The 113,867-nt window shown below is 66.3% G+C and carries 104 protein-coding genes and 1 pseudogene (2 of these 105 running past the window's edge); 74 read left to right on the forward strand and 31 right to left on the reverse strand.

Annotated elements, in window-relative coordinates; translation table 11 throughout:
* The 3 genes in view from AC3ANW_RS12745 to AC3ANW_RS12755 are tightly spaced (at most 7 nt apart) and all read right to left on the reverse strand, a layout consistent with a single transcriptional unit that may run on beyond the window.
* A protein-coding gene (locus AC3ANW_RS12745; RefSeq protein ID WP_488341219.1) for a sensor domain-containing protein crosses the window boundary here: on the reverse strand, positions 1–701 show its 5' portion. It extends 2,296 nt beyond the left edge of the window; the window shows 701 of its 2,997 coding nt (coding positions 1–701); its start codon is at positions 699–701; the stop codon falls past the left edge of the window.
* A gap of 7 nt (positions 702–708) precedes the next feature.
* Positions 709–1,161 (reverse strand): hypothetical protein, encoded by a 453-nt coding sequence (locus AC3ANW_RS12750; protein ID WP_488341220.1) that lies wholly within the window; start codon positions 1,159–1,161, stop codon positions 709–711.
* Positions 1,161–2,450: a hypothetical protein gene (locus AC3ANW_RS12755; protein WP_488341221.1), complete on the reverse strand. Its 1,290-nt coding sequence runs from the start codon at positions 2,448–2,450 to the stop codon at positions 1,161–1,163. Before AC3ANW_RS12755 ends, AC3ANW_RS12750 begins: the two co-directional genes overlap by 1 nt.
* Positions 2,451–2,841: 391 nt before the next feature.
* On the opposite strand from AC3ANW_RS12755, the gene AC3ANW_RS12760 reads away from it, so the two are divergent.
* The 13 genes from AC3ANW_RS12760 to AC3ANW_RS12820 all read left to right on the forward strand — a co-directional run bounded on the left by AC3ANW_RS12760 (position 2,842) and on the right by AC3ANW_RS12820 (position 16,263).
* Positions 2,842–3,714 carry a TauD/TfdA dioxygenase family protein gene (locus tag AC3ANW_RS12760; RefSeq protein ID WP_488341222.1) on the forward strand — a complete coding sequence of 291 codons (873 nt, stop codon included), beginning with the start codon at positions 2,842–2,844 and terminating at the stop codon, positions 3,712–3,714.
* A gap of 26 nt (positions 3,715–3,740) precedes the next feature.
* The gene (locus tag AC3ANW_RS12765) at positions 3,741–4,556 is read left to right on the forward strand and encodes an ABC transporter ATP-binding protein (protein WP_488341223.1); all 816 of its coding nucleotides are present in this window, start codon (positions 3,741–3,743) and stop codon (positions 4,554–4,556) included.
* Positions 4,553–5,422, forward strand: a complete 870-nt coding sequence (locus AC3ANW_RS12770; RefSeq protein ID WP_488341224.1) for an ABC transporter permease — start codon at positions 4,553–4,555, stop codon at positions 5,420–5,422. Before AC3ANW_RS12765 ends, AC3ANW_RS12770 begins: the two co-directional genes overlap by 4 nt.
* 34 nt (positions 5,423–5,456) lie before the next feature.
* Positions 5,457–6,458, forward strand: a complete 1,002-nt coding sequence (locus tag AC3ANW_RS12775; RefSeq protein WP_488341225.1) for an ABC transporter substrate-binding protein — start codon at positions 5,457–5,459, stop codon at positions 6,456–6,458.
* 122 nt (positions 6,459–6,580) lie between these two features.
* Positions 6,581–8,107 carry an amidohydrolase family protein gene (locus AC3ANW_RS12780; protein WP_488341226.1) on the forward strand — a complete coding sequence of 509 codons (1,527 nt, stop codon included), beginning with the start codon at positions 6,581–6,583 and terminating at the stop codon, positions 8,105–8,107.
* A gap of 83 nt (positions 8,108–8,190) precedes the next feature.
* Positions 8,191–9,300 (forward strand): ABC transporter substrate-binding protein, encoded by a 1,110-nt coding sequence (locus AC3ANW_RS12785; RefSeq protein ID WP_488341227.1) that lies wholly within the window; start codon positions 8,191–8,193, stop codon positions 9,298–9,300.
* A 21-nt stretch (positions 9,301–9,321) separates the two neighbouring features.
* Positions 9,322–10,140: an ABC transporter permease gene (locus tag AC3ANW_RS12790; RefSeq protein WP_488341228.1), complete on the forward strand. Its 819-nt coding sequence runs from the start codon at positions 9,322–9,324 to the stop codon at positions 10,138–10,140.
* Positions 10,137–10,982: an ABC transporter permease gene (locus AC3ANW_RS12795; RefSeq protein ID WP_488341229.1), complete on the forward strand. Its 846-nt coding sequence runs from the start codon at positions 10,137–10,139 to the stop codon at positions 10,980–10,982. Before AC3ANW_RS12790 ends, AC3ANW_RS12795 begins: the two co-directional genes overlap by 4 nt.
* 28 nt (positions 10,983–11,010) lie before the next feature.
* On the forward strand, positions 11,011–11,892 hold the full coding sequence (locus AC3ANW_RS12800; RefSeq protein ID WP_488341230.1) for an ABC transporter ATP-binding protein: 882 nt from the start codon (positions 11,011–11,013) through the stop codon (positions 11,890–11,892).
* 28 nt (positions 11,893–11,920) lie between these two features.
* Positions 11,921–13,294 carry an LLM class flavin-dependent oxidoreductase gene (locus AC3ANW_RS12805; protein WP_488341231.1) on the forward strand — a complete coding sequence of 458 codons (1,374 nt, stop codon included), beginning with the start codon at positions 11,921–11,923 and terminating at the stop codon, positions 13,292–13,294.
* A gap of 54 nt (positions 13,295–13,348) precedes the next feature.
* On the forward strand, positions 13,349–13,564 hold the full coding sequence (locus tag AC3ANW_RS12810; RefSeq protein WP_488341232.1) for a TOBE domain-containing protein: 216 nt from the start codon (positions 13,349–13,351) through the stop codon (positions 13,562–13,564).
* Positions 13,565–14,082: 518 nt separating this feature from the next.
* Entirely contained in the window at positions 14,083–15,441 is a 1,359-nt protein-coding gene (locus AC3ANW_RS12815) for a hypothetical protein (protein WP_488341233.1), read from the forward strand.
* Positions 15,442–15,879: 438 nt separating this feature from the next.
* A complete protein-coding gene (locus AC3ANW_RS12820; RefSeq protein WP_488341234.1) occupies positions 15,880–16,263 on the forward strand; it encodes a hypothetical protein in 384 nt (127 codons plus the stop codon).
* Between the two features lie 37 nt (positions 16,264–16,300).
* Here the strand turns inward: AC3ANW_RS12820 and AC3ANW_RS12825 are convergent, their stop codons facing one another.
* Entirely contained in the window at positions 16,301–16,612 is a 312-nt protein-coding gene (locus AC3ANW_RS12825; RefSeq protein ID WP_488341235.1) for an addiction module antidote protein, read from the reverse strand.
* A 2-nt stretch (positions 16,613–16,614) separates the two neighbouring features.
* On the reverse strand, positions 16,615–16,914 hold the full coding sequence (locus AC3ANW_RS12830; RefSeq protein ID WP_488341236.1) for a type II toxin-antitoxin system RelE/ParE family toxin: 300 nt from the start codon (positions 16,912–16,914) through the stop codon (positions 16,615–16,617).
* 42 nt (positions 16,915–16,956) lie between these two features.
* Here AC3ANW_RS12830 and AC3ANW_RS12835 point away from each other — a divergent pair.
* A pseudogene (locus AC3ANW_RS12835) lies at positions 16,957–17,907 on the forward strand (methyl-accepting chemotaxis protein); the annotation flags it as partial.
* 21 nt (positions 17,908–17,928) lie between these two features.
* Here the strand turns inward: AC3ANW_RS12835 and AC3ANW_RS12840 are convergent.
* Both AC3ANW_RS12840 and AC3ANW_RS12845 read right to left on the reverse strand, forming a co-directional pair.
* Positions 17,929–19,197, reverse strand: a complete 1,269-nt coding sequence (locus tag AC3ANW_RS12840) for a D-alanyl-D-alanine carboxypeptidase family protein (protein WP_488341237.1) — start codon at positions 19,195–19,197, stop codon at positions 17,929–17,931.
* Between the two features lie 253 nt (positions 19,198–19,450).
* Entirely contained in the window at positions 19,451–20,401 is a 951-nt protein-coding gene (locus tag AC3ANW_RS12845; RefSeq protein ID WP_488341238.1) for a LysR family transcriptional regulator, read from the reverse strand.
* Positions 20,402–20,512: 111 nt separating this feature from the next.
* Here AC3ANW_RS12845 and AC3ANW_RS12850 point away from each other — a divergent pair, with 111 nt between their 5' ends.
* Positions 20,513–21,286: an SDR family NAD(P)-dependent oxidoreductase gene (locus AC3ANW_RS12850; RefSeq protein WP_488341239.1), complete on the forward strand. Its 774-nt coding sequence runs from the start codon at positions 20,513–20,515 to the stop codon at positions 21,284–21,286.
* A gap of 2 nt (positions 21,287–21,288) precedes the next feature.
* Positions 21,289–21,660 (forward strand): nuclear transport factor 2 family protein, encoded by a 372-nt coding sequence (locus AC3ANW_RS12855; RefSeq protein ID WP_488341240.1) that lies wholly within the window; start codon positions 21,289–21,291, stop codon positions 21,658–21,660.
* 15 nt (positions 21,661–21,675) lie between these two features.
* On the opposite strand, the gene AC3ANW_RS12860 is transcribed toward AC3ANW_RS12855, so the two are convergent.
* The 3 genes from AC3ANW_RS12860 to AC3ANW_RS12870 are packed head-to-tail and all read right to left on the reverse strand — an operon-like array spanning position 21,676 to position 24,417.
* The gene (locus tag AC3ANW_RS12860) at positions 21,676–22,905 is read right to left on the reverse strand and encodes an acyl-CoA dehydrogenase family protein (protein WP_488341241.1); all 1,230 of its coding nucleotides are present in this window, start codon (positions 22,903–22,905) and stop codon (positions 21,676–21,678) included.
* Positions 22,906–22,962: 57 nt separating this feature from the next.
* Positions 22,963–23,814: a VOC family protein gene (locus AC3ANW_RS12865; protein ID WP_488341242.1), complete on the reverse strand. Its 852-nt coding sequence runs from the start codon at positions 23,812–23,814 to the stop codon at positions 22,963–22,965.
* 27 nt (positions 23,815–23,841) lie between these two features.
* Positions 23,842–24,417, reverse strand: a complete 576-nt coding sequence (locus tag AC3ANW_RS12870; protein WP_488341243.1) for an OsmC family protein — start codon at positions 24,415–24,417, stop codon at positions 23,842–23,844.
* Between the two features lie 183 nt (positions 24,418–24,600).
* On the opposite strand from AC3ANW_RS12870, the gene AC3ANW_RS12875 reads away from it, so the two are divergent.
* The 11 genes from AC3ANW_RS12875 (at position 24,601) to AC3ANW_RS12925 (ending at position 37,749) form a co-directional block, all read left to right on the forward strand.
* Positions 24,601–26,253, forward strand: coding sequence for a TIGR04028 family ABC transporter substrate-binding protein (locus tag AC3ANW_RS12875; RefSeq protein ID WP_488341244.1), 1,653 nt, complete (start codon positions 24,601–24,603; stop codon positions 26,251–26,253).
* 11 nt (positions 26,254–26,264) lie between these two features.
* Positions 26,265–27,203: an ABC transporter permease gene (locus tag AC3ANW_RS12880; RefSeq protein WP_488341245.1), complete on the forward strand. Its 939-nt coding sequence runs from the start codon at positions 26,265–26,267 to the stop codon at positions 27,201–27,203.
* A 4-nt stretch (positions 27,204–27,207) separates the two neighbouring features.
* A complete protein-coding gene (locus AC3ANW_RS12885; RefSeq protein ID WP_488341246.1) occupies positions 27,208–28,098 on the forward strand; it encodes an ABC transporter permease in 891 nt (296 codons plus the stop codon).
* Complete coding sequence (locus AC3ANW_RS12890; protein WP_488341247.1) at positions 28,095–29,783, forward strand: dipeptide ABC transporter ATP-binding protein; 1,689 nt, start codon at positions 28,095–28,097, stop codon at positions 29,781–29,783. Before AC3ANW_RS12885 ends, AC3ANW_RS12890 begins: the two co-directional genes overlap by 4 nt.
* Positions 29,716–30,798 carry a putative FMN-dependent luciferase-like monooxygenase gene (locus AC3ANW_RS12895; protein ID WP_488341248.1) on the forward strand — a complete coding sequence of 361 codons (1,083 nt, stop codon included), beginning with the start codon at positions 29,716–29,718 and terminating at the stop codon, positions 30,796–30,798. The genes AC3ANW_RS12890 and AC3ANW_RS12895 overlap by 68 nt, the downstream gene beginning before the upstream one ends.
* The gene (locus AC3ANW_RS12900; protein ID WP_488341249.1) at positions 30,795–31,412 is read left to right on the forward strand and encodes a CMD domain protein; all 618 of its coding nucleotides are present in this window, start codon (positions 30,795–30,797) and stop codon (positions 31,410–31,412) included. Before AC3ANW_RS12895 ends, AC3ANW_RS12900 begins: the two co-directional genes overlap by 4 nt.
* Complete coding sequence (locus tag AC3ANW_RS12905; RefSeq protein ID WP_488341250.1) at positions 31,409–32,017, forward strand: alkylhydroperoxidase domain protein; 609 nt, start codon at positions 31,409–31,411, stop codon at positions 32,015–32,017. The genes AC3ANW_RS12900 and AC3ANW_RS12905 overlap by 4 nt, the downstream gene beginning before the upstream one ends.
* Before the next feature lie 32 nt (positions 32,018–32,049).
* Positions 32,050–33,348: an LLM class flavin-dependent oxidoreductase gene (locus AC3ANW_RS12910; protein ID WP_488345418.1), complete on the forward strand. Its 1,299-nt coding sequence runs from the start codon at positions 32,050–32,052 to the stop codon at positions 33,346–33,348.
* Positions 33,349–33,481: 133 nt separating this feature from the next.
* A complete protein-coding gene (gene argE, locus AC3ANW_RS12915) occupies positions 33,482–34,702 on the forward strand; it encodes an acetylornithine deacetylase (protein ID WP_488341251.1) in 1,221 nt (406 codons plus the stop codon).
* 45 nt (positions 34,703–34,747) lie between these two features.
* Positions 34,748–35,725 (forward strand): tripartite tricarboxylate transporter substrate-binding protein, encoded by a 978-nt coding sequence (locus AC3ANW_RS12920; RefSeq protein WP_488341252.1) that lies wholly within the window; start codon positions 34,748–34,750, stop codon positions 35,723–35,725.
* Between the two features lie 164 nt (positions 35,726–35,889).
* On the forward strand, positions 35,890–37,749 hold the full coding sequence (locus tag AC3ANW_RS12925) for an AI-2E family transporter (RefSeq protein WP_488341253.1): 1,860 nt from the start codon (positions 35,890–35,892) through the stop codon (positions 37,747–37,749).
* On the opposite strand, the gene denD is transcribed toward AC3ANW_RS12925, so the two are convergent.
* The gene (denD, locus tag AC3ANW_RS12930; protein ID WP_488341254.1) at positions 37,750–38,724 is read right to left on the reverse strand and encodes a D-erythronate dehydrogenase; all 975 of its coding nucleotides are present in this window, start codon (positions 38,722–38,724) and stop codon (positions 37,750–37,752) included.
* 258 nt (positions 38,725–38,982) lie between these two features.
* On the opposite strand from denD, the gene AC3ANW_RS12935 reads away from it, so the two are divergent.
* The 14 genes from AC3ANW_RS12935 to AC3ANW_RS13000 all read left to right on the forward strand — a co-directional run bounded on the left by AC3ANW_RS12935 (position 38,983) and on the right by AC3ANW_RS13000 (position 53,819).
* The gene (locus AC3ANW_RS12935; protein WP_488341255.1) at positions 38,983–39,366 is read left to right on the forward strand and encodes a hypothetical protein; all 384 of its coding nucleotides are present in this window, start codon (positions 38,983–38,985) and stop codon (positions 39,364–39,366) included.
* A gap of 84 nt (positions 39,367–39,450) precedes the next feature.
* Positions 39,451–40,734, forward strand: a complete 1,284-nt coding sequence (locus AC3ANW_RS12940) for a TolC family protein (RefSeq protein ID WP_488341256.1) — start codon at positions 39,451–39,453, stop codon at positions 40,732–40,734.
* Between the two features lie 19 nt (positions 40,735–40,753).
* A complete protein-coding gene (locus AC3ANW_RS12945) occupies positions 40,754–41,980 on the forward strand; it encodes an efflux RND transporter periplasmic adaptor subunit (RefSeq protein ID WP_488341257.1) in 1,227 nt (408 codons plus the stop codon).
* A 10-nt stretch (positions 41,981–41,990) separates the two neighbouring features.
* On the forward strand, positions 41,991–45,164 hold the full coding sequence (locus tag AC3ANW_RS12950) for an efflux RND transporter permease subunit (RefSeq protein ID WP_488341258.1): 3,174 nt from the start codon (positions 41,991–41,993) through the stop codon (positions 45,162–45,164).
* 173 nt (positions 45,165–45,337) lie between these two features.
* Positions 45,338–45,748: an RNA-binding regulator gene (rbp, locus tag AC3ANW_RS12955; protein ID WP_488341259.1), complete on the forward strand. Its 411-nt coding sequence runs from the start codon at positions 45,338–45,340 to the stop codon at positions 45,746–45,748.
* Between the two features lie 214 nt (positions 45,749–45,962).
* A complete protein-coding gene (locus AC3ANW_RS12960) occupies positions 45,963–46,208 on the forward strand; it encodes a c-type cytochrome (protein WP_488341260.1) in 246 nt (81 codons plus the stop codon).
* On the forward strand, positions 46,205–46,957 hold the full coding sequence (gene aat, locus AC3ANW_RS12965; protein ID WP_488341261.1) for a leucyl/phenylalanyl-tRNA--protein transferase: 753 nt from the start codon (positions 46,205–46,207) through the stop codon (positions 46,955–46,957). The genes AC3ANW_RS12960 and aat overlap by 4 nt, the downstream gene beginning before the upstream one ends.
* Positions 46,954–47,703: an arginyltransferase gene (locus tag AC3ANW_RS12970; protein ID WP_488341262.1), complete on the forward strand. Its 750-nt coding sequence runs from the start codon at positions 46,954–46,956 to the stop codon at positions 47,701–47,703. Before aat ends, AC3ANW_RS12970 begins: the two co-directional genes overlap by 4 nt.
* A 47-nt stretch (positions 47,704–47,750) precedes the next feature.
* Positions 47,751–48,539, forward strand: coding sequence for an IclR family transcriptional regulator (locus tag AC3ANW_RS12975; RefSeq protein WP_488341263.1), 789 nt, complete (start codon positions 47,751–47,753; stop codon positions 48,537–48,539).
* Positions 48,540–48,615: 76 nt separating this feature from the next.
* A complete protein-coding gene (locus AC3ANW_RS12980) occupies positions 48,616–49,473 on the forward strand; it encodes a hypothetical protein (protein ID WP_488341264.1) in 858 nt (285 codons plus the stop codon).
* 159 nt (positions 49,474–49,632) lie between these two features.
* Complete coding sequence (locus AC3ANW_RS12985; protein ID WP_488341265.1) at positions 49,633–50,829, forward strand: methyl-accepting chemotaxis protein; 1,197 nt, start codon at positions 49,633–49,635, stop codon at positions 50,827–50,829.
* Positions 50,830–50,955: 126 nt separating this feature from the next.
* The gene (locus AC3ANW_RS12990) at positions 50,956–51,942 is read left to right on the forward strand and encodes a TRAP transporter substrate-binding protein (protein WP_488341266.1); all 987 of its coding nucleotides are present in this window, start codon (positions 50,956–50,958) and stop codon (positions 51,940–51,942) included.
* 3 nt (positions 51,943–51,945) lie between these two features.
* Positions 51,946–52,488 (forward strand): TRAP transporter small permease, encoded by a 543-nt coding sequence (locus AC3ANW_RS12995; RefSeq protein ID WP_488341267.1) that lies wholly within the window; start codon positions 51,946–51,948, stop codon positions 52,486–52,488.
* Positions 52,489–52,499: 11 nt separating this feature from the next.
* Entirely contained in the window at positions 52,500–53,819 is a 1,320-nt protein-coding gene (locus tag AC3ANW_RS13000; RefSeq protein ID WP_488341268.1) for a TRAP transporter large permease, read from the forward strand.
* Positions 53,820–53,825: 6 nt separating this feature from the next.
* Here the strand turns inward: AC3ANW_RS13000 and AC3ANW_RS13005 are convergent, their stop codons facing one another.
* From AC3ANW_RS13005 to AC3ANW_RS13020, 4 genes are all read right to left on the reverse strand, one after another.
* Complete coding sequence (locus tag AC3ANW_RS13005; protein WP_488341269.1) at positions 53,826–55,103, reverse strand: sensor domain-containing phosphodiesterase; 1,278 nt, start codon at positions 55,101–55,103, stop codon at positions 53,826–53,828.
* Between the two features lie 264 nt (positions 55,104–55,367).
* Positions 55,368–56,888, reverse strand: a complete 1,521-nt coding sequence (locus tag AC3ANW_RS13010; RefSeq protein WP_488341270.1) for a tripartite tricarboxylate transporter permease — start codon at positions 56,886–56,888, stop codon at positions 55,368–55,370.
* A gap of 22 nt (positions 56,889–56,910) precedes the next feature.
* Positions 56,911–57,456: a tripartite tricarboxylate transporter TctB family protein gene (locus AC3ANW_RS13015; protein ID WP_488341271.1), complete on the reverse strand. Its 546-nt coding sequence runs from the start codon at positions 57,454–57,456 to the stop codon at positions 56,911–56,913.
* 90 nt (positions 57,457–57,546) lie between these two features.
* The gene (locus AC3ANW_RS13020) at positions 57,547–58,506 is read right to left on the reverse strand and encodes a Bug family tripartite tricarboxylate transporter substrate binding protein (RefSeq protein WP_488341272.1); all 960 of its coding nucleotides are present in this window, start codon (positions 58,504–58,506) and stop codon (positions 57,547–57,549) included.
* A 176-nt stretch (positions 58,507–58,682) separates the two neighbouring features.
* On the opposite strand from AC3ANW_RS13020, the gene AC3ANW_RS13025 reads away from it, so the two are divergent.
* The 5 genes from AC3ANW_RS13025 to AC3ANW_RS13045 all read left to right on the forward strand — a co-directional run bounded on the left by AC3ANW_RS13025 (position 58,683) and on the right by AC3ANW_RS13045 (position 63,091).
* Positions 58,683–59,375 carry a response regulator gene (locus AC3ANW_RS13025; protein WP_488341273.1) on the forward strand — a complete coding sequence of 231 codons (693 nt, stop codon included), beginning with the start codon at positions 58,683–58,685 and terminating at the stop codon, positions 59,373–59,375.
* The gene (locus tag AC3ANW_RS13030; protein WP_488341274.1) at positions 59,372–60,805 is read left to right on the forward strand and encodes a sensor histidine kinase; all 1,434 of its coding nucleotides are present in this window, start codon (positions 59,372–59,374) and stop codon (positions 60,803–60,805) included. The genes AC3ANW_RS13025 and AC3ANW_RS13030 overlap by 4 nt, the downstream gene beginning before the upstream one ends.
* A 34-nt stretch (positions 60,806–60,839) precedes the next feature.
* Positions 60,840–61,259 carry an RNA-binding S4 domain-containing protein gene (locus AC3ANW_RS13035; RefSeq protein ID WP_488341275.1) on the forward strand — a complete coding sequence of 140 codons (420 nt, stop codon included), beginning with the start codon at positions 60,840–60,842 and terminating at the stop codon, positions 61,257–61,259.
* A gap of 57 nt (positions 61,260–61,316) precedes the next feature.
* On the forward strand, positions 61,317–61,694 hold the full coding sequence (locus tag AC3ANW_RS13040; protein WP_488341276.1) for a response regulator: 378 nt from the start codon (positions 61,317–61,319) through the stop codon (positions 61,692–61,694).
* Positions 61,695–61,861: 167 nt separating this feature from the next.
* Positions 61,862–63,091 (forward strand): hypothetical protein, encoded by a 1,230-nt coding sequence (locus AC3ANW_RS13045; protein ID WP_488341277.1) that lies wholly within the window; start codon positions 61,862–61,864, stop codon positions 63,089–63,091.
* On the opposite strand, the gene AC3ANW_RS13050 is transcribed toward AC3ANW_RS13045, so the two are convergent.
* The 3 genes from AC3ANW_RS13050 to AC3ANW_RS13060 form a co-directional block, all read right to left on the reverse strand.
* Complete coding sequence (locus tag AC3ANW_RS13050) at positions 63,081–63,491, reverse strand: RcnB family protein (RefSeq protein ID WP_488341278.1); 411 nt, start codon at positions 63,489–63,491, stop codon at positions 63,081–63,083. The two genes, AC3ANW_RS13045 and AC3ANW_RS13050, sit on opposite strands and share 11 nt — an antisense overlap.
* Positions 63,492–63,588: 97 nt before the next feature.
* The gene (locus tag AC3ANW_RS13055; protein WP_488341279.1) at positions 63,589–64,836 is read right to left on the reverse strand and encodes an ATP-grasp domain-containing protein; all 1,248 of its coding nucleotides are present in this window, start codon (positions 64,834–64,836) and stop codon (positions 63,589–63,591) included.
* Complete coding sequence (locus AC3ANW_RS13060; RefSeq protein WP_488341280.1) at positions 64,833–66,359, reverse strand: pyridoxal phosphate-dependent decarboxylase family protein; 1,527 nt, start codon at positions 66,357–66,359, stop codon at positions 64,833–64,835. The genes AC3ANW_RS13055 and AC3ANW_RS13060 overlap by 4 nt, the downstream gene beginning before the upstream one ends.
* 225 nt (positions 66,360–66,584) lie before the next feature.
* On the opposite strand from AC3ANW_RS13060, the gene AC3ANW_RS13065 reads away from it, so the two are divergent.
* From AC3ANW_RS13065 to AC3ANW_RS13100, 8 genes are all read left to right on the forward strand, one after another.
* Positions 66,585–68,633: an AsmA family protein gene (locus tag AC3ANW_RS13065; RefSeq protein WP_488341281.1), complete on the forward strand. Its 2,049-nt coding sequence runs from the start codon at positions 66,585–66,587 to the stop codon at positions 68,631–68,633.
* A gap of 141 nt (positions 68,634–68,774) precedes the next feature.
* Entirely contained in the window at positions 68,775–69,038 is a 264-nt protein-coding gene (locus tag AC3ANW_RS13070) for a GlsB/YeaQ/YmgE family stress response membrane protein (RefSeq protein ID WP_488341282.1), read from the forward strand.
* A 75-nt stretch (positions 69,039–69,113) separates the two neighbouring features.
* The gene (locus tag AC3ANW_RS13075; protein ID WP_488341283.1) at positions 69,114–69,536 is read left to right on the forward strand and encodes a hypothetical protein; all 423 of its coding nucleotides are present in this window, start codon (positions 69,114–69,116) and stop codon (positions 69,534–69,536) included.
* 30 nt (positions 69,537–69,566) lie between these two features.
* Positions 69,567–71,897 carry an ATP-dependent DNA helicase gene (locus AC3ANW_RS13080; protein WP_488341284.1) on the forward strand — a complete coding sequence of 777 codons (2,331 nt, stop codon included), beginning with the start codon at positions 69,567–69,569 and terminating at the stop codon, positions 71,895–71,897.
* Positions 71,869–73,836 carry a glycoside hydrolase family 15 protein gene (locus AC3ANW_RS13085; protein ID WP_488341285.1) on the forward strand — a complete coding sequence of 656 codons (1,968 nt, stop codon included), beginning with the start codon at positions 71,869–71,871 and terminating at the stop codon, positions 73,834–73,836. Before AC3ANW_RS13080 ends, AC3ANW_RS13085 begins: the two co-directional genes overlap by 29 nt.
* A gap of 83 nt (positions 73,837–73,919) precedes the next feature.
* Positions 73,920–75,350, forward strand: coding sequence for a metallophosphoesterase family protein (locus AC3ANW_RS13090; protein ID WP_488345419.1), 1,431 nt, complete (start codon positions 73,920–73,922; stop codon positions 75,348–75,350).
* Between the two features lie 29 nt (positions 75,351–75,379).
* On the forward strand, positions 75,380–76,642 hold the full coding sequence (locus tag AC3ANW_RS13095; RefSeq protein WP_488345420.1) for a cytochrome-c peroxidase: 1,263 nt from the start codon (positions 75,380–75,382) through the stop codon (positions 76,640–76,642).
* A gap of 103 nt (positions 76,643–76,745) precedes the next feature.
* Entirely contained in the window at positions 76,746–77,897 is a 1,152-nt protein-coding gene (locus AC3ANW_RS13100) for a lactonase family protein (RefSeq protein WP_488341286.1), read from the forward strand.
* A 128-nt stretch (positions 77,898–78,025) separates the two neighbouring features.
* On the opposite strand, the gene AC3ANW_RS13105 is transcribed toward AC3ANW_RS13100, so the two are convergent.
* From AC3ANW_RS13105 to AC3ANW_RS13115, 3 genes are all read right to left on the reverse strand, one after another.
* A complete protein-coding gene (locus tag AC3ANW_RS13105) occupies positions 78,026–78,643 on the reverse strand; it encodes a hypothetical protein (RefSeq protein ID WP_488341287.1) in 618 nt (205 codons plus the stop codon).
* Between the two features lie 8 nt (positions 78,644–78,651).
* Positions 78,652–79,221: a hypothetical protein gene (locus AC3ANW_RS13110; RefSeq protein ID WP_488341288.1), complete on the reverse strand. Its 570-nt coding sequence runs from the start codon at positions 79,219–79,221 to the stop codon at positions 78,652–78,654.
* Between the two features lie 452 nt (positions 79,222–79,673).
* Positions 79,674–82,355, reverse strand: coding sequence for a DUF6351 family protein (locus AC3ANW_RS13115; RefSeq protein WP_488341289.1), 2,682 nt, complete (start codon positions 82,353–82,355; stop codon positions 79,674–79,676).
* A 236-nt stretch (positions 82,356–82,591) separates the two neighbouring features.
* On the opposite strand from AC3ANW_RS13115, the gene AC3ANW_RS13120 reads away from it, so the two are divergent.
* The 3 genes from AC3ANW_RS13120 to AC3ANW_RS13130 are packed head-to-tail and all read left to right on the forward strand — an operon-like array spanning position 82,592 to position 84,413.
* Positions 82,592–83,419, forward strand: a complete 828-nt coding sequence (locus AC3ANW_RS13120; RefSeq protein WP_488341290.1) for an IclR family transcriptional regulator — start codon at positions 82,592–82,594, stop codon at positions 83,417–83,419.
* A 2-nt stretch (positions 83,420–83,421) separates the two neighbouring features.
* Entirely contained in the window at positions 83,422–83,586 is a 165-nt protein-coding gene (locus AC3ANW_RS13125) for a hypothetical protein (RefSeq protein ID WP_488341291.1), read from the forward strand.
* 20 nt (positions 83,587–83,606) lie between these two features.
* On the forward strand, positions 83,607–84,413 hold the full coding sequence (locus tag AC3ANW_RS13130; protein ID WP_488341292.1) for a YoaK family protein: 807 nt from the start codon (positions 83,607–83,609) through the stop codon (positions 84,411–84,413).
* 21 nt (positions 84,414–84,434) lie between these two features.
* Here the strand turns inward: AC3ANW_RS13130 and AC3ANW_RS13135 are convergent, their stop codons facing one another.
* Positions 84,435–86,681, reverse strand: coding sequence for a phosphocholine-specific phospholipase C (locus tag AC3ANW_RS13135; RefSeq protein WP_488341293.1), 2,247 nt, complete (start codon positions 86,679–86,681; stop codon positions 84,435–84,437).
* A gap of 17 nt (positions 86,682–86,698) precedes the next feature.
* The gene (locus tag AC3ANW_RS13140) at positions 86,699–86,908 is read right to left on the reverse strand and encodes a hypothetical protein (RefSeq protein WP_488341294.1); all 210 of its coding nucleotides are present in this window, start codon (positions 86,906–86,908) and stop codon (positions 86,699–86,701) included.
* Positions 86,909–87,178: 270 nt separating this feature from the next.
* Here AC3ANW_RS13140 and AC3ANW_RS13145 point away from each other — a divergent pair, with 270 nt between their 5' ends.
* Together AC3ANW_RS13145 and AC3ANW_RS13150 are read left to right on the forward strand one after the other, a co-directional pair.
* Positions 87,179–89,221, forward strand: a complete 2,043-nt coding sequence (locus AC3ANW_RS13145; protein ID WP_488341295.1) for a PhoX family protein — start codon at positions 87,179–87,181, stop codon at positions 89,219–89,221.
* A gap of 81 nt (positions 89,222–89,302) precedes the next feature.
* Positions 89,303–89,689, forward strand: a complete 387-nt coding sequence (locus AC3ANW_RS13150) for a hypothetical protein (RefSeq protein WP_488341296.1) — start codon at positions 89,303–89,305, stop codon at positions 89,687–89,689.
* 6 nt (positions 89,690–89,695) lie between these two features.
* On the opposite strand, the gene AC3ANW_RS13155 is transcribed toward AC3ANW_RS13150, so the two are convergent.
* From AC3ANW_RS13155 to AC3ANW_RS13175, 5 genes are all read right to left on the reverse strand, one after another.
* Positions 89,696–90,631, reverse strand: coding sequence for a class I SAM-dependent methyltransferase (locus AC3ANW_RS13155; protein WP_488341297.1), 936 nt, complete (start codon positions 90,629–90,631; stop codon positions 89,696–89,698).
* An 80-nt stretch (positions 90,632–90,711) separates the two neighbouring features.
* The gene (locus AC3ANW_RS13160; RefSeq protein WP_488341298.1) at positions 90,712–92,652 is read right to left on the reverse strand and encodes an alpha/beta hydrolase domain-containing protein; all 1,941 of its coding nucleotides are present in this window, start codon (positions 92,650–92,652) and stop codon (positions 90,712–90,714) included.
* 75 nt (positions 92,653–92,727) lie between these two features.
* A complete protein-coding gene (locus AC3ANW_RS13165; protein WP_488341299.1) occupies positions 92,728–93,357 on the reverse strand; it encodes a TetR/AcrR family transcriptional regulator in 630 nt (209 codons plus the stop codon).
* Positions 93,354–94,409, reverse strand: a complete 1,056-nt coding sequence (locus tag AC3ANW_RS13170) for a patatin-like phospholipase family protein (RefSeq protein WP_488345421.1) — start codon at positions 94,407–94,409, stop codon at positions 93,354–93,356. Before AC3ANW_RS13170 ends, AC3ANW_RS13165 begins: the two co-directional genes overlap by 4 nt.
* An 88-nt stretch (positions 94,410–94,497) precedes the next feature.
* A complete protein-coding gene (locus tag AC3ANW_RS13175) occupies positions 94,498–95,412 on the reverse strand; it encodes a DMT family transporter (RefSeq protein ID WP_488341300.1) in 915 nt (304 codons plus the stop codon).
* A 116-nt stretch (positions 95,413–95,528) separates the two neighbouring features.
* Between AC3ANW_RS13175 and AC3ANW_RS13180 the strand changes: the two genes are divergently transcribed.
* From AC3ANW_RS13180 to AC3ANW_RS13215, 8 genes are all read left to right on the forward strand, one after another.
* Positions 95,529–96,596 carry a LacI family DNA-binding transcriptional regulator gene (locus AC3ANW_RS13180; protein WP_488345422.1) on the forward strand — a complete coding sequence of 356 codons (1,068 nt, stop codon included), beginning with the start codon at positions 95,529–95,531 and terminating at the stop codon, positions 96,594–96,596.
* Positions 96,597–96,714: 118 nt separating this feature from the next.
* Positions 96,715–97,386 carry an amino acid ABC transporter permease gene (locus AC3ANW_RS13185; protein WP_488341301.1) on the forward strand — a complete coding sequence of 224 codons (672 nt, stop codon included), beginning with the start codon at positions 96,715–96,717 and terminating at the stop codon, positions 97,384–97,386.
* A gap of 10 nt (positions 97,387–97,396) precedes the next feature.
* Positions 97,397–98,050: an amino acid ABC transporter permease gene (locus tag AC3ANW_RS13190; RefSeq protein ID WP_488341302.1), complete on the forward strand. Its 654-nt coding sequence runs from the start codon at positions 97,397–97,399 to the stop codon at positions 98,048–98,050.
* A 52-nt stretch (positions 98,051–98,102) separates the two neighbouring features.
* Positions 98,103–98,900: a transporter substrate-binding domain-containing protein gene (locus tag AC3ANW_RS13195; protein WP_488341303.1), complete on the forward strand. Its 798-nt coding sequence runs from the start codon at positions 98,103–98,105 to the stop codon at positions 98,898–98,900.
* Positions 98,901–98,954: 54 nt separating this feature from the next.
* Positions 98,955–99,731, forward strand: a complete 777-nt coding sequence (locus AC3ANW_RS13200; RefSeq protein ID WP_488341304.1) for an amino acid ABC transporter ATP-binding protein — start codon at positions 98,955–98,957, stop codon at positions 99,729–99,731.
* A 5-nt stretch (positions 99,732–99,736) separates the two neighbouring features.
* Positions 99,737–100,528 carry a sugar phosphate isomerase/epimerase family protein gene (locus tag AC3ANW_RS13205; RefSeq protein ID WP_488341305.1) on the forward strand — a complete coding sequence of 264 codons (792 nt, stop codon included), beginning with the start codon at positions 99,737–99,739 and terminating at the stop codon, positions 100,526–100,528.
* Entirely contained in the window at positions 100,525–101,517 is a 993-nt protein-coding gene (locus AC3ANW_RS13210; RefSeq protein WP_488341306.1) for a sugar kinase, read from the forward strand. Before AC3ANW_RS13205 ends, AC3ANW_RS13210 begins: the two co-directional genes overlap by 4 nt.
* Before the next feature lie 13 nt (positions 101,518–101,530).
* The gene (locus AC3ANW_RS13215) at positions 101,531–102,514 is read left to right on the forward strand and encodes a 2-hydroxyacid dehydrogenase (protein WP_488341307.1); all 984 of its coding nucleotides are present in this window, start codon (positions 101,531–101,533) and stop codon (positions 102,512–102,514) included.
* A 20-nt stretch (positions 102,515–102,534) separates the two neighbouring features.
* Here AC3ANW_RS13215 and AC3ANW_RS13220 read toward each other — a convergent pair whose 3' ends face one another.
* Positions 102,535–103,842, reverse strand: a complete 1,308-nt coding sequence (locus AC3ANW_RS13220) for a DUF2325 domain-containing protein (protein WP_488341308.1) — start codon at positions 103,840–103,842, stop codon at positions 102,535–102,537.
* 269 nt (positions 103,843–104,111) lie between these two features.
* Here AC3ANW_RS13220 and AC3ANW_RS13225 point away from each other — a divergent pair, with 269 nt between their 5' ends.
* On the forward strand, positions 104,112–106,289 hold the full coding sequence (locus tag AC3ANW_RS13225) for an ATP-binding protein (RefSeq protein WP_488341309.1): 2,178 nt from the start codon (positions 104,112–104,114) through the stop codon (positions 106,287–106,289).
* Here the strand turns inward: AC3ANW_RS13225 and AC3ANW_RS13230 are convergent.
* Positions 106,210–106,767: a GyrI-like domain-containing protein gene (locus AC3ANW_RS13230; protein ID WP_488341310.1), complete on the reverse strand. Its 558-nt coding sequence runs from the start codon at positions 106,765–106,767 to the stop codon at positions 106,210–106,212. The two genes, AC3ANW_RS13225 and AC3ANW_RS13230, sit on opposite strands and share 80 nt — an antisense overlap.
* Positions 106,768–106,856: 89 nt before the next feature.
* Here AC3ANW_RS13230 and AC3ANW_RS13235 point away from each other — a divergent pair, with 89 nt between their 5' ends.
* Genes AC3ANW_RS13235 through AC3ANW_RS13245 form a run of 3 tightly spaced genes read left to right on the forward strand, consistent with a single transcriptional unit; the run spans position 106,857 to position 111,211 of the window.
* A complete protein-coding gene (locus AC3ANW_RS13235; protein WP_488341311.1) occupies positions 106,857–108,569 on the forward strand; it encodes an MFS transporter in 1,713 nt (570 codons plus the stop codon).
* 15 nt (positions 108,570–108,584) lie between these two features.
* Positions 108,585–109,817 (forward strand): HlyD family secretion protein, encoded by a 1,233-nt coding sequence (locus AC3ANW_RS13240; protein ID WP_488341312.1) that lies wholly within the window; start codon positions 108,585–108,587, stop codon positions 109,815–109,817.
* Positions 109,817–111,211, forward strand: coding sequence for an efflux transporter outer membrane subunit (locus AC3ANW_RS13245; RefSeq protein WP_488341313.1), 1,395 nt, complete (start codon positions 109,817–109,819; stop codon positions 111,209–111,211). The genes AC3ANW_RS13240 and AC3ANW_RS13245 overlap by 1 nt, the downstream gene beginning before the upstream one ends.
* Positions 111,212–111,213: 2 nt before the next feature.
* On the opposite strand, the gene AC3ANW_RS13250 is transcribed toward AC3ANW_RS13245, so the two are convergent.
* Positions 111,214–111,846 carry an MSMEG_1061 family FMN-dependent PPOX-type flavoprotein gene (locus AC3ANW_RS13250; protein ID WP_488341314.1) on the reverse strand — a complete coding sequence of 211 codons (633 nt, stop codon included), beginning with the start codon at positions 111,844–111,846 and terminating at the stop codon, positions 111,214–111,216.
* Between the two features lie 78 nt (positions 111,847–111,924).
* Between AC3ANW_RS13250 and AC3ANW_RS13255 the strand changes: the two genes are divergently transcribed.
* The 3 genes from AC3ANW_RS13255 to AC3ANW_RS13265 all read left to right on the forward strand — a co-directional run.
* Complete coding sequence (locus AC3ANW_RS13255; RefSeq protein ID WP_488345423.1) at positions 111,925–112,548, forward strand: LysE family translocator; 624 nt, start codon at positions 111,925–111,927, stop codon at positions 112,546–112,548.
* Between the two features lie 81 nt (positions 112,549–112,629).
* Positions 112,630–113,070 (forward strand): energy transducer TonB, encoded by a 441-nt coding sequence (locus AC3ANW_RS13260; protein ID WP_488341315.1) that lies wholly within the window; start codon positions 112,630–112,632, stop codon positions 113,068–113,070.
* A 150-nt stretch (positions 113,071–113,220) separates the two neighbouring features.
* Positions 113,221–113,867: the 5' portion of a GGDEF domain-containing response regulator gene (locus AC3ANW_RS13265; RefSeq protein ID WP_488341316.1), read on the forward strand. Its footprint extends 352 nt past the window's final position; the window shows 647 of its 999 coding nt (coding positions 1–647); its start codon is at positions 113,221–113,223; the stop codon falls past the right edge of the window.

Below are 113,867 nucleotides of genomic sequence, written 5' to 3' on the forward strand. Positions count from 1 at the left end.
GCCCGTTCGTTTTCCAGGGCCGCCTGTTGCAGGTCCAGCAGGCGGTTGGCCGCCGCGGTCACGGTGCCGACCTCGTCGCTGACATGTTGCGGCTCGATCGGCAGCCGGCGCGCGGTGCCGGGCTTGATACGCAGCAGCTCCCCGGCCAGGCGGTGCATCGGCCGCGACAGCAGGCGGCTGGCCAGCGCGTTGAACACCAGCAGCACCCCGGCCAGCAGCACCACCAGTGCGCCCACCACCAGGGCAGCCTGCCGGCCGGCTTCGGCGGACAGCCGGTCGGCGTCCAGCCACACCTGCAAGCGCCCCACCGTCTCGCGCGCATCGAACGGCGACATCAGGGCGGACTCGAAGGACGGCCTGGCGTTTTCGGCCCGCACGCCGGCCGGTTTTCCGAGTGCGCCGGCGGCGGATGCCGAAGCCATCAGGACACCCGCGCTGTCGCGCACACCGACCTTCGCCACGGACGGATGACGGGACAGGCCCTCGACCAGTTCCTTCAGCAACACATCGTCGCGTGCATACAGGCCGACGGCCACGGTCTGCTGGACGGCGGTGACGATCGACCTCGCGGACGCTTCGGCGGTGTCCAGGTAATAGGACTTGGCGCTGAGGTAGACGACGACCGCGACCACCGCGGAAAGCGCCGCGGCGATGGTCAGTACGGCGGCCCTGAAGCGGGCGTGGAGGCTCTGGCTGCGCATCGTCGGTTCAGGGAAGGCGAAGCACCACCCGGACCGACGGATCCTGCGGCTCGCGGGTGACATAACCGATGGCCGAGCGGTCGGTCTTCACACGCTGCACCACGGCCGTGTCGTCGATCACCGTCTGCGGCGGTTGCACCTGGCCGGTGAAATGCAGCCGGGCCCAATAGCTGTTGATACGCGCGATGTCCATGCCGGTCAGCGCGAGGTAGAAGTCGGCGCGCGCCATTCCGTCGCGCTGCTGGTCGATCGGCTTTATTTCCTGTGCTCCGGGCAGCGTTCGTGTGCGGCCGGTGTACAGGGCCAGCAGGTCTTGCTGGGTCAGGTTGCGGACGGCGCTCTGGGCAGAGACCACGACGTAGATCGGTTCCGCCGAAATGGCGTGCGCCCGCAACGCCAGGCCGATCAGGACCAGGGCCAGCAAGGCCGCGGCGAAGGGGGGTCGGACAATGCTCAACATTACTGCCCCCATACGAAATCGACCAGCACCGACACCAGCGTGCCCTTGCCTGCCGAGCCGTCATAGAAACGCCAACCCGCTCCGCCGTGCTGCCGCACGTTGAAGCGGTCGACCTGCAGCTTGAGTGCCGCGTTCGGCAGGAAATCCCACCGCAGGCCCGCGCCCAGGGTGGTCTGGTCGAAACGGTAGTTGTCGCCGGCGGCGGCGGCATAACCGGCCAGCAACTGTGCCTGCTGGGCTGCTGCAGGGCCGATGACCGGCGCGAGCGAAGAAGCCAGTTCGGGCGCCGACGCGGCCGGATCGTCCGGCTTGACCCGGCTCGCCAGGCCGTAATAGGTGACCGCACCGTGGCGCCAGCCCACGCTGGCATAGGCGCGGCGGGCGCTGAGCGGACTGCCCGGCACCCGCAGCTGGCTGCCTTCTGCGATGAAGGTCCAGGGACCCGTTTCGTACTGGGTCGACAAGGTGAGGTAGCGGGTGCTGCCACCGGTCCAGAGGTTCTGGTTCAAGGGTTCGAGGCTGGCGGCCAGGCCGGCGACCGGCAGTGCGCCCAGTTGGTCCAGCGCGCCGCGCAACTGACCGACCTCGGGTCCGGAATTCAGGCGAACCTGGCTGCGCAGGTAGCTCACCTTCAGCAGCAGCCCGCCGTCCTCGCGCGACAGTCCGAAGGCCATGGTGTCGCGCCCCTTCAAGGCGAGCCGGCTGCCGTTGATCTCGGTCGCGCTGGTGCGCACATTGCCGGCGGTGGCCCTGGCACGCCAGGTCGCGCCCGACGAAGACCACTGCTGCTCGAGGTCGACGCCATCGATCGAGGCGAGCGGGAAAAACGCATAGAAGTCCGCCGGGGGGCGGGCCCACGGCAATGCATATCCGACGTTCCTGCTGTCTGCGAACAGGAAGACGTCCGGGGTGTTGCGGCCCAACCGGATGCGGGTGTCCGGGGTCGGCCGGTATCCGACATAAGCCCACTGGATCAGTTCTTCCGCGGGAGTGCCCTGCGGCCTCGACAGCACGACGCCCTGCAGCCCGGCCTCCCATTGTGGGCCGCCGTTCCAGTTGACTTGCGCGCCCAGCCGCGAATCCGGCGTTGCGCTGAAGCGTGAATCCGGCCCCAGCTGGGTGATGTTGCGCACGAAACCCCAGTCGCCGCCGCCCGACTTGTGCAGCGCACCCAGCGTGCCGAAACCGCTGACGCTCCAGGGTGACGGCGCGTCGTCCGCCGAAGCCGTCGGCTCCGCCAGGGCCTGCTGCGCCTGGGCCGACGGGCAGAGGCAGATGGCGGCCGCCATGCCCAAAAGATAGGCTGCGGAAAATCGGCAAGGCTGTCGGTGCAGGGTTCGAAACGCAGCTGGCAAGGCTTTGGCGAATGGCTTAGGCATCGTTGGAAATCGCGGACATCGGGGGGCTGTAACGCAGCCAAATTGAGAGGATTGCATGGGCGGCAAACCGCCAACATGAAGTTACGCAGGAACCCGCGTTCATGGATTCAAGCGTGGATTGAATCCGTCGCAGTTCTGCCACAGAAACCGGATTCGACCGACATTTGTCCGGGCGATTAAAGCGGCAACCCGAAGTGTTAATGCGCCTGCCGAATAAGGAAACGCGGAAACCTTCGTTTTCCCGCAATTGGGCCACGCCTGTAATGCAGTGATTCCCCATCGCCGTTCCCACAGGTGTCCCATGTCCGCTGTTCTTGAAAACGCTCTTACCATCCAGCCCCTAGGCCCGGCGCTGGGCGCTGAAGTCATCGGCCTGGACCTCGGCCGGCCGCTGGCCGACGAAGACTTCGCCCGCATCCACCAGGCCCACCTCGACCACCATGTGCTGGTGTTCCGCGACCAGCGCATCACCCCGGCCGAGCAGGTGGCGTTCAGCCGGCGTTTCGGACCGCTGCAGATCCATGTTCTCAAGAACTTCCTGCTGGCCGACCATCCCGAAATCCTGGTGGTGTCCAACATCAAGAACGAACAGGGCCAGCCCATCGGTCTGGGCGACGCGGGGCATTTCTGGCATTCAGACCTCTCCTATAAAGACACGCCCAGCCTGGGATCGCTGCTGCACGCGCAGGAGTTGCCTGCGGAAGGCGGCGACACGCTGTTCGCCAACCAGCACGCGGCATTCGACGAACTCCCGGCAGAACTTCTGCGTGCGGTCCAGGGCCTGAAGGCCGAACACAGCTACCTCGCCAAGTACGAGGAACTGCGCGCCCGCAGCCCGTGGCGGCCCAAGCTGACCGAAGCCCAGTTGAACGAGGTCAAACCCGCCGTCCATCCGGTGGTTCGCACCCATCCCGAGACCGGCCGCAAGGCGCTGTTCGTCTCAGAACACTTCACCACCCGCATCGTCGGGCTGCCGGATGACGAAAGCCGCGACCTGCTCGCCCGCCTGTTCGCCCACAGCACCCAGGACCGCTTTGTGTACCGCCACCAATGGCAGCCGCACGACATGGTGTTCTGGGACAACCGTTCGGTGATGCATCTGGCCGCCGGCACGCCCGACCATCTGCGCCGCCGCTTGAACCGCACCACCGTCGAGGGCGACCTGCCCTTCTGATCGAACGCTGCCAGACCGGACCCGCCATGACCGCATCCCTCCACCTCGCCGAACCGCCGGCATCCAGGCCGGTGCCGGCCGAACCCCTGTTGCAGGTGAAGCGAGTCAGCATCGACTACCGGCTGCCCGACCGCGCGGTGCGCGCCGTTCACCAGGTCAGCCTGGACGTTCACGAAGGCGACCGTTATGTGCTGCTGGGAGCGTCCGGTTGCGGCAAGTCTTCGTTGCTGAAGGCCATCGGTGGGTTCATCCCGACCAGCGAGGGCCGCATCGATCTGGCGGGCCGGCAGGTGTCGGCACCCGGCCCAGACCGCGCGATGGTGTTCCAGGAATTCGACCAGCTGCCGCCCTGGCTGACCGTCGCGCAGAACGTCGCATTCGCGCTGCGCGCCAGCGGTGTCTGCAAGGGCAGGGATGCCACCGAACGCGCTGCGGTGTATGTCGAAAAAGTGGGCCTTACCAGGTTTGCCGACGCCTATCCGCACCAGCTTTCCGGCGGCATGAAACAGCGCGTGGCCATTGCCCGCGCCCTGGCCCTGCAACCACGTGTGCTGCTGATGGACGAACCCTTTGCAGCGCTCGACGCGCTTACCCGCCAGCGCATGCAGCAAGAGCTGCTGGAGCTGTGGGCCGAGTTCCGTTTCACCCTGGTTTTCGTCACCCATGCCATCGACGAAGCGCTGCTGCTGGGCAGCCGCATCGCCGTGCTGTCGCCGCATCCGGGCCGACTGCGGGCGGAGATCGACGCATCGCGTTTCGACACCCGGGACATCGCCGGCGCGGATTTCCGCGCCGCCACACAGCGCATCCACGGGCTGCTGTTCGAAAAGGACCACGCATGACCGCCATCGCCTACCTTCCGCGGCCGGATGTGGAATACACGCTGGCCGACGTACCGGCGGAAATCGCCATAGCGCCGCAGACCCCATGGCGCCGCCTCTGGAACCACGACGCCCTGCGCCGCGCCATCGTGGTGGCCGCCTTTCTGATCGGCTGGGAAGCCATCGCCCGCATCCAGAACAACGACCTGATGCTGCCGACCTTCGGCCAGACGCTGCTGGCTTTGTCAGACGGTTTCAAGACCGGCGAACTGCCGGCCAAGGCGGGCATCTCGCTGTCGCTGCTGCTGAAGGGATACGGCGTCGGTGTGGCCTGCGCCTTCGTGCTGACCAGCCTGGCGGTGGCCACCCGCTGGGGCCGGGATCTGCTGTTCACGCTGACGGCCATGCTCAACCCGCTGCCGCCGATCGCCCTGCTGCCGCTGGCCCTGCTGTGGTTCGGCCTGGGCCAGGGCAGCCTGGTCTTCGTGCTGGTGCATTCGGTGCTGTGGCCGCTGTCGCTGGCCACCCTGACCGGTTTCCAGTCGGTGCCCGCCACCCTGCGCATGGCCGGCCGCAACTACGGCCTGACCGGCCCGCGGTACGTGGTGCAGTTGCTGATCCCGGCCGCGCTGCCGTCCATCCTTTCGGGCCTGAAGATCGGCTGGGCCTTCGCCTGGCGCACCCTCATCGCGGCCGAACTGGTGTTCGGCGCTTCGTCGGGCAAGGGCGGGCTGGGTTGGTACATCTTCCAGAACCGCAACGAGCTCTACACCGACAAGGTGTTCGCCGGCCTGTTCGTGGTGATCGCCATCGGCCTGGCGGTCGACCTGCTGGTGTTCGGCACGCTCGAAAAACTCACCGTACGCCGCTGGGGCACCCAGAACTGATTCCCTCCATCTGCATCACTCAAAAGAAGACCCAATGACATCGCGTTTCGTCTCCGTCCTGACCGCCGTGGCCCTGGCCGCCAGCGCCGCCGCCGCCCATGCCGAAGGGCAGATCCGCATCGCCCAGCAGTTCGGCATCGGTTACCTGCTGCTCGACGTGGTGCAGGAACAGAAACTCATCGAGAAACACGGCAAGGCGCTCGGCGTGGACGTGAAGGTGGAGTGGAACCAGATTTCCGGCGCCACCGCCATGAACGAAGCCCTGCTGGCCAATTCGCTCGACGTGGTGTCGGCCGGCGTGCCGCCGATGCTCACCCTGTGGGACCGCACGAAGGGCCGGCAGAACGTCAAGGCCATCGCCGCGCTGGGCTCGCTGCCCAACTACCTGATCACGAACAATCCGAAAGTGAAGACCCTCAAGGACCTGAGCGACAAGGACCGCATCGCCGTGCCCGCCGCCGGCACCGGTTTCCAGTCGCGCACCCTGCAGATCGAAACCGCCAAGGTGTTCGGCAAGGACGACTTCAAGCGCTTCGACAACATCTCGGTCAGCCTGCCGCATCCGGATGCGACCGCCGCCCTGATCTCCGGCGGTTCGGAGATCAACACCCACTTCAGCAGCGCGCCCTTCTACTACCAGGCGATCGACGCCAACAAGGCGGTGCACAAGGTCATCAGCAGCTACGACATCCTGGGCGGACCGGCCACCTTCAATGTGCTCTACACCACCCAGAAGTACCACGACGAGAACCCCAAGACCTACAAGGCGTTCTATGCGGCGCTGCTGGAAGCCGCGGACATCATCCGCAAGGACAAGCCCCACGCCGCCCAGACCTTCATCAACGTGCAGAAGTCGAAGCTGTCGCCCGAGTTCGTGCGCCGCATCGTCGAGGACCCGGAGAACGACTTCACTGCATCGCCCTTCCGCACCTTCGTGTATGCCGACGAGCTGTACAAGCTGGGCGTACTGAAGAACAAGGCGGCTTCGTGGAAGGACTATTTCTTCGAGGAGGCTTACGCGCAGCCGGGCAGCTGATCCGTGTCGTCTAGGGTCATTTCCGAAGCGTCGAAAACCAAGGAACCACCAGCATTTTTGTTCGTTCCTGAAAGGGTCATCGGTCTCTAACCTTCGTATCACCCCAAGCGAAGGAGAGCCCCATGACCACGCGACTTCCCAGCCTCAGCACCTCCCGATCCGCCGCCGTCAAGGCGCAGCTGGACCATCCGGTGATCGACACCGATGTCCATGTCAACGACTACGCCCCCGCGCTCGAAGACTATGTGCAGCACTACGGCGGCAGCGCCCTGGTGGATGCGCTCCGCAAGTCCCTGGGCGGCCGGTTCGCCACCAGGTCGGCCGCCGGCAAGGACTGGTACCAGCAGACCCCCGTAGAACGCCAGTACCACCGCACCCTGCGCGCACCGTGGTGGGCCCGCGTCACCCGCAACACGCTGGACCTGGCCACCTACACCCTGCCCGAACTGCTGGCCGAACGGCTGTCCGAACAGGGCGCCGACTACTCGGTGCTGTTCCCCAACGACGTGCTGTCGCCGGCCGCCGCCAGCGATGAATTCCGCCAGCCGCTGCACCGCGCGATCAACCATTTCCATGCCGACCTGTACCGGCCCCACGCCCACCGGCTGACCCCCGTCGCCGGCATCCCGCTCAACACGCCGCAAGAAGGCATCGAGGAGCTGGAGTTCGCGGTCAAGACCCTCGGCCTGAAGGTCATCAACATCGCCGGCGGCGTGCGCCGGCCCATCCCGTCGATCGCCGCCCGGTACCCGAAGTCCGAACATCCGGACGTGGCCCGCCACGCCAGCTACACCGACTTCTACGGCATCGACAGCCCGCACGACTACGACCCCTTCTGGGCCAAGGTGGTGGAACTGGGCGTGCCCGTCACCACCCACTACGGCAGCCAGGGCTGGACCGGCCGGCAATCGATCAGCAACTACATGTTCAACCACATCGGCCACTTCGCCGACGGCTCGCAGGCGTTTGCGAAGGCGCTGTTCTTCGGCGGTGTCACCCGGCGGTTTCCAGGCCTGCGGGTGGCCCTGCTCGAGGGCGGGGCCGACTGGGGCTCGCATGTCTTCACCCACCTGGTCGACCGCTTCGAGAAACGCAACCGCCATGCGGTGCAGAACTACAACCCCGCGCATGCCGACATCGACCTGCTGGCCGCGCTGTTCGAGCAATACGGCAGCAGCCTGACCAAAGGCAGGCCGGTCGACAAGCAGACTCTGCTGCGCGACAGCCTGGGTATTTCCGCCCTGCCCCACAGCCGCGAACCGGTGGGCGACGAGCTGGACGACTTTTTGGCCGCCGGCATCACCAGCGCGGAAGACATCCGCGACCGCTGGGTCAAGCCCTTCTATTTCGGCTCGGAAGCCGACGACCGCACCGTCGCCGCCGCCTTCAACACGCGGGTCAATCCGCTGGGCGCCCAGATCAACGCCATCTGGTCGTCCGACATCGGCCACTGGGACGTGCCCGACCTGACCGAACCCCTGGCCGAAAGCTGGGACCTGGTGCAGCAGGGCGTGATCACCGCCGCCAACTTCCGCGACCTGGTGTTCGCCAATCCCTACCGCTTCTACACCGAGGCCAACCCGGACTTCTTCGACGGCACCGACGTGGCCGCGAAGCTGGCCGCGCACACCCAGGTGCAGACCGGCTAGCCCGCTTTTTTCACCCTTGTTCTCAACCACGCTGCGCAGAAAAAGCAGCGTGCTAGCCACCGCTTTGCCCAAAGGATTTCGCCATGACACGCACCTTCCGCTTTCCGACCCTGCGCCGCACCACCCTGGCGTCCATCGCCCTGCTGGCCGCCGGTGCGGCCCAGGTTTCCCAGGCCGCCACCGATGTGGTCCGCATCGGCGTGGCCAGTGCCGGCGGCGGTGAACCCGTCACCTGGGGCGGTTCGCCCGGTGGTGTGGTGCGGGTCAACGGCTGGCTCGAAGAAGCCTTCAAGGCCCAGGGCGTCAAGGTCGAATGGCTGTTCTTCAAGGGCGCGGGCCCGGCGGTGAACGAAGCCCTGTCCAACCAGCAGATCGACTTCGCCTACCAGGGCGACCTGCCCGCCGTGGTGGGCCGCGCCAACGGCCTGAAGACCAAGCTGCTGGTGGTCAGCGGTGCCCGCAACAACCTCTATGTAGTCACCCCGCCGCAGTCCGACATCAAGGGCATCGCCGACCTGAAGGGAAAGAAGGTGTCCATCTTCCGCGGCACCAACGGCCATCTGGTCGCCATCAACGTGCTGGCCGGCGCGGGCCTGACCGAACGTGACCTGAAGACCGTCAACCTGGACGCCGGCAGCGCGCAGGCGGCCCTGGTGTCGAACGGCGTGGACGCGGCTTTCGGCGGCTACGAATGGTTCAAGGTGCGTGACCAGGGCCTCGCCAAGGTGGTCTACACCACCCAGGGCAAGGACCCGGCGCTGACCCGCCAGGCCGCCCTGCTGGTGCGGGAGGATTTCGAGCAGAAGAACCCCGCCGAAGTGCAGAAGGTGGTCGACGTCTTCGTGCGCGCCGCCGACTGGGCATCGGACGACAGGAACCGCGCCGAGCTGTTCCGCATCTGGGCCCGCAGCGGCACCCCGGTGCCGTCGTGGGAAGCCGAGTTCGACAAGCAGTCGCTGGCCGACCGCAACTCGCCGCTGATCGACGACTTCATCGTCGGCCGTTACCAGGCGGTGTCGGACGACGCGGCCAAGCTCAAGCTGATCCGCAAACCGGTGTCCCTGCAAGGCTGGTTCGAACCCAGGTACCTCAATGCCGCCCTCAAGCAGCAGGGCCTGGAAAAGCGCTGGACCGCCTTCGACGCCAAGGGCAAACCCAAGGCCGGAAGCGCCACGCCGGTCGCTTCGCGCTGAAGCCGGACGGAGCCAAGCGACATGTCCGCCGCCACCTCCCGCGCCGTGCCCCACCCCTTCGTCCGCCGGATCGAACCCTTTTTGCTGCCCGTCGCGCTGCTGGCCCTGTGGGCCGTCGGAGCGGCCCGGGGCTGGATCTCCGAGCAGGTGCTGCCGCCGCCCCAGTACGTCTGGGAAACCCTGCGCGACCTGGCCACCAGCGGCGACCTGTGGATGCATGCCCAGGCCAGCCTGCAACGGGTAGTCGTCGGTTTCATCGCCGGCAGCGCGCTCGGCCTGGCGCTGGGCACCGCCATGGGACTTTCGAAAAAGGCCGAGGCCTACCTGCTGCCCACCTTCAACGCGCTGGTGCAGATACCGGTGCTCGGCTGGATGCCCTTCGTGCTGCTGCTGGTCGGCATCGGCGAGCCGCTGAAATACATCCTCATTGCCAAGGCCGCCCTGGTGCCGGTGGCGCTCAACACGCTGCAGGGTTTCCGGCAGGCTCCCGCTTCGCTGCGGGAGGTGGGCGAGGTCTACGGCTACAGCCGCCGCCAGCAGGTGCTGGAGATCGTGCTGCCCACCGCCCTGCCCACCCTTTTCACCGGCCTGCGCCTGGGCTTCACCAAGGCCTGGCTGTCGCTGGTGGTCGTCGAGCTGGTCGCATCGAGCGAAGGCCTGGGTTACCTCATCGTCTACGGCCGGCAGCTGTTTCAGCTTGACCTGGTGATGGCGGCGGTGATCGTGGTCGGCGCGGTGGGTTACGCCATCGACCGGCTGCTGGACTTCGCCGAACGCAAGGTAGCCGCGCGCAACGGCGCCCGGCCTGCCGCCAACCCACAGATCGGAGCCCTCGCATGAGCGCCACCCTTCCCGCATTTGCCGGCGTGGCCGACCACACCCCGCTCGCCGCCGAGCTGCCGCCCGAAGCCGGGCAGCCCGTCCGCAAGACCGGCACCGGCCGCTGGCGCGGCCTGGTCGTGCCCGCCGTCGCCATCGCCCTGTGGGCCCTGGCCGCACGCCTGGACCTGGTCAATTCCGCCCTGCTGGTGTCCCCCGCCAAGGTGGCCGCCACCGGCTGGGAGTTGATCGTCAGCGGCCGCCTATGGTTGGCGCTGCAAGCCAGCCTGGCGCGTGAACTGACGGGCCTGGCCATCGGCAGCGCGGGCGGCCTGGTGCTGGGCGGGCTGCTGGGTCTGTGGCCGCGCTTCAACCGCATCGTCGGCCCCAGCTTCAACACCTTCAAGCAGATATCGCTGTTCGCCTGGATCCCGCTGATTTCGGTGTGGTTCGGCCTGGGCGACGTGGCCAAGGTCGTCTTCCTGTCTCTGGCCGCGCTGGTGCCGGTGGTGGTCAACACGGCAGACGGCATCCGCAACACGCCGGCCAGCCTGCTGGAAGTGGCGCGGGTCTATGGCTACAGCCGCACGCAGACGGTGCTGCGGGTGGTGCTGCCGTCCGCTGCGCCATCGATCTTCACCGGCATCTACCTGGCGCTGGTCTATTCGTGGCTGGCCACCATCGGCGCGGAATACCTGCTGGTGGCAGGCCGTGGCGTGGGCAACCTGCTGATCGAGGGCAGCGAGCATTTTCAGATGGACATGGTCATTTTCGGCATGGTCACCATCGGTTTCGTGGGCTGGGCGATGAACGCCGGGGCACGTGCCGTCGAGCGCTCGCTGGCCCGCCGGCTGGGCCGCTGAACCGCCTTTTCTCATACGAAAGAACGCCATGAGCAGCATCACCACAGACCACACCGTCACCCACGACCTGGATATCCGGGTCGCATCCAAGAACTTCGACAGCACCCAGGCCGCCGACGGCAACCTGAAGGTGCTGGAAGACATCGCCCTGCAACTGCCGGCCGGTGAATTCGTCAGCATCGTCGGCGCCAGCGGCTGCGGCAAGTCGACCCTGCTGCGCCTGGTGCTCGGCCTGGACACCGACTACGAAGGCAGCATCACGCTCGACGGCGAGACCATCCGCGGCCCCGGACTGGACCGCGGCATCGTCTTCCAGGACCACCGCCTGTTCCCCTGGCTGACGGTCGAGCAGAACATCGGCGTCGGCCTGCGCAACGCCGACTTTTCGGCCGGCCACAAACGTGAACTGATCGCCGAACACGTCGCCCTGGTCGGCCTGCAGGGTTTCGAAAAGTCTTTCCCGCACCAGATCTCCGGCGGCATGGCGCAGCGGGTGGCCATCGCCCGCGGCCTCGTCAACCGGCCGCGGGTGCTGCTGCTGGACGAACCCTTCGGCGCGCTGGACGCCCTCACCCGTGCCCGGCTGCAGGTCGAGCTGCAGCGCATCTGGCAGAAGGAACGCATCACCATGCTGCTGGTCACCCACGACGTGGAAGAAGCCGTCTTCCTGGGTGACCGGGTGGTGGTGATGCAGCCGCACCCGGGGCGCATCCGCCGCATCGTGCCGGTGAACCTGCCGCACCCGCGCAACCGCAGCGACCCGGCCTTCATCCGCATCCGCGACGACGTGCTGGCCGACTTTCTGGACCCCACCGAACGCGGCCCCACCGATGTGCGCCCTGCCCCGCCCGCGCCGCCCGCCGCAGCCGTGTTTCCGTTCAGCGGCGAACGCCTGCGATTCGCCTGGTAAGCCTTTCCAAACCTCACTGGAGACCTTCATGTCAAAGCCCCAAAAGCAGTTCAAGCTCGGCGCGTTCCTGATGCAGACCGGCCACCACATCGCCGGCTGGCGGCACCCGCAAGCGCAGGCGGATGCGGGCGTCAATTTCCGCCACTACGCCCAGGTGGCGCAGCGGGCCGAGGCCGCCAAGTTCGACGCCGTGTTCCTGGCCGACGGCGTGGCGGTGCGCAACGGCAACCTCGAAGCACTGGCCCGCACCGCCCGCAGCGACCAGTTCGAGCCGCTGACATTGCTGTCGGCGCTGGCCGCCGTCACCGAGCGCATCGGCCTCATCGCCACCGTGTCGACCAGTTACCACGAGCCCTTCAACGTGGCCCGCAAGTTCGCATCGCTCGACCAGATCTCCGGCGGCCGCGCCGGTTGGAACCTGGTCACATCCGCCACCACCGCCGAAGCCCAGAATTTCAACCGCGACACCCAGTTCGCCCATGCCGACCGTTACCGCCGCGCGGCGGAATTCCACGATGTCGTCACCGGCCTGTGGGACAGCTGGGAAGACGACGCCTTCATCCGCAACAAGGAAACCGGCGTCTACCTGGACACCGACAAACTGCACCCGCTGAACCACAAGGGCGCGCACTTCCAGGTGCGCGGCCCATTGAACGTGGCGCGGTCGCCGCAGGGCCGGCCGGTCGTCGTGCAGGCCGGTGCGTCGGAAGACGGCCGCGACCTGGCTGCGCGCACCGCCGAAGTCATCTTCGTGGCGCACCAGACATTCGAAGAGGCGCAGGAGTTCTACGGCGACATCAAGGGCCGGGTGCAGCAATACGGCCGGCATCCGGACGATGTGAAAGTCATGCCCGGCATCTTCCCGGTGGTCGGGCGCACGCAGGCCGAGGCGGAAGAGAAGTTCGAGCAACTGCAGTCGCTGATCGACCCGGTTGTCGGAGTTTCTTTGCTGTCGGGCATTACCGGCGGATTCGACCTGTCGGGTTATCCGGTGGACGGGCCGCTGCCCGAACTGCCGCCGACCGAGGGCCCGCAAAGCCGCCAGCGATTACTGCTGGACCTGGCGCGGCGGGACGGACTGACGATTCGCCAGCTTTATCTGCGGATTGCCGGTGCGCGCGGGCATCAGCAGGTCGTCGGTACACCCAAAACCATCGCGGACCAGTTGCAGCACTGGTTCGAGGAAGGCGGCGCGGATGGTTTCAACATCATGAGCCCGTGGTTTCCCGGTGGGCTGGACGATTTCATCGAAGGCGTGCTGCCGGAGTTGCGGCGGCGCGGTTTGTTCCGCACCGAATATGAGGGACGCACCCTGCGGGAACACCTGGGGCTGGCCCGGCCGCAACACCCGGCGGCAGTGGCGCGGGCCCGGGCAACGTCGCCGCAGAAGCTGGCGGCCTGATTTCTTTCTTATTTTCGGTTTCCAGTTTTTTCAACCGCTTTTCAGGAGCAACACATGACCATTCAAGCCATCAACGTACGTAATCAGTTCAAGGGAAAGATCAAGGAAATCATCAAGGGCGATGTCGTGTCCGAAGTCGATGTGGAGACGCCCTGGGGGATCGTGACTTCGGTCATCACCACGCGATCGGTGAATGACCTGCAGCTGGTGGTGGGGTCGGAGGTGGTGGCTTTGGTGAAGTCGACTGAGGTTTCTATTGCGAAGTTGTGAGGTGAATGAAGGCCCGCGATAGCCGGGACGGCGGATGCTGCTGGGGAGGGCAGCATTCGCCAGCGAACGATTTTTACAGTACCTCCCCGCCCGCACAGGCAATTAGTGTCATCTCAGACCGTATTCCAGCTTCAAGGCCGCAGCTGAGCATTGATTCCTCCGTCCCACCGTTTGGCGAGAAAGCGAATGACTCGGACGATTGGATCCAGGCAGTTCCTATCAGGCAGAATCAATGGAGTTCAGAGACACCATTCCGATAAGGCTCCCATGGCGCTCGATGCAGTGGCGGAATTCATCTTGCGGCCTCTTGTCGAAGTGGCCATTCACATATCGGGCTATGTGACGGCTTATGTGATGATCCCCATCCTTACGCTCGGCCAATGTAGTAGTCGAACCTAATCGTAAACACCGGGCCTTATTTAGATCCGGCAAACGTATTTCGCGTAGCCCCAGCGGTAAACTGGTCCTGGAGGTCGAGATCGCTAGTTACTGCGGATTTGTGATCTGGGCGTTGATCGGTGTGGGCATTTATCTTTTCAGGTCTGCATGACACATGCCAGATCAATCAGGCCCGCTTTCGGCCAGAAGTGGAAATTTATATTCCGTCACCTCCGCGTGGAATTGATCGTGCGCTACGCTATATCGCCATCATGAGTTGTGCGCCAGCCCGGTATCGCAACGCCCCAAGCCTCAATCGTAGATTATCAAATAACAACATGTTATTAAAGCAAAAAGATCAGAAGTCAACCTTTATCTGGATGGGAATATCGGCAGTGATAGCCCTCCCGCTTCTGCTTCAGTTTCCCTATATAAGCCTGGCAACGCTGGTAGGCAGCGTGCTTTTGGCGTGCCCATTCATCATCCTGGGCTGCGGTGGCATGCTTGTTCAGCGACCATCGGCGGTCAGAGCCATGGTCGCAGTATCGTTCTTCATGGTATTTCCCTGGAGCCTTTGCCTTTTTCTGATGGCGTGGTTTAAACCCGGCTTATTCGGTGCTGCAATTCTCGGGACACTCATGGGTGCATTTGCCTTGCTAGCCGTACTTTTTTTTGGATGGATTAGCGCGCTGAGATATAACGGGAATGGTCGGCGGCTTTCCACGGTCCTTTTCTCCTTGTTAGTTGCTACCCTCGCCGGCACGATTTTGACCGCATGGTTCCTTCGCGGAAATATCGAAGATCACGAGGCGTGCTTACGTCGCATAGACCAACGGTCGGTCGATGCGTATAGTCGACCGCTGACGCATTCAAGCTTAATGAGAAACCAGGGCTTTATTCCAGTCTGCGAAGGTGACCTAGAGCCCTACGAGATCTCTGGGCACTTAATAAGCCGGTGGCTATCGCCGCCACCTATTTTCACTCCTGCATCCATCCAGAATACCCCGTTCTCAAAATATACCGCGACCGGATCCAGAACTGAAAGCATCAACAGCATTCCCTCGCGTATTTACCGCGGATTTCGCACGCCTGATGGCCTTGAGGTCGTGCTTATGGAGCACGACATGTCGGCTGATGGCTCCAGTGTCACCTCCCTAGGGAAGGGAGACGATGAGCGGGTTAATAGTGCCGTCGCAAGGTTGACAGTAATGCAAACCGAATCAGGGAAGGCCATTTCATTGCTGTCGTGGCAGGAAGCCCGGCGCTTCTACAACCTATCGGCTAACACAAATATCACCCAATCAGGAAAGAAACAATGGCTTCTAGCTTTGGCTGCATCCCTGCCACCTTCGATTCCAGCATGTCCCAATGAGTTAAGCCCAGATATTGGCCGTCTGCTGCCAAGTGAAACCGCACCCATTGATGCAGAGCCCGAAACCATGACGGATGAGGAAATGCAGGCTCGATTGGCAAGATCCAAAAGACCGCGAGTTTGCTAACGCGCCATCAAAGCCAAGTGCGCGAACGTCCGCTTTGGGCCCGAAGCGGACATATACATCGGAGCATTGAAGCCCGTTGGCGCTTAAATTAGTTGATAAACATTAATCCAGCACTTTGACAGCCCGATTTTGGCAGACAGCAGCCCTCGTTTCGGTTTGCCTCACGCACCCAACCTGCATTACATTACCCCCTCGCGCAGAAATGCGCGAACAGGATTGGCGTCCTGAACTACTCGTACGGCTTAGGCCGTATGCACCGCAATGCGTGCGGCCTTTTCATTCGAATCGCTTCTGGCGGCTCGAGTGGGAGGGTTCACGCCCTGCCGGGTTTTTCGTATGAGTAGCCGGTACGCCAACCTGTTCGAGCCGCCGCCACTTCATCCTCCCGATGACTTGGCGGTGGTTTCCCTTCGCGGAGCCAACGATCAGGAGGCCAGCATGAAGACGAAAACCAGGACGACGCCTCGTCCCCAGCCCATCCCCGCCATACCGGAGACCGCAGCTTCGGCAGCTACGACAGCTTCGGCAACCAACGCCACCACAGAGACAGTCTCGGCACCCGACCCCTCAACCCGCTACGACCCCGACCACGCCTGCGACCTCATGCGGGAGGTCTGCATCCTCGCCAACACCGCCGTCCGCATCTCCCGCCATCGCCCCAACCTGATCCACGACGAGGACGACGACGACCGCGAGGACAGGATCCAGTTGCTGCGCCAGACACTGAACCGCATCGGCTGGGTGGCCGACGTGGCGCAGCGGGCCTTCGGCGGAACCGGCTCTTTCAGCAGCGCCGAAGACTGGATGCTCGCCGGCAGCTAAATCTTTGATGCGCTGGCCATGACGCCGCTGCGTCTTCTCAGGACGCGGAATGCATGGGCTGCGCCACTAGGCGTACGCCTAATGCAGCGCAAACGCGGCTGATCGTCTCGAATCGAGGTTGGCTCCCCGGTCGAAGCGCCTTGTAAAGGGCCTCACGTGCGATGCCGGAATCCTTTGCAACCTGCGCCATGCCCCGTGCACGTGCTATGTCGCCGATGGCTGCCGCCAGTAGCGCCGAGTCGTTTTCTTCAAGTACGGTGGTGAGATAAGCCGCCACCTCTTCTTCGCTCGTCAGGTATTCGGCTGCGTCGAACTCGGGAAGTTCGGAAATCTTGATTTGTTTGGTCATCGTCAATCCTTTAAGCATTTAGCAAGCGCAATGGCGCGCTGAATGTCGGCCTGTTGACCGGACTTTTCCCCACCGCCCAGCATCAGGATCACGACGTCGCCTTGCTGGACGTAATACATGCGCCAGCCAGGCCCGAAGTGCTCGCGCATTTCGAACACTCCCTCGCCTACTGGCTTCACATCACCCAGGTTGCCCAGTTGGACCTTTCTTAGACGCTTGATCAGACGCTGCCGCGTCAAAGCGTCCTTCAGATCTTTAAGCCATTCAGAAAACTCGCCGAGTGGCTTTACCGTGTAGGTCATTGATCGAAATGTAATCGAACGATTACAACGGGTCAACTTGGCACGATTGCCAAACCGCTCGATACGGCGGTGGGCATTGCCGAGGCGGTGGCGTCGGGTGACCTGACCGGCGTGATCGATGGACGCGGCCAGGACGAAACCGCCGCCCTGCTGCGCGCCTTGAAGGCTATGCAGCACAAGCTCTCGCACATCGTGATTGCAGTGCGCTCCAGCGCCGAAGGCGTGGCGTCGGCAAGTTCGCAGATCGCCCAGGGCAACCTCGACCTGAGCAGCCGCACCGAAGAGCAGGCGGCCGCACTGGAAGAAACAGCGGCGTCGATGGACGAGCTGGGCGCCACCACCCGCAACAACGCCGACAACGCGACGCGGGCCGGGGCCCTGGCCCGCAACGCGAGCGAGGTGGCCGAACTGGGCGGCAAGGTGGTGGGCGACGTGGTGGCCACCATGCGCGAGATCAACCGCAATTCGGCCCGGGTCGGCGACATCATCGGTGTCATCGACAGCATCGCCTTCCAGACCAACATCCTGGCGCTGAACGCGGCCGTCGAGGCTGCCCGGGCAGGTGAACAGGGGCGCGGCTTCGCGGTGGTCGCGTCTGAAGTGCGCGCACTGGCGCAGCGCAGCGCGGCAGCCGCCAAGGAGGTCAAGACCCTGGTGGAAGAGAGCGTGAACAGCACCTCGCAAGGGGCGGCGCAGGTCGATACGGCGGGCCAGACCATCGACCGTATCGTCAGCTCCATCGGCCAGTTGTCGACCATCGTGCAGGAGATGGCGACGGCCAACAACGAGCAGATCCTGGGTGTCGGTCAGATCGGTGAAGCCATCGGCCAGATCGACCGGGTGACCCAGCAGAACGCCGCGCTGGTGGAAGAAAGCGCGGCTGCTGCGGCCAGCCTGGAAGGCCAGGCGCAGAAGCTGGTGCGGGAGGTGACGGTGTTCAAGGTCGCCGCGACGCCGGATGCCTTCAACACGCGTTATCTGCTGAAGGCCTGAAGCCTGGCCGGCTGGCCCGGCTTACTTCCCGAACATCCCCACGAACCGCTGCCAGGTCCGCAGCATGAACCCGGCGCGCTCCACCTCGACCTGGGCCACCAGCGGCGATTCACCCACCACCTGGCCGTTCGACTTGGCGACCACCTTGCCGATGACCGCGTCCTTGGCGATGGGTGCTTCCAGGTCCGGCTTGACCTCGACCGAGGTCTCGACCTTCTGGCCGCGCGGCACGGTCAGCGACCAGGGCGCCTGCAGCGCGGCGGTGACGGTCTTTTCCTTGCCGAAAAGCACCGGCACCGTCGACACGACGGTGTTCGGCTGGATCGGGGTCACTTTCTCGAAGTTGTTGAAACCCCAGCCCAGCAGCGTGCGGGTGGCATCGGCGCGGGCCTGCGGGCTGCCGGTGTTCAGCATCACCGTGATCAGGCGGGTGCCGTTGCGTTTGGACGAGGTCACCAGGCAGTAGCCGGCCTCCTGGGTGTGGCCGGTCTTCAGGCCGTCGACGGTGGAGTCGGTGTACAGCAGCGCGTTGCGGTTGCCCTGCTTGATGCCGTTGTACTTGAACTCGCGCTCGGCGTAGATGGGGTAGTAGTCCGAGCTGTCGCGGATGATGGCGCGGGCCAGGATGGCCAGGTCGCGGGCCGACGACTTGTGGTCCGGGTCCGGCAGGCCGGTGGGGTTGACGAAGTGGGTGTGGGTCATGCCCAGGCGCTGCGCCTCGGCGTTCATCAGCTTGGCGAAACCCTCTTCGGAGCCGGCCATGTGTTCGGCGATGGCCTTCGAAGCGTCGTTGCCCGACTGCACGATGATGCCGCGTAGCAGGTCTATCACGGTGGCCTGGCTGTTCAGCGGCAGGTACATGCACGACTCGGTGCCCGAACCCCGGCACCAGGCGTTTTCGCTGACCGACACCAGGTCGGTCTGCTTGAGTTTGCCGGTGCGCAACGCCTGTTCGACCAGGTAGCTGGTCATCATCTTGGTGAGCGATGCGGGCGGCAGGGCTTCGTCGGGGTTGGCCGAGGCCAAAATCTGGCCGGAGTCGAAGTCCATCACCAGCCAGGCCTTGGCAGGCAGCGAAGGCGCGCCGGACGCCAGGATGGTGGTGCCGGCCAGCAGCGGCACGCTGGATGCCGCGGCGGCCTTGGCGGCTTTGGTTGCCTTGGCGGGGGCTGCCTTTTTCTGGGCAGCGGATTTGGCGGCGGGGGCGGCCGCAAGGGCCACGGAGCCACAGGCCAGGGTGCTTGCTGCGATGACGAGGGCGGCGGAAAGTCGGCTTGGATTGAAGGACATGTCTTTTTTGGGGGGTTGTCAGGGACGGCTCTGGAATTATTCACACGGCTTCGCCGCGATCGGTTGATTCTCCCCCCTCCGAGAGGTTCAACGCGGCCGGATGCACCGCCGGTTCAGGGCGGCGTGTCGGCCTCTGCCGGTGCGGGCGCCTGCCCCCAACAAGGTTTACCCAGACCGATTCACCAAAATCCAATATCGGGCGATGCGGAAAATGGCCCCTTCGATACCGCTCATCGCTCCAGCCTGAGCGTGGTCATGCCTTCGACTCGCGGTGAATCGTTGCCCCGCCGGAAAGCGGTGCGAACAACTCTGTCGCCCAGTCCGAGAAAGCCCGGATCCTGGCGCTGAGTTCGCGGCCTCCCGGGTAGACCAGGCTGAAGGTCTGGGCCGGCCTGGACCAGCCGGGCAGCACTTCGCGCAGGGATCCGTCGGCGAGACCCGGCGCCGCGGCGAAACGGAAGGTCTGCCCCACGCCGAGGCCGCACGCCAGCGCGTTGATATGGGCCGTGCTTTCGTTGCACAGCACCCCGTGATCCGGCCTGACCGATATGACGGCGGCGGCCTGGTGGAACTCCAGCGCGAATGCACGTCCGGTCAGCGACGAAAAGTAGCCGACCAGGTCGTGGCGCACCTTGGCAGCCGGATCGGCGGTCAGGTCGTCCGGGTGTTTCGGCTCTCCACGGCGGTCGAGGTAGGCGGCGCTGGCGCAGGTCACCCACGGCAGCGAAGCCAGTCGGCGCGCCACCATGCTGTTGTCCGGCAGGTCGCCGCCGCGAATGGCGCAGTCGACACCGTCGCCGATCAGGTCAATGGGCCGATCGCTGACGCCCAGTTCCAGCCGCAAGCCCGGATAACGCTCACGAAACCCGGGCAGCGCCGGCAGCAGGATGCGATTGGCGACGACCGATCCGACATCCACCCGCAGTCGGCCCCGCAGTTGGGCGCGCGAGCCGCCGGCCAGCAGGTCCATGTCGTCGACGTCGGCGACGATGCGCCGGGCGCGTTCGTAATAGGCCGAGCCTTCGTCCGTCACCTGGACCCGCCGGGTGGTGCGGCGAAGGAGTCTGGTGCCGACATGCGCCTCCAGGTCCTGGATGAGTTTGGTCACCGTGGGACGCGGAATGTTCATCAGGTCGGCCGCCCTTGAAAATCCGCCCGTCTCGGCAATACGGACGAAGACCCGCAGCGCCAGCATCTGATCCATGAAACGCCCTCCATTATTCAGTTTGATGAATTATGTTCTAGCCGTTTTGGACTTTATTCATGTTTTCAACTCAATCAAACTGGGCGCTCCTAAGCACCAACGGAGAAAAACATGGCTCAGAAACTCGCAGGCAAAGTCGCATTGGTCACCGGCGCAACTTCCGGCATCGGCCTGGCGGCCGCCCGGGCGTTCGCTGCCCAGGGCGCATCCGTCTACCTCACCGGCCGCAGGCAGGTCGAGCTGGATGCGGCGGTTGCGTCCGTCATATCGGCCGGCGGCGCGGCGTTCGGTATCCGCGCGGATTCCTCGAGCCTGGCCGACCTGGATGCCGTGTTCGCCGCCATCGCCGACCGGCACGGCCGCCTCGACGTGCTGTATGCCAACGCCGGCGGCGGTTCGATGCTGCCGCTGGGTGCCATCACCGAAGCGCATTTCGACGAGACCTTCGACCGCAACGTCAAGGGCGTGGTGTTCACCGTGCAGAAAGCCTTGCCGCTGCTCGAAAAAGCAGCCACCGGTGCGTCGGTCATCCTGGCCGGCTCCACGACAAGCATCAAGGGCACCGCCAACTTCAGCATCTACAGCGCGACCAAGGCGGCCGTGCGCAACCTGGCGCGCAGCTGGGTGCTCGACCTGAAGGGCAAGGCGATCCGGGTCAACACCCTGTCGCCCGGCCCGATCCAGACGCCCGGCCTCGTAGAGCTTGCCGGGCCGGACGCAGCGCAGCAGCAGGGCCTGCTCGACTACATGGCCGGACAGGTGCCGATGGGCCGCGTCGGCCAGCCGGATGAAATCGCCAGCGTGGCGGTGTTCCTGGCTTCCGACGAGTCCTCTTATGTCAACGGCGTGGAACTGTTTGCCGACGGCGGCCAGGCGCAGGTGTGAATATGCAGACAGCACCCGAACTGTTGCGCAGCTACCTCGCTGCCATCCAGCAACCGGCCGCCGCCGCCGCGCTGTTCGCGCCCGACGGCGTGCTGGAACTGCCCTGGATACACGTCCACGCGCAGGGCCCGGAAGCTATCGGGCGATTGGTCTCCGGCATCCTGGTCAAGGCGCCGGCCTTCGGTTTCCAGAACCTGAGGTTCTGGATCGAGACACCCGAAAGGACCTTCGCCGAATACGAAGTGGAAGCACCTGTCGCCGCCACCGGCGAGGTCTACCGGCAGACCTATGCCGGGCTGCTGATCGCCGAGAACGGAAAGATCAAGTTGCTGCGGGAAGCGCTGGACACCAAGGCTGCAGAGACCTTTCGATAAACCGCACCCGGCGTCTCAGAAAAAACCGCCGGCCGGCAGTGGCGTTCCGTGGATCTCGTATTCACCCAGCACCCTCGCCTTCTGGCTTGCCGGGTTGTGCGATGCGAGGGTGCGGGCGTTGCGCCAGTGGCGGTCGAGGTTGGCAGCCTGGACGGTGGCCGATGCGCCGCCGACGTCGAACAACTGGCTGGCCGCGCGCAGCACCAGCGAATCCACGACGACCTTGGCCTTGGCCGCCGCCACCGAGGCCCCCAGCGCCAGTTCGCGGTCATGGGCGCCGCGCAGGCGGGATGCATGCACCAGGTCTAGCGCGTCGGCGGCCGCGAGCACCGTGGCTTCGGCGGCGAAGGCACTGCTGGCGATGTCGCCGATGTCCTGCTGCAGCACCGCGTCGTCTTCCGGACGCGGCGCATTGCCATGGGCGAAGTTGCGGTTACCGCGGCGTTTGACGAGCAGGACCGCATCGCGCCGGACCGCCTGCAATATGCCGGCGTTGATGGCCGTCAGGTAGAGCTGCGCGATGGTGTTGCTGTAGGGGATGCGGTAGCCGAAACCGTCTCGGTCGATGACCAGTTCCTGCGGCTTCACCAGCACCCGGTCCAGCCGGGTGGTGCCGGTGCCGGTGAGGCGCTGGCCCATGCCGTACCAGTCGTCGTCCAGGCTCAGGCCTTCGCGGTCGGCCGGCAGTACCGCGGTGGCGGCGCGGCCGTCGGGCAGCTGGGCGCGCACAGCCACGTAGTCGGCATACAGGCTTCCGGTGCTGTAGAACTTGGTGCCGCTGAGCCGCCAGCCACCGGCCGGGTCGGGCACCAGCTGGCTGTCGATGGAGCCGTCGCCGACGGCCGCGGTGGTCAGTTCGCCGGCGGCCACGCCGATGACCGCGCCGGCCGCGACGGCATCGAACCAGGGACTGGCCTCCTGGCCGGGCACCGGCACCACATAACGGTCGACGAAAACGAAATGGTTGCGCAGCACGTGGGCGACGCTCGAATCGGCCGCGCCGAGCTGCACCACCGCCGCCAGCGTCTGCCGCAGGCTCGCGCCGCCGCCGCCGTCGGCCACCGGCAGCCTCAAAGCGCCGAAGCGGGATTGCCGCAGCAGTTCGATGGCGGCGTGCGGATGGATCCGTTTCTGGTCGCGCTCGGAAGCGCCTTCGGCGACCGCGTCCACCAGTTGTCGCAGGGCGGCCGAACCGGGCAAGGGGGCGCCGTCGAAGACCGGCGGCAGTGGGGAAAAAGCGTTCATATGAGGGTCGAGGCTAGGCGGCGGGCCCCGACCCTCAAAGAAGATTTTCGAGTTTGTTTATGCCTCGGCGCCGGTTGCCGCCCGCGCAGCGCCCGATGCCGATGCCGATGCCAGTTCGAATTCGATGGCCGCACCGTGGGTGCGGGCCGGGTCCAGCGCCGCACCGCTCTGGCTGGCGTCTCCGGTGCGCAGCACCAGCGCATACGGGCCTTCGCCGCGAGTGGCGAGGTGGCGCGCCAGCGGGCTGGTCGCCTCACCCCTGGCGCCGCGCGGCGACGACAGGATCAGCGAGGTGCCGCCCAGCTGAACGACGGCGATGCGCGCATCGCCACCGGGCAAAGCCACTGCCTGGCCGACCGCCGCATCGCCCAGCAGCGCACGCCAGCGGACCAGGCTCGTATCGAGATCGAACACCGCGACGGCCAGGCTGCTGACGCCGGTCGCGCCGTTGCCGTGCAACCGCGCATCGCCCTCGGGCACCCGCAGGCCGCGCGGGGTGATGTCGCCGCAGAGGAAAGGCAGGTCCTGCGTGGGCGACCGGGCGGTCTGCCATTGCAGGCGTTCACCGTCGGGGCGCAGGCGACCGCCGTCCAGCGGGCCTTGCAGCTGCAGGCCGCGCTCGGCGGTTTCGGCCACCGTGGTGGCGGTGTCGGGCGGCAGCAGGGCGAAGTCGACGATGCCTTCGCCGAACGCATCGAGCTGGCGCCACCAGCGTTCATTGGGCGACGGCTCCTTGAAGGCGATGAGTTCGAAGTAGGAGCCGTCGGCGAACACCACCAGCGCGTTGTGGCTGGTGCGGCCGGGGTGGCTGCCGCCGCGCAGCACGTTGAAACCCAGGGCGGTGTAGTCGGCGATGGTCTTGTCGAGGTCGTGGACCGCGACGACGATGTGGTCGAGTGGCAGGGTCAAATGAATCTCCGGAAAAGAGCTTGGGACTCAGGCAGCGACGGCCTCCCGGCCGGCCTGTGCATTGTCGTTGCCGGCGCGCGAGTCGATGTGCCTGACCTCGGCGCGCACGGTCTGCGGATTGCGCAGCAGGTTGAGGATGGGGCAGGTGCGCTCGACCGCCTCGAACAGCGCCTGGATGTCTTCGGCGCTGGCGGGTGAGTCGATGTGCACCGTGTAGCCGATCTCGTGCGGCCAGATGGGTGTCTGTTCGTGGCCGGGTTTGCCGCCGCGCGGGTCGATGATGCCGGTGACCTCCACTTCGAGGCTTTCCAGCGGCACCTGGCGGTCGGCCGCCTGGATCAGGAAGATGTGGGTGACACAGGTGCCCAGCACGCCCAGTTGCAGCTCGGGCGAGCTGGGGCCCAGGTTGTAGCCGGCGAAGTCGGGCGGGCTGTCGCTGATGACCTGGTGTTCGCGGATGCGCAGCCGGCGCACGCCGCTGCGGCCTTCGGCGCGCACATGCGCCTTCAGTTGTACGGGCTTGGCCGTGCCGGCCGCGATGGCCGCGCTACGCGCCCGTACGGCGGCGCGTTTTTCTTCCAGGTATTCGTCGAGGTGGCTCATGTCCGGGCTCCGTTGTGCAGTTTCTTGCGATGAATGAGGCCAATCATTCTTCGGTCGCGCGGCACCGAAGTGAAGAACGAAAACCTTCCGACCTTGCTACCAAATAGGCAAGCAATCCGCAGCGCCATGGATAGCATTCCTGACCTTCGGCCGCTGGCCTGTTTGGCACTGAAGGTGTTTGGAATGAATCGAAAGAATGCGCTCGCCGTGATCACTCTGGCCGTGGTGGCCCTGGTCGCGGGATGCTCGAAGAACGGTGACAGGTCGGCCGCCGATGCTGCCGACCAGCAACCCGTCGTCGGCGGCACGCTGGTCTACCTGGAGCAGCAGGCCCACACCAACCTGTACCCGCCGGCGGGGGGCTTCTACCCCAACGGCGGCGTGCTGAACCAGATCACCGACAAACTCACCTGGCAGGACCCCAAGACGCTGAAGATCGAGCCGTGGATCGCCGAGTCCTGGACGGTCAACGACAGCGCCACCGAATACATCTTCAAGCTGAAGAAGGGCGTGACCTTCTCCGACGGCACGCCGCTGGATGCGACCGTGGTGGCGAAGAATTTCGACACCTACGGCCTGGGCAACAAGGAACTCAAGCTGCCGGTGTCCGAGGTCATCAACAACTACCAGGGCAGCGAGGTGATCGATCCGCTGACGGTCAGGTTCCGCTTCAGGAAACCGTCGCCCGGTTTCCTGCAGGGCACCTCGGCCATCGGCTCCGGGCTGGTGTCGCTGAGCACCCTGGCCCGGCCCTTCGAGGAATTGGGCGACGCCACCCGCATCATCGGCTCCGGACCGTTCGTCGTGACCAGCGAGACGCTGGGCAAGGAGATCAACTTCAGCGCCCGGAAAGACTATGCGTGGGGCCCCGGCCCGCTGGCGCAGCAGGGCCGCGCGCGGCTCGACGGCATCAAGCTCATCGTCACGCCCGAAGACAGCGTGCGCATCGGCGCGCTGCTGGCCAACCAGGCGGGTTTCATCCGCCAGGTGCAGGCCTATGACGAAAAACGGGTGCTCGACAGCAATTTCGACATCTACGCGCCGCCGACCCGCGGCGTGAACAACAGCATCACCTTCCGGCCTGACAACAAGCTGGTGGCCGACCTGCGGGTGCGGCAGGCGCTACTGCACGCCACCGACACCCGCGAGGTGGTCGACACCCTGTATTCGGCCCACTATCCGCAGGCGACTTCGGTCATCGCCTCGACGGCGGCGGGTTACGTGAACCTGTCCGCCAAACTGGGTTACGACGAGGCCAGGGCAAAACAGTTGCTGGACGACGCCGGCTGGAAGCCCGGCGCCGACGGCATCCGCCAGAAGGACGGCCAGGCCCTGGTGCTGAACGCCTACGAAGCCCTGCCGCAGCCGCAGAACAAGGAAATGCTGCAACTGGTGGCGCAGCAGTGGGCCAAGGTGGGCGTCAGGCTCAACGTGCTGGGCGGCGACGCCGGCACCCGGGTGCTGAACAACCTCGACCCCGAAAAGGCACCGGTCGCGCCGGGCATGGTGGGCCGGGCCGACCCGGACGTCATCAAGAGTTATTTCCATCCGGGCAACCGCAACATGTTGCTGCAGAAAGGCGGCGTGTCGACCAAGGTGCAATCCTTCGTGGACGACAAACTCAACGGCCTCTTCGACGCCATCGCCGCCGAAACCGACCCGGCCAAACGCCTGGCACTGGTGGCCGATGTGCAGAACTACCTGCTCGACCAGGCCTATGTGATCCCGGTGTTCGAGGAGCCGCAGGCCTTCGCCGGCGCGCCCTGGGTGAAGGACGTGGGTTACGAGGCGGTCGGCCGCCCGGCCTTCTACACGGCCTGGCTGGCAAGGCATTGAGGGCCGGACCGGTGAACCACCTGCTATTGCGCCGTGTCGGCCAGGCCCTGCTGGTGCTGTGGGCGGCCTTCACCGCCTCCTTCGTGCTGCTGCAGGCGCTGCCCGGCGACGCGATCCTGATCAAGTTCCTGGACGGCGACCTGGGCCTGAGTCCGGAACAGCTGGCCGACATTCGCGCCAGCTACGGCGCCGACCAGCCGCTGTGGGCGCAATACGGCCACACGCTGCTCAACTTCCTGACCGGCGACTTCGGTTATTCGGTGCAGGCCGGCGTGCCGGTCAGCCGCAACCTGGCGACCAGCCTGCCGCCCACGCTGCGGCTGGCGGCGCTGGGGTTCGGGGTGGCGCTGTTGCTGGCGCTGGGCCTGGCTTGGCTGTCGCAGCAGGGGCGTTTCGCCTGGCTGCGATCGGCTTTCGCCGCCCTGCCCTCGCTGTTCATATCGGTGCCGGTGTTTTGGCTGGGCATCATGCTGATCCAGGTTTTTTCCTTCCGGCTCGGCTGGATCCCGGTGATCGCGCCCGGCCCCTGGGAAGGCCTGGTGCTGCCGGTGCTGACGCTGGCCGTGCCCATTTCCGCACCGCTCGCGCAGATCTTCATGCGCAACGTCGACCAGGTGCTGACCCAGCCCTTCGTGGCGGTGGCCCGCGCCAAGGGACTCAGCCGCAACGCGGTGCTGTGGCGGCATGTGGCGCGCAATGCGGTGCTGCCGGTGCTGACCATCGCCGGTGTGCTTTTCGGTGAACTGCTGGCCGGTGCGGTGGTCACCGAGGCGGTGTTCGGCCTGAGCGGCCTGGGCAGCCTCACCCAGCAGGCGGTCAACAACCAGGACACCGCCGTGCTGCAGGCCATCGTGGTGATTTCGGCGACCTCCTTCGTGCTGATCAGCCTGGCGGTCGATCTGCTGTATCCCCTGCTCGATCCGCGGCTGCGCAGCCGCCCGGGAACCTGACGCCATGAGCACACCCTTCATCTACTCACAGGCCGCGGCCTCTTCGCAGGCGCACGGTGCGCCGTTCCTGCCGACGGCATGGAAACGGTTGAGGCGCACGCCCGTCACCCTGGCGCTGGCGGTGCTGGTCATCGCCGTCGTGGCGGCGTGGGCGCTGGCACCGGGCTGGTTCGCCGGCCAGAACCCGATACAGGGCGTGGCGCGCCAGCAGCTGCTGGCGCCGGATGCGGCGCACTGGTTCGGCACCGACGGGCTGGGCCGCGACCTGTATGCACGCGTGGTGTACGGCTCGGTGCATTCCTTGTCGGGGGCCTTCGTGGCGGTGGCCGTCGGGCTGGTGCTGGGCACGTCCGTCGGCCTGCTGGCCGGTGCCGTCGGCGGCTGGGTGGACGATGTCCTGATGCGTTTCGTCGACGTCCTGCTGGCGGTGCCGGCGCTGCTGCTGTCGCTCAGCATCATCATCATCCTGGGCTTCGGCACGGTGAACGCAGCCATCGCGGTGGGCGTCGCATCGGTCGCCGGTTTCGCGAGGCTGGTGCGGTCGGAGGTGGTGCGGGTGCGGCGGGCCGACTATGTGGAAGCCGCCTTCGGCAGCGGCGGGCGTTTCCTGCCGGTGCTGTGGCGCCATGTGCTGCCCAATTCGCTGACCTCGGTCATCGGGCTGGCCGCGCTTCAGTTCGGTTCGGCCATCCTGTCGATCTCCACCCTGGGTTTCCTGGGTTACGGCGCGCCGCCGCCGACACCCGAATGGGGTCTGCTGATCGCCGAAGGGCGCAACTACCTGTCGACCGGCTGGTGGCTGACCACCGTGCCGGGCCTGCTGGTGGTGCTGGTGGTGCTGTCGGCGAACCGCATCGGCCAGGCTTTTGCCAATCACTCGAAGGACCGGAAATGAGCATGCTTTCCCTGGTGAAACCCACCGTCCTGGAACTGGAAGACCTCCACATCGCCTACACCGACCACGGCCGGGAACAGCCGGTGGTGCACGGTGTCTCGCTGACCGTCGCGGCCGGTGAAGTGGTCGCCCTGGTCGGTGAATCCGGCTCTGGCAAGACCACCACCGCGCAGGCCGTCATCGGCCTGCTGGCGGACAACGGCCGGCTGACGCAAGGCACCATCCGGCTCAACGGCCAGGACATCACCGGCTGGTCGCAGAAGCAGCTCGACGGCATCCGCGGCCGGGTGGTCAGCCTGATTCCGCAGGACCCGACCAGTTCGCTGAACCCGGTGCAGACGGTGGGCCAGCAGATCGCCGAGATATTGAAGATCCACCGCCAGGTGCCGCGCGGCGCGGTGGCCGGCCGGGTGGTCGAACTGCTGGCGCGGGTGGGACTTTCGCAACCCGCGCTGCGTGCCACGCAGTACCCGCACGAGCTTTCGGGCGGCATGAAACAGCGGGTGCTGATCGCCATCGCCATCGCGCTGCAACCCGCGCTGATCATTGCGGACGAACCGACCAGCGCGCTCGACGTGACGGTGCAGCGGCGCATCCTCGACCTGATCGACGAACTGCGGCGTGAATTCGGTACCGCCGTGCTGATGGTGACCCACGACCTGGGCGTGGCCGCCGACCGGGCCGACCGGCTGGTGGTGCTGCAGGGCGGGCGGGTGCAGGAACAGGGCCGCACCGCCGCGGTGCTGGCCGAACCGCAGAGCGCCTATACCCGCCGCCTGCTCGCCGATGCGCCATCGCTGGCGATGACGGATTTTCGGCCTGCGCCGGCTGCCGGATCGGTGACGGACGACGCCATCGTGGTCAACGACCTGGTTCATGAATTTTCGCTGTCAGGCCGTCGCGAGACCTTCCGCGCGGTGGACGGCGTGAGCTTCAGGGTGCGGCGAGGCAGCACCCACGCCATCGTCGGCGAGTCGGGTTCGGGCAAGACCACCACGGTGCGTGACGTGGTGGGATTCCAGAAGCCCACTTCGGGCCGCATCTTCATCGACGGCGTGGACGTGGCCGGCCTGCGCGGCGAGGCGCTGCGGCAGTTCCGGCGCAAGGTGCAGCTGGTGCACCAGAACCCGTTCACCTCGCTGGACCCGCGGCAGACGGTGTTCCGCATCATCGAAGAACCGCTGCTGAACTTCGAACCGGTGAATGCCGAAGAACGTGTTCGCCGGGTGAACGAGATCCTGCAGCAGGTCGGGCTGCCGGCCGGCTTGCTGCAACGCCGTGCCCGCGCACTTTCGGGCGGCCAGCGCCAGCGGGTGGCGATCGCCCGCGCGCTGGTTTTGCGGCCCCAGGTGCTGGTGCTGGACGAAGCCGTGTCGGCCCTGGACGTCACCGTGCAGGCGCAGATCCTGGCGCTGCTCGAAAAGCTGCAGAAGACGCTGGGCCTGACCTATCTTTTCATCTCGCACGACCTGTCGGTGGTGCGGCAGGTGGCCGACACGGTGTCGGTGCTGCAGGGCGGCCGGCAGGTCGATAGCGGCCGGGTGCAAGACGTGTTCCTGCGACCCGGCAGCGACTACACCCGTGAACTCATCGCGGCCATTCCCGGCCGGGCCATCCATGACGACGAACTTGAAATCTTCCCCGAAACCGCCGCTTCGCATCGGCTTCTTCACAAGACTGCTTGACGCGGTTCCGGCCGCCGAACGTTACCGGCTGGCCGCCGCCCAGGTGCGCCATGCCGAGGTCTGGGGATTCGACTCGGCCTGGGTGGCGCAGCATCATTTCCGTGCGGAAGAAGGCGGACTGCCGTCGCCTTTCGTCTTCCTGGCGCACTTGGCGGCGCAGACCCGTCGCATCCGCCTGGGCACCGGCATCGTCACCCTGCCGATGGAAAACCCGCTGCGGGTGGCCGAAGACGCCGCGGTGCTCGACCTGCTGTGCCACGGCCGGCTCGAGCTGGGCGTCGGCAACGGCGGCACGCCGTCTTCCTTCACCGCATTTTCGCTGCACCACGACGACCGAGGGGCGCTGTTCGACCGACACCTCGCAGTCGTGCGGGATGCCTGGGCCGGCCGGCCGCTGACGGGCGGCGACCGGCTTTACCCCGCCGCCCCGCAGCTGGCCGACCGCATCTGGCAGGCCACGTTTTCGACGGCGGGCAGCGCACGGGCCGGCCGGGCAGGCGACGGGCTGATGCTGTCGCGCACCCAGCCACGGCCGGCCAATGCACCGCAGGCCACGCTGGCCGACATCCAGCTGCCGGTGATCGACGCCTATCGCCAGGCCCTGCCGGCCGGCGTGGCACCGCGTGTGCTGGCTTCGCGCAGCGTGTTCGTGGCCGACGACCGGCGCGAGGCGCGGCGGCTGGCCGAACTGGGCCTGCGCCGTTCCGCGCAACGGCTTTCGACTCCGGAGCGCCCGCTGGCCGGTGCGTCGCTGGACACCTTGCTGAGGGCTTTCGACGCCCATGTCGGCACACCCGACGAAGTGGTGGCATCGTTGCGCGCGGACCGCACGCTGATGCAGGCGACCGAGCTGAGCTTCCAGGTGCACAGCATCGACCCGCCGCACGGCGACATCCTGCGGTCCATCGAACTCATCGCCACCCAGGTGGCGCCGGCGCTGGGATGGTCGCGGGCCGACAATGCGGACCCATCCAGTCCCAGGGAACGTTTTTCACAGGAGTCCTTTTCCGCATGAGCCACCCACCAACGGATGTCATCGACCACCTGGTCGGCACCCTTCCCGGCAGCCCGCTCGACCGGGTTCGACAGCACCGGGCCACCGCCCGTGCCAACGCGCAGCAGAGTTATCTGGCGCTGTTCGCACCGGAAGCACCGGGGCGTTTCTCGCTGGCCGAACGTTTCGCGCTGGCCGCCTTCGTGGCGAACCTGCACCGCCAGCCGGCCGTCGCCGCCTTCTACGCCGACGGCCTGCCCCTGGCGGCCGTCATCGAACAGGTGGCGACCCGCGGCCTGACCCAGGGGCCGTACGGCCGTTTCCCGGCCGGCCCGCTGAGCGCAGAAGACGAGGGCGGCCTGAATTTCGCCCTTGACGAAACCGAACGCGCCGCGCTGGGCAAACCGCTGGCCGCCGCCTTCGAACATGCACATCTGCTGGTGTTCCATCCGCGAGATGCCCGGCCGGAGCATCTGCAGGCGTTGCTCGACGCCGGCTGGTCGACCACCGGGATCGTGACGCTGTCACAGCTGGTGGCGTTTCTTTCCTTCCAGATCCGGGTGATTGTCGGCCTGCGTGCCCTGGCCGCCAGCCCCGCCCCCGTCACTTCCAACACCGCAAAGGCCCAGGCATGAGCGATCAGATCGTCACCCACACCGATGTCGACGTACCTGCCGTCTTCACCCAGGCCCAGCTCGAATGGCTGCCGTGGCTGGAACCCCTGCCGGCAGCCGAACTGACCGAGCGCCACCATGCCGGCCTGGTCGATCCGTCGCGCGCCAAGTCGCCCTATTTCATGCTGCTGGCACGCGACCCGGACATCCTGGGAGCCCGCACCCGCACCGACAAGGACATCTTCTACAACCCCGACGCCGGCCTGCCGCGCGCCGAGCGGGAACTGTCGGCCGCGGCCACCTCGCGCCTGAACGGCTGCATCTACTGCGCTTCGGTGCACTCGCGGTTTGCGTCCCACCATTCGCACCGGACCGAAGACGTGCAGCGACTGCTGGACGAGGGAGTTTCGGTCGATATCGACCCGCGCTGGAACACCGTCATCGAGGCATCCGTGGCGCTGACCGAAACACCGCTCGAATTCGACACCGGCCACATCGAACGCCTGCGTGCCCAGGGCCTGGACGACAACGCGATCTCGGACGTGATCCACGGCGCGGCCTTCTTCAACTGGGCGAACCGGCTGATGTTGTCGCTGGGCGAGCCACAACAAAAAGCCGGCACGTGACCCGTACCCGAAAACTCCACCTGGGCGCTTTCATGCGCCCGGTCAGCATCCATACCGGCGCCTGGCGTTATCCCGGCGCCTATCCGGATGCCAACTTCAATTTCGCCCACCTGAAACGTTTTGCGCAGACGCTGGAACGGGCGAAGTTCGACGCTTTCTTCATGGCGGACCACCTGGCCCTGCTGAACATGCCGATGGCCGCGCTGCAGCGCAGCCATACCGCGACATCGTTCGAGCCGTTCACGCTGCTGTCCGCGCTGAGCCAGGCGACCGGACACATCGGCCTGGTGGCGACGGCGTCGACCACCTTCGACTCGCCTTTCCACATCGCCCGGCGTTTCGCGTCGCTGGACCACATCAGCGAGGGCCGCGCGGGCTGGAACATCGTCACCACCTCCAACCCGGACGCGGCGCTGAACTTCGGCCTGGACGACCACATGGAGCATGACGAACGTTATGCCCGCGCCCGCGAGTTCTACGACGTGGTGACCGGCCTGTGGGACAGCTGGGCCGACGACGCCTTCGTGCGTGACGCCGAAAGCGGCATCTTCTTCGACCCGGCCAAATTGCACACGCTGGACCACCGGGGCCGCTACCTGTCGGTGAAAGGGCCGCTGCACATCGCCCGGCCGCCGCAGGGCTGGCCGGTGATCGTGCAGGCCGGCGCATCGGACGCCGGCCGCCAACTGGCCGCCGAGACGGCCGAGGTGATTTTTGCCGCACACGGCAGCCTCGGCGAGGCGCAGGCCTTCTATGCCGACATGCAGCGCCGCCTGGCGGCCGTCGGCCGCGCGGGTGATTCTTTGAAGGTGCTGCCCGCCGCCTTCGTGGTGGTCGGCGACACGGTGGAAGAAGCGCGCGCCATCCGCGCCAGGCTCGACAGCCTCGTGCACTACGAAAGCGCCATCGCTTCGCTGTCGATCGCGCTCGGCCACGACGCATCGACGTTCGACCCCGACGGCCCGCTGCCGGAGATTCCCCAGACCAACGCCAGCCGCAGCAGCCGCGAACGCGCCATCTCGCTGGCCGAACGTGAGGGCCTGACGGTGCGGCAACTCGCGCAGCGCCTGGGCGGTTACGGCGGCATGGCCTTCGTCGGCACCGCGCAGACCATCGCCGACGAAATGGAAACCTGGCTCGACACACCCGCCTGTGACGGTTTCAACGTGATGTTCCCCTGGCTGCCCGGCGGGCTCGACGCCTTCACGGAGAAGGTGGTGCCCGAGCTCCAGCGGCGCGGCCTGTTCCGCACCGAGTACGAGGGCCGCACCCTGCGTGAGAACCTGGGGCTTCAGAGGCCGCCGAACCGCAACTTTCCGAACGGAACCTGATTCCGCCTCGAAAAAACCCGGTCGGGCAAGGGGCAGCTGGCGCAAAGCCAGTCCCGCGTTGGTATCTTCGGCGCTCTCGCGGTGCCGACCTGGCCGCGCGCTCATCCAGATTCAAGCCAGAAAGATCCACGCCATGAACGCCCCATTCGTTCCCGCAGCCGTGCAGGCCGCCGCCACACAAGCCCTCGCCGCCCTGCCGCTGATCGAAAAATGGATTTCCTTCGCCTCGGTCTCGCGTGACAGCAACCTGCCGCTGATCGAGTGGACGAAGGACTACCTCGCCTCCTTCGGCATCGAGAGCCAGCTGACCTTCGACGACACCGGCCGCAAGGCCAACCTGTGGGCCACGCTGCCGGCCGAGAACGGCGAAACCAAGGTCGGCGGACTGGTGCTGTCCGGCCACACCGACGTGGTGCCGGTGGACGGACAGCCCTGGGACACAGACCCTTTCACCGCCACCGTCATCGGCGACCGCATGTTCGGCCGCGGCGTGACCGACATGAAGGCCTACAGCGCGACCGTGCTGACGATGGTGCCCGAGCTGGTCAAGCGAAAACTCAAGCGCCCGGTGCACCTGGCCTTCAGCTACGACGAAGAAGTCGGCTGCATCGGGGTGCGCCGGCTCATCGCGCAGATGGTCGACCAGGGCTTTCGCCCGGCCGGCTGCATCGTGGGCGAACCGACCGGCATGCAGGTGGTCATCGCGCACAAGGGCAAGCATGCCTACAAGACCACGGTGCGAGGCCACGAGGCGCATTCCTCGCTGACGCCGCTGGGCGTGAACGCTGTGGAGATCGCCTGCGAGTTCGTCGCCAAGCTCAAGGGCATGGCGCGCCGGCTGGCGACCGACGGCCCTTTCGACCCGTACTTCGACGTGCCCTTCACCACGGTGCATACCGGCGTGATCGACGGCGGCACGGCGCTCAACATCATTCCGCGCCTGTGCGAGGTGACCTGGGAGATACGCCACCACCACCTGGATTCACCGGTGCAGCTGTTCAACGAGGCCAAGGAATTCGCCGACAGCCTGGTCCCGGCCATGCAGGCGGTGGCGCCGGACACCGGCATCAGCCACAAGCTCAATTCGGTGCTGCCGGGTTTTGCCACCGAAGCCGACAGCGACATCGCGCAGATGTGTTTTCGCTGCGCCGAAGTCGATGGCGCCAGCGCCGCGGTGAAGGTGTCTTTTGGCACGGAAGCTGCGTTGTTCCATCAGGTGGGCGTGCCCACCATCGTGTGCGGCCCCGGCCATATCGCCCAGGCCCACCAGCCCAACGAATGGGTGACGCTGGAACAACTGGCCTGGTGCGAACGTTTCATGCGCCGCCTGGCCGACGAGATCTGCGTCGGCTGAAGCCCTGCTTTACCTTTTCCATCAACCTGTTTTCTGGACTCATCCATGACCGTCGACCGCCGTAAATTCCTGGGCAACAGCATTGCGCTGGCTGCCGCCGCCACCGCCTCGGGCTCGGTGTTCGCCCAGGCCAGCGCCAAGATCGAACACATCGTCGTGCCCTTCGCCGCCGGCGGTGTGCAGGACATCCTGGCCCGCTCGTTTTCCACAGAACTCGGCCTGGCCCTGGGCGAGACGGTGCTGGTCGAAAACCGCGCCGGTGCCGGCGGCACCGTGGGCACCGGTTTCGTCGCCAAGTCGGCGCCGTCCGCGCAATACATGGTGATGGCCGCGGCCAGCCACAACATCGCCGGCAGCCTGTACACCAAGCTCAACTACGACCCGCAGAAGGACTTCACGCCCATCGCCCACATCGGCACCGCCGACTACGTGCTGATGATTCCGGCCGACGTGCCCGCCAAGAACGCAGCCGAGTTCATCCGTTACGCCAAGGCCAACCCCGGCAAGATGAACTACGCCACCAGCGGGGTCGGCAGCGCCACCCACCTGGCGATGGCGTATTTCTGCGGCCTGGCCGGCATCGAGGTGGTGCACATCCCGCTGAAAGCCACCGGCGAAGCCATCAACGAGGTGATCTCCGGCCGCGCCCAGGCCGTCATCGCCGCCAGCATCGGCGCCCTGGCATTCACCAACGACAGCCGTGTGCGCCTGATCGGCGTCACCTCCGTCAAGCGCTCCAAGTACCTGCCGAACGTGCCGACCATCGCCGAAAGCGGCCTGCCGGGTTACCAGTTCGATTCGTGGTTCGGCCTGCTCGGCCCGGTCGGCATCGCACCCGCCCATGTGGCCAAGGTCAATGCCGCCGTCAACGGCCTGCTGGAGAACCCGGTGATTTTGGAACGCCTGGACAAACAGGGCATCACGCCCAAGGCCATGAGCAGCGCCGACTTCGCCCGGCTGCTGGCGGTCGACTACAAACGCATGGCCGAGGTGGTGAAGGCATCGGGCGCGACCATCGACTGATGGTCCGACGACCCGGGGCCGGGCAGCGCAGGCGGCCATGAAGACCGCCACCGCCGGCCCGCCGCTGGGTCGGTCACATCGGACAGCGTTCGCGCGGCGACCTGACCGGGTGGCGGATACAGCCGGAGCCCATTGATACGTCCGCTGCGTTTAAGCTGCCGGGCATGACCCCAGGTGACGGCCCCAATCCTCCTCCGGCCGTGCCGGATTCCATCCGCTACGCGGTCAACATCCTGGCGGGCGCCGCCATCCTGGGACTGCTGTACCTGGGTCGCGAAATACTGGTGCCGTTCACGCTGGCGGTCATTCTCAGCCTGCTGATCGCACCGCTGGTGCGGGTGTTCCGGCATCGTCGGCTCGGTCAGGTGACCTCGGTGCTGTCGGCAGTGGGACTGGTGATGATGGTGCTTGCTGGCATTACCGTCGCCATCGTGATGCAGGTGGCCGCCATGAGCGAGAAGCTGCCCGAATACGAACAGACGCTGCGCGCCAAGCTGCAGGTGATGGAGACCGCCACCCTCGACCGGCTGCAGGCGATGGAGGGCGATGCCACCAACATCATCGGCCCGCCGCCGCCGCTGCGGCGGGGCCAGACCCGCACCGTGCCGGTCGAGATCCACGAGCCGCGGCCCAACGCTCTGTCGCTGGTGTGGCGGCTGGTTTCTTCGGTATGGGCGCCGCTTGGCACCACCGCCATCGTGCTGGTCACGCTGGTCTTCGCGCTGATCGAACACGAATCCCTGCGCGACCGGTTCATCAGGCTGGCCGGCGGCGACCTGCGTGCCACCACCCATGCACTGAACGATGCGGGCGACCGGCTGTCGCGTTATTTCGTGTCGCAGCTGGCGGTGAATGCCGGCGTCGGCACGTTTGTCGGCCTCGGCCTGGCGCTGATCGGCGTGCCGCAGGCGCTGCTGTGGGGCACGCTGACCGCGCTGCTGCGTTTCGTCCCCTACGTCGGCATTTTCCTGGCGGCGGGCAGCGTGGCGCTGTTCACCGCCGCGGTCGATCCGGGCTGGACCCTGTGCGTGGCGGCGATGGCGCTTTTCGTGGCGGTGGAAGTGGTGGTATCGCAGGCGGTCGAGCCCCTGCTTTATGGTCACACGACCGGTCTGTCGCCGATTTCGGTGGTGGTCGCAGCCATTTTCTGGAGCTGGATCTGGGGCCCCATCGGACTGCTGCTGTCGACGCCGCTCACGTTGTGCCTGGTGGTCGCGGGGCGCAACGTCAAGGGGTTGGCGTTTCTCGACATATTGTTCGGCGACACGCCGGCACTGACCTTGTCGCAGCGCTTCTACCAGCGCGCGCTGGCGGGCGATGCGCACGAGCTCATCGCCGACGCCCGCAAGTACCTGGCACGCAACCCGCTGGCGCGGTATTGCGACGACGTGCTGGTGCCCGCCCTGCAACTGGCCAGCCTGGACTTCGCGTCCGGCAGCATCTCGCCGGTACAGCAGCAGAACGTGCGGCAGGCGATGGCGTCGGTGCTGGGGCAGTTCGGGCCCGAACAACATCGCAAGCACCGGCAGCGCAACACCACGCCGGCCGCCGAAGGCGCCGGCCTGGGCCAGGACCTGCGCCGCCAGCGCGAAGCGGTGCTGGGGCGTTACCAGGGTTCGCTGGACGTTGCGCCAGGCTCCGTCGCGCTGTGTGTGGGGCTGGGCTCCTACCGGGACGACCTGGGCACCGAGATCCTGGTGCGGGTGCTGCGCGACGCCAAGGTGGATGCCCGCCATGTCTCCATCGCCGACTTCGAGCAGCAGCCCGGCGAGGCGCGGCCCGACACCCTCGGCATCGTGTTCATCGTCAGCATGGTCCCCGAGCTGGAATGGGAGCGGGGCGACGCACTGGCCGCCACCCTGCGCCGCCGCCTGCCGGGCGTGCCGGTGGTGGCGGTGTTTCCGGGCACGCCGCCTTCCGCCGCGCAGGGCGCCGAGCAGGAGCAGACCCTGGACGGCGTGACCCGGTCCTTCACCGGGTCGCTGGAAGAAATGGTGCGGCGCTTTCCGCCGCAAGCCGCCTGATCAGCGGCGCAGGTACTGCTCGATGACGCTGCGGTAATCGGTGTCGGGCTTCAGGCCCAGTCGCTGCGCCCGCTGGCTGTCGATGCGCGACGGCCAGGCACCGACGATCCGTTCGACGGCCGGATCGCGTTCGAAACGCACCCGCCGCGCCGCCGCGTCACCGCCGACTTCGGCGAGCGCGGCCAGCATCTCGCGCACCGTCACCGTCAGCGCAGGCAGGTTGAGGGCCGTGCGTCCGCCGAAGGCTTCGCGGCTCGCTTCTGCTACTGCCAGGATGCCGGCTACGGTGTTGTCGGGTGATGCCAGGGCGACCGCCGTGTCCAGGGCCACCGGACAGACGGCTTCGATGTCGGCCAGCGGTTCGCGCACGATGCCCGACAGGAAGCTGGATGCAGCGCCGTTGGGTTTGCCGGGCCGCACCGACACCGTCATCAGCCTTGCGCAACGGCCGTCGATGAAACCCTTGCGGGTGTAGTCGGCCACCAGCTGCTCGCAGATGAACTTGTGGATGCCGTAGCTGGACTGGGGCGTGGGCAGGGTCCGGTCGTCCACCAGCGCGGGCAGCGGCAGTGCGGGGTCGGAACCGAAGACCGCGACCGACGACGAAAAGAAGAACAGCGGCGCCTTGCCGGTGCGCAACGACTGGGCACGGCAGGCGTCCAGCAGTGCGCGGGTGCTGTCGAGGTTGGAACGCAAACCGAGCTCGAAATCGGCCTCGCATTCGCCGGACACAGCGGACGCCAGGTGAAACACGGCATCGTGTGGCTGGGCCATCAGCGCGGGCAGCTGGCTCAGCAGGTCGCCGGCATGGCAACGTGCACGGGGATCGGTTCGCAGCGTTTCGTCAGGGTTCTCGAACAGGTCCGACAGCAGCAGCCTTTCGATGGGCTGTCCGCACAGCGTGCCGCGTTGCAGCAGCCGGCGGGCGAGCAGCGAACCGAGAAAACCGGCGCCGCCTGTGATCAGGATCTTCATCTGCAGTGTCCCCTCCCATGTTGGAGGCGACACCTTAAACCGCGGCGGGGCCGGCGCGGACTGCGGTTTCTTCTCTTGTTTCGACGAAAAGATTCAGCGCGGCCCCTGGATGCCGACCTGGACACCAAGGGATTTCGTGCCGGTCATCCAGGTGGAAAGATCGGTCGCCAGGCATTTTCCACCTGGCTGCGGACGGACCTGGTGCCGCAAGGGGTCTCCGAGGCGGCGACCGGTCGGCTTTTTGCTACATTCGCGGCCATGTTCAAACGTCTGGCCGTCATCCTCATGCTGGTGCTGCTGCATCTGCAGTGGGGTCTCGCCCAGGCGCACGATTCGGCCGAAGAGATCCGGGGCCTGGCGGTGGCGGCGGCTTTCGCCGACATGCCCGCTGCCATCGACGCAGAAAACCAGGCCCATTCGCAGGAGCCCGGCGGCGTCTGCCAGTTCCATGACCTGGCGCACAGCCTGGCATTGGCCGCTTTGGGCGACGGCTGGGGCACCGCAGGCAGATTGCCGGCGCAGTCGCGATGGGGCCGTGCCGACAGCCCGCTGGCGTCGGGCGTTCCGGCCATGATCGACCGGCCGCGCTGGCCGTACGACGCGTCTGCCGTGGTGGGCCGTCTGATCCCGTCCGTCTCCTGATCTTCCCCTGGCAGCCCCCGGCTGCACGGCGCGGGGAACGGCGCGCAGGTCCACCGAAGTCTTGTCGACACTTCGGAGTCTCCCTTGTCCATTTTTCGCCTCTCCGGGGCGGGCCGCATTTTGCTGCCCCTCCTGCTGGGCTGCGCCGGCCCTGCCGCGCTGGCCCAGTCGTCCGCCCCGCCTCCCATCACCCTCGATACCGCCATCGCGCAGGTGCTGCTGCGCAACCCGGAAATCGCCGCCGCCGGCCGTGAACGACAGGCGACCGAGGGCGCCCTGCTGCAGGCCGGCCTGCGCCCCAACCCCGAGCTGTCCGCGCTGGAAGAAGACCTCCGCCGCGGCCGCCGCACCACCACGCTGCAGCTGACACAGCCCATCGAGCTGGGTGGCAAACGCGAAGCGCGCACCAGTGCGGCAGCGCTGCGGCGCGACCAGGCCGGGCTGGCGCTGCAGCAATCGCGTGCCGACATTCGGGCGGCCACGGTCGGGCTGTTCGTGGACGTGCTGGCCGCCCAGCAGCGCCGGCAGCTGGCTGCGGATTCCATCGTCCTGGCCGAGAACGCCAGCCGCGCCGCGCAGCAGCGGGTGCTGGCCGGCAAGGTATCGCCGGTGGAAGAAACCCGGGCGCGTGTGGCCGAGGCCGCCGTGCGGGTCGAAGCGCTGCAGGCCGATGGCGCGCTGCGTTCGGCCCGCCAAAGGCTGGCAGCCCTGTGGGGCGAAAGGCCGGCGGCCGGCAGCGAAGGCGTGGCGGTGGCCGGCCAATTGGGCCTGCCTCCAGCCGAGATGGCCGAACCGCCGCAGGACGGCCTGCTGGCGAACGCGCCGGTGCTGGCGCAGGCCCGCATCGAGCTGGAACGGCGCCAGGCCCTGGTCCGGGTCGAGACCGCCGCCACCGTGCCCAACATCTCGGTGACGCTGGGCGCCAAGCGCGCACAGGAATCCGGCGTGACCCAGGCCGTCGTCGGTTTCTCGGTCCCGCTGCCGGTATTCGACCGCAACCAGGGCAACCTGGCCGAGGCGCTGCGCCGCGAAGACAAGGCGCGTGACGAACTTGCCGCCACCGAACTGCGGCTGGGCAGCGAACTGGCGCAGGCGCAGGAGCGTCTGCGTTCGACCCGAGCCGAAGCCCTGACGCTGCAGCGCGATGCCCTGCCCGGCGCACGCGAAGCTTTCGATGCCGCGTCACGCGGTTTCGCCCTGGGCAAGTTCAGTTTTCTGGAAGCCCTGGACGCGCAGCGCACCTGGTTCCAGGTGCAGGCGCAGGCGCAGCGCACGCTGGCCGACAGCCTGCGCGCCGCCGTCGAGATCGAACGGCTGCTGGGCGTCGCCGACGACCGCTCCCGCCTCACCCCTTTCCTGATGCCCTGAGCGGCGCACGAGTTCAAACATGACCCAATTTCCGAAGACATCGAACGCCCGCCGCCAGGTGGTGGCCATCGCCGTGATCGTGATTGCATCCGCACTGGCGGGCGCGTGGATCCTGCGCGGCGGCGGCCCTGCCGCGACCACGTCTGCCGAAAAGCACGAAGGACACGCCGAAAACGACGAACACAAGGAAGGCGAACCGCACGAAGAACCCGCCGGCCATATCGACCTGCCCGACAGCCAGCTGGCGGCTGCCGGCATCAGCCTCGAACCAGCCGCACCCGGGCGCATCGCCACCAGCCTGCAACTGCCCGGCGAGATCCGTTTCGACGAGGACCGCACCGCTCACGTGGTGCCGCGTGTGGCAGGTGTCGTCGACGCGGTGATGGTCCAGCTGGGCCAGCAGGTGCGCCGCGGCGACGTGCTGGCGGTGCTGTCCAGCACCACCTTGTCCGAACTTCGCAGCGAGTCCCTGTCGGCACAGAAACGTGCCGAACTGGCCCGTACCACCGCCGACCGCGAAGAGCGCCTGTGGCGCGACCGGATCTCCGCCGAACAGGACTATCTGACGGCCCGCCAGGCCCGGCAGGAAGCCGACATCGCCGCCGCCAACGCCAGCCAGAAACTGCGCGCCCTGGGCGCAAGCGCCGCCGGAAGCGCGGCCGGCCTCGCGCGCTACGAACTGCGTGCGCCGTTTGACGCCATGGTGGTCGAGAAACACCTGGCCCTGGGTGAATCGGTGAAGGAAGACGCCAATGTGTTCACGCTTTCCGACCTGTCCCACGTGTGGGCGGAAATCGCCGTGCCGGCCAGCCAGCTGACCGCCGTGCGGGTGGGTGAACAGGTCACCGTGCGTTCGACCTCGTTCGACCAGAGCGCCCGAGGCAAGGTCGCCTACGTCGGCTCGCTCCTGGGCGAACAGACCCGCAGCGCCACCGCACGGGTCACCCTGCCCAACCCGCAACTGGCCTGGCGGCCGGGGCTGTTCGTCACCGTTTCGCTGGAACAGGCAGCCGCGGACGTGCCGGTCAGCGTGCCTTCGGAAGCACTGCAGACGGTGGATGGAAAAACGGTGGTGTTCGAAAAGGTGGCGGGCGGATTCGTGCCGCGTGTGGTGACGGTCGGGCGTGCCGCCGGCGGCCGCACCGAGATCGTCCAAGGCCTGGCCGCCGGCACGCAGTTGGCGGCCAGCGGCAGCTTCGTGGTGAAGGCGCAGCAGGGCAAGGGCTCGGCTTCGCACGGCCACTGAGGATCACGCCATGTTCGAGAAACTCATCCGATTCGCGATCCATCAGCGCTGGCTGGTGATGCTCGCCGTGCTGGCCATGGCCGGCCTGGGCGTTTTCAGCTACCAGCGCCTGCCCATCGACGCAGTGCCCGACATCACCAATGTGCAGGTCCAGATCAATACGGCCGCTGCAGGTTATTCGCCGCTGGAGGCCGAGCAGCGGGTCACCTATCCGGTCGAAACCGCGCTGGCGGGATTGCCGGGCCTGCAGCAGACGCGATCCATCTCGCGCTACGGGCTTTCGCAGGTGACCGCCATCTTCGACGACGGCACCGACGTGTTCTTCGCCCGGCAACTGGTGGGCGAACGCATCCAGTCGGTGCGCGACCAGTTGCCCGCCGGCACCAGCCCGGCCATCGGGCCTGTGTCCACCGGCCTGGGCGAGATCTACCACTGGACGGTGGAAGCAGACGAAGCCGCCCGCCGGCCCGACGGCCGGCCCTACACGCCCACCGACCTGCGGGAAATCCAGGACTGGGTGATCCGGCCGCAGATGCGCACCGTGAAAGGCGTGACCGAGGTCAACACCATCGGCGGTTTCGCCAAGGAATACCAGGTCGCGCCCGACCCCGAAAAACTGGCCGCATACGGCCTGGGGCTGGACACGCTGGTCAACGCGCTGGAACGCAACAACGGCAATGTGGGCGCCGGCTACATCGAGCGTCGCGGCGAGCAATATCTGGTGCGTGCGCCCGGCCAGCTGAAGTCGGTCGAGGACATCGGCGACGTCATCCTGCGCAGCGTCGACGGCGTACCGGTGCGTGTGCGCGACGTCGCCACCGTGGGCATGGGCCGTGAACTGCGCACCGGCGCGGCCACCGACAACGGCCGCGAGGTGGTGCTGGGCACCGTCTTCATGTTGATCGGCGAGAACAGCCGAACCGTGTCACGGGCGGTCGACGCGAGGCTGCAGCAGATCAACCGGCAACTGCCCGAGGGTGTGAAGGCGGTGACGGTCTACGACCGCACGGTGCTGGTCGACAAGGCCATCGCCACGGTGCGCACCAACCTGCTGGAAGGCGCGGTGCTGGTGGTGGTTGTGCTGTTCCTGTTCCTGGGCAACATGCGCGCGGCCCTGATCGCCGCGGCGGTGATTCCGCTGGCCATGCTGTTCACCTTCACCGGCATGGCCAGCCAGAAGATCAGCGCCAACCTGATGAGCCTGGGTGCGCTCGATTTCGGCATCGTGATCGACGGCGCGGTGGTGATCGTGGAGAACTGCCTGCGCCGCCTCTCCCATGCCCGCGCAGCCGCGGGCAGGCCGCTGCGACAGGAAGAACGTTTTGACGAAGTGTTCGCCGCGGCCAGGGAGGCACGCCGGCCGCTGCTGTTCGGCCAAGCCATCATCGTGGCGGTGTACCTGCCGATCTTTGCGCTGGGCGGGGTCGAGGCCAAGCTGTTCCACCCGATGGCCCTGACCGTGGTCATCGCCCTGGTGGGCGCCATGCTGCTGTCGATCAGTTTCGTGCCGGCGGCGATCGCGATCTTCATCCGCGACGGCGGTGTCGAAAAAGAAAACCGCCTGATGGCCTGGAGCCGCCGCGTCTACGAACCGCTGCTCGACTGGGCCCTGAGAACGCAGGCGGTGGTGCTGGCGGCGGCGCTGGTGGCCGTCGTGCTTGCCGCGCTGCTGGCCGCCCGCCTCGGGACCGAGTTCGCTCCCAGCCTGGGCGAAGGCGACTTCGCGCTGCAGTCCTTGCGGGTCCCGGGCACCAGCCTCACGCAATCGGTCGCCATGCAGCAGCAGATCGAACGCACCCTGAAGGCGAAGTTCCCCGAGATAGAACGGGTGTTCGCCCGCACCGGCACCGCCGAGATCGCGGCCGACCCGATGCCGCCGAACATCTCCGACGGCTACATCATGTTGAAACCCGAGCAGGACTGGCCGGCGCCGCGCCGCAGCCGCGAACAACTGAGGCTGGCCATCGAGGAAGTGGTGGAGCAGATACCGGGCAACGCCTACGAGTTCTCGCAGCCGATCCAGCTGCGCTTCAACGAACTCATATCGGGTGTGCGCAGCGATGTGGCCGTGAAGGTGTTCGGCGACGACATGGCCGTGCTGGACGCCACTGCGACCAAGCTCGCCAAGGTGCTATCGGGGCTGGCAGGCGCGTCCGAAGTGAAGGTTGAACAGACCACCGGACTGCCGATGCTCACCGTGGAAATCGACCGCGCACGCACGGCGCGTTACGGGCTGAACGTCGGCGACGTGCAGGACGCGGTGGCGACCGCCGTCGGCGGCCGGCCCGCCGGCACCGTGTTCGAAGGTGATCGCCGCTTCCCGGTCACCGTGCGCTGGCCCGACGCGCTGCGCAGCGACCTGGACGCCATAAGGCGCCTGCCGATCGCCCTGCCCGCCACCGCGGCCACCGAAGGGCGACCGAAGTTCATTCCGCTCGGCGACATCGCCACCCTGCAGATCGCTTCGGCCCCCAACCAGGTCAGCCGCGAGGACGGCAAACGCCGGGTTGTCGTCAGCGCCAATGTGCGCGGCCGCGACCTCGGCTCGTTCGTGGCGGACGCCCGGCAGGCGGTCGATCAGGTGCCGCTGCCGCCCGGCGCATGGATCGGCTGGGGCGGCCAGTTCGAGAACCTGCAGTCGGCCAGCCAGCGCCTGCAGCTGGTGGTGCCGCTCGCGCTCGCCGTGGTGCTGGCGCTGCTGTTTGCCATGTTCGGAAGCCTGAAGGACGGGCTGCTGGTCTTCACCGGCATTCCCTTCGCCCTGACCGGCGGCGTGCTGGCGCTATGGCTGCGCGGCATTCCGCTGTCCATCTCGGCGGCGGTGGGCTTCATTGCCCTGTGCGGCGTCGCGGTGCTGAACGGGCTGGTGATGCTGGCCTTCATCCGGCAGTTGCGCGAGGAAGGCCGGTCGCTGGACGAAGCCATCCGCGAAGGCGCCCTCACCCGGCTGCGCCCCGTGCTGATGACCGCGCTGGTGGCATCGCTGGGTTTCGTTCCGATGGCGCTGGCCACTGGCACCGGTGCGGAGGTGCAACGTCCGCTCGCGACTGCCGTGATCGGCGGAATCCTGTCGTCCACCCTGCTGACGCTGCTGGTGCTGCCGCTGCTGTATCGGCTTGCACATCGGCGTGACGGTGCCATCACCAAAACACGACCTAGGGAAGGTACTAACGGTTATTTTTGAAAGTTTCGGTGTGCCGGCCGGAAAAACGTCAAATCACGATGATAATGACGTCACGTTTGTGCAGTCTCACTGTGCAGGCGTGTTAGGTGATTGGTTAGTTTCGCGCCACAGCGCTATTTTGAATGTTGTGATTTGGGACTCCATCGCTTTTTTCGGTTCAATTTGGAGTCCCTATGGGCAAAAAACTTTACGTAGGCAATCTGTCCTACAGCATTCGTGATAACGACCTCCAACAAGCTTTCGGCGAATACGGTGTTGTCACCTCCGCCAAGGTCATGATGGAACGTGAAACCGGCCGTTCGAAGGGCTTCGGCTTTGTCGAAATGGGCACCGACGCTGAAGCGCTGGCTGCCATCGAAGGCATGAACGGCCAACAACTCGACGGTCGCGCTCTGACCGTCAACGAAGCTCGCCCGATGGAACCCCGTCCGGCCGGCGGCGGCTACGGCGGCGGCGGTGGCCGTTCGGGTGGCGGCGGCGGCTACGGTGGTGGCGGCGGCGGCGGTGGTTACGGCGGCGGCGGTGGCCGTTCCGGCGGTGGCGGCGGCTACGGTGGTGGCGGCGGCGGCCGCGGCGGCTACTAAGCCCTGCGCTCCCCTCTCACGCAAGTGATAAAAAGGCTCCTCGGAGCCTTTTTTCGTTTCTGACCGTATTTCCGTTACACCGATTCAAAATTCCCGGAACGCTGTGATGAACACCAGGCAGTTTTTGCGAACCTGGCCGTGGGCCATTTGCGCGTTTTTCCACACCATGGTTTTTGCGGCCGACAGCGTTGCCACACCTTCCACATCTGCGGACGTGCAAAAACTGGTCGACCACTACAGTTGCATGTCCTGCCACGGTCTGGTTCACAAACAGGTCGGCCCCGGTTTTACGCAGATCGCGGATCGTTACCGCAGCGATCCGACCGCGGCCGTGACGCTGGCGACCCGTTTGCGCACCGGCACGGTCGGCCGGTGGGGCCGGCTGGTAATGCCCCGGCAGGCCCACATGACCGAGGCCGAATCGCTAATGCTGTCCCGCTGGGTGCTGGCGCGGCCATGACTCGAGCGCTGCCCTGGCTGGAAGCCGACGAACGTTTTCCCAAGCTCTCCGATGCGTGGGGCGCCAGCGACCCCGCACCCGGCTTGCTGGCCGCGGGTGGTGCGCTCGAGGTCGACAACCTGCTGCGAGCCTACAGCGCCGGCATTTTTCCGTGGTTCAGCGATGGGCAGCCGATCCTGTGGTGGAGCCCGGACCCGCGTATGGTGCTGCGCACCGAAAACTTTAGGCTGCACCGTTCGTTTCGAAAGACGCTGCAGAATTTCGTCCGAGCACCGGGCGCGGAGATCCGTTTCGACCACGACTTCCGCGCGGTGATCTCGGCGTGTTCCGGCGCCGCGCGCCCGGGCCAGGACGGCACCTGGATCCTGCCGCCGATGGTCGAAGCGTACAGCCGCCTGCATGCCGCGGGTCATGCCCACAGCGTCGAGACCTGGATCGACGGCGACCTGGTAGGCGGGCTATATTGCGTGAACGTCGGCGGCGCAGTGTTCGGCGAATCCATGTTCGCCCGCCGTACCGACGCTTCGAAGATCGCCCTGTCGGCCCTGGTGGCCTTTTGCCGACACCACGCCATCGCCGCCATCGACTGCCAGCAGAATACCCGCCACCTGGCGTCGATGGGCGCGTCCGAGATGTCGCGCGCCAATTTCGTGCAGGAAGTACAGCAGGCGATCAGAACGCCGCCGCCCGACTGGAAATACCTCCCCGTATACTGGGAAACACTCCTTTCCAGCCCACCATCCGCGTGACGCAACTCAAGGAACTTCCTCTACACGCCTTGCAGTTCTATGCAACGGCGCCCTACCCTTGCAGCTACCTGCCTGACCGGCAGGCACGCTCGCAGGTGGCCACGCCCGGGCACCTGATCCACAACGACGTCTACAGCGAACTCATCGCCAAGGGTTTCCGGCGCAGCGGCATGTTCACCTATCGCCCCTACTGCGACGGCTGCCAGGCTTGCCAGCCACTGCGGGTGCGGGTGGCCGATTTCAAACCCGACCGCAGCCAGCGCAGGGCGCAGAGCCAGCATGCCAGCCTCCAGGAACGGGTCATCAAGCTGTGTTTCGTGCCGGAGCACTACCAGCTCTACCTGCGCTACCAGAACGGCCGCCACGCCGGTGGCGGTATGGACCACGACAGCATCGACCAATACACCCAGTTCCTGCTGCAAAGCCGGGTCAATTCGCGGCTGGTCGAATTCCGCGATCCGCCCGTGGGTGACGCGCCGGGCGTGTTGCGTATGGTGTCCATCGTCGACGTGGTCGACGACGGCATTTCGGCGGTCTACACCTTTTACGATCCGGACCCGGTCGCCAGCTACGGCACCTATGGGGTGCTGTGGCAGATCGCCCAGGCGCGCAGCCTGCGACTGCCCTTCGTCTACCTGGGCTACTGGATCGAACAGAGCGACAAGATGCGCTACAAGACGCGTTTCCGTCCCTACGAATTGCTGGTCGATGGTGAGTGGCGCGACGCTACTGCAGCCAACGGTTGATTTCACCTTATAAAATGACAGCAATCCAGCTCCGGCGGTTTGCCTTCATGAAAAAAACAGACAACGACACTCCGGCAACTCCCAACGTCCAGGTGATCGAACGCATGTTCGCGCTGATCGACGTCCTCGCCTCTCGTGAAGAGGCGATTTCGTTGAAGGAGATCAGCGAGCGCACCGGACTGCATCCGTCCACCACCCACCGCATCCTGAACGACCTGGCCACCGGCCGCTTCGTCGACCGCCCCGAAGCCGGCAGCTATCGGCTCGGCATGCGCCTGCTGGAGCTTGGCAACCTGGTCAAGGCACGCCTGTCGGTGCGCGATGCGGCACTGGCGCCGATGCGCGAACTCCACCGCCTGATCCAGCAGCCGGTCAATCTCAGTGTTCGCCAGGGCGACGAGATCGTCTACATCGAACGTTCCTACAGCGAACGCTCCGGCATGCAGGTGGTTCGAGCCATCGGCGGACGGGCGCCGCTACACCTCACGTCGGTCGGAAAGCTTTTCCTGGCCGCCGACGACACGCAGCGGGTGCGCGCCTACGCCACCCGCACCGGACTGGCCGGCCACACCCGCAACAGCATCACCGACCTGCCAGTGCTGGAACGTGAACTGTCCCGTGTGCGCCAGTACAGCACCGCACGCGACAACGAAGAGCTGGAACTCGGAGTGCGCTGCATGGCGGCGGGCATCTACGACGACCAGGACAAACTGGTGGCTGGACTGTCGATCTCGTCGCCGGCCGACCGGCTGGACGAAAGCTGGCTGGCCAAGCTGGAATCGACTGCCGGCGAAATCTCGACCTCGCTGGGGCACCGCCCGCCGAAGCCGCGCTGAACGGCGCACTTCGATGGCGGCCGCTCCGGTTACAAGTCCTCGCGCAGACCGGATCCGACGCTTCTAGCATGGGCCGATGCAGAAATTCCACTCGCGCCTCCGCCCCGTCACCCTGGCTTTTGTAGCCGTCCTGATGGCCGCAGGTGCCCCCAGGGCGCAAACGGCGCCCGGTACTGCCGACACACTCAGGCAGCGTTATGACAGCCTGGGCGGCGCACTGCAGAACAACGCATTCGGCCGGCCGCTGGTGCTGGAATCTTCCGAGAACAAGGACCAGCTTGCCGGCAACATCTATGCCGTGGTGGACCGGCCCTTCGCCAGCGTTTCCACCGCGCTGCAGAGTCCCGGCAACTGGTGCGAGGTGCTGATGCTGCACCTCAACACCAAATACTGCGCACCGCAGCAGGCCGCGGGCGGCACCACCCTGGCGGTCAGCGCCGGACGCAAGTTCGACCAGCCGCTGGAGCAGGCGCAAAAGCTCGTCTTCAGCTATACCGTCGCCGCCGCGACGGACCGCTGGCTCGACGTGCGCCTGTCGGCCAAGGAAGGCCCGCTATCGACCCGCGACTACCGGATCGCGCTCGAAGCCACGCCGCTGCCGGGCAACAAGACTTTCATCCACCTCGGTTATTCGTACGCCTACGGCACCGCCGCAAGGCTGGCGATGCAGGCCTACCTTTCCACCCTGGGTCGCGACAAGACGGGTTTCACCAGCGGTGGAATCCGCGGTGTCGTCGAACGCAACACCATGCGTTATTACCTGGCCATCGACAGCTTCCTGGCGGCGCCCACCGTCGCACAGCGCGAAGCCCGCGCCGCCGCCTGGTTCGATGCAACCGAGCAGTACGCGCCGCAGCTGCATGAAGTGGATCGCGACGATTACCTCGCCATGAAACGCAACGAGTTCAAGCGCCTGCAACAGACGCCGCCCTGAGTCCTGCGAAACCCGTGGAACGGCGCGACCCGAGGGTAAGCCCGGATCCAGTCACGCCGGCCAGGAGCCGAAACCGCTGGGGTTGACCGCTATATTTGTTAGTCGCTGTAACTGCGATGAATGCGGCACCCCACTTAACGGCTCCCAAGGAAACACAGCGTGTTCGACAACATGAAGATCGGGTCGCGTCTGGCCCTCGGTTTCGGAATTCTTCTGGTCCTGATGGCGGCGCTCATCGCCATCGCCCTGTACCACGTCGAGGTGCTGGGTGCCTCGGCACAGACGCTGTCGGCAGCACGCGCCGCAGCGGAAGTCAGCGCGGCGCGCTATCAACTGGCAGGTATCGGCGTGCTGGGCCTGCTGATTGCACTGGGCTTCGCCATCTCCCTGACCCGCAGCATCACGACACCGTTGAACGAGGCGATCTACATTGCCGAAACCGTGGCCGCCGGTGACCTCAGCCAGGAGTTCGCCACCGAACGCGGCGGCGACTTCGGTCGCCTGCTCGGCGCGCTGGGCACCATGGAAGACACCCTCACCGACCTGGTCGGCCGCATCTCGCAATCGACCAATGCCATTGCCCTGGCGTCCGGCGAAATCGACAGCGGCAACCAGCATCTTTCCGAACGCACCGAACAGCAGGCCTCGTCACTGGAACAGACGGCATCGAGCATGGAAGAGCTCACTGCCACCGTGCGGCAGAACGCCGACCGCGCCCAATCGGCCAGCGGACTGGCGGTCACGGCGTCGGGCATTGCCGAGCGCGGTGGCGTGGTGGTCGGCCAGGTGGTGCAGACCATGAACGCCATCAGCGGCAGTTCACGCAAGATCGTGGACATCATCCAGGTCATCGAAGGCATTGCATTCCAGACCAACATCCTGGCGCTGAACGCCGCGGTCGAAGCGGCGCGGGCGGGCGAACAGGGTCGCGGTTTCGCAGTGGTTGCCGCCGAGGTGCGCAACCTGGCGCAGCGCAGCGCGGTGGCTGCGCGCGAGATCAAGGAACTCATCGCCAATTCGGTCTCGCATGTGCAGAGCGGCTCGCAACTGGTCGACCAGGCTGGCAGCACCATGCACGAAATCGTGACGGCGGTTCAAGGCGTCAGTTCCATTCTGGGCGAGATCTCGGGTGCCCTGAGCGAGCAGAGCGCCGGCATCGCGCAGGTCAACCAGGCGGTTTCCAACATGGACGGCGTGACCCAGCAGAACGCAGCGCTGGTCGAGCAGGCCGCCGCCGCCGCGTCCGCACTGTCCGACCAGGCCCGCGCACTCAAGACGGCGGTCGGCGAATTCAAGCTCGACGACGAACCGCCACCGGCCGCCAACAACGGCCAGATGCGCGCCATCGCAGCCTGAGCCGGCGGTCTGGCACCGAATTTGCGACAGTCGATTCGATGCACCTTTTCCGGGTTCAATCCATTTGATACGTGCCTGCCCATGCAGGCCCCTCGCCGACCGTACCGTCATTCAGGAGCTTTCGAAGTGAATCGCCATTCCGTCCGCAGCATCGCACTGGCCGCCACCCTGGCGCTGGCTTCCGTCGCCGCCTTCGCACAGGCCCGCTGGGACCTGCCGACCGCTTACCCGGCATCCAACTACCACACCGAAAATATCGTCCAGTTCGCCAAGGACGTGGACGCCGCCACAGGCGGCAAGCTGAAGATCACGGTGCATGCCAATGCATCGCTGTTCAAGGCGCCCGAAATCAAGCGGGCCGTGCAAAGTGGCCAAGCCCAGGCCGGCGAGATATTGCTGGCCAACTTCGCCAACGAAAACCCGATCTACGCACTCGACGGCGTGCCTTTCCTTGCGACCACCTACGCCGACTCGCGCCGCCTCTACGAAGTGTCCAAACCGGCCACCGAAAAACTGCTGGCCGCGCAGGGCATGAAGATCCTGTTCTCGGTGCCGTGGGCGCCGCAGGGCATCTACAGCAAACGCGAAGTCACCTCGGTCGCCGACCTGCGCGGCATCAAGTGGCGCGCTTACAGTCCGGCCACCGCCAAGATCGCCGAACTCATCGGCGCACAGCCGGTGCAGATCCAGCAGGCCGAACTCAGCGCTGCCATGGCCACCGGTGTCATCGAAGCCTTCATGACGTCCGGGTCGACCGGCTACGACACCAAGACCTACGAATACATCAAGAACTTCTACGACACCCAGGCGTGGATTCCGAAGAACATGGTTCTGGTCAATGCCAAGGCTTTCGCGGCGCTCGACCCGGCGACCCAGGCTGCCGTCACCAAGGTTTCGGCTGACGCAGAATCGCGCGGCTGGAAGATCGCCGAAGAGAAGAACGCCGAATACAAACGCCTGTTGGCCGAGCGCGGCATGAAGATCCTGAAGCCCTCGCCCAAGCTCGACAGCGACATGCGCCAGGTCGGCGGCATCATGCAGGCCGACTGGCTGAAAGCAGCCGGTACAGACGGCGCGGCCATCGTCGATGCCTATCGCGCGGCCAAGAAGTAAGCCGTGAACACGTTCCGACGGGGCCTCGGCCGTGTCATCGACGCGGCGGGTGCCCTGGGCGCCTGCTGCGTGGTGGCGATTTTCATCCTGATGATCGTGGCCGGCGTGGGCCGCCAGTTCAACTGGCATGTCAGCGGCGTCAACGATGTGGTGGCCTGGCTGTGCGCCTCCGCCGCCTTCCTGGCAATGGCCCATGCGTTTCGCCACGGCGACTTCGTGCGGGTGACATTGCTGCTCGAAAAACTGCCGGCCGGCCCGCGCCGGGTGTTCGAGATCTGCTGCCTGGCCATCGCCACCGTATCCGTGGCCTACCTGGCATGGTCGGCGACCGCCTTTACCTGGGAGAGCTACGAATACGCCGAAATGGCGACCGGCCTGGTGGTGATCCCGATCTGGATCCCTCAGGCAACCTTCGTGGTCGGCTCGTGGCTGCTGCTGGCCGCGGTGGTCGATGAATTGGTCACCGTGCTGCAGGGCAGCGTACCCAGCTACCAGCGTGCCATCGAAGAACGCCACGCCGCTGGCGACTTCTCTTCCGACGTCTAACCGATCTCCCCATGCTTGAAACCTTGTTGATAGGCGCCCTGCTGCTGGGCGTCATGCTGCTGCTATTGGCGGGCGGCGTCTGGATCGCGATGACACTCGCGATCGTCGGCTGGGTCGGCCAGGCCTTCTTTACCCACACCCTGCCGGGCAAGAACCTGTTCTCGGCCTTCTGGGAATCGAATGCATCCTGGGAACTGGCCGCCCTACCCCTCTTCATCTGGATGGGCGAAATATTGTTCCGCACCAAACTCAGCGAAGAGATGTTCGAAGGGCTGCGACCCTGGCTGAACCGGGTGCCCGGCCGGCTGATGCACACCACCATCCTGGGCTGCGGCGTGTTCGGCTCGGTGTCGGGCTCTTCGGCCGCCACCTGCGCCACCATCGCCAAGGTGGCACTGCCCGAACTCAAGAAACGTGGCTACGACGAGAACCTGGCCATCGGTTCGCTGGCCACCGCCGGCACGCTGGGCATCCTGATCCCGCCGTCGATCACCATGGTGGTCTACGCAGTGGCGGCCGATGCGTCCATCATCCGCATCTTCCTGGCCGGTTTCCTGCCCGGGCTGCTATTGATGATCCTGTTCTCGGGCTACATCGGCTGGTGGAGCCTGCGCAACCCCGACAAGGTTCCGCCGGCCGACGCGCCCACCACCTTCACGCAGAAGATCAAGGCCTCCGGCAACCTGATTCCCTGCGCACTGCTGATCGTCTTCATCGTCTGGGTGCTGGTCGCCGGCTGGGCGACCGCCACCGAATGCGCGGCTTTCGGAGTGCTGGGTTCGCTGGCCATCGCCGCCTGGGGCCGCAGCCTCACCTGGGACAACTTCAAGGCCGGCGTGATGGGTGCCACCCGCACCAGTTGCATGATCATGTTCATCCTGGCCGGCGCGGCCTTCCTGACCAAGACCATGGCTTTCACCGGCATTCCGCGTGAACTCGCCGAATGGGTCGACGGCATGCACCTTTCGCCCTACGCGCTCATCTCGGCGCTGGTGGTGGTCTACCTGGTGCTGGGCACCGCCCTCGACGGCATCAGCATGATCGTGCTGACCAGCGCGGTGGTGATGCCGATGATCCAGAAGGCCGGCTTCGACCTGGTGTGGTTCGGCATCTTCATCGTGCTGCTGGTCGAGATCGCGGAGGTGACGCCACCGGTGGGCTTCAACCTCTTCGTGCTGCAGAACATGACAGGCAAGGACAGCAACCTGATCGCCAAGGCGTCCATCCCGTTCTTCATCTGCCTGGTGGTCTGCATCGGCCTGATCACGCTTTTCCCGTCGATCGTCACCATCCTGCCCGACCTGGTGATGGGCAAGGAACGCATCGGCTGACCGGGTTCAGTGCGCGCCGCCGTGGGTGCGCGGCCGCATGGCGGCCCTGGCCCGGGCCAGCGTGGCTACCTCGGCCGCCTGCCCCATCGACAGTGGGCGGCTCATGTGGAAACCCTGCACCTTGTCGACGCCCAGCTTGCGCAGGGTCTGCAGTTCGGCCTCGGTTTCGACCCCTTCGGCGGTCACCGCGCTGCCGATTTCCTTGGCGAATGCGATCAGCGCCGCAGCCAGCGCACGGCGTCTGGCATCGGCGTCGATGTTGCGCACCAGGCTCATGTCCAGTTTGATGTATTCGGGCTGCAGGTCGAGGATGTGCCGCATGCTGGCGTAACCCGCACCGGCATCGTCGATGGCGATACGGATGCCACGGTTTCGCCACACGGCCAGTGAATTCCACAACTGCCGGTAGTCGGACACGGTGGCGTGTTCGGTCACCTCCAGCACGATGCGCGACGGGTCGACACCTTTCAGCGCCTCGCCCAGTTCGGGGCTGGTGAAAAGCGATGGCGAGCCATTCACCGCCAGGTAGACGTCCGGCGGCAGCGAATCGAGGTTGGCCAGCGCCTGCCGGATGGCCCAGCCTTCCAGCTTGGGGCCCAGCCCTACGTCGGCTGCATCGGCGAACCATTTGTCGGGCGAGGTATGGAACTGCCCGCGAAAACGCGCCAGGCATTCGACGCCGGACACCGTGCCGTCGGCGAGCTGGTAGATGGGCTGGTAGACCACCGACAACTCGTCATGGGTGAACACCCGTTCGATGCGGCTGCGCTTTTCCTCGCGTCGGCGCGCTGCGAGCATGTCGGTCTCGAGCCGATCTGCCAGCAGGTCCGCGAACACGTTCATGAACTGCAGGTCGCGCGGGCCAAGGCTGTTGTTGGACTGATGGCCGAAGCAGCACAGGGTGCCGTACAGCGAACCGTCGCTCAGCCAGATCGGCACGCTCATGTGGGCGCCGATCGGGATGGCGGCGGTCTCCGGGATGGCCATCGCCAGCGGCACGTCGGCCGTGTCCGGGATCAGGCCGGGCAGACGGCCGTCGACCACGTGCTTGCAATACCCAACGTCCAGCGGCAACGACATGCCCTGATGCAGGATGTCGTTGTTGTCGGCGTCGACATGGCGGAGGACACGTTCGGCGCCGCTGAACTCGGAGATGAAGGCGATGTCCATCGACATGTGCCGCCGAACGGCTTTCAGGGCCTTGTCGATGCTGGCCAGTCCGGCTTCTTCTTCGAAGATGGAACCGATGGCGTCAGAAATGAGCTGCGCGCTTTGGGCTGTCACAAAGAGCTCCAGCTGGTTGATGTGCCCCCATCTAATAACAAGAGAACCGGCTTGGCAAGAGGGGGTGAACACGTGTTCACCGATTCAGATGGTTTCTTCGTTTCCATCCATCACCGAGACCAGACGACGACACGACGTATGCAGGCCCGGATCCGAAGTGGTCTCTCGCTTTCAAGACCCCTCGTTCCGGTCGCCTTCAAGGCCGCAAAAAAACAAAAAGCCGCCGGCATCGCTGCCGGCGGCTCCGTCCCGGGCTCTGCAGGCTCAGCCGTTGGCTGCCAGTGCGGCACGTTCCAGTTTGCTGGCCCGCATCTTCAGCAGGCGCGGCACCAGCAGCACGGCGACGATCACCACGATCAGGGTGATGGACATCGGCCGCTGGAAGAACACCGCCGCACTGCCCTCGCCGATCGACATGGCATTGCGCAGTTGCGCTTCGGCGAGCGGGCCCAGGATCATGCCGACGACCACCGGAGCGGTCGGGAAGTCGAAGCGCCGCATCACCACGCCCAGCACGCCGATGGCATACAGCAGGAACAAGTCGAAGGCGCTCTGGCGCATGCCGTATGCACCGACGGTCGCGAAGATCAGGATGCCGGCGTACAGCTGAGGTTTGGGGATCTTCAGCAGCTTCACCCACAGGCCGACCATCGGCAGGTTCAGCACCAGCAGCATGACGTTGCCGATGTAGAGCGATGCGATCAGCGCCCACACCAAGGCCGCCGAGCTGGTGAACAGTTGCGGGCCGGGCTGGATGCCATAGTTCTGGAAGGCGCCCAGCAGGATGGCAGTGGTGTTGCTGGTCGGAATGCCCAGTGTCAGCAGCGGAATCAGCGCGGCGGTCACCGTGGCGTTGTTGGCGGCCTCGGGGCCGGCCACGCCTTCGATGGCGCCGCTGGTGCCGAACTCTTCCTTGTCCTTGCCCTTGGCCAGCTTCTTTTCGGTGGCGTAGCTCAGGAAGGTCGGAATCTCGGTGCCGCCGGCCGGGATGCAACCGAAGGGCGTGCCGATCAGCGTGCCGCGGAGCCACGCCGGCACCGAACGTTTCCAGTCGCGGGCGCTCATGTGCACCCGGCTCAGCTTGTTCTGCGACTCGACCACCCGGCCTTCGAACAGCGCCGCATACAGCACCTCGGCGACGGCGAACAGGCCCACGGCCACCAGCACGATCTCGATGCCGTCCAGCAACTCAGGCTGGCCACCGGTGTAGCGGCCCTGGCCCGAGATCTGGTCCAGGCCGACACAGCCCGCGGCCAGGCCGACCAGCAAGGCCGTCATGCCGCGCAGCGTGCTCTTGCCGAGCACCGCGCTGACGGTGGTGAAAGCCAGCACCATCAGCAGGAAATATTCCGGCGGGCCCAGCTTGACGGCGAACTCGGCCACGAAGGGCGCGAACAGCGTCACCACCACGGTGGCGATGGTGCCGGCGAAGAACGAGCCGATGGCCGCCGTCGCCAGCGCCGCGCCTGCCCTGCCGCTCTTGGCCATCTTGTTGCCTTCCATCGCGGTCACCATGCTGGCGGTTTCGCCAGGGGTGTTCAGCAGGATGGAAGTGGTCGAGCCGCCGTACATGGCGCCGTAATAGATGCCGGCGAAAAAGATCATCGATGCCGTCATGTCCACCTTGGACGTGATGGGCAGCAACATCGCGACCGCCGTCGCCGGGCCGATGCCGGGTAGCACGCCGACCGCCGTGCCAAGGGCACAACCGACCAGGCACCACAGCAGGTTCATGGGAGTGATGGCGGCACCGAAGCCGGCCATCAGGGCGTTGAAGATTTCCATGGTGGGGATTCCGCTTCTTCTTTCAGAACCAGCCGCTGGCGGTGAGGCCCGGCAGGTTGATGGCCAAAAATTGCGTGAACATCCAGAACACCGGCGCCGAGATCAGCAGGCCGGTGATGGTGTCGGTCACCAGCACCTTCGGCGCTCCGGCGGCCTGGCCCGCGGCACGGCGCAATCCCTGGCAGGCGAACACGTAGCAGAGGGTACAGCTGAGGATGAAACCGAGAGTGGTGATCAGCGACGCGTTCAGCAGCAGGCCAGCCGACACCCAGACGAAACCGAACCAATAGGCGCCTACCGCTCCAGGCGGCGCGTCCATCTGGCGGAAACCGCCGCTCAGCGATTCCCAGAGGATCAGCACGCCACAGATCAGCAGGCCGATGGAGGTGAGCCAGGGCAGGAAGTTGGGACCGACGCCGCCGTAACCGGCTTCGGACGAAATGCCGATGGCACCGTAGGCCAGGCCCAGCGCGGTGGCGATGACGGCGATGCCCACGGCCTTCTGCGGCCAGCCGCCGGGGGCTTGTCCGGGCTCGATTTCGGGGTTGGTGTCGGCGGATGTTGTCATGGTGGTTCTGTGCTGACGAGAGATTTTTCCGGGGTCCACACAAAGACGCCGCGCTATGGGCGCGGCGTCTTTCGATCAGGAGCGCAGGCCTCAGACCATGCCGGACTTGGCCATGATGGCGCGCAGCGATGCGAATTCGTCGTCGACGAACTTGTCGAAGGCCGGGCCGCTCAGCACGGCCGGGGTCCAGTCGTTCTTCTGCAGGGCGTCCTTCCAGGCGGCGGAGTTCAGCGCCTTCAGCAGGTTGTCGGTCAGGGTCTTGCGCTGTTCGGGCGTGATGCCGGGTGCACCGTAGACCCCGCGCCAGTTGCCGATCACCACGTCGATGCCGATTTCCTTCAGCGTCGGTGCGTCCAGGCCCTTCAGGCGGGTGTCCGAGGTGACGGCCACCGGACGCATCTTGCCGGCGGTGATGTATTCGGAAAACTCGCTGTAGCCGCTGCCGCCGACCGTCACGTTGCCGCCCAGGATGGCGGCGGTGGCCTCGCCGCCCCCGCGGAAGGCAACGTAGTTGATCTTCGAGGGATCGACGCCGGCCTTCTGGGCGATCATGGCCGCAGCCACGTGTTCGGTGGATCCACGCGAACCGCCGCCCCATTTCACGCTGCCCGGGTCTTTCTTGAGCTGTTCGATCACGTCCTTCATGGTCTTGAAGGGCGAGTTCGACGGCAGCACGAACACGTTGTATTCGCTGGTGATGCGGGCGATGGGCGTGGCCTTGTCCAGGCTCACCGGGGGCTTGCCGGAAATGATGCCGCCGAGCATCACGGCACCCATCACCATCAGTGCGTTCGGGTCGCCCTTGCTGCCGTTGACGAATTGGGCCAGGCCCAGGGCACCGGCCGCGCCGCCCTTGTTGTCGTAGGTCACCGTGTCGGCCACCTTGGCGTCCTGCATCGCCTTGCCCAGCGCACGGCCGGTCAGGTCCCAGCCGCCGCCCGGGTTGGCGGGGATCATCATCTTGAAGTTGCTGGCGGCATGGGCCGACAGCGGCAGGGCACCGGTGGCGGCCAGGGCCACGAAGGTCTTGAGGAATTCGTCACGACGCATGGGAATGTCTCCTGGAAGTGTTGTCTTTCGCCGTGGCGCTCCACGGGGCTGGCGGGATCATGCTTGTGGTGGCTGTCATTCGGCTGTCCGGAAGACTAGGGAAAGCCCGCAGCCGGACGACCACCTGTCGGCTGACGCCTACCGTCCATTGCGCGGTGCGGCTAAAGTCCGCCCCCATGCGACTGATGCTGGTGGAAGACGATCCCGGATTGCGTGCCGCCCTGGCGCGCACGCTGTTGCGCCGTGGATTCGAGGTGGCCGAACAGACCGACGGCCGCCAGGCCCTCGAAGCCTGGGTGGCCTCGCCGCCCGATGTATTGCTGCTCGATCTGAGTCTGCCGGGCATGGACGGCCTGGAAGTACTTGCCGCCGGACGGCGCCGCGGCCTGAGCACGCCGGTGCTGCTGCTCACCGCCCGGGCGACCGTCGGCGACCGGGTGATGGGTCTGAACGCCGGTGCCGATGACTACCTCCCCAAGCCCTTCGACCTGGACGAACTGGAAGCCCGTGTGCGCGCCCTGGGCCGCCGCCGCGCCACCACCGGCAGCGGCAACCCCAGCGAATCCGACCCCGGCGTGTTCCATGCCGGCAGCCTGCGTTATGAAAAATTCAGCGGTGCGGTGTATTGCCGCGGCGAGGCAATGGAACTGGCACCGCGCGAACTGGCCTTGCTACAGGCGCTGATCCAGCAGCCCGGCCGTGCGGTGTCCAAGGAACGCCTGTTCGAGCTGGTGTTTCCCGGCGAGACCGAGGTGCAGTACGAAGCCATCGAAGTGGTGGCCTACCGCCTGCGCAAGAAGCTCGCCGGCACCGGCACCGCGCTGATGACACTGCGCGGCCTGGGCTACCTGCTGAAAGTCGAGTCATGACAACCAGCAATCGCCGGCCGCCGTCGCTGCGGCGGCGGTTGCTGCTGGGCATCCTGGTGCCGGTGGTGGTGCTGATCGGTTTCAACACCGCCACGCTGTACCGCCAGGCGCTGGCGGCCATCAACACCGCCTACGACCGCACCCTGCTCGCATCGGCCAAGTCCATCGGCGAACAACTGGAAGTGGACGGCAAATACGACCAGGCCCGGCTGCGTGCCACGGTCCCCTATTCGGCGCTGGAAATATTCGAGGCAGACAACCAGAGCCGGTTGTTCTACCGGGTGTCCGACCAGGGCGGCCGGCTGGTGTCGGGCTACGACGAACTGCCGTTCTGGCACGGCCGCATTCCCGACCGGCCGCCCTATGCGGCGCTGGTCGATTTCTACGATTCGCAGTTCCGCGACCGCGATGTTCGGGTGGCCGTGCTGCTGCAGCCGGTGGCCAGTTCCAGCGGCAACGCCATCGCGGTCATCCAGGTTGCCGAGACGCTGGAACTGCGGCGAGGCCTGGCGCGCAAGGTGCTGGTCGACACGCTCGTCGGCCAGGCCGGACTGGTGCTGGTGATCGCCCTGGTGGTGGTGCTGGTGGTGCAGGGCGCGACCCGGCCGGTGCGCCGCCTGAGCGCCCTTCTCGATGCCCGCCCCGAAGGCGACCTGCGGCCGCTCAGCGCCCGGGATGCACCGCGCGAGCTGCTGCCGGTGGTCGACGCCACCAACCATGTGATGGAACGCCTGCGGAACCTGCTCGACCAGCAGCAGCGTTTCATGCGTGATGCCGCCCACCAGTTGCGTACCCCGCTGGCGGTGCTGAAGGTGCAGGTGCAGTCCGCCCTGCGCGGCGATGTGCCGCCAGGGGATGCGCTGCACGAGATCGGCGGCACGGTGGACCGCGCCACCGCACTGGCGCAGCAGATGTTGTCGCTGGCCCGTGTGGACCAGGCGCGGCACGAGCCCGCCGATCCTGCCGGTCCGCACGATCTGGGCTCCATCGTGCGGGAACTTGCGCTGGAACTGTCGCCGCTGATCGCCGGCAAGGACCTGGATTTCTCCATCGGCACCGACACCGCGCCGGTAGCCGCCGCCGAATGGATGCAGCGCGAACTGGCGCGCAACCTGCTGCACAACGCCATCCGCCACACGCCGCCCGGCGGCCTATTGAAGTTGCGGGTGGAGCGGGACGGCGACGAGGCCTTGCTGACCATCGGCGACAGCGGCCCCGGCATCGACGACGAGCTTCGGCCGCGGCTTTTCCAGCCCTTCGCGGCCGGCAATTCTTCGGGAGGAACCGGCCTGGGCCTGGCCATCTGCCTGGAGATCGCGCGGGCGGCCGGCGGCAGCATCAACCTGGTCAACCGCCTCGGCACTGACGGAGCGGTGACCGGCCTCGACGCGACGGTCCGACTTCCGATGGCAAGCCAGGCAGCCGTCTGACAACCCGCCCGGGCGCGTGGGAGACAATACGCCCATGACGCCACCGGATACGCTGCGCCTCGACAAGTGGCTGTGGAGCGCACGCTTCTTCAAAACCCGATCTCTCGCCGTGGAAGAAATCGGCAAGGGAAGCATCCAGGTGAACGGCGCTTCCGCAAAACCATCTCGCGACCTGCGGCCCGGCGACACCGTGATCATCCGCAGCGGGCCGGTGCAGCGCACCGTTCGTGTGGTGGGCCTGAGCGCCCAGCGCGGGCCGGCCCCTGTCGCTCAGCTGCTTTACGAAGAGACATCCGAGAGCATCGCTGCCCGTACGGCCTGGGCCGAAGCCCAGCGTATTTCACCCGAGCCCGGAATCAGCCGCAGCCAGGGCCGACCGACCAAACGTGATCGCCGAGCCATCGAGGACCGCGATGTCGGATGGGGCGATCGCTGGAGCGCATCGGTCGACTAGTCACGCGCCCCCATTTTTTTCATCCGCCTCCCCAACAACAACAAGAAGGAAATCACCATGAGCCTGCGGACTTACCTGATCGAAGACGAGCCTGCCTCCCGCGACACGCTGGTGGCACTGCTGCAGCAACAACTACCCGACCTCGAGGTGGTCGGCTGGGGCGACAACGAACGCACCGTCACCCACTGGCTATCGACCAACGACCGCAACTGGGACCTGGCGATCGTCGACCTGCAACTGCGCGAAGGCAGCGGTTATGCGGCCCTGAGCTGGTGCGGCACCCGCCTGCCGGAACAGCGGGTGGTCGTATTGAGCGCGATGGTTACCGACGAGGTTCGGGCGCGCTGCCTGGCCGCCAGCGCCGACGCCGTGTTCGACAAGGCGGACGAACTCGACGCGCTGGTCGCCTTCTGCAGGAGCATCCGGTCCAGCTGAGGTTTGGTTCGGCAAGCGACCCAGGCTTTTCGTGATGGCGGAGGGGTCGCGGCGCCGTTGCGCGAACCATTCGCGTACCTCCGCTCCCGCCAGATCACATGTTGCCTTTATTCAATCGTGTGTCCGTCACCGGTGCGCCGAAGCCGCCGTCGACGGATGACGGCGTCGTGTCTTCCCGCACGTCATTGCCGGAATCCGCACAAGCCATTGCCGAAACAGCAAATGTGTCGCTCCAGTCGCGGCTGATGGGCTGGGCCAGCCAGTTCGGCAGCTTTTTCGGCTCATCGGTCGAGACCACGACGGACACGCTCGCAACAGCTTCGACGCGCCTGCGGCCCGCCGATCCGGCGTTTCAGCTTTTCTACGAACTGATCGACAGCGTTGGCAACGCACCCGACGTAGACCGGCCGGCCATCGCGACGGCGATCGCAACGCGTTTGCGCCGCGCCGGCCTGATGTTGCCAGCCGCCCGGCATTCGCCCGCGGTCACCGTGACCGCCCTGTTGTCGCCCGGCTGGATGGATGTACTGGGGCTTGGCAAGCTGGACCTGTCCGACCTGCTGGGGGCGCTGCGTCGCAGCGAAGACGTGGAGCCCGGCTTGCGCCTCGAACTCGGCCGGCGTTTGGTCATCGCCTTCGACATGACGGTCAACCGCCTGGCCGAAACCCATGCCGGCATCGACATGCTGCGGCGGAGTTGCATCAGCGCCCTGCGCCCGCTCCCATCCGGGCAGCCGCGCCCTGCCGATCCAGACGCTCGTATGCGCGCATTCGGCGCCGACGCCATGCGGCTGGTCTGCAATCCGGAAAACCGCAATGCTTCGCCAGGCTGGCTGGCCATCCGACTGCTGGACTGCCTTCGACTGGCGCGTGATGCAACACCCGATGAAGAAAACGCACTGGCCGGGCAGATCGCCCCGGCGATCGAATCGATGATTCATATCGATGCAATCGCACGCAGCAGGGCAGACGTGCTCCGTGAGGCGGCTCACCGACTGTCATGCCACCTGCAGGTCAGTGCCTGCATGGATCTGGCGGATCCAGAAAAGCGGGAAGACGCTGCAACGGGGCTGGCCGCGCTGCGGCCGCGCCAGTTGCGAGCCCATCTGCTGGGCGGACTTCTCAAATGTTCGCTGGACCCGGAAATAATCGACGACATCCTGCTGTGGAAAGCGCTGGGGCGCTGGCTGCACCCGGCGCTGGTAATGCATCCGGAACGCCAGGGCGACGGCAATATCGCACTGGCTGTCCTGCGGCAGACCTTGCGGCCCCTGCTAGACACCGGCCTGATCGACAGCAGGCAGCGGCATGACCTGATGCAGCAACTGGAAGACCATCTCATGCCCCCGGCGGCCGACCAGGGGACCGACCTGCCTGCCGAGAGGATCAGTGGTTGATGATCAGCGAGGTGATTACGCCCGTGGCGATGGCCGCCAGCACATAGTCACCGCCTACCTGCACCCATTGCTGGCCACGCGGCGGCGCGCTCAGGCGATGGCCGCGCCAATCGTCGACGACGTACTGGCGACTGCGGTATTGCGGCGGCAGGCGGTCACCGCGATAGAAACCGTGGTCGGGGCCGGCGCCGTGGCCGTCGCGACGGTCGAATCCTGGCCGGCCGCGGTCCGGGCCTCCACGGTCGGGACCACCACGATCGGGGCCGCCGCGGTTCCACTGTTGGCCCTGCTGCGGTCCGCCACGGTGGTCGTCGCGAAAGTCACGCGGCTGCGCCGAGGCGAGGGTCGCAAAACCCAGGGTGACGACCATCACGGCCGCAGCGATCTTGGTGTTCTTCATGAAAGCTCCTTGCTTGAATCAACGGTTTGCAGCATGCATGAGCCGCATGTCGGCACCGTGTGACGATGTAAGGAGATAAATCGGCGGTGATCGCCGGTCAGCGCTGTGCGGTTTCGTCCAGCACCTGGTGGAAAGCGGCGTACAGCTTGTCCATGCAGCAGCGCTTATAGGGGAACAATTCCGGCGGATCCATGCGATGCACCACCGCCCCGGGATCGACCTCGAACACCAGCAGTTCGCCCTGCCGCGTCTCGGCGCAGTCCACCACCAGGTAGTCGAGACCGAAACGTTCACCCAGCGCCTTCAGGGCGGCTTGGTGACGGGGCGCGAACACCGCCTCGAAATCACGCATGAACACTGCTTCCTCGTGACGCTTCTCGGCGCTTTCGGTCATGCCGGCATTGAGGTAATGGATCATCCAGTGGGCCGAGATACCCATGTGGGCCGCGAATGCCTGGCCACGCACCAGCACCACCCGGTATTTGCGGAACAGGCCGTCGGTGCCGGAATAGTCGACGAAACGCGACACGAAAAACGCGTCCTCGCCGTGGGCTGCCAGGTAGGAGGCCAGGGCCTCGGCCGTTGCCACGCGTTCCAGGCCGTGGCCCGCATGCGAATCGACCGGCCGCACGATCAGCGGGAACATGCCGTCTGACAGCACGTCGCGCACCTGCAGCCGGCCCGCGGCGACCGCTTCGAGGGACAGCCGGCCGACCCGCGCCGACGCCGGCATGACAATGCCCGGCGCACCTTGCAGGGCAATGAACGCCTGGTCGCGCGCGGTGCGCAGGATGCCTGCCGGATGGTTGATCGGCATCGGGCTGGCGGGCGGCAGATCGGCCACCAGGCGCTCCAGCACCACACGGGTGGCGTCCGATTCCGACACCGCCACGAACAGCAGGTCGTGCTGCGGCAGCGGCGACGGCAGGCCTTCACCCGGCCGCAGATAAAGCATGTCCAGCGCCACTTCGCCGTCTTCCAGCAGAAAGGCCAGCGGCGTGTTGGTCATCAGGTCCCCGGTGGTCATCAGCGCCAGCAGGCGCAGGCGGGGCACCGCGCCTTCGGGCGGCAGCAGGCGATAGTGGCGGCAGAGGTCCAGCGCCTGCGACTGCGTGGCCAAGCCCAGCTCGGGCAGGCCCTGCAAAAACAGCACGGTGGAAAGATCCATCAGCGCTGCGGCGTCATGGTCGTCGCGTTCCGCGCGCACGATCAGCTCTGAGGCCACCGGTCTCAGGTCGCCGCCGCGGAAGGCGTGGGTCATCAGCCGGGCCAGGCCCAGCACTTCCTGCGGGGGTTTGGCCGTGACGGCGGCAGGGCCGGGCATTTCTTGCGACAGGGACGTCATGCGGAGACCTCTTTCTTGCCTTGCGCGGCAGGGTTGGCGTTTCGGGCGGGCTGCGCCAGGCGGCGGCGACCGCAGGCCAGCGTGGCGTCGACCAGAAGGTCGATGTCGCTCTCGACCGTGCGGTGATTGACGATGGCGGCGCGGATGGCCAGCCGACCGTGGATGCGGGTGGACGAGGGCACGGCGATGCCGGATTCATGCAGGTCGGCCACGATCTCGGTGTTGATCGCATCTGCATCCTGCCCGGCCGGAGCGCGGAAACGGAAACACACGATGTTCAGGGCGACCGGTGCCAGCAGTTCGAGTTCCGGTTCGGCCAGCACCCGGGCCTGCAGGCGGCGAGCCAGGGCACAGGTTCCGGAAATGGCGGCGCCCAGCTTGTCGGTTCCGTGGGTTACCAGGGTGAACCAGGTCTTGAGGGCACGAAAGCCGCGCGACAGGTCGGGCCCCATGTCGCAGGGCCAGGGCGATCCTGCCGCCAGGCCGCGCGGGTGGCGCGACAAATAGGCCACCGGCGACGCGAACGCCGCCAGCTGGTGGGCCTGGTCGCGCACCAGGATGAAACCGGCGTCGTAAGGCACCTGGCCCCACTTGTGGAAGTCCAGCGCCAGCGAATCGGCGCGTTCGATGCCGGAGAGTTTCGGGGCGATGTCGGGTGCCAGCTTGCCAAGCGCACCGAAGGCGCCGTCGACATGGAACCAGGCGCCGCATTCGCGCGCCACCACGCCGATGGCCGCCAGGTCGTCGACCGCTCCGACGTCCACCGTGCCGGCGGTGCCGGCGATCAGGAACGGAATCAGGCCCGCAGCCCGGTCGGCCGCCACCAGCGCGCGCAGCTGCGCGACGTCCATGCGGTGATCGGCATCCACCGGCACGCGGCGCAGGGCATCCGTGCCCAGGCCCGAAATCGACATGGCCTGCGCGATGCAGCCATGCGCGGCCTCGGATGTGTAGGCCACCAGAAGATGTCCACCGGCGGCTTCCACACCCGTCTTGCGCGACTGGCCGCCCAAAACGTGGGTACGGGCCACCAGCAGGCCGACCAGGTTGGCCATCGAAGATCCGGTGACGAACAGGCCGCCGGCGGTTTCCGGGAAGCCGAACAGCGCTGCCATCCAGCGCACGACCTGCTTCTCGACTTCGAGCGGCATCTGGTCGCGACCGCCCAGATTGGCGTTCAGGCCGGCGGCGAGCATCTCGGCCAGCATGCCTTCAGCGGTGCCGGCGCCGTGCACCCATCCCATGAAACGCGGGTGCGCATTGCCGACTGCATAAGGCAGCACGTCACGCATGAAACGCCCGTGCGCCTCGGCCACGCTGGTCGGCGCGGCAGGCATGGGTTCGCGGAAGGCGCCGCGGACTTCCTCCGGGATCGGCTGCCACACCGGTTTGTCGCGCAGGCCGGCCAAGTGGTCGAACATGTCGTCCAGCATGGCGTGGCCTTGCGCACGCAGGGCCGCCCAGTCGGTCGGGCCAGTCGGATCGAGCGTGGTGGGGCCGGGGTTCGAGCGGGAAAATGTCATGGGCGCATCTGCAGTTGCTGCGCTGAAGAGCATAGGCCGCAGCCGGTTTCCGGAGGCCGGGACAACCGGGGCATTCACCCGGCTTCTCGCGGTTTCGCGCTCGGCCCGGCGGCGCGCCAGGGGCGGATTCGCCTGATTCGGCGCTGGGTCGTCGTCCTACGCGCAATGGGCGCGTGCGCATGGAAAGTGGTGGCCCGTCCTCCGCCTGCCCGCTGCCCGCCCTTCATGACGCCTACCGCCCACCCTTCTTTCGTCCGTCGCCATCCCATCGCCCTGGCCGTGGCCGCGGCCCTGATCCTGCTGGTGCTGCTGTTCGACTGGAACTGGTTCCGCCACCCGCTCGAGCGCTACATATCGAAGAAGACCGAGCGCACCTTCACCATTTCGGACCTGCACGTGAAGCTGGGCCTGACGCCGACCATCCGCATACGTGACCTGTACTTCGGCAACGCCAAATGGTCGAAGGAACCGGCGATGGCACGGGCCAGGGAAGTGGAGTTCTCCATCTCGCTGCGCGACCTGCCCGAAAAGATCCTGGTTCCGCGCGTGGCCCTGACCGAACCCGACCTGCTGTTCGAACGTCTGGCGGACGACCGCAAGAACTGGATTCTTTCCGATCCGAACGACAAGTCGCCCAGCAAGCTGCGTATCAGCACCCTGTCGGTCGACAAGGGCCATCTGCGCTACACCGATGCCGGCGTGCCGTTTGCGCTGGACGTCGATGCGAGCACCTTCGACCCCGCCAGGCAGGCGCAGGTGAAGGACGCGGACGCCAAGCCGCAGAACAACCGCTACTCCACCCGTTATGACTTCAGCGGAAGCTATCGCGACGCCAAATTCAAGGGCAACGCACTCACGGGCGAGGTGCTGAGCTTCCAGGAATCCGGCGTACCGTTTCCACTCAAGGGCGAACTGGATGCGGGCACCACCCAGCTGTCGGTCGAAGGAACCATCGCCGACGCCGCCAACATCAGCGGCATCGACACGCAACTGCGCATCAGGGGCCGCACGCTGGCCAACCTCTATCCCTTCCTGCTGCTGCCCCTGCCGGCCACGCCGCCGTACTCGTTGCAGGGCCATCTGGTGCTGAAGGGCAACCGCTATTCACTGGACGACATCGTCGGCACCATCGGCTCGACCGATGTTCACGGCAACGGCGCCTATGTCGATCGGGAACCACGGCCTCTGCTCACCGCCAACCTGCACAGCAAGCTGCTCGATATTTCCGACCTGGGCCCGCTGGTGGGCGTGCAGACCAGGGAAACCGGCGGCAAACCGGCCGCCTCCCAGGGCCAGACGGCCGATCGGCCCACCGCCAAGACCCAGGAAAAAGCCGTCGATCCCAATCACATCCTGCCGACCGGCAGCTTCGACGGCAGCCGCCTGCAGAAGATCGACGCCGACGTCGACCTGGAAGCGACCCAGCTCAAGGCACCCACCAGCCTGCCGCTGGAAAGCCTGAAGGCATCACTGCACCTGCACGACGCGGTAATGAAACTTACACCGCTCGACTTCGGGTTTGCCGGCGGCACCATCGCATCGCAGTGGACGCTGGACGCCCGCAAGCCGCTCATCAGCACCGAAGCGCAGGTGGACTTCCGTCGTATCCAGGTCGGCAAGCTGGTACCGGCCAGCGCTGAAAAGATCGCCCAGGGCGCCGGCACGCTGGGTGCCCGCATCAAGGTCAAGGGCGTCGGCAACTCCATCGCCGACGCTGCCGCAAAGGCCGACGGCGAACTGTCGGCCGCCATCGCCAACGGCCGCATATCGAACCTGATCGACGCCGCCAGCGGACTGAACGGCGGCAAGGTGCTGGCACTGCTGGCGGGCGGCGACAAGACCATCGCGGTCAACTGCGGCGGCGTGGCCTTCGACATCAGGCAGGGCCAGGGCACGGCCCGCCTGTTCGTGGTCGATACCGAACAGACACAGATCCTGGGCACCGGCGGTTTCGACCTGGCGCACGAGACTTTCGACATGAAGATCGAACCCAAGCCCAAGCGCCCCGGCATCCTGTCGCTGCGGACACCGGTACGGGTGTTCGGCACCTTCAAGGATCCCGACTTCTCGCTGGAAAAAGGTCCGATGCTGGCGCGTGCCGGCGGTGCGGTGGCGCTGGCCATCGTCGCGCCGCTGACCGCCGTGCTGCCGCTGATCGAGACCGGCCCCGGCGAAAACACCAACTGCGCACGGGTGCGCACCGAGGCCGGCACCGCCGAACGCCAGGCGGTGGTCGCGCCTGGTGGAGCGCAGAAGAAAAGAGCGGCGCGTTGAAGGCGCTGTGATGGCGCGATGGCACACGACCATCTCGGTTTGATGTGACAGCAGAAGATAGCGAGCAATCACTCGTAATTCTGCTTAGGTTTTCTCGTGGGTCTTGCCACCATGTCGGTCCGACCACGGAAGGATCTGCACATGGACATCGTCTGGACCATCTTCATAGGCTTCATCGCCGGCCTTGTCGCGAGGGCCGTCATGCCGGGCGACGACAGCATGGGTTTTTTCCTCACCTCGGTGCTGGGCATCTCCGGATCGGTGGTCGTCACCTTCCTGGGCCAGTTCATCGGCTGGTACCACGCCGCTGAAGGTGCGGGGTTCGTCGCGTCAGCCGTCGGCGCATTCGGCCTGCTGGGCATCGCCCGCTTCATCCGCGCCCGCAACGCCATTCAACATTCGTAGGGGAACACCATGGGACTGATCGACCTTTTCAAGAGCGCGATGCTGGGAACGCCTGGGGCTGACGCTGACAAATCCATGCCGGGCCCTTCCAGCGCCGATCTCGGAGCCGGACTGGCCGCCGCCATGCGCTCCGACACCACCCAGCCCTTCGGCGAGATGGTCGGCCACCTGTTCGGCGGTTCGTCACCGGCGCAGCAGGCCGGCATGCTCAACCAGTTGCTGGCGACCCTCGGGCCGGCGGCGCTTTCGGGGCTGGCGGGCGGCGTACTCGGCAAGTTGCTGACGCCCGGCCAGACCGAACTGACCCCCGAGCAGGCAGCGCAGATTTCACCCCAGGCAGCTGGCGAGATGGCCACCTACGCCGAAACCCAGAGCCCGGGCGTGATCGAGAAACTGGGCGACTTCTACGGCCAGAACGCCGCGCTCATCAACACGCTCGGCGCATCGGCGCTGGCGTTCACCCTGGCGAAGGTGAAGGAAAACCAGCGCAAGCCGTAGGCCGCGAACCCGGCGCTACCATCGTCACCGATGGAAAACGCGCCGCTCGCCACGCCCGCCCGGTACACCGTCGCGGTCCGCGCCCTCTGCGACTTCACGGCCCGCGCCGGCGACCTGGACCTGCGTTTCACCCCTTCGCCGACCGCACAGGAAGGCATCGCCGGCCATGCGGCCGTGGCCGCCCGCCGGCCGGCGCCTTACGAAAGCGAGATTTCACTTTCAGGCGGATGGCAGCTGCTGCTGGTGCGCGGCCGTGCCGACGGCTACGACCCGAAGGCCAACCGGCTCGAAGAAATCAAGACCCACCGCGGCGACCTGCAGCGCCAGCCCGCCCACCACCGCCATCTGCACTGGGCGCAGGCCGAGGTCTACGGCTGGCTGATGTGTGTGGAACGCGGCCTGCCGTCCATCGAGCTGGCGCTGGTCTATTACGACATCCGCGACGGCTCCGAAACCGTGCTGCTGCGCCAGTGCAGCGCGGACGAGTTGCGCCTGCTGTTCGAGGCGCGTTGCGCGCTTTTCCTGCACTGGGCGCGGCAGGAGCTTGCGCATCGCGCCGCTCGCGATGCGGCGCTGGGCTCGATGATTTTTCCGCACGCCGTATTCCGCGCTGGGCAGCGCACGCTCGCCGAGGCTGTCTACCGGGCGCAGCGCTCCGGCCGCTGCCTGCTGGCGCAGGCGCCCACCGGCATCGGCAAGACCATCGCCACCCTGTTCCCGGCGCTGAAGGCCTGCCCGCCGGCAGGCGACGACCGGCCGGGGCTGGACCGTGTCTTCTTCTTGACTGCCCGGACTTCCGGCCGGCGGATCGCCCTCGACAGCCTGCAGATATTGCAGCGCCACACGCCCGCCCTGCCCTTGCGGGTGCTTGAACTGGTCGCCCGCGACAAGGCCTGCGAACACCCCGACCTGGCCTGCCACGGCGACTCCTGCCCGCTGGCACGCGGTTTCTACGACCGCCTGCCGGCCGCCCGCTCAGAGGCCGTCGCGCTGGCCGGCCGCGGCACGGCTCTGGACAAGGCGGCGCTGCGCGAAGTCGCACTTTTGCACGGCATCTGCCCGTATTACCTGGGCCAGGAAATCGCCCGGTGGTCCGATGTGGCCGTGGGCGACGTCAACCACTGGTTCGACGGCAGCGCCCTGCTGTTCGCCCTGGCGGCCGACGCCGACTGGCGCTGCGGCCTCCTGGTGGACGAAGCCCACAACCTGGTCGAACGCGGCCGCGCGATGTATTCCGCATCGCTCGACCCGGTGCGATTCCGTGATGCCCGTCGGGTCGCGCCCGCCACCCTGAAACGGCCGCTGGACCGGCTGCATCGCACCTGGAAGACACTGGCGCCGGAAACCGACGCCGAACCACGCCGAGAGTTCGAGGAAATTCCGCCGGCTTTCCAGCGTGCCCTGCAGGATGCCGCCGCCGCCCTGGGCGAGCATCTCGCCGAACAACCGCCGACCGCCGACGGCGCGCTGCTGCAGCAGTTCTGGTTCGACGCTTTGCGTTTCGTCAAACGCATGGAGAGTTTCGGTTCGCACTCGCTGTTCGACACCACCCGGCTGCCCGGCCGCCTGGGCCTGCAGCTCGACATCCGCAACCTGGTGCCCGCGCCCTTCCTGGCTCCGCGTTTCGCGGCGGCGCAGACCGGCACCTTGTTTTCGGCGACCTTGCGTCCCGAGGCTTATCACCAGGACATGCTGGGCCTGCCGCCGGACACCGTTTTCATCGACGTGCCGTCACCGTATTCCGCGCACCAGTTGCAGGTGCGGGTGGCCCGGCACATCTCCACCCGCTGGCAGCACCGGGAATCGTCGATGGGCGCGGTGGCCGATGTCATGGCACGGCAGTTCGACGAGGCACCCGGCAACTACCTGGCGTTCTTCAGCAGCTTCGATTACCTGCAGCGGGCCGCCGCCCGATTGCGCCTGCGACATCCTTCGATCCCGATGTGGGAACAGTCGCGGGGCATGGACGAAACGGCGCGCGAAGCCTTCCTGCAGCGGTTCCAGCCAGACGGGCGCGGCATCGGTTTCGCGGTGCTGGGCGGCGTCTTCGGCGAAGGTATCGACCTGCCCGGCGACCGGCTGATCGGCGCCTTCATCGCCACGCTCGGCCTGCCTCAGATGAACCCGGTCAACGAACGCCTGCGCGAGCGGCTGGACCAGCGCTTCGGCAGCGGCACCGGTTACGACTACGCCTATCTTTTCCCCGGCCTGCAGAAGGTGGTGCAGGCCGCCGGTCGGGTGATCCGCAGTGCGTCCGACCGCGGATGCGTATGGCTGATGGACGACCGCTTTGCCCGCCCTGCCAACCGCCGGCTGCTGCCGGACTGGTGGCATGTCGAACTGCCTTCGACTGTGGGCTGACGACTACGCCTGCTTGCGCGCCCGGCGCATGGCGCGTGCGGTCCGTGCGCCCGATAGTGCCTGGATGATTCCATCGGCCGCCCGCTCCCCAGATTCCGTCCAGCCTCCCCCTGCCGCGTTTCCGGCAGACCATGTCAACCGCCGACCCATCGCCGACTACGCCCTCATCGGCGACATGCGCGGTGCGGCCCTGGTGGCCACCGACGCCGACATCGACTGGCTGTGCCTGGGCCGTTTCGATGCCGACCCCACCTTCGCCGCCCTGCTCGACACCGGCATCGGCGGCAACTGCAAGGTCCTGCTGGAAGGTGGTGTCGCCGCTTCCCGCCGGCGTTACCGGCACGGCACCAACATCCTCGAGACCACCCTGGATTGCGCCGATGGCTCGGTGCTGGTGACCGATTGCATGCCGGTGCGCCATCGACCCGGGCAGGGCGACGTCGGCACCGACAACGATGCTGCCAATCGTCTCCTGCGCTGCATCTCCTGCGAATCCGGCCTTGTCACCGTTACCGTGACGATCGCACCCGGTTTCGACTGGGGCCGCCGCCGGGTGCGTCCCATCGTGGCCGGCCGCCTGGCATCGTTCCCCGGCGAAAACCTGCAGGTGGCGGCATCGCATGCCATCGTCAGCCAGGGCCAGGCGCTGAGCGTGAAGGCGCAGCTCGCCCCCGGCGAACATCTGGTCGTCGTGCTGGGCCAGACGGGCTTGAGCGCGCTCGCCGCCGATGAGGCGCACGACCAGCTGGCGGAAACCACGCATTACTGGCACCAGTGGCAACGGCATTGCAATTACGAGGGCGAACACGCCGCCGAAGTCGGCCGCAGTTCGCTGCTGTTGAAGCTGCTGATCTATGCGCCGACCGGCGCGATGGTGGCGGCACCGACCACCGGCCTGCCCGAGGTGCCGGGCGGCGTTCGCAACTGGGATTACCGGTTTGTCTGGAGCCGTGATGCGTCGTTCTGCGTTTCCGCTTTCCTGACGCTGGGCCATCGGCGGGAAGCCGCCGAGTTCCTGCGGTTTCTCCACGGTGCTTGCCACGGTGGCGACGCATTGCGGGTGATGTACGCGGTCGATGGCGAACTGCCGCCCGAACAGGCCCTCACCCACCTCGCCGGATGGCAGGCATCCAGGCCGGTGCTGGTCGGCAATGCGGCGTCCGACCAGAACCAGCACGAGATATTCGGTGAACTGCTCGCGGCCCTGAACCTCTACCTGCAGCAACACGGCACCGATGGCCTGTGCCCCGCACTGGTACGCGACCTGCCGGACTTCGTGGAGCGCCTGACGGAAGCCGCCATAGCCGCCTTCCCCACGCCGGACCAGGGCATCTGGGAACTGCGCGGTCCGGCCCGCCACCTGCTGCACAGCAAGGCGATGTGCTGGGTGGCGGTCGATCGCGCCATCCGGCTCGCGCCGCATATCGGCTTGGTCGTGCCGCACCACTGGCCCGCGGAACGCGACGGCATGCGGGCCGAATGCCTGTCAAAGGGCTGGAACGAACAGGCGCGCGCATTCACCATGGAATACGGCAAGCCGGAACTGGACATGTCGGTGCTGCGCCTGGTGCTGATGAAGATGGTCGAAGCCGACGACCCGCGCATGGTGGCCACGCTGGCCGCGCTGCAGGATCAACTTGCGGAGCGGGAAGGCCAGGATGCGGCCGACCTCTACCGCCGCTACCGTTTCGACGACGGCCTGCCGGGGCGCGAAGCGGCGTTCCTGGCCTGTTCGTTCTGGGTGGTCGGCATGTTGTCGCGCATGGGCGACGACAGCGCGGCCAGCGGCCTGATGCAGCGCCTGATCGGACGCGCCAACGATGTCGGCCTGATGGCCGAGCAGGTCGATGCCGGTTCCGGCGCCCATATGGGAAATTTCCCTCAGGCTTTCAGCCATATGGCGCTGATCCACGAAGCGGTGCAGCTCAACCGGAGGTGATCGTCCAGGTTCCTCGTCATGGCCCCGTAACGTCCGGTCACGACCATGTCGATTCCAGAACCAAAACAACACCCACCATGAGCATCCAGAAACATCGCCGCCGCGCGCTGATCGCGGCCGGCAGCATGTCGGCGTTCATCGGCGTACTGGCCGCATGCGGCGGCAGCAACGACCCGGTTTCGCCCGCATCGACGAACGACCCCGCGGTGCAGGCCGCCTGGACCGAGATCGGCCTGAACGGCCAGGTCATCGCCCGCGCGGTGACGACGTCCGTGGCCTGTCCTGCCATCGCCATCGACGGCAAGATCTCGCCCATGGCACTCCGCGCAGCACAGGCCACCGTGCCTCTGCGCACCACCGCCAGTGCTGCGGCCGATTCCAAGCCCTCGGTCTTCAATGTGACCACCTGCGAAACCCTGGTGGCTGCCGGCGTCTCGAATGTCTTCGTCGGCGGCAACAGCCTGCCGCTGCCCAAGGCCTCGCCCACCCGCATCGCCGTGCTGGCCGACACCGGCTGCCGCATGAAGAAGGCCGACAACGCCTTCCAGCCGTGCCTGGACACCACCGCCTGGCCCTTTGCGACCATCGCTGCCACCATCGCGACGATGAAACCCGATCTGGTGATGCACATCGGCGACTATCACTACCGCGAAAACGCCTGCCCGACCGACATCGCCGGCTGCAAGGACAGCCCCTGGGGTTACGGCTGGGACACCTGGGCGGCCGACTTCTTCACGCCCGGCAAACCGATGCTGGCCGCCGCGCCGCTGGTCGTCACGCGCGGCAACCACGAGGAATGCGCCCGCGCCGGCCAGGGCTGGTCGCGTTTCCTGGACGTGCGTCCGTTCACCGCTGCCATCAGCTGCGACGACCCCGCCAACGACAACACGGCCAACGTCAGCGACCCGTATGCCGTGGCGCTCGGCACGGACACCCAGATCGTGCTGTTCGATTCGGCCAAGGTCGGCACCGCCGCGTTGCCGACCACCGATTACAAGTTCCCGATCTACCAGGACCAGTTCCGCAAGGTCGCGGCCCTGGCGGCCGACACCGGCAAGACGACGCTGTTCGCCAACCACCATCCGATCCTGGCCTTCGCGCCGCTTGCCGGCGCCGCACCGGCTCCCGGAAACGTCGGCCTGCAGGCCGTGATGCGCACGCTGAACCCGGTCACCTATTACCCCGATGGCGTGAAGATCGCACTGCACGGCCACGTGCACGACTTCCAGGCGATCAACTTCAGCACCAACCACCCAGCCACCTTCGTCACCGGCAACGGCGGCGACAACGTCGACGTCAACCTGCCCGACCCGCTTCCCGCCGGCACCACCCCGGCCCCGGGCGCGGTGCTGGACAAGATCACCCACACCAACACCTTCGGTTTCATGATGATGGAGCGCAGCGGCGGCCAGTGGCTCTACAAGGCATATACCAGGACCGGTGCGCTGCTGACCACCTGCACACCCAACGGCAGCAAGATCAACTGCGACAAGACCGGTTTCCTGGCACCGTGAACCCCACCCGCACCCTGAGGGGCGCGGCGATCGGCCTGGCCTTCGGGTCGGGCCTTTTCGCCGTCCAGGCCCAGCCGGCGCCAGGCGCGCCACCGGCTCCCGCACCCATCGCCCACATCGGCAGCACACCGCAATACGGCGCCATCGTTCCGGCGGCCCGGCCGCTGGCAGTCCCCACGCCGGCGGCCGTCGCACTGGGCAAGCGGCTGTTCACCGACAGCCGCCTGTCGCAGCCACAAGGCACCAGCTGCGCCAGTTGCCACGACGCGGCGCAGGCCTTCACCGGCTTCAACGGCGGGCGCGACGGCGTGGCCAGCGGCAGCGTGCGGGCTCGCCTGGGTTTTCGCAACCCGCCTTCGCTGACCTACGCCAGGTTCGTGCCGCCGCTCTACTTCTATCAGGACGATGACGCCCAGCAGCCCGCGCCATTCGGCGGCCTCATGCTCGACGGCCGTTCGGACACGCTGGCCCGGCAGGTACGCGAACCCCTGCTGGCGCGCCACGAAATGAACCTGGGCACCGACGTCGCGGCGGCCGCCCGCCTGCGTTCGACCGGCTATCGCGAAGCATTCGAGACCCTTTACGGCCTCGGCGTGCTGAACGATCCCCGACGCGCGGTCGAGGCATTCGGCAAGAGCCTGGAAGCGTTTCTGCAGAGCGACGAACTGTCGCCCTTCGACTCGCGTTTCGACGCCCTGTTGAAGGGCGACGCAACTGCCCTGACCGCGCAGGAAATGCGCGGCCTGGCCGTGTTCCGCGACACGGACAAGGGCAACTGCGCCTCGTGCCACAGCGTCAGCGTCACGTCGAGCAACCCGGCGCGGTCGCTGTTCACCGACTTCGGCTACGAAGCCCTGGGCGTGCCGCGCAACACCCGCCTGCCGTCGACCGCATCGGCCCGCGCTTTCGACCTGGGTTTGTGCAAGACCGCCCGGGCCCGCCACTGGCCCGAACCGGAATCTTGGTGCGGTTATTTCCGTACGCCCAGCCTGCGCAACGTGGCGGTGCGCACCCGCTACATGCACAACGGCGTGTTCGATTCGCTGCGCGAAACGGTGAAGTTCTATGCGACCCGCTCGACCCAGCCCGAACACTGGTACGGCAGCGCGCCGCCGTTCAACGACCTGCCCGCCAGATACCGGGGCAACGTCAATATCGTGTCCACACCGATGAACCGGAAGCCGGGCGCGACACCGGCGATGAGCGAGGACGATATCGACGCGGTGGTGGCGTTCCTCGGCACGTTGACCGATAAACGTTATGTCGCCGCAACGCCACCAGTTGTCCGATGAGTTGAGTCGTTTCGGGGGTAATCCATACGCTATCCGGGTGGATTTTCCAGGATAGTGCGCCGGTTGTACGACGTGTACGCCTTTAGCCACCCCGGATCCCTCGATGAAAACAACATTCAAAACCAGTCGACCCGCCTTATGGAGGTCGTGCCTGCCGGCGCTGGCCGCCGCGGCGTTTTCACATGTCACGGCTCGCGCCGAAACATTCGTCTATGTATCGAATGCAGCCGACGGCACCATCTGCAGCTTTCAACTCGATGCAGTCGCCGGCACGCTGCGGCCTGTCGAAACCGTGGCCGCCGGCCCTTCTGTCATGCCGCTGGCGCAAGCTCCGGGCGGCAGGTACCTGTATGCCGCAATTCGCTCGAAACCGTATTCGGTCATCACCTACCGCATCGATGCATCGAGCGGGAAACTCGATCCGATATCGACCGCCGCACTGCCGGAAAGCATGGCGTACATCAGCACCGACCGGAAAGGTCGTTTTCTTTTCGCGGCGTCCTACGGCGGCGACCTCGTGTCCGTCAACCCGATCAGCCCGCTGGGAGTCGTGCAGGGAGAAACGCTGCAGACCGTCAAGACGGGCCGGTTCGCGCACTCCATCGTGGCGGACCCCAGCAACCGTTTCGTCTATGTCGGGAACCTGGGCGCGCAGCAGATGCTGCAGTTCAATTTCGACGAACGCACCGGCGCACTGGACAAGCTGGGAACCGGTTCGGTAGATGCACCCGCCGGTTCCGGACCGCGCCACTCGGTGTTTTCTCCGAACGGCCGTTTTCTCTACAACGTCGCCGAGCTGGACGGCACGGTGACCCGATACAAGACAGACCGTGCCACCGGCCAGTTGACACGCGAGGAATCGGTCGAGTCGGCACCGGCCCGCTTCATGCTTGAAAAAGGGTTGACGGCGGCGCCGGCCACACCCGACACGGTGCCGCGCATCTGGGCTGCGGATATCAGGATCACGCCGAACGGCCGATTTTTGTACACCAGCGAAAGAACCAGCAGCACCATCACCGCTTTTGCCGTGGACGCGGCAAGCGGCAACCTGAGCCGTATCAAGGACTTCGAGGTCGAGAAACAACCGCGTGGTTTCGCCATCGACCCGACCGGCCGCTGGCTGGTGACGAGCGGCGAAAAAAGCCGGGAAGTCGGCCTTTACCGAATCGACGACGTCTCGGGCGAGCTGAAGAAGCAGGCGACGGTCGCCGGCGGTGCCGGTGCGAACTGGGTTGAAATAGTCGAGACACGTTGAGCTTCGTCTTCGTGTTCGCCCTGCCCGACGGCTTTGGGTTCATGGCACCGGTGCGGCCCATCTGCTCGGCGGACAGGCGACAAGGCAGGCCAGGCAGGACACCCAGGCCCTGTCGCCTGGCCTGGCCGTCAACGAAGCAGGGAATCCTGCCGGATCTTGGTGGCCATGTCCTGCAATGCGATCTCCACTGCCCGCCGTGCTGCAAGGGATGCATCGTTCAGGTATTCGTTGATCCCTGCACGGCCTTCGGCACTGGCGTCCAGGTTGGCGACGACCTTCCCGGTGGAGTCGACCACGGTAAAACGCAGATCGACGTAGAAGACGCCGGGTGCCCAGGTAATCACCGAAGTCGCGTCGGTATTGGTGCGTATATCCGGGACGAACACCAGGTCGGCACCGGCGCCCCGGATCGCCGCCAGGTCCGTACCTGACGGGATGACCACGACGTCCCGGTAGACCGAACGCAACATGCCACGCACGCCGCGCTCCATGTCGCGGTAGGGCTGGTACACGACGCTGTCTCCGCTGCCGACCGGGCTCAGCACCCGTCTGGCACGGTCGGCGTCGTTGAGCACGTAGGCCACCGTTTTCGGTAGCAGCCGGGTTTCGTCACGTGCCGGCAGTTGTGCCGGCTCCATGCTGATGGGATGGGCGCACGCCGTCAGTAATGCCGTCAGTAATGCCGCCAGCAGCGAGCCGGCGAGAATTCTGGCCAGCGAGCCCGCCGTTTTTAATCCGGGTTCCATGCGGCGACTTATTTACGCAGGGCGGCGCCGAACGCCGGATCGGCGTAAATCTTGTCCAGCAGGGACTTGACCAGCAGGCTGTATTCACCCTGCCCCTTTGGAATTGCGACGGCACCCATGAACGAGGATTCGAAACTGGTGGAGGTCGCGTAATTCTTTTGCAGGCGGACATTGGCACCGCGGCGGATCTCCAGCGCTACCTCGATGGTGCCGGATCCTTGCGTGAAACCCGATATGTCGATGTCGTTCTTCAGAAGTGTGCCGGTAATCCTCAGGTCGGATGCTGGGTCGTAGAAACCGATTTCCTTCATGTCCTGGGTAATGGCGTCTTCCAGGTATTTGGCGAAACTACCGGTCTTGCTGCGCAAGGGCGATCCACGCAGGCTGATCTTGTTGAGGGGCGCGTCAGGGTCCGTCGGCTTGAACCCGCCTACCGAAACCGCTGCCAGCGGCTGTTTCTTCAGGCTGTCCAGGGTTTCATACTTCGGCGCATAAGGCGAGGGAAAGAGAGTGGAACAACCTGCCAGAACCGTTACCGACACCGCCGCCGCAGCGGCACGCAAAGAAAACAACTGCATTAACTCTTCTCCTGTTGAAAAGCGGCCCTCCCGGCCGCGGCGGCGATCTTAACAGCGGGTTTCGGCGCGCACCGCCCGTGGCGGCGGCATTGAACTCCCCTGCACGGCCATTTATCGACTTCCTCTAAAACGCACTTCAGGATTAATAAGGATATTCGACGAAAATGACTGAAATCAGAAAATCGGTCATTACCGACATGGACGTCCTATGGGAAATCCTCGAGCCAGTCATCCGCGCCGGCGAGACCTACGATTTCCCTCGTGATGCCACCCCGACAAGCCGCACTCGCCGCGTGGCTCGACCCGGAAAACACCTGTTATGTCGCCGAATACGGAGGCCGAATCGTCGGCACCTACGTCCTGCACCCCAACCAGGGATATACCGATGCGCTGGTGATGACCAGCTGCACTGAGGCGCGCCGGGCCGACCGGCCCGGCTTAGGCCGCCTCTGTTACTGGCCCAGCGGGTGGCCCACCTTGATCTGGTTCACACCCGTGACCTGGATCCAGGTGCCGGCGATCGGCTGCTCCTGCACGCCGGGTTTGGTGTAGTCGCAGACACCGCTCGGAAACACGGCTCGCAGTGCCGCCAGGTCGGCGTCGCGGGCGGCACCGGTCCAGGCTGCGTTGCGTGCGGCATAACCGGCGTAGTCGGCCGCGTTGACCGGACGGAACTGGCACTGCATGGCGCGGCCCTGCAACGGTTCACCCGCCTCGAAGCGTGGGAACGACGAAGCCGGGAACATCGCATTGCAGCGTGACGGCGTGGCGCCGGTGCCCACCGTGCCGGCCGGGGAGGTGGCGCCGTTGCCGTTGACAAACACGGTGTTGAATCCGCCGAAGGTCTGCGGCTCGGCGATGAAATCGTCCGCGGCGCCCGGCGTGGTCGCACCGAAACAACCGTCCACCATCACCGGGGGCTTGTTCTTCACCACCTTCACGGCCAGGCCGTCGGTCGAACGGTCGGTGGCCACCGCCGTCAGCCACTGGTCCATCGCGACGAAGGCCTTCTGCAGCACGATGGAGGTGCGGCCGGTCTTTGCCGGACGTGGTGCCTGCACCGGGGTGACATGGTTGGCGTTCGGGTCCTGCGTGAAGGCGCCGACGTTGGCCATGCCGTTCCACATCACGTGGTTGTCGAACTTTCCGTTGGCCGCGGCCACACGGGCCCGCAGGATGTAGTGGAAGAACTTCAGGTGCATGTCGCCCGCGCCGGTGAACTCGTTGTTCAGGCCGTCGAGGTCGAGCATGGCGGTGGTCTTCATGCCGGCGCCGCCGTACAGGATCATGCCGGTCTGGTAAGCGTTCTTCAGCGCATCCAGGTCGGGCTGCATGCGGGTGGTGCGCAGGTTGCCGTCCGGGTCCTGGCCGCCGATGTTCTGGTTCAGGTGGATGAACTGCGCCATGCTGATCTGGCCGGTGTTGAGCGCGTTCAGGCCGAACTGCACACCCGCGTTGCCGACGTAGGACTTGGCGAAACCGGTGCTCGCATCCACACCCACGACGTTGCGGTTGTGGTCGGGCACGTTGGGCCGCAGGCCCTTGGGGTTGGCGGCCAGCAGGCTGACCGGCGGCGCCGGCAGCACGCCCATCGGCGCGCTGGTCACCACGCCGGTCGGGCTGTACTTGTCGCCCGCCGCGATGGCCGCGTTGAACACCGCGCTGTTGCCTGCGCCGCCCATCACGTTGTCGCGGTCGCCCTGGTTGATGGGGCGCAACACGTTGTCGGTGCGCGCGGCCCAGAAACTCGCCTGCTGCCGGATGCTGTGATAGGTGGAATAACCCGATGCCGCCGCCAGTTCGGAATTGGTCCACGCCGGCAGCGATGGGTTGGCGGCACGCGCCGCAGCCGTGGCGTTGTCATAGGTCGGGTCGTACACGCTGTTGGGCAGCGGCGAGAAGGTGCCGTTCTGGGTAGTGCCGCCCTTGGTGTAGTTGAGCTGGTAGTTGTAGAACAGCCGGCCTTCCATGCTTTGCGGGCCGGAGTTGTCGGGGAAACCGTTGATCATCACCACGCCGTCGAGCAGGCCCGGGTAGGCGTCGGCGATCATGCTCTGCTGCATCGCCGAGCCCGAATTGCCCCAGCCCATGGTGTAGAGCAGCGGACCGTTGGCCTTGATGAAGCGTTCCTTCACCATCATCATGGTTTCGGCCGAAATGATGTGGTTGCAGTTCTGCCCGAAGTAGTTGAGGGTCGAATTGGCGACCGCGAAACCCTTGCTCAGCGGCATGTCGTTGAGCGCGTTGGTATCGCCGCTCGCGCTGTTCGACGAGTTGGTCGATCCGCCCACCGGCCCCATCGAAGTGCCCTGCACATACCATCCGCCGCCGCAGCTCTGGCCGAAGGGGTAGACCAGCCGCCCGTTGAAGCCCGAAGGTGGCTTGAGGGCGGTAGGGTTCGGGTTGCCGACCGGGTCGCCCAGCACCGCGATCTGGTAAATGCCGCGGTTGATCACGCCGGTTTCGAGACGCACGATGTAGGGCACGGTGCGGCCGTCGAGCAGGGTGGTCTGCTCGACCACGGCCGGCGGGTTGGCGGTGTCGTACTTCTGCCAGACCGCGGTGCCGGCCTTGGTCTTGTCGTGATAGACCCAGTCGACCCGCGTGGGTGCAGCGCAGGCGGGGTCGGTATTGGGGGCCGATGTGAGCGTGGGGCCGCCGGGATAGATCGTGAACGCGTCGGTCTGGCACTTGAAGCTGGCCTCTTGCGGCGCATACAGGATGGGGCCCTGCACCGGGTAGGCGGTCAGCTTGAGGCTGCCGCGCAATCGGGTGGCATCGGCCGCATCCCGGACCTCGATGGTGTTGTCGCCCTGCACCAGTCCGGTTAGAAGCCCGAGCGAGGCATTGCCGGTCGCCGCCTTCTGGAACTGGCCGGTCACGTCGCCGCCGTTCAGCAGCACCTTGACGCCCGTAACGGCGCTGCCGTCGGCCGCCGCCAGCTGCACCAGCGTGTCGCTGCCGCTGGTCATTTTTTCAGGCGAAGAAATGCTTTGCACCGAGATGGCCGGTGCGGCAGGCGCGGTGGTGCCGGGGTCGGCCCCCACCGTCGAATTTCCGCCGCCGCAGCCGGACAGGCCGACTGCACCGACGACACCCAGGGCGAGCGTGCCCGCCAAATGAAACTTTCTCATCTTGTCTCCAGCGTTGTTATCTTCGATTCACCGACGATTCGATTTCTGCTTGCGGAACGATGGATTCATATTCCGGCAGACGGAATATGAATTTCAACTCCGACAGAGTTTAGAACCTGGTATCAAGCCCGTAAACACAACCTAGGGATAGTCCGAACCCGACAGCCCGGGATAACCACCAAGGCAATATCGGCGGCTCTCTTCTAATATTCCGCATATCGGAATAAGGAGACCAGATGGGTAGAAAACGCCTGCTTGGGCAGGCCCTCGAAACGCCCCACAGGATGGAAGACGACGCGCGATTCGTCACCGCCCTCGCCCGCGGCATCGAACTGCTACGGGTCTTCCGGACACAGGACCGCTGGCTGAGCCACCGCGAATTGGTGGCCCGCACCGGCCTGCCGGCGGCGACCGTTTCGCGCCTGACCTTCACGCTCACATCGCTGGGTTACCTGGCGCACCGCCCGGACACCGGTGAATACGCGCTGAGCCCTGCCGTGCTGGGCCTGGGTTTCTCGATGCTCAGCAACTTCGACATCGCCCGTATCGCCCGCCCGACACTGCAGACCCTGGCAGAACAATGCCAGGCCGCCGTTTCGCTCGGTGCCCGGCATCAGCTCGAGATGGTCTACGTCGCGCACTGCCGCAGCACCCAGCGCCTCTTGCTGGGGCTGGACGTCGGTGCGCGGATTCCCTTCGCCTACACCTCCATGGGCCAGGCGGTGCTGTTCCACATGCCTGAAGCGGAGCGTGCGCCCCTGCTGCAGCGGATCGAAAAGGAGGAAGGCCCCGAATGGCCGGCACATTCCGTGCGTCTGGCACGCGCCAGGGCGCAATTTGCGGAAAGGGGCTTCGTGACGACGGAAGGAGAATGGGACCCGGTGATCTCGGCGGCATCAGCGCCGGTGGACGTGGGCGACGGCCGCACGCTGCTGGGGCTTTCGGTCGGCGGGCCGTCAACCTGGCTGAAAGGCAGTTTTCTGCATGACGAGGTCGGGCCGATGTTGTTGCGTGCCGCCGCCGCCATCGTGGCCGATATCCATGCCGCCGACTGGAAGAACTGAAATTGAAAATCATCCATTATCTGGCGATTGCGGCGATGATGATCGCCACGGCATTATTCGCGGCAGGTTTCCCGAGAATATCGGCATTTCTTTTCCTGCTGACCACGGTGGCCGGAATAATCTGGTCGGCATTCATCCTGAAACGCAGCAATACCGGCGAAAAATAAACGCCTGACGATTATCCAGAATGCAGCGACTCCTCCACATCGCCGACCGCCACCGCAGTGCCTCCACCACCCGCTGGATGGGTTTCGTGCTGGCATTCAACGCGGGCGCCGTCAACGCCGGAGGTTTCCTGGTGGTCGGCATGTACACCTCGCACATGACCGGTTTCGCCTCGCAGGTGGCCGACAGCATGATCCTGGGCAAGGGGGCATTGCTGCTGAGCGCGCTGGGCGCTCTGCTTTCCTTCGTGGCCGGCGCGGCGGCTTCCGCGCTGATGGTGGCGTGGGCGCGCCAGCACCGGCTGCGCAGCGCCTTCGCCCTGCCCTTGCTGCTCGAAGCCGCGCTGCTGTTGCCCTTCGGGCTGATGGGCGCGATCACCCTCAGTTACCACACGCCTTTTGCGGTGCCGCCCACCGTGCTGCTGCTGGCGTTCATCATGGGCCTGCAGAACGCGGTCGGCACGCAGGCTTCGGCCGGACGGGTGCGCAGCACCCACATGACCGGCAACGTGACCGACCTCGGCATCGAGCTGGGCAAACTGCTGTACCGCAACCGGCAAGGGCTGCCCGCCGAGCAGCGGGTGCGGGCCGACCGCGCGCGGCTGCGTCTATATGGCGGCCTGCTGCTGGCCTTTGTCGGCGGCGGTGTGTTTGGTGCCGCAGGCTTCAGTCATGTCGGCTTCTTCTGGGTGGTCCCGTTGTCCTTGCTGCTGCTCGTGCTTGCCATGCCGCCGGTGCTGCACGACCTGCACCAGCGCAGCCACCTGCACACGGTGCTGGTGGGCCTGGGGGGCCGGGTGCGGCGGTGGCTGCGCTTCAGGCAACCGTAAGGCCCGCTGCACCGGCCGGCCTCAGATCTCGCCGAATCCCAAGGCCGGGTCGCTCAGCGTGTGCCTGCCGTTTTCGACCCGGCCGGCAAACCGCCGGTACCAGGCCGGATCGCTGTCGCAGGTGACGGCGAAGTCGTACCACTGGCTGCTGTCGGCCAGCACCCAGTGCTGGTCGGCGGAAGCGGCGCCGGCCACGGTCGCGGTCCACGGGCCGTCGGTGCGGTAGGCCTTCGAACGCACGGTGAACTTCGCCGCGCGTTTGCCGCGGTTCAGCTGAGTCAGGTACACGTTGCCGTTGGCAATGTCGTAGCAGACCCGCACTTCCGGGTCGGCTGCATCCGCAGCACGCAGCGTGTTCAGGTCGCCCTTGAATCCCCGGTGGAATCCGTTGGGGCCGAGCACCCACAGGTCGTATCGGCCGGCGTCGTCGGCCATGGCGGCCCAGCTGTCGTCCAGGGTCTTGCCGGCCTCGACCAGGTAACGCCGCGGCAGGCGATCCAGGTGCAGCTGGTCATAGACATGGAACACCGCCGCCGCCGTGCCGGTGTTCGAGAACAGCAAGCGCATGGTGCCGGCGCCGATGTCGCTGCGGCCGCTGACGTGCAGCTCGTACGGCAGCGCTCGTGACGGCCGGGTGGCGGTGCCCTGGGTCGGCAGCAATTGCAGCGCCGGCGGTGCGATCTGCGCCAGGCGTTGCTGCGCGGCGCGCAGGTCGTCGGCGGCGGCGCGGTCCTTGCGTCCGGCCAGCACCGGCAGCGGTTCGCTGTTGGGCGTGGCGAAGTTGAAGGCACTGGTCAGGTCGCCGCAGACGGCCCGGCGGAAGGGGCTGATGTTGGGTTCCTTCACGCCGAAACGCGCTTCCAGGAAACGCAGCACCGAGGTGTGGTCGAACACCTGCGAATCGACCCAGCCGCCACGGCTCCACGGCGACACCACGAACATCGGCACTCGCGGGCCGGGGCCGTAGACCCGGCCGTCCGGCGTCGGCTGGCCCTGGCTGCCGGCAGGCGCCGGATGGTCGAAGTATTCGGCGGCCAGCGCGTCCTGGCCCAGCGTGGTCTTGCCGGCATAACTGCCGTCGGCGTTGCGACCGGGTGCGGACGGCGAGGGCACGTGGTCGAAGTAGCCGTCGTTCTCGTCGAAGTTGACCAGCAGCACCGTCTTGCTCCACACGTCCGGATTGGCGGTGAGCGCGTCGAGCACTTCCTGCAGGAACCACGCGCCCTGCACCGGGCTCGACGGCCCGGGGTGTTCGCAATAGATCGACGGCGCGTTCATCCACGACACCTGCGGCAGCCGGCCGGCCAGGATGTCGCGCTTGAAGGCGTCCAGATAGGTTTCGGGCGTGCTGCCCGGCAAGGTGTTGGCAATGCCCTTGTAGAGCGGATTGCCGGGGTTGTCCGAGGCCGCGTCGTAGGCCTTGTATGGCACGGCCTGGCCGGTGTTGGCGTAGGGCTTGCCGGGCGATCCGCCGCTCGACACCGGGAAACCCGATGCCAGGTTGGCGCGGCGGAAGGCCTGGAAAGCGCCCAGCATGTTGTCGCCCCATTCGTCGGGCATGTTCTGGTAGCTGATCCAGCTGACTCCGGCTTCTTCCAGCCGTTCCGCATAGGTCTTCCAGGTGTAGCCGACGTTGGCGGACGACGGCAGGCCGTCGATGGCATCCCATTCGTTGTTGACGAATGCCGCGCCGGTCGGCGTCGCGCCATTGGTGCCGGTCATGTGGAACGAGCGGTTGGCGTCGGTTCCGGTGTGCATGGCGCAGTGGTAGGCGTCGCAGATGGTGAAGGCGTTGGCCAGGGCGAACTGGAACGGGATCTCGGCTTCCTTGAAGAAACCCATGGAGATGGCGTTCTTGTAGCGCGGCCACTGGTACATGCGGCCGCCGTCCCAAGCGTTCTGGCTGTCGACCCAGGTGTGCGGCGTGCCGTTGACACGCTGTGCGTTGCCCTTGGTGCCGTCCAGATGGAAGGGCAGGATGACCTTGCCGGCAGCGTCGATCTGCTGCCATACGTTCAGGCCCTTGGGCAGCGGCACGGTGAAACGGTCGCCGAAACCGCGCACGCCGTTCAGGGTGCCGAAGTAATGGTCGAAGGCGCGGTTTTCCTGCATCAGGATCACCACGTGCTCGACGTCCCGGATGGTGCCGGTCACGTTGTTGGCGGGTATGGCGAGGGCGCGGCGGATGGCGGGCGGAAAGGTGGCGAGCGTCGCCAGCGTGGCGGAAGTCAGGCCGACGTTGCGCAGGAGGTTGCGGCGGGTGGTCATGTTTTTGCAGGCTCGTTTCAGGGGGCGCAGCGGATCACCGGAGCGGCGGCATCGGCGTTGGGGTTGGGGTTGGGATTGGGATTGGGATTGGGGGTCGGCGTGGGTGTTGCAGGCGTGACGGGTGCGGTCGGTGCGGGCTGCACCACCACCGGGTCGTTGCTGCCGCCGCAGGCGGCCAGGGTGCCGGCCAACACGAGGCCGAACACGGACAAAAGAATGTTCTTCATGGGGTGGGGATGTTTCTGAGCCGCCATCCGGATGGCGGTCCGGGCAAAGACCGGAAGCATCCAAAAACACCGTGACGCCCTGTTTACCGGACCGTGACAAACCAGCCGCGTTTCCGACCCTGACCTGACCGACTGCTCCCGCGGCGCGGTCGTCTTGACTCGAGAACGAATCCGGCCTTCATCGCGTCGTCATAAAACACAAACAAGATACGAAACCCATGCATCCGGTCGCAGAGCCGGTGCGCACGAGTATCTCCACACGATGACGACATGAACCAAGCCACCGCTACCAAGACGACCCGCCGCAACGCCCTCCGCATGTTCGGCGCAGCCCCGATGCTTCCTCTGGGCACCGTTGCGTTCCTCACCGGATGCGGCGGCGGTAACGATCCCATCGTCACGACGCCGGCGACCACGCCGCCGGTCGTCACGCCGCCGGTGGTCGCCGCCAACTTCAAGTCCGCCGAGATCATGGCCATGGCAGCCCCCACGCTGGCCACGCCGGCCGCGATGGCCACGACCAGCGTCGGCTCGACCATGCGGATCAGTTACGACAACGGCAGCACCGTCGACTTCCAGCTGGCCTACCAGCCCTTCTTCATGACCGGCGACCTGGTGCCGGACGGCAAGGGCGGCACCATCCTGGCCGGTGGTTACGTCGATGCCTACAACCAGCCCATCATCGACGCGTCGGTGGCCGGCAAGTCGCGCCAGTTCTTTTCGGATTCGCCGGACGGCACCTCGCTGCTGACACTGGCCAACCCCACCGTGGCCGGCATCAAGGGCAAGGCGGTCTTCGCCGTGGTGCAGTTCGAATACACCACCCGCGACCAGGCCGGAAACAGCACCTACGGCACCCTGCCGTCGCCCATCGCCGTGCTGACGCTGGACCAGGACCAGACCACCGGCAAGCTGACCCTGGTCAAGTACCACAACGTCGACACCTCGGCCGCCCACGGCCTGTGGATCACCTGCGGCGCCAGCCTGTCGCCATGGAACACCCACCTGTCGAGCGAAGAATACGAACCGGACGCCTTCGTGGCCGCCGGCAGCGCCATGTTCAAGGCCTACAGCAAGAACGTGTTCGGCAGCGAAACCGCCGCCAACCCCTACCACTACGGCCACATGCCCGAAGTGACCGTCAATCCCGACGGCACCGGCAGCATCAAGAAGCATTACTGCATGGGCCGCATCTCGCACGAACTGGTGCAGGTGATGCCCGACAACCGCACCGTCATCATGGGTGACGACTACACCAACGGCGGCTTTTTCATGTTCGTGGCCGATGCCGAGAAGGACCTGTCCGCCGGCACCCTGTACGTCGCCCGCTACGCCGCCGGATACTCCATCGACCCGGCCGCCGCCGCCACCAGCATGAGCTGGATCAAGCTCGGCCACGCCACCAGCGCCGAAGTCGAACGCATGGCCGCCACCCTCAGGCCGACCGACATCGTCGATGTGGTGTACGCGGTGCAGAACGGGTCGAACGACGCATCGCCGCTGACGCCCGCCGGCACCATCGACAGCAGTTACACCCTGATGTATTGCGACGGCAAGGCCAACTGGGTGAAGGTCAAGGCCGGCATGGAACGCGCGGCGGCCTTCCTGGAAACCCACCGCTACGCCAACATCGTCGGCGGCAGCATGGCCTTCACGAAGATGGAAGGCACCACCGTCAACATCAAGGACAAGGTCGCCTATTCGGCCCTGCAGAACATCCAGGACTCGATGGTCTCCGGCGGCAAGGGCTGGACGGCAGCCACCAACATCGCCCTGCCCAAGAAGCTGGGCGCCGGTGGCGTCATGGCGCACACCCTCGCCGGCGCACAGGTCGATTCGGCCGGCGCAGCCATCGTCAGCGAATGGGTGCCGACGCAGACCCGTGCACTGATCGTCGGTGAAGACATCGCCGCCGACGCATTGGGCAACACCGCCAACCCGAACATGATCGCCAACCCGGACAACCTGAAGTTCTCCGAAAAGATGCGCACCCTGTTCATCGGCGAAGACAGCAGCCAGCACGTCAACAACTTCCTGTGGGCCTACAACGTCGACACCAAGAAGCTGTCGCGTGTCATGTCCATCCCCGCGGGCGGCGAATCGACCGGCCTGCACGCGGTCGACGAGATCAACGGCTGGACCTACATCATGAGCAACTTCCAGCACGCCGGCGACTGGGGCAGCATCCACTCGGTGGTGCAGGCCACGCTCGACCCGCTGGTGCGCGCCAACTACAAGGACCGCTTCGGCGCATCGGTGGGCTACCTCACCGGCACGCAGACGCAGTATTCGACCGGCGTCAAGAAGGGCTGACGGCCCATCCGAAGGGGGAACATCCGTTGACGGCGCGGGCCGGAAGCATCAGCATTTGCCACATGCCAACAGGAGAGGCACATGGCAACTCTTGGACTTCGCGAACCGCGGTGTTTTGGTGGATTCAGGATCGGCGGCAGCCACCTCAGGGTCGCTGCCGCCGTTTGCGTCGTGCTGGTGGTGCCGCTGGCGGGCAGCCTCACCATCCTTTCGCTGAAACAGGTGATTCCCCGGCATTCCTATGCGGCGGACGGCGCCGACTGCAGCCGCTACACCCGGCTGGCTTTCAAGAGCGGCGCGCCCTCGCCCACCTTCGTGCCGGTGCAAGACCGCTGCGAAATCGCAGACTACGGCCGGTTCGTCCAGGCGGCTAAGGACTTCAACCTGCGCCGCGGCGCGGCGGTCGGCGTGGTCACCCTGCTACTGATGTCCGCGCTGTTGCTGGGCACGCTGCGCAGGCCATCCTGATATCCGTCAGAGCGGCGGCTGGCGGTACACCAGCACCTTCAGCGAACGTTCTTCCGACACATCCGCAAAGCTGGCCGGGTTGGCCAGGCGCTCGACGAAAATCAGTTCGGGAGCCAGTTCGGCCACCTGATCCTGCAAGAACGCCGGTCCCAGTTCGGGCGCATTCAGGCACAGCAGCACGTGGCCGTCCGGTGCCAGCAGGTCGGGCAGACGCCGGATGAGTTTTGCGTAGTCCTTGGTGGCGATGAAGCTGCCTTTCTGGTAGCTCGGAGGATCGACGATGACCAGCCCGTAAGGCCCGCTGCGGGTGACCTTGCCCCAGGACTTGAACAGGTCGTGCGGCAGAAAACCGGCATGGGCCAGCACATCGTTGGCACGGTGGTTCTGCTGGCCCAGCGCCAGCGCGCCCTTGCTCATGTCGAGGTTGGTGACATGCCGCGCGCCGGCCTGCAGCGCGACGACCGAAAACGCGCAGGTGTAGGCGAAAAGGTTCAGCACCTTCACCCGGGATTGCGGGCCGTTGCGGGCCGCCACATGGGCGCGCACCCAGCGCCGGCCCTCGCTCATATCCAGGAAAAGCCCGTGGTTCTGGCCCCTGTCCACATGCACCCGGTAACGCGCGCCGTCTTCTTCCACCCAATGCGGATCGGGCACCGCACCGGCCATCAGCCGGGTGCTGCTCTGGCCTTCGTGGCGGCACTGGAAAACCCAGTTCAACGGCTGGCCGGGCGCCAGCGTCTGCCAGCGTTCCCGCAGTGCCTCGCCGACGGCTGCCAGTTCAGCGTCGGTGACCGGCTGGAAGCTGGTCAGCAGCCAGACCGGCGGAAAGAAGTCCAGTGAAAGGTGGCTGCAACCGGGATGCAGCCCGCCCCGGCCGTGGAAGACACGCTGCGCCTCGGCTGGCAGGGGCATCGAGGAGATGGCGTTCAGGAGAGGCTGCATGGAAAAAACGGATCGCGGTCAGGTTGGCGGGGCCGCGATTTTGATACACCGCCGTCCGCCTGAAGCAGCAGGCCGGCGCTTCACTTGCCCGCGAAGGCGGCGGCGCCGTCCTTCCGTGCCTGGTCCAGCACCCACTGGCGGTCGGACTCCAGCATGTAGCCGGCTTTCACCAGCCCACTCACCGCGCCATCGACCCTGGCCAGGTAGTCCGGCAACTGCGACGGATAACGGGTCGACAGCGCCTCGCGGCTGTCGTCGGCAGAAGGCTGGCGCGGCAGGGGCACGTAGCCACCGTAGACGTTGCAGAGGTCGCCGGCGGCATAACCTTCGGCGCGCGGGTTCCAGCCGGTGAAGGTGCCGAGCGGGGCCTGCAGGTAAGGCAGTCGTATGCCGCCGACGTCGTTGCCGTCGGCATCCACTGCGGGTACGTAAGCCGGGTAGGCCTTGCCACGAACGGGCGGCAGAACCGTGTGGTCCATAAGCTGCAGCTGGTTGAAGGCCGGCCGGGTCACCTTGCCCGCGATGCGCGGTTCTTTCAGGTCTTCCAGCCTGACCAGCGTCTTGTCGGCCACGCTCGGGTAGCGGCTGGGCGGCGGTGCCTTGCCGTCGGCGACCCATTGCTCCAGCGACACATACAAGGCCCTCAGCACCGGCGACGGGTTCAGCGGATTGGCCAGCCGCGAGCACGCAGCGACAGCATCGGGCGCGGCACCCCAACGGTTGAAGTGGGGCGCGCCGGCGACCAGATACAGGCGCACGTTGTCCGGCGTCTTCACCGGCTTGCCGTCTGGCGTGTTGCCGACCAGATAGGCACGGGCCTGCCAGAACTCGGTCGACGAATCGACATGCATGATCTTCGGGCAGGTCGCCGTCCGGCTGCAGGCCGACAGGATGCTGCCGGTGTTGCCGCTGACCGGGTCTACCGTGTCGGCGTAGGCGAAGGGAAACTGGTCGCCCGGATAGTCGTGATCCTCGTGTTGGCGCGAATAGCGACCCGGCTGGGCCAGGCGGTAGTTCAGGTAGGTCTTGCGCGAGCCGGCGATGTGCGGCATGGCGCCGTCGAACACCCGGCGCTGGTTCTCGTCGGCGTTGAATCCCTCGTAAACGAAGTCGCGCACATATCGGCCCGACTGCGAGATGCCCAGCGTCAACGTGTGCCTGACGCCGCTCAACGGGCTGGGCACCGCATGGCCCGGATAACCGCGCAGAAATGACACCAGGTCGCGGGTGGCGACAAACCCCAGGCCGGCCGGCACGGCGCCCTGTGCGGGGTAGATGAATTCGTAGATGGCGCCGGCATCCATGTCCGCGGGCCGGGTGATCTCGATCCTGTTGGCCGCCAGGTAGCGGAAGGCGCCTTTCAGTTCGCGAGGTGTGTCGCCTTCGTGCAGCCGCACCGTCAGCCGGGCGCGCGACGGGTCCTGGTCGGCGGCCGGATAGGTCAGTTCGGCAGTGCCGGTCGCACCCGGCTTGTCGAAGATGATCTGTTCGCGCGAATCGCCCTTCACGCCTTCGGCCGAAGGCAGCGTCATGTTGATCAGCGGCCCGCCGATGTCGGCCTGCCAGCCGCTCCACACCACCGTGTCGCCGCGGTTCATCAAAAAGCCGTCGCCGGCTTCCACTGCCTTGGTCGGGATGTTGCTCACCGCGCCCAGGTTCAGCATGACCATGGCGTGGCTGCGGCCGCGGTTGGGCACTTCGTACAGCAGGAAGGGCGAACGTTTGGCCGGCTCGGCGGCGCGCAGCACGGTGACCTGCGTAGAGAACTCGACCTCGCCCTTCGCGTTCACCGGAGCGCGACCGAGGTCCACCACACCAGCGAGCTGCGGCGACCTGGGGTCGACCGCGAAGGACGCGATGGCGTCGATGCGCTCATAGGCACCGACATCCCCGAACATCCGGCCTTCAAAGGCCGGCTTTACCGACAACACCTTGAAATCGGTAACGTGAGCCTGCGCGCCGCCGGAGGCTGAGGCGATGGCAAGGGCAATGGCGGAGGGCGCCGCCAGGGTTCGGATCATTCGCATATCGGCCAGATTTCGAAAGTTACAATATAGTTATATTGCAACATGCAATTTGCAGGCCAACCCGGATGACTAACCGGTCGGCCGGCAGCGCTGCAACAGGATGTCGATCAGCATGGCGAGCTGGGCCGCCTCGGACTGTTCGACCGGGCCGAACACCCGCTGGATACCCAGGCCGCGCAGCACCGATGTGGCCAATTGCAGGAAGGTTTCGGTCTCGGCTCCCGGCAGCATCTCCGGGAAGACTTCCAGGAAACGCGACAGCAGTTGCTGGCCGCTCAGCTGCCTGCGTCCGGCCAGTTCTTCGCGGGTGCCTTTGTCGTCGGTCAACCGCAGGTACAGGTTCCAGGCGGCGATGAAACGCGGCGTCGAATAACTGCGCTCCCACAGTGCGTGGATGAACAGGCCGGCCCGTTGCCGCAGCGGTTCGGAAGCATCCGGCCATACCCCGCCGTCCGCGATGCGCTGGCTGAGGATGTGCTCCACCAGGCTGACCATTAGGTGTGCCTTGCTGGGGAAATGATGCTGCACCGCGCCGGCCGTCAGGCCGGCCCGCTGCGCGACCTCCAGGATGGTGGCGCGGTCCACGCCCTTCTCGCTCACCAGCGCCAGGGCGGTCTCGAGCAGCAGGGCGCGGGTGACGGCGGAGCGGTCGACCTGGCGGCGACGCGCGGGTTTCGCGGACGACTCTGTCGGCGTCACGGTGCAGTGCAGGCGGAGTCCAGACCTGCCATGCCGGCCAGCTTCTGCAGCCGTGACCGCTGCTCCAGGCAGGCCTGGTGCTGGGCTTCCGCCGCCTTCTGCTGCGCCAGCCGGGTGGCCTGTTCGCGTGATGCCAGCAGCTGGCCCACCCGCTCTCGGATCTGCGGCATGGCGGCCAGGGCGGCTTTTTCGCCTTCCAGGATGGCCGCGGCGCGCTGGGTGAAGTCGGCGGAACCGATATCCAGCACCTGCGGCCGCACGATGACGTCGGCCCGCGCCAGCTCGGCCTGCCCGAGCTTCTGTCCCATGATGGCGATCGACTGGCCGAGCGTCGCCAGCATGCCGGCGGGCGTCTGGCCCCGCGCCTTGCTGGAGATGTCCACCGCGATCACCACGTCGGCGCCCAGCTGGCGGGCCGCATCGACCGGCACCGGGCTGACGACACCACCGTCCACGAAGTGGTATTTGCCGATGGCCACCGGCTGGAAGACACCCGGCACGCTGCTCGAGGCCCTCACCGCCTGGCCGGTGTTGCCGCGCTGGAACACGGTGCGCTCGCCGTCCTCGAGCCGGGTGGCGACGGCGGCGAAGGGCTTCGCCAGGCGCTCCAGCGGCTGGCGGCGCACCTGTTCGTTGACATAGTCCTCGAGCTTCTGACCCAGCACCAGGCCGCCGGACGAAAGCTGCAGGTCGCGGATCCTGGTCTCGTCCAGCGCCACCGCTTTTTCCTGCAGTTCGAAGGCATTCAAGCCGCTGGCATACAGGGCGCCGACCACGCTGCCAGCGCTGGTGCCCGCCACCACCGTCGGCGCGAAACCGTTGGCTTCCAGCATCTTGATGACACCGATGTGCGCGAACCCCTTGGCCGCGCCGCCGCCCAGCGCGATGCCTATCCGGATGCCGGGGGCAGCGGACGCCGCCACGGCGGCCGGCGTGGCGGCCGCCGTGGCGGGCGTCGCGGTGCTGCCGGCCGGTGGCGTGCTGCTGCAACCGGCCAGGGCCCACACGGCCGTCGCGGCGATCAGCGTCAGCGGGCGACGCCAGGCGTCCAGGGCGGTCAAGACTGTCGGGGCGTGGAAACGCATGCAGGTAGGTGACGTTGCGAGAAAGCGCACGAGTTTATCGACCGCCCGGCCGGGCCTAGTGTTCTTCGACCGGTGCCTTGGGGAACAAACGGTCGCGGATGGTGGTGGCCGCAATGCTGCTGACCACCACCACCACGATACCGATCCAGCCGACCAGGTCGACGTGTTCGTCGAAGAACCAGATGCCGAAAAGCACCGCGAACAGGATGCCGCAGTACTGCAGGTTGGCCACCACCAGCGTCTCGACATGCGACCGCGTCGCGCCATAGGCCCGCGTCAGCGCCAGTTGCCCGAATGCGGCCGACAGGCCGATCAGCAGCAGCCAGGCCGCATGGGCCCAGTGCCAGGTGGATGTCTTGGAAACCAGCATCCACAGCCCGCCGACCAGGGCGGTCGCCAGCGCGTAATAAAACACCACCCGCATCTCGGGCTCGCCGGCACGGGTCAGCGCCACCACTTGCAGATAGGCGAAAGCCGCCAGCAGGCCCGACAACAAACCTGAAAGAGTGGCTGCGATGGCCTGCGGATCGGCACCGGGCTTGAGGATCATCACCACTCCGCCGAACCCGGCCACCACCGTCGAAAGCAGCGCCAGCTGGCCGACCAGCATGCGGCTCTCGCCCTCTTTCGTACTGCCGGTCACGTAGGCCATGAAACCCGCCCCCACCAGGAACAGCGCCACCCAGACGCTGCTCAGGTAGTTGAGGGTCATGGCGGCCCCGAGCGGCAGATAGGCCAGCGCATAGAACCAGGCGGACATCGAGAAACTGCCCACCAGGCTGCGCGACGCATGCAGCTTGAAGTGCGTGGTGCGCAGGCTGATGCCCTGCGACCAGGCCAGCACTGCGATGACCAAGGCGCTGACGACTCCCCGCCAGAACACCAGTTCGGCGCTGCTGAAGAAGGCCGCACCCTTCTTGACACACACGCCCATGACGGCAAAAAGAAGCGACGCGACGATCATCCACATGGAAGGCAGCTTTCAGGACGGGGCAAGGAAGACGTCGATTGTCAGGGCTGGTGCCGAACAGGCCGGGCCCGGCATTACCATTCGCCGCCATGCCCACCGTCCCTGCCCTTCCCGCGATGCCCGCGGCTTCCGCGGCTTCCGCGCCTCCGGCCCTCCAAATCCCTTCGGGCCGGGCCACCATCGCCGATGTCGCCCAGGCGGCCGGAGTTTCCAAGGCCACCGTCTCGCGTTACTTCAACCACCGAGAGACGCTGCTCACGCCCGACATCGCCGCCCGGGTGCAGGCCGCCGTCGCCGCCCTCGCCTATTCGCCCAGCCCGATGGCGCAGGCCCTCAAGCGCGGCCGATCGCGGCTGATCGGGCTGGTGGTGGCCGACGTCACCAACCCGTTCTCGGTGGCCGTGCTGCGCGGCGCCGAGAAAGCCTGCCAGGAAGCCGGCTACCTGGTCATGCTGTTCAACCTGGGCAACGAAAGCGGACGCGAACGGCAGGCCATCGAGGCGCTGGCGTCTTACCAGGTCGAGGGTTTCATCCTGAACCGGGTGGGCGACGACGCCGCCGCCATGGCCGAGGCCGCAAGCAAGGCCCGGCCGATGGTGCTGGTCGACCGGCGCAACGACAGTCTGGCGGCCGACTTCGTGTCGCTCGACAACACCGCCGCTGCGCACACCGCGCTGCGGCACCTGATCGACGCCGGTTTCCGCCATGTGATGTTCGTCACCGAGCCGCTGGAGGACGTGAGTTCGCGGCACGAACGGGCGCTCGCCTTCCAGGCGCTGGCCGCGTCCGCAGGCATCCACGGCGAGGTGCTGGAGCATGAAACCGACGACACCGCCCTGCGCGCCGCGCTGGGCCGGTTGCGTGATGCCGCCAATGCCGACGGCCGCCAGCCCGCGGTGATCACCGGCAATGCGGTCACCACCTTGCGTGTCGCGACGGTGGTGGCCGGGCTGGGCTGGCAATGGGGCCGCGACCTCGGTTTCATCGGCTTCGACGACACCGACTGGGCACCGCTGATCGGCCCCGGCCTGACCACTGTCGCGCAACCGACCGATGCCCTGGGCAAGGCCGCCGTCGAATGTCTGCTGCAGCGGCTGAACGGGGCCACCCACGCACCGCGCGAGATCCTCCTGCCCGGCCGCCTGATGGTGCGCGGCTCCAGCCGGTCGGCCTTGCTGAGCTGAGCCGAAACGGGCGATTCTCCCCGCTTCAGGGTAAATCCCAGGTCGGCCGCGCCATCTGCGGACCTACACTGAAACCGGTTTCAGACATGGCCCAGCACTCCGGTGTGGCCGACCTTCCGTGAATTACACCTTCCAATTCGGCGACGTGTTCGCCGCCTGGCCCCTGCTGCTCAAGGGCACCTGGACCACCATCCAGCTGTCCTTCCTGGCGATGGTGCTGGGCCTGGTGGTCGCCGTGCTGTGCGCCTGGGGCAAGACCTCCGGCCCCAGGCCGTTGCGTTTCCTGATCAACACCTACATCGAGCTGATCCGCAACACGCCGTTCCTGGTTCAGCTGTTCTTCTTTTTCTTCGCGCTGCCCGCCTTGGGCCTGCGCTGGTCCCCCTACACCGCGGCGCTCACCGCGCTGGTGGTCAATCTCGGCGCCTACGCCGCCGAGATCATCCGCGCCGGCATCGAGTCCATCCCCAGGGGCCAGGTCGAGGCCGGGCTGGCGCTCAACCTCAAGCGCTGGGAAATCTTCCGTTTCGTGATCATCAAACCCGCGCTGCGCGCCATCTATCCGGCGCTGACCAGCCAGTTCATCCTGCTGATGCTCAGCTCGGCGGTGGTGTCGGTCATTTCGGCGGACGACCTCACCTCGGTCGCTGCCAACCTGCAGTCGCAAACCTTCCGCAGCTTCGAGATCTACATCGTGGTCGCCGGCATCTACCTGCTGCTGTCGATGGCGTTCTCGGCGCTCTTCAAGCTAGTGTTCAACGCCACGCTCAACTATCCCGACCGGAAGTAAGGAAACCGCCATGCGTACTTTCGGTACTCCCGAGTTCTGGTTCATTCTCGAAGCCGCCAGGTGGACCCTGGCGCTGTCGGCCATCGCCGTTTTCTTCGGCGGCATCGGTGGCCTGGTGGTCGCCCTGTCGCGGGTCTCGCCGCTGGCCTGGGTGCGGGGCCTGGCTACGGCTTTCGTGCAGGTATTCCAGGGCACGCCGCTGCTGCTGCAACTGTTCCTGATCTTCTTCGGCGCACCCATCCTCGGGCTGGACATCAATCCCTGGGTCGCCGCCGGCGTGGCGCTGTCGCTCAACACGGCCGCCTTCCTGGGCCAGATCTGGCGCGGCTGCATCGAGGCCATTCCGCGCGGCCAGTGGGAAGCCGCCGAGGCGCTCAACCTGTCGTACACCTCGCGCATGCGTGACGTGGTGCTGCCCCAGGCCTGGAAGATCGCCGTGCCGCCCACGGTGGGTTACCTGGTGCAGGTCATCAAGGGCACCTCGCTGGCGGCCATCATCGGTTTCACCGAGATCACCCGCGCCGGCCAGATCGTCAACAACGCCACCTTCCAGCCGCTGCTGGTGTTCAGTGTGGTGGCCGCCATCTACTTCGTGATGTGCTGGCCGCTGTCGCTGCTGGCCGCCCACATGGAACGCCGCCTGGCTTCCGCCCTCAGCCGCTGACCGGACCAGCGCCTTTCACCTTCTTCGACCGTTCCCGCAAAAGGAGACTTCCATGCACCGCTTCATCCCACGCCGCACCCTCGTCGCCGCCGCCCTGGTCCTGGGCACCGGCCTGGCCGGCATCGCGCCGGCCCATGCGCAGTCCATCGCCGACATCAAGAAAAAGGGCGAGATCACCATCGGCATGCTCGTCGATTTCCCGCCGTACGGCACCACCAATGCGCAGAACCAGCCCGACGGCTACGACGCCGACGTGGCCAAGCTGCTGGCCAAGGACCTGGGCGTCAAGGTCAACATCGTGCCGGTCACAGGCCCCAACCGCATTCCCTTCCTGCTGACCAACAAGGTCGACGTGCTGGTCGCCTCGCTGGCCGTCACGCCGGAACGCGCCAAGCAGGTCACCTTCTCGCAGCCCTACGCGGCCGCCACCATCGTGCTGTACGGCAAGAAAACCGATGCCATCGCCGACGCTTCCGCCCTGAAGGGCAAACGCATCGGCGTGGCACGTGCTTCCACGCAGGACATCGCGGTCACCAAGGCTGCACCGGAAGGCACCGAGATCCGCCGTTTCGACGACGACGCGTCGGCCATGCAGGCACTGCTCTCGGGCCAGGTCGACGCCATCGGCTGCTCGGTCACCGTGGCTGCGCAGATCGCCAAACGTGCGCCTGCCGGCATGTATGAAAACAAGTTCAACCTGGTGCAGCAGAACATGGGCATTGCCATGCGTCCCGGCCAGGCCGAACTCGAAAAGACGGTCAACGACTTTGTCGCCAAACGCAGCGCCGACGGCGAGCTGAACAAGCTCTATCAGAAGTGGCTGGGCGCCGACCTGCCGAAGTTCCAGTAAGCAATCACGATTCCCGCAAGCCCCACCGCAAGTCCCCGCAAGAGAGCCACGAGCATGACGGACCCTGTCACCACCGCCGCACCGCAAGAACCCATCATCCGCATGGAGGGGGTGAACAAGTGGTACGGGCAATTCCAGGTGCTCACCGGCATCGACCTGAGCGTGCGCACCGGCGAACGCATCGTCGTGTGCGGGCCTTCGGGCTCGGGCAAGTCCACGCTGATCCGTTGCATCAACCGTCTCGAGACGGTGCAGCAGGGCCGCATCCTGGTGGACGGCATCGAGCTGACGGCCGGCGGCAAGAACGTCGACCGGGTACGGGCCGAGGTCGGCATGGTGTTCCAGCAGTTCAACCTGTTCCCGCACCTGACCATCCTCGAGAACTGCACCCTGGCGCCGATGCGTTCGCGCGGCCTGGACAAGGCGCAGGCCGAAGAGGTGGCCATGAAATACCTGACCCGGGTGCGCATTCCGGAGCAGGCGAAGAAGTACCCCAGCCAGCTGTCCGGCGGCCAGCAGCAGCGGGTGGCCATCGCCCGCGCGCTGTGCATGGCGCCGAAGATCATGCTGTTCGACGAACCCACTTCGGCGCTCGACCCCGAGATGGTCAAGGAAGTGCTGGACACCATGATTTCGCTGGCCGACGACGGCATGACCATGCTGTGTGTCACCCACGAGATGGGTTTTGCGCGCAGCGTCGCCGACCGGGTGATCTTCATGGCCGAAGGCAGGATCGTCGAGCAGGCGCCGCCGAAGGAGTTCTTCTCGAATCCGCAGAACGAGAAGACCCGCACCTTCCTGGGCCAGATCCTCAGCTCGAACCACGCCTGAACCCGATGAGCCCGATGACCGAAGCGCCGCCCATCCTGATTTCCCTGACCTCCTTCGGCGCCGCCGAAGTGATGCGCCACGGCCAGCTGTATTTCGCCGGACTCTCGCGCGAAGCCGGCGCCGACGGCGTCGAAGTGCGTGGCGAGTTGCTGGGCGCTACCGGCAGTCGCAGCGCCGAGCTTGCGGCCCTGCGCAACGCCGGTAATGTGAAGGTCTATTCCGAACCCGAAGGCCTGTGGACCGCCGACGGCACCCTGGCCATCGGCGTCCTGCAACGCGCGCTGGACATCACCGCCCAGCTGGGTGCGGCCCGGGTCAAGATGTCCGTCGGCGGTTTCGGGCCGCATTCGGTGCAATCGCTCGACATACTCAAGACCGTGCTGGCCGACGCCAGCTGCGAGATGGTCATCGAGAACGACCAGACCCCAACCGCCGGCACGCTGGGCGCACTCCGGAAATTCTTCGCCGCCGCCGATGCCGCCGCACTTGCCCTGCCGATGACCTTCGACCTGGGCAACTGGCATTACCTGGGCGAATGCCCGCTGCAGGCCGCCGCCGCCTTCGGCAGCCGTGTCACGTATGTGCACACCAAGGGCGTGTTCCGCCGGCCCGACAAATGGGTGGCGGTGCCGCTGGCCGAATCGGCCGCGCCCTGGCGAGCGGTCCTGCGCGGCCTGCCGGCCGACGTGCCCTGGGCCATCGAATATCCATTGGCCGGCGACGACCTGGTGGCCGTCACCCGCCGCGAGGTGGAAGTGCTGCGCGCAGCCGCCCGCCTGCAGAAGGAAACCGCATGAGCGCGCCCTTATCCTCTCCATCCCCCTTCACCGCGCCGCTGCCCGGCGCAGCCCGCGACGTGGCGGTCTTCGGCGAGGCCATGACCCTGTTCATCGCCGGCGAACCCGGCCCGCTGGAGTTGGTCGAGACCTTCCATCGCCGCATGGCCGGTGCGGAGATCAACGTGGCCGTCGGCCTGGCGCGCCTGGGCCTGCGGGTGGGCTGGGCCAGCCGGCTGGGCGCCGACTCGCTCGGCCGCTACCTGATGGCCGAGTTGCAGAAGGAAGGCGTGGACTGCGCCCGCGTGGTCTGCGACCCGACGCAACGCACCGGTTTCCAGTTCAAGGGGCGGGTCGACGACGGCAGCGACCCGCCGGTCGAATACCACCGCAAGGGTTCGGCCGCCAGCCTGATGTGCGCAGACGATGTCGACGCCACCTGGCTGCAGGCCACCCGCCACCTGCATGCGACCGGTGTGTTCGCCGCCATCTCGGCCAGCAGCCTGGAAGCCGCGCACCGCAGCATCGACGTGGCGCTGGCCGCCGGCCGCAGCGTGTCTTTCGATCCCAACCTTCGGCCCACGTTGTGGGCTTCCACCGAAGTCATGCGCACCGAGATCAACCGCCTGGCCGCCAAGGCGCATGCAGTGATGCCCGGCCTGGAAGAAGGCCGTCTTCTGACCGGTGAACGGACCGCCGAAGGCATCGCCAGGTTCTATCGCGATGCCGGCTCACGGCTGGTCATCGTCAAGCTGGGCGAAGCCGGTGCGTATTACGACGATGCCGATGCGGGCACCGGCCACGTCGAAGGTTTCCCGGTCGCCAAGGTGGTCGACACGGTGGGCGCCGGCGACGGTTTTGCGGTGGGTGTCATCAGCGCCCTGCTGGAAGGCCGCAGCGTGCGGGAAGCCACACGCCGCGGCAGCTGGATCGGCGCCCGGCAGGTGCAGGTGCTGGGCGACTCGGAAGGTTTGCCGACCCTGGCCGAACTGCAGGCTGCCGGCCTTTAGAAACCCGCCCGACATGACCGAACGCAAGAACATCCTGGTCTTCCGCGAACTGCCCGACGAACAGTTGGCGCGGCTGCAGGCCGACCACTCCGTCGTCGTCGCAAACCCGCGCAAGGCGGCTGAAAAACCGGCTTTCGACGCCGCCCTGGCGACCGCCCACGGCCTCATCGGCTCCAGCTATCCGGTCGATGCGGAACTGCTGGCACGAGCACCCCGGCTCGAAGTCGTGTCCAGTGTTTCAGTCGGCGTGGACAACTACGACCTGGCCGCCCTGCACCAGCGCGGCATCACGCTGTGCCACACGCCCGGCGTGCTCGACGAAACCGTGGCCGACACGGTGTTCGCTCTCATCATGGCCAGCAGCCGCCGCATCGTGGAGCTGTCGACGCTGGTGCGCGAAGGCCGCTGGACCAGGAACATCGGCGAAGACCTGTTCGGCACCGACGTGCACGGCAAGACGCTGGGGCTGCTCGGTTTCGGCCGCATCGGGCAGGCGCTGGCCCGCCGCGCCGCACTGGGTTTTGGCATGCCGGTGCTGTACCACACACGGCGCGAGGTCGACCTGTCGGGCACGCCGCTGCAGGGCCTGGCCATCCATACCCCGCTGGACGATCTCCTGGCGCAATCCGACATCGTGGTCGCCCTGCTGCCGCTGACGCCGGCTACACGCGGGCTGATCGACGCGGCCATGTTCGCGAAAATGAAAGCCGGCGCGGTCTTCGTCAACGGCGGGCGTGGCGCCACGGTGCAGGAACCAGCGTTGCTGCAGGCGCTGGACCACGGCACGCTGCGCGCTGCCGGGCTGGATGTCTTCGCCACCGAACCGCTTCCGCAGGATTCTCCGCTGCGCACCCACCCCAAGGTGACGCCGCTGCCGCACATCGGCTCGGCCACCCACGAAACCCGCCATGCGATGGCGACTTTGGCGACCACCAACCTGCTGAAGGCACTGGCAGGCGAAACCGCACCTGCGGAGTACGACACCGCGTCGCACTAGACCGGGCCATCGGGCAGGCTTCAGCCGTGTTTGGGACAGGGCTGGCGAGGCGGTTCTCCGGCATCGACGACCGACCGCGTGACGGCTCCGAGTGCAGCCGCAAAACTGCCGATGCCCGCGCTGCGCAAGGGCCAGAACTCGATGCCGTGCCGCAGGCAGAGGCGCTTGAGCTGGCCGACCGAATCGTGGTCCACGCAGTCCACCGGAAACACCACCAATTCGGCCCAGCCCACATTGGCGGCCAGCAGGCCCTTTCGGTCTTCCAGCCCGCCGTCGTGGTGACGGAAGTCGCCGCCGTGCCGTTCCACCAGGGCGCGGATCGAAGGCGTCGAACTCGGCCGCCCGCCAACATAGAGGATGCGCCGCCCCGCCAACCGGTGATCGAGACCGGTGCCGACCTCTGCTGAAGGGCCGTCGCCGGCCAGGTCCCTCAGCTGAGCCTCGGCTGCGGCCAGTTCGACTGCCAGCGTGGCAGCGTGTTTGCGCACGAAGCCGATCTCTTCCACCAGCCGTGCCGTGGTGGCCTGTGCTTTTGCAGCCGACTGCTCTGCCGCTTCGCGACGCTGGGTCTGCAGGGCGACCTGTTCGGATGCCGCCTGGGCCTTGTCCCTGTTCTCCTGCCGGTCGTCGGGCAATGGTGGCGATCGGCGCGCCGCTTCCAGCAACTGGCGCACACCGGCCAGTTCACGCTGCAGGTCGTGAATGTCTTCTTCCCGCACCAGATGGCGCGCCTGGTATTGCTCGACCTGTTCGCGCAATTCGGCGTTGGATTGCTCCAGCGCCACCAGCCGCCGGATGTCTGCCCGGTTGGCCGCGCCCACCAGGTGGGACAGCATGTGGACGTCGCCGAAGACCTGCCTGCGAAGCTCGGGGGTGGCGTGCCGATGGGTCAGCAACGCCCAGTAGGCGCCGGGAATGTCGCCGCTGTGCAGTGCTTCCTGCCACAGCGCCAGCAGCGCGGCGGTTTCGGTGACGCGTGCGAAACGCAGCACCGTCCGCTCGTGCTGGCGGTCCAGCGCCTTGTGAAGCGCCTTCGCGGCCAGGCCGGGCTCGGATGCCAGCAACACCGCCTCGTGGTGGATGTCCAGGTCACTGACACCCTGAACATGGATAAAACGCGACATCACCTTGCGCATCCCCGCGGTCGTCATGCAGGTGCCGATGACCGAACACTGGAAATGAGTGTCCAGGTCGGAGATCTTCAGCCGGCCGTGACGCGTGGCGGCCTCCACCACGGCCGCATCGTGCCCGTCGTCCGCGCTGCAGCAGACCGGCGCAATGGCGTTCCCAGAGGCAGTGGCGAACTTGAAAGGTGGCGGGGTCGGCATGGCGGTTCCTGGCTTGTTCTTCGATTGCATCGCTATGTTCCGTAGACTATAGCGAAACCCTGTACGTCGCAGTTGCAAATTGCGTGATTCCCGGCCATGGCACCGACTCGGCCGGCATGTTCGACCGCCCTTGCCTGCGAGCGTGAATCAACGGCGCGCTGCCGGGGCCTGCGTTGCCGGCTTGGAGGCGTTCTTGCGTGTGCCGGCGCGGGCAAAGAGATTTGTGACAAGCGGCCGGCACAGGCATTGATGAGGCATAGTGCTGCCCGATGAAAACCGCCACCGCTCCCGCTTCTTCCCGCACCTTCCTGAAAAACGCGGGTGAGCTGGGTGAACTGGTGGACCGCTTCGACTGGGCCTCGACTCCCATCGGCCCCATCGAGCACTGGCAGGCCGAAATGAAGGCGGTGCTGGCTTTCGTGCTGCACAGTCCGACGCCGATGGTGACGCTGTGGGGCGACACCGGCGTGATGATCTACAACGACGCCTACCGCGAATTCGCCGGCAACCGCCACCCATCCATCCTGGGCACCAACGTGCTCGAGGGCTGGCACGAAGTGGCGGATTTCAATGCCAACGTGTTGCAGAAGGTCTACCGCGAAGGCGGCACGCTGGTCTACCAGAACCAAGAACTGGTGCTCGAACGCAACGGCGGTCCGCGCATGCTCTGGGCCAACCTCGAATATTCACCGGCCTACGACGAGAGCGGTCGCATCCTCGGTGTCATTGCCCTGGTGATCGAGACCACCGAACGGGTGCTGGCCGAAAGGCGTGCTGCGGCGGAACACGAGAACGCACGCGCCAACGCACAGCGCGTGCAGCTGGCGCTCGGCGCCGGCGCCATCATCGGCACCTGGGTGTGGGACCTGCCGACCGACCGCTTCACCATCGACGCGAGTTTTGCGCGCAGTTTCGGCATCGACCCGGCGCTGGGACACGACGGCATTCCGCTGGAACAGATCATCGCCACCGTGCATCCGGACGACCGCGGCGGACTGATCCAGGCCATCGACGAGGTGATTGCCCGCGGCGGTGCCTATGCCCACCAATATCGGGTGCGGCGCGATGACGGAAAGTATTACTGGATCGAGGCCAACGGCCGGGTCGACCTTGCGCCGGACGGCAGCGGCGCGAGTTTCCCGGGTGTGCTGATCGACGTCGACGACCGGCGTGCGGTCGCAGCCGAACGTGACCGCGCCATCGCCATGCTGCGCACCCTGAACGACCAGCTGGAGCAGCGGGTTTCAGATCGCACCGCCGAACTGGTCAGCGCCCAGGAAGCCCTGCGGCAGTCGCAGAAGATGGAAGCGGTGGGTCAGTTGACCGGCGGCCTGGCGCACGATTTCAACAACCTGCTGGCCGGCATTTCCGGCGCGCTGCAACTGATCGGCGTGCGCCTGGCGCAAGGGCGACAGGACGACGTGGAGCGTTACATGGGCGCGGCGCAGGGTGCGGTCAAACGCGCCGCCGCCCTCACCCACCGGCTGCTCGCGTTTTCACGCCGGCAGACGCTGGATCCCAAGCCGACCAACATCAACCGCCTGGTCGCCGGCATGGAAGAGCTGGTGCGCCGCACCGTGGGCCCGGCGGTCGAACTGGAAGTGGTCGGCGCCGGCGGCCTGTGGCCGGCGCTGGTCGACCCGTCGCAGCTGGAAAACGCACTGCTCAACCTGTGCATCAACGCCCGCGACGCCATGCCGGACGGCGGCCGCATCACCATCGAGACCGCCAACAAGTGGCTGGACCGGCATGGCGCGCTGACGCATGACCTGCCCGAGGGCCAGTACCTGTCCCTTTGCGTGACCGATACCGGCTGCGGCATGTCGCCGGAGATCATCGAACGGGTGTTCGAGCCCTTCTTCACCACCAAACCCATCGGCCAGGGCACCGGGCTGGGCCTGTCGATGATCTACGGATTCGCCAAGCAGTCGGGCGGTCAGGTGCGCATCTATTCGGAAGTCGGCATCGGCAGCACCGTCTGCATCTACCTGCCGCGCCACCATGTCGATGGCGACATCGACGAAACCACGGTGCAGTTGCGGCCGCCGTCGCGCTCGGACCAGGGCGAAGCCGTGCTGGTGGTGGACGACGAACCCACCGTCCGCATGCTGGTCACCGACGTGCTGCAGGACCTGGGCTACACCGTGATCGAGGCGGCCGACAGCGTGGCCGGGCTGAAAATCCTGCAGTCGGACGTCCGTATCGACCTGCTGATCAGCGACGTGGGACTGCCCGGCGGCATGAACGGCCGGCAGATGGCCGACGCGGCGAGGCTCGTCCGGCCGGACCTGAAGGTGCTGTTCATCACCGGTTATGCAGAAAACGCGGCCGTCGGCAACGGCCAGCTCGACCCCGGCATGGCGGTGATCACCAAGCCGTTTCCGGTCGAGACGCTGGCAGACCGGGTGCGGGAGATGCTGCTTCGACCGGGACGTGGAAGTCGATGACCACGCCCGGGAGATCCGGCGCGAAGTCACTTTCGTACAGCTCGAAATTGGGGCTTTTGCCGGGCTTGTGGCCCGACGCGGGAACGAGTTCTCCCCAGATCTTCGCCAGCGCCGCCTTGACCTGCGGATGCACCGCCGAACCGTCGAGGGTGATCCGGAACACCAGGTAGTCCGACGGGGGAATCCTGATGCGGGTGAACCCCGCCGGCAGTTCGCAATCCGGCAGCACCGCCACACCGGCCAGGTATTCGAAGCTGCCGTCGCTGCAGTTCATGTCGCTGACCACGCCGTAGGTTTTCCAACCGGCCAGCTGGCCTTCGAAAGGCAGGGCGCCGACCAGCTTCGGCCAGATCTGCGGGATGTTCGATTTGCTGTCGTCGTCGAAGCGGCCTGCGGGCCCCGCGACGAAAAAGGCGTCGAGCCTGGCGAGTTCGGGCAGGCGGACAACGGACGTGGCGATCGGCCCGGGAGCTTTCATCTGAAATTCACCTTCGTGCAAATGGAGGCGAAGCCTAGCCGCGCCGGTCGTGCCCGACAAGCCGGCGGAACTTGCTAAATTGCGTCCCGATGCCGAATAACGCCACCGCCCCCAGCCAACGCTTCCCCTGGCGCCTCCGGCCGGCTGGTACCGCGTCGGACGAGCCGGTCGAGCCCGCCTACGAATTCAAGCCGCACGAGCGGGCGATGATGCCCGGCTCGCCGGCCACGCCCGAACACCCGCGCAGCCGGCGCATCGCCTACTTCTTCGTGGCGCTGCTGGTGGGGCTGACCGGCGGTTTCGGCAACGCGCTGATCAACTCGAACCTGCTCAACGTGCAGGGCGCGCTGGGCCTGTACAGCGACCAGGCGGCCTGGCTGTCGACCGCCTACCTGATGACCAACATCTGCATGAACATGCTGCTGATCAAGTTCAGGCAGCAGTTCGGGCTCAACCTTTTCATCCGCATCTTCCTGGGCGGCTACGTGGCACTGACGCTGGGCCACCTGTTCGTGCACAGCTTCGCCAGCGCGATCGCGGTGCGGGCGGCCAGCGGGGTGTCGGCGGGCGTGCTGTCTTCCTTGTCGCTGTTCTATTTCATCCAGGCCCTGCCCGCGCGCTGGCGGCTCAAGGCCATCGTGCTGGGCGTCGGCGTGCCGCAGCTGGCGACGCCGATGTCGCGGCTGTTTTCTTCCAACCTGCTCGAATTCGGTGGCTGGCGGACGCTGTATTACTTCGAGCTCGGCCTGGCGCTGCTGTGCCTGGCAGCGGTGGCGTTGTACCGGCTGCCGCCCAGCGAACGCATCAAGGTCTTCGAAAAACTCGACCTGGTCACCTTCGCGCTTTTCGCGCCCGGCATGGCCCTGCTGTGCGCAGTGCTGGGCCAGGGCCGCATCGTCTGGTGGACCGAGGTGGCGTGGCTCGGCTGGGCGCTGTGCGGCGCGATCGCGCTGTTGTCGGCCGCGCTGGTGATCGAACACAACCGGGCCAACCCGCTGCTCAACACCCGCTGGCTGGGCAGCGGCGACATCGTGCGGTTTGCGCTGGTGGCCACGCTGCTGCGGCTGCTGCTGTCGGAACAGACCTTCGGCGTGGTGGGCCTGCTGACGGCGCTGGGCGTCAACAACGACCAGCTGGGCGGGCTGTTCGGCTGGGTGACCCTGGCGACGGTGGCCGGCATCGCCACCAGCGCGCTGACCATCAACCCGCTGCGGCTGGGCACACCGGTCGCCGTCGCGCTGGGCTGCATCGCCCTGGGCAGTTTCCTGGACACCCGCGCCACCAGCCTGTACCGGCCGCAGGACTTCATGTTCAGCCAGTCGCTGCTGGGTTTCGCGACCGCTCTGTTCATGGGACCGGCCTTGCTGTTCGGGTTGACGTCGGCGCTCAAGAAAGGGCCGTCGCACATCGTCAGTTTCTCGGCCCTGTTCAGCATCACCCAAAGCCTGGGCGGCCTCGCCGGAAGTGCGCTCCTGGGCACCTTCCAGGTGGTGCGCGAGAAATTCCATTCGCATGAACTGGTGCAGTCGATCGCGCTGGCCGATCCGCAGGTGGCCGCGCGGTTGCAGTCTGGCGCCGGTGCGTACGGCCGGGTGGTCGACGACCCGGTGCTGCGCCAGGCCCAGGGCAGCAGCCTCCTGAGCCAGACGGTTACGCGGGAAGCCAACGTGATGGCTTTCAATGACGTGTTTCTGGTGGTGGGCGTGTTCGCCTGCGTCACCCTGCTGTGGGTGACCTGGCTGGTGGTGCGCAGCCGCCGCCGCATTGCCGCCGAGGCCCTGGCCGTCGCCTCCAAGCCCTGAAAAAAATCAATCACCATGCCCGAACCGACCGCTCCCGCAACATCGCAGCCGCCGTCTGCCAAACGCCTCGAAGACCCGGTCGAGAGCGAGACGGACCGGGCCGCCCAGGCGGAAGAACCGGCCGACGATGCGCCCGCTCCCGCACCCACCGCCGCCGCAACGCCATCACCCGCGGCACCTCCGGCACCGACCGGCTGGGCACCGCCGCGCAATGGGCGCAGCGGCACCATTGCCACCCTGGCGGTGGCCGTCATCGGCATATTGGTGGTGCTCTATGCCTGGCAGTTGCCGCCCTTCACCAGCGACATCGAAAGTACCGACAACGCCTATGTGCGCGGCCAGACCACGGTGGTCAGCCCGCAGACCAGCGGCTATGTGGCCGAGGTTCCGGTACAGGACTACCAGCGGGTGAAGGCCGGCGACGTGCTGGCGCGCATCGACGACCGCATCTACCGACAGCGCGTCGAACAGGCGCGCGCCACGCTCGACGGCCAGGTCGCCAGCCTGGCGAATTCGGCGCAGGCGAAACTTTCGCGCGAGGCCACCGTGGCGTCGCAACTGGCGGCCGTCGCCAACGCGCAGGCACAACTGGCCCGCGCCAGGGCCGACATGGAACGGGTCGATGCACTGGTGGAAGAAGGCTCGGTCTCGCTGCGTGAACGCGACCAGACCCGCGCCGCCCAGCTGCAGGCCCAGGCCGCCGTCGAGCAGGCCCGCGCCGCGGCCGAGATCGCCCGGCAGGACGTGCGGTCCGTCACCGTCAACCGGGCCGGGCTCGAGGCGGCGGTGGAAGGCGCACGCGCGGCCCTGCGACTGGCCGAGATCGACCTGTCCAACACCGTCGTCAAGGCACCGCGCGACGGCCGGCTGAGCGATGTCGGCGTGCGGGCCGGCCAGTACGTCACCGCCGGCACGCAGCTGATGTTCCTGGTGCCCGACCGCATGTGGATCATCGCCAACTACAAGGAGGCACAGACGGCCGGCATGGCGCCGGGGCAGCCGGTGAGTTTCCGGGTCGATGCGTTGGGCGACCATCTGCTGAAGGGGCGTGTCGAGCAGCTTTCGCCGGCCGCGGGTTCGGAGTTCTCGGTGATCAAACCGGACAACGCGACCGGCAATTTCGTGAAAGTGGCGCAGCGTATTTCGGTGCGTATCGCCATCGAACCCGACCAGCCCCAGGCCGAACGGCTGCGGCCCGGCATGTCGGTCGAGACGCGGGTGGACACCCGCGCCGCAGGGACTCGCTGATGCGCGGCTTTCTCCTGGCCTGCGCCGTTGCCGGCCTGCTGCTGGGCGCCTGTGCGGCCCCGCCCTCCCCGCCCTTGCCGCCGTCTGCATCCGTCGAGGCCCCCGTGGCGTGGCGGACCGTGGCGGATGCCGGCGCCCCGCCGCCCGGCGCGCAGTGGTGGCGCGCCTTCGGAGACGACACGCTGGCGCTGCTGGTCGACCAGGCGCTGGCCCACAACACCGATGTCGCCGCTGCCGTCGCCCGCCTGGCCGAGGCACGTGCGCAGGCCGCATCGGCACGTGCGCAACTCGCACCCACGCTGGACCTGGGCGCGACCGCCAGCCGCACCCGCAGCCTCAGCGCCGCCACCGGCCAGCCGGTGGAAAACACCACGGCCCAGCCGCAGTTCCAGGCGGCCTATGAGGTCGACCTGTTCGGCCGTCTCGCCGACCTGAGCGAAGCTTCCCGGTCGGCTTTCATGGCCAGTGCCACGGCGCGTGATGCAGCGGCCATCGGCGTGGCGGCATCGACCGCCACCGCATACATCACCCTGCGCGGCCTGGACGCGCGGCTGGAAGTCGCCCGGCAGACCCTGGCGGCACGCGACCAGTCCCTGCGTTTCGCCCGTTCGCGTGCCGAGGTCGGCTACACGTCACGCCTGGAGTTGCGCCAGGCCCAGGTCGAATACGAAAGCGCGCTGCAGCTGGTGCCGCAGCTGCAACTGGCCATCAACCGCCAGGAAAACGCGCTGCGCCTGCTGCTGGGCGAGGAGCCGGGCGATGTTCCACGCGGTGCCACGCTGCTGGCGATGCAGTTGCCGCCAGTGCCCGCCGGCCTGCCTTCCGAAGTGCTGCGCAGGCGGCCCGACATCGCCCAGGCCGAATACACGCTGGCGGGTGCCGACGCCAGCCTGTCGGCCGCCCGCAAACAGTTTTTGCCGACCATCCGGCTGACCGGCAGCGCCGGCCTCCTGCTGGTCAATTCCCTGTCGGACCCGACCACGCTTTGGACGCTGGGCGGCAGTGTGCTGGCGCCGATCTTTTCCGGTGGCAGGCTGCAGGCGCAAGCCGATGCGGCGGTGGCACGGCGCGACCAGGCCGCATTTGCCTATCGCCGCACCGCGCTGGTCGCTTTCCGTGAAGTGGAAGACGCCCTGGCCGGCGTTGCCCGCCTGGCCGAACAGGGCGCCAGCCTGCAGCGCCAGCGCGACCTGCTGGCCGACACCCTGCGATTGGCGACCAGCCGTTATCGCGCGGGTTATGCCACCTATCTCGAACAGCTGGATGCCCAGCGCGGGTTGCTGGGTGCCGAGCTTTCGCTGCTGCAAACCCGCGCCGACCTGCTCGACGCAGCCGTATCGCTGTACCAGGCGATGGGCGGCGGCTGGACGACGGCGGACGCCGCGTCGCCCTGAAATCAGCCCGCCCGGCTCTGCTCCGCCGCGAGCTGCTGCCGAAAACGCTCGGTCATCTGGGCCTGGGTTTCGGTCGGCGCAGCCTCGCCCAGCTGGTCGTGGACCATCTGGTTCATGCTGGGCAGCACATCACGCGATGCGCGCGCTTCGGGCGACCACAGCTGCGACCGCATGAAAGCCTTGGCGCAGTGCAGATAGGCTTCGGCCACCGCGACCTCGATCACCAGCTTGGGTTTCTGGCGTTCGGAAACAAAAAGTTCGGTGAAGGACGCTTCGTCGCGCAACTGTGCCGTTCCGTTGACACGCAGCGTCTCGTCCACGCCGGGCACCATGAAGATCAGCGAGATGCGCGGATCGACCAACAGGTTTTCCATCGTGTCCAGGCGGTTGTTGCCACCGGAATCGGGCAGCAGCAGGTGGGCGCCGTCATCGCTGGCCTTGACGAAACCCGCCATCCCGCCGCGGGGCGAGACATCCAGCAATGCGCCGTTTGCGCCTGCGCTGGCAATCACACAGAAAGGCGAAAGCCGCACGAACCGGCGGCCGTGGATGTCGAGGCGGCCGAGTTGTTTGCGCACTGCACGTTCGCCCGGAGCTGCATAGAGGGCGCGCAGTTGCGCAAGGGTGGTGATCATGGGTGGTCCCCGGTGTGGATCGGTCTAATATTCTGCACTTGCGAATGGCGCATGAATCAACGGATCGATGGAGCGTCGATGGATCCCCTGCTTTTTATACCCGTCGCCATTCTTCTGGCATTGACTCCGGGCCCGAACAATATCTGCGCGCTGAACAACGGCATTCGCCAGGGAGTTGCGATGGCGGTGCTGGCAACCTTCGGCCGGGTTACCGCATTCGCCATCTTCCTGACGATTTCGGCACTGGGTCTGGGCGCGATGTTGCTGGCGTCGGAAAAGGCATTCACCGTCATGAAATGGGTCGGCGCTGCCTATCTTTTCTGGCTCGGCATCCGTGCCTGGCGAAGCGCCGGTCATGACATGGCGCCGGGCGACCCGTTATTCCACGCGAATGCCGTCCGCCCGTTACGGAGCCTGATCCTGCAGGAGTTCCTGGTCGCGATCAGCAACCCCAAGGCGGTATTGCTTTTTGCCGCCGTGTTCCCGCAGTTCATCGATCCGCACCAGGCTGCCGCGCATCAATTTCTCGTGTTGGGCAGCATCTACCTGGCGGCCGAGTTCGTTTCCTCGCTGGTGTATGGCCTGGGCGGCCAGCAATTGCGCAGGCTGATTACCAGCCGGCGCGGTGCGAGAAACATGAATCGGGTGACGGGCGGATTTTTTGTCGGCGCGGGCGGTTTGTTGCTGTCGGTACACCGGTAATAATGCGCACCGCTCCGGCGCAAGAATCCGGACAGTCGCCCCACGGCCCGTCAACCGACTGCCCCTTGTTTCCAGACTTGCATGTTTTCGAATAATCAACGGTGTATCCGTCGTTTCCGCGGCATCGGACCGGTTTCCTGTCTGGTGCTGGCCGCCCTGGCGGTGTCCGCATGCAGCACACCGCCTTCTGCCGATGCGCCGCCGGTCAGGCAGGTCGCCGCAGACCAGCTTCGCCCTGTCAGCCGGGTCCGTGCGGTGTTGCCTTCACGAGACTTCCAGAAGTCCTATCCCGGCGGCACCACCTGGCTGCACCTGAGGATCGACGCCGAGGGCAAGGTCCAGGACATCCGCATCGACAGGACCAGCGGCAATGCGTCCATCGACGCCGCGGCTGCCCGCTCGCTGGTCGGCGCCGTGTTTGTTCCTTATCGGGAAAACGGCGTTGCCGTTCCGGTCACCACGCTGATGCCGGTGAGCTTTCCGGCGTCGAACTGCATCATGGCCAAGCCGCTGGACTGTTGAGCGGAAGGCCCCGGAGGCGGCGATCTGCCAGGAATTTCTCGGCAGACTGTTGCAGATTCCCCAGTCCGGAGGCTGAGTCAGGCTTGGGAGCGCTCAGGTACGGTATGGTCGCTCGCGCCCACCGCCTGGGTCGACCAGCCATTTGAACCCATGACCACCCTGCACAATTCCGAACTGAAAATATTAGTGGTGGACGACCAGGAGTCGGTTCTCCAATATCTCCTTCAGGAATTAAGGCACATCGGTGTCACAGAACTCCTGAGCGCTTCCACTGCCGAAGAGGCTGTCAGCCAGTTCTGCCTGCATAAGCCCGACCTGGTATTACTCGACATACAGATGCCCGGAAACAACGGGTATTGGATTGCCGAACAGATACGCAACGCCGAAAGCGGAAACTGGACACCGATCATTTTCCTGACCGCGCTGGATCGTGACGAAGACCTGTGGGAAGGCATTCGTGTCGGCGGCGACGATTATCTGATCAAGCCGGTGCGGACCACGGTTCTGGCCGCCAAGATAAGGGCCATGCAACGCCTTCTGAGCATGCAACGGCGACTGACTTCGGTCACCGAAGACCTCTACAGGGCGAACCTGATGCTGAACTCGCTGGTCGAACGAGACGGCTTGACAGGACTCATCAACCGCCGGGGTTTCGACCGTCTGCTCTACGAACAGATAGCGAATGCAAATCGCGAGGGAATTCCCTTGACGCTGATGATTTGCGACATCGATTATTTCAAACAATACAACGACAGCCTGGGCCACCCGGAAGGCGATGAATGCCTGAAGAAAGTGGC

The sequence above is a fragment of the Xylophilus sp. PBN-3R genome (assembly GCF_057747805.1).

Excerpts from the sequence above, each read along its gene's own strand:
- AC3ANW_RS12750 (WP_488341220.1), bottom strand. The coding sequence starts at position 1,161 with ATGTTGAGCATTGTCCGACCCCCCTTCGCCGCGGCCTTGCTGGCCCTG.
- AC3ANW_RS12755 (WP_488341221.1), bottom strand. The coding sequence starts at position 2,450 with ATGGCGGCCGCCATCTGCCTCTGCCCGTCGGCCCAGGCGCAGCAGGCC.
- AC3ANW_RS12760 (WP_488341222.1), top strand. The coding sequence starts at position 2,842 with ATGTCCGCTGTTCTTGAAAACGCTCTTACCATCCAGCCCCTAGGCCCG.
- AC3ANW_RS12765 (WP_488341223.1), top strand. The coding sequence starts at position 3,741 with ATGACCGCATCCCTCCACCTCGCCGAACCGCCGGCATCCAGGCCGGTG.
- AC3ANW_RS12770 (WP_488341224.1), top strand. The coding sequence starts at position 4,553 with ATGACCGCCATCGCCTACCTTCCGCGGCCGGATGTGGAATACACGCTG.
- AC3ANW_RS12775 (WP_488341225.1), top strand. The coding sequence starts at position 5,457 with ATGACATCGCGTTTCGTCTCCGTCCTGACCGCCGTGGCCCTGGCCGCC.
- AC3ANW_RS12780 (WP_488341226.1), top strand. The coding sequence starts at position 6,581 with ATGACCACGCGACTTCCCAGCCTCAGCACCTCCCGATCCGCCGCCGTC.
- AC3ANW_RS12785 (WP_488341227.1), top strand. The coding sequence starts at position 8,191 with ATGACACGCACCTTCCGCTTTCCGACCCTGCGCCGCACCACCCTGGCG.
- AC3ANW_RS12790 (WP_488341228.1), top strand. The coding sequence starts at position 9,322 with ATGTCCGCCGCCACCTCCCGCGCCGTGCCCCACCCCTTCGTCCGCCGG.
- AC3ANW_RS12795 (WP_488341229.1), top strand. The coding sequence starts at position 10,137 with ATGAGCGCCACCCTTCCCGCATTTGCCGGCGTGGCCGACCACACCCCG.
- AC3ANW_RS12800 (WP_488341230.1), top strand. The coding sequence starts at position 11,011 with ATGAGCAGCATCACCACAGACCACACCGTCACCCACGACCTGGATATC.
- AC3ANW_RS12805 (WP_488341231.1), top strand. The coding sequence starts at position 11,921 with ATGTCAAAGCCCCAAAAGCAGTTCAAGCTCGGCGCGTTCCTGATGCAG.
- AC3ANW_RS12810 (WP_488341232.1), top strand. The coding sequence starts at position 13,349 with ATGACCATTCAAGCCATCAACGTACGTAATCAGTTCAAGGGAAAGATC.
- AC3ANW_RS12820 (WP_488341234.1), top strand. The coding sequence starts at position 15,880 with ATGAAGACGAAAACCAGGACGACGCCTCGTCCCCAGCCCATCCCCGCC.
- AC3ANW_RS12825 (WP_488341235.1), bottom strand. The coding sequence starts at position 16,612 with ATGACCAAACAAATCAAGATTTCCGAACTTCCCGAGTTCGACGCAGCC.
- AC3ANW_RS12830 (WP_488341236.1), bottom strand. The coding sequence starts at position 16,914 with ATGACCTACACGGTAAAGCCACTCGGCGAGTTTTCTGAATGGCTTAAA.
- AC3ANW_RS12840 (WP_488341237.1), bottom strand. The coding sequence starts at position 19,197 with ATGTCCTTCAATCCAAGCCGACTTTCCGCCGCCCTCGTCATCGCAGCA.
- AC3ANW_RS12845 (WP_488341238.1), bottom strand. The coding sequence starts at position 20,401 with ATGGATCAGATGCTGGCGCTGCGGGTCTTCGTCCGTATTGCCGAGACG.
- AC3ANW_RS12850 (WP_488341239.1), top strand. The coding sequence starts at position 20,513 with ATGGCTCAGAAACTCGCAGGCAAAGTCGCATTGGTCACCGGCGCAACT.
- AC3ANW_RS12855 (WP_488341240.1), top strand. The coding sequence starts at position 21,289 with ATGCAGACAGCACCCGAACTGTTGCGCAGCTACCTCGCTGCCATCCAG.
- AC3ANW_RS12860 (WP_488341241.1), bottom strand. The coding sequence starts at position 22,905 with ATGAACGCTTTTTCCCCACTGCCGCCGGTCTTCGACGGCGCCCCCTTG.
- AC3ANW_RS12870 (WP_488341243.1), bottom strand. The coding sequence starts at position 24,417 with ATGAGCCACCTCGACGAATACCTGGAAGAAAAACGCGCCGCCGTACGG.
- AC3ANW_RS12875 (WP_488341244.1), top strand. The coding sequence starts at position 24,601 with ATGAATCGAAAGAATGCGCTCGCCGTGATCACTCTGGCCGTGGTGGCC.
- AC3ANW_RS12885 (WP_488341246.1), top strand. The coding sequence starts at position 27,208 with ATGAGCACACCCTTCATCTACTCACAGGCCGCGGCCTCTTCGCAGGCG.
- AC3ANW_RS12890 (WP_488341247.1), top strand. The coding sequence starts at position 28,095 with ATGAGCATGCTTTCCCTGGTGAAACCCACCGTCCTGGAACTGGAAGAC.
- AC3ANW_RS12895 (WP_488341248.1), top strand. The coding sequence starts at position 29,716 with ATGACGACGAACTTGAAATCTTCCCCGAAACCGCCGCTTCGCATCGGC.
- AC3ANW_RS12900 (WP_488341249.1), top strand. The coding sequence starts at position 30,795 with ATGAGCCACCCACCAACGGATGTCATCGACCACCTGGTCGGCACCCTT.
- AC3ANW_RS12905 (WP_488341250.1), top strand. The coding sequence starts at position 31,409 with ATGAGCGATCAGATCGTCACCCACACCGATGTCGACGTACCTGCCGTC.
- AC3ANW_RS12910 (WP_488345418.1), top strand. The coding sequence starts at position 32,050 with ATGCGCCCGGTCAGCATCCATACCGGCGCCTGGCGTTATCCCGGCGCC.
- argE (WP_488341251.1), top strand. The coding sequence starts at position 33,482 with ATGAACGCCCCATTCGTTCCCGCAGCCGTGCAGGCCGCCGCCACACAA.
- AC3ANW_RS12920 (WP_488341252.1), top strand. The coding sequence starts at position 34,748 with ATGACCGTCGACCGCCGTAAATTCCTGGGCAACAGCATTGCGCTGGCT.
- AC3ANW_RS12925 (WP_488341253.1), top strand. The coding sequence starts at position 35,890 with ATGACCCCAGGTGACGGCCCCAATCCTCCTCCGGCCGTGCCGGATTCC.
- denD (WP_488341254.1), bottom strand. The coding sequence starts at position 38,724 with ATGAAGATCCTGATCACAGGCGGCGCCGGTTTTCTCGGTTCGCTGCTC.
- AC3ANW_RS12935 (WP_488341255.1), top strand. The coding sequence starts at position 38,983 with ATGTTCAAACGTCTGGCCGTCATCCTCATGCTGGTGCTGCTGCATCTG.
- AC3ANW_RS12945 (WP_488341257.1), top strand. The coding sequence starts at position 40,754 with ATGACCCAATTTCCGAAGACATCGAACGCCCGCCGCCAGGTGGTGGCC.
- AC3ANW_RS12950 (WP_488341258.1), top strand. The coding sequence starts at position 41,991 with ATGTTCGAGAAACTCATCCGATTCGCGATCCATCAGCGCTGGCTGGTG.
- rbp (WP_488341259.1), top strand. The coding sequence starts at position 45,338 with ATGGGCAAAAAACTTTACGTAGGCAATCTGTCCTACAGCATTCGTGAT.
- aat (WP_488341261.1), top strand. The coding sequence starts at position 46,205 with ATGACTCGAGCGCTGCCCTGGCTGGAAGCCGACGAACGTTTTCCCAAG.
- AC3ANW_RS12975 (WP_488341263.1), top strand. The coding sequence starts at position 47,751 with ATGAAAAAAACAGACAACGACACTCCGGCAACTCCCAACGTCCAGGTG.
- AC3ANW_RS12980 (WP_488341264.1), top strand. The coding sequence starts at position 48,616 with ATGCAGAAATTCCACTCGCGCCTCCGCCCCGTCACCCTGGCTTTTGTA.
- AC3ANW_RS13000 (WP_488341268.1), top strand. The coding sequence starts at position 52,500 with ATGCTTGAAACCTTGTTGATAGGCGCCCTGCTGCTGGGCGTCATGCTG.
- AC3ANW_RS13010 (WP_488341270.1), bottom strand. The coding sequence starts at position 56,888 with ATGGAAATCTTCAACGCCCTGATGGCCGGCTTCGGTGCCGCCATCACT.
- AC3ANW_RS13015 (WP_488341271.1), bottom strand. The coding sequence starts at position 57,456 with ATGACAACATCCGCCGACACCAACCCCGAAATCGAGCCCGGACAAGCC.
- AC3ANW_RS13020 (WP_488341272.1), bottom strand. The coding sequence starts at position 58,506 with ATGCGTCGTGACGAATTCCTCAAGACCTTCGTGGCCCTGGCCGCCACC.
- AC3ANW_RS13025 (WP_488341273.1), top strand. The coding sequence starts at position 58,683 with ATGCGACTGATGCTGGTGGAAGACGATCCCGGATTGCGTGCCGCCCTG.
- AC3ANW_RS13030 (WP_488341274.1), top strand. The coding sequence starts at position 59,372 with ATGACAACCAGCAATCGCCGGCCGCCGTCGCTGCGGCGGCGGTTGCTG.
- AC3ANW_RS13035 (WP_488341275.1), top strand. The coding sequence starts at position 60,840 with ATGACGCCACCGGATACGCTGCGCCTCGACAAGTGGCTGTGGAGCGCA.
- AC3ANW_RS13040 (WP_488341276.1), top strand. The coding sequence starts at position 61,317 with ATGAGCCTGCGGACTTACCTGATCGAAGACGAGCCTGCCTCCCGCGAC.
- AC3ANW_RS13050 (WP_488341278.1), bottom strand. The coding sequence starts at position 63,491 with ATGAAGAACACCAAGATCGCTGCGGCCGTGATGGTCGTCACCCTGGGT.
- AC3ANW_RS13055 (WP_488341279.1), bottom strand. The coding sequence starts at position 64,836 with ATGACGTCCCTGTCGCAAGAAATGCCCGGCCCTGCCGCCGTCACGGCC.
- AC3ANW_RS13060 (WP_488341280.1), bottom strand. The coding sequence starts at position 66,359 with ATGACATTTTCCCGCTCGAACCCCGGCCCCACCACGCTCGATCCGACT.
- AC3ANW_RS13065 (WP_488341281.1), top strand. The coding sequence starts at position 66,585 with ATGACGCCTACCGCCCACCCTTCTTTCGTCCGTCGCCATCCCATCGCC.
- AC3ANW_RS13070 (WP_488341282.1), top strand. The coding sequence starts at position 68,775 with ATGGACATCGTCTGGACCATCTTCATAGGCTTCATCGCCGGCCTTGTC.
- AC3ANW_RS13075 (WP_488341283.1), top strand. The coding sequence starts at position 69,114 with ATGCCGGGCCCTTCCAGCGCCGATCTCGGAGCCGGACTGGCCGCCGCC.
- AC3ANW_RS13080 (WP_488341284.1), top strand. The coding sequence starts at position 69,567 with ATGGAAAACGCGCCGCTCGCCACGCCCGCCCGGTACACCGTCGCGGTC.
- AC3ANW_RS13085 (WP_488341285.1), top strand. The coding sequence starts at position 71,869 with ATGTCGAACTGCCTTCGACTGTGGGCTGACGACTACGCCTGCTTGCGC.
- AC3ANW_RS13100 (WP_488341286.1), top strand. The coding sequence starts at position 76,746 with ATGAAAACAACATTCAAAACCAGTCGACCCGCCTTATGGAGGTCGTGC.
- AC3ANW_RS13105 (WP_488341287.1), bottom strand. The coding sequence starts at position 78,643 with ATGGAACCCGGATTAAAAACGGCGGGCTCGCTGGCCAGAATTCTCGCC.
- AC3ANW_RS13110 (WP_488341288.1), bottom strand. The coding sequence starts at position 79,221 with ATGCAGTTGTTTTCTTTGCGTGCCGCTGCGGCGGCGGTGTCGGTAACG.
- AC3ANW_RS13115 (WP_488341289.1), bottom strand. The coding sequence starts at position 82,355 with ATGAGAAAGTTTCATTTGGCGGGCACGCTCGCCCTGGGTGTCGTCGGT.
- AC3ANW_RS13120 (WP_488341290.1), top strand. The coding sequence starts at position 82,592 with ATGGGTAGAAAACGCCTGCTTGGGCAGGCCCTCGAAACGCCCCACAGG.
- AC3ANW_RS13130 (WP_488341292.1), top strand. The coding sequence starts at position 83,607 with ATGCAGCGACTCCTCCACATCGCCGACCGCCACCGCAGTGCCTCCACC.
- AC3ANW_RS13135 (WP_488341293.1), bottom strand. The coding sequence starts at position 86,681 with ATGACCACCCGCCGCAACCTCCTGCGCAACGTCGGCCTGACTTCCGCC.
- AC3ANW_RS13140 (WP_488341294.1), bottom strand. The coding sequence starts at position 86,908 with ATGAAGAACATTCTTTTGTCCGTGTTCGGCCTCGTGTTGGCCGGCACC.
- AC3ANW_RS13145 (WP_488341295.1), top strand. The coding sequence starts at position 87,179 with ATGAACCAAGCCACCGCTACCAAGACGACCCGCCGCAACGCCCTCCGC.
- AC3ANW_RS13150 (WP_488341296.1), top strand. The coding sequence starts at position 89,303 with ATGGCAACTCTTGGACTTCGCGAACCGCGGTGTTTTGGTGGATTCAGG.
- AC3ANW_RS13155 (WP_488341297.1), bottom strand. The coding sequence starts at position 90,631 with ATGCAGCCTCTCCTGAACGCCATCTCCTCGATGCCCCTGCCAGCCGAG.
- AC3ANW_RS13160 (WP_488341298.1), bottom strand. The coding sequence starts at position 92,652 with ATGATCCGAACCCTGGCGGCGCCCTCCGCCATTGCCCTTGCCATCGCC.
- AC3ANW_RS13175 (WP_488341300.1), bottom strand. The coding sequence starts at position 95,412 with ATGTGGATGATCGTCGCGTCGCTTCTTTTTGCCGTCATGGGCGTGTGT.
- AC3ANW_RS13180 (WP_488345422.1), top strand. The coding sequence starts at position 95,529 with ATGCCCGCGGCTTCCGCGGCTTCCGCGCCTCCGGCCCTCCAAATCCCT.
- AC3ANW_RS13190 (WP_488341302.1), top strand. The coding sequence starts at position 97,397 with ATGCGTACTTTCGGTACTCCCGAGTTCTGGTTCATTCTCGAAGCCGCC.
- AC3ANW_RS13195 (WP_488341303.1), top strand. The coding sequence starts at position 98,103 with ATGCACCGCTTCATCCCACGCCGCACCCTCGTCGCCGCCGCCCTGGTC.
- AC3ANW_RS13200 (WP_488341304.1), top strand. The coding sequence starts at position 98,955 with ATGACGGACCCTGTCACCACCGCCGCACCGCAAGAACCCATCATCCGC.
- AC3ANW_RS13205 (WP_488341305.1), top strand. The coding sequence starts at position 99,737 with ATGAGCCCGATGACCGAAGCGCCGCCCATCCTGATTTCCCTGACCTCC.
- AC3ANW_RS13210 (WP_488341306.1), top strand. The coding sequence starts at position 100,525 with ATGAGCGCGCCCTTATCCTCTCCATCCCCCTTCACCGCGCCGCTGCCC.
- AC3ANW_RS13215 (WP_488341307.1), top strand. The coding sequence starts at position 101,531 with ATGACCGAACGCAAGAACATCCTGGTCTTCCGCGAACTGCCCGACGAA.
- AC3ANW_RS13220 (WP_488341308.1), bottom strand. The coding sequence starts at position 103,842 with ATGCCGACCCCGCCACCTTTCAAGTTCGCCACTGCCTCTGGGAACGCC.
- AC3ANW_RS13225 (WP_488341309.1), top strand. The coding sequence starts at position 104,112 with ATGAAAACCGCCACCGCTCCCGCTTCTTCCCGCACCTTCCTGAAAAAC.
- AC3ANW_RS13230 (WP_488341310.1), bottom strand. The coding sequence starts at position 106,767 with ATGAAAGCTCCCGGGCCGATCGCCACGTCCGTTGTCCGCCTGCCCGAA.
- AC3ANW_RS13235 (WP_488341311.1), top strand. The coding sequence starts at position 106,857 with ATGCCGAATAACGCCACCGCCCCCAGCCAACGCTTCCCCTGGCGCCTC.
- AC3ANW_RS13240 (WP_488341312.1), top strand. The coding sequence starts at position 108,585 with ATGCCCGAACCGACCGCTCCCGCAACATCGCAGCCGCCGTCTGCCAAA.
- AC3ANW_RS13245 (WP_488341313.1), top strand. The coding sequence starts at position 109,817 with ATGCGCGGCTTTCTCCTGGCCTGCGCCGTTGCCGGCCTGCTGCTGGGC.
- AC3ANW_RS13250 (WP_488341314.1), bottom strand. The coding sequence starts at position 111,846 with ATGATCACCACCCTTGCGCAACTGCGCGCCCTCTATGCAGCTCCGGGC.
- AC3ANW_RS13255 (WP_488345423.1), top strand. The coding sequence starts at position 111,925 with ATGGATCCCCTGCTTTTTATACCCGTCGCCATTCTTCTGGCATTGACT.
- AC3ANW_RS13260 (WP_488341315.1), top strand. The coding sequence starts at position 112,630 with ATGTTTTCGAATAATCAACGGTGTATCCGTCGTTTCCGCGGCATCGGA.